The sequence below is a fragment of the Staphylococcus saprophyticus subsp. saprophyticus ATCC 15305 = NCTC 7292 genome (assembly GCF_000010125.1).
Taxonomy (GTDB): domain Bacteria; phylum Bacillota; class Bacilli; order Staphylococcales; family Staphylococcaceae; genus Staphylococcus; species Staphylococcus saprophyticus.
In genome coordinates this window covers 2422205-2516575 of record NC_007350.1, presented here as the reverse complement: position 1 = coordinate 2516575, position 94371 = coordinate 2422205, and the positions used below count along the sequence as shown (strand labels likewise).

The following is a 94371-nucleotide window of genomic DNA, read 5'->3' as shown; positions in this document are numbered from 1 at the left end:
TTGATTGTAATATAATAAAGGAAGTGTATGATGTAACTCATATATTTTAAATCAGTCACTTAAATTGAGACTTGCTTTATAAAATAGATTTTGTTATATTGTAATAGTTGCTTGAATTATGACTAGAAATTAATAACAGTTAAATCAAGACTTGAAGCAGAAGCGTATATTAATTTATCTATTATAATAGTATAGAACCGAATAAAGATGGAGGTGTTTTTGCATGGTAAAACGTACTTATCAACCAAATAAACGTAAACATAGTAAAGTTCATGGTTTCAGAAAACGCATGAGCACAAAAAATGGTCGTAAAGTGTTGGCGCGTCGTCGTCGTAAAGGCCGTAAAGTATTATCAGCATAAGATCACTGACTCATCAGTGGTCTTTTTTTTGGTTTTAGTGAAGTAAAATTGCTAAAAATTACGTAGATTTCTACTATTAATTTATGATAACGAATGAATAGAACGAAACATAAGGTTCGTTGGTATATGTATTGAAAAGATATGATAAGTGAGTGATGCTTGGTGGAGAAAGCTTACCGAATAAAAAAAAATAGTGATTTCCAGTTTATTTATAAGAAAGGGAAATCAGTTGCAAATAGACAATTTGTAATATATACGCAACCTAATAAAGCGTTGAATCATTTTCGCTTAGGTATTAGTGTTTCTAAAAAGTTAGGTAATGCAGTCGTAAGAAATAGAATTAAACGTGCCATTCGCGAAAATTTTAAAATCCATAAAGAAGATATCTTACCAATGGATATTATTGTGATAGCGAGGCAACCAGCAAAAGATATGGACACATTACAAATACAAGCGAGTTTGGAACATGTACTCAAAATAGCAAAGGTATTTAATAAGCGTGTTTAAGTAGGGAAGGGGAAGAAGATGTTAGACAACTGTAAGTCTTACCTCATACAAACCGAAGACTAACTTTTGCGAAATGGTAAACAAGATACTCGCTTTTTAATAGGAAACTATTTACAATATTGTAATGATAAAAATGAAGTCGAAAAGGAGGCGAGATGGATGATGGATTTAGATACGATAACGAGTATATCAACACCAATGGGTGAAGGTGCAATTGGTATTGTACGTTTATCAGGTGTAGATGCTGTAGATATTGCAGATAAACTTTATAAAGGTAAAGAAAGACTTGAAGATGTAACGTCTCACACGATTAACTATGGTCATATTATTGATCCTGAATCGAACGAAGTGGTGGAAGAAGTTATGGTTTCCGTACTACGTGCACCAAAGACGTTCACACGTGAAGATATTGTCGAAATTAACTGTCATGGTGGTATTTTAACAATTAATAGAATACTAGAATTGACGATGACCTATGGAGCCCGTATGGCTGATCCAGGTGAATATACAAAGCGTGCTTTCTTAAATGGCAGAATAGACTTATCTCAAGCAGAAGCAGTGATGGATTTTATTCGTTCTAAAACCGATCGTGCGTCTAAAGTTGCAATGAATCAAATAGAAGGTCGTTTAAGTGATATGATAAAACGACAGCGACAATCCATTCTCGAAATCCTTGCTCAAGTCGAAGTGAACATAGATTACCCAGAATATGATGATGTCGAAGATGCGACTACAGAGGTATTATTAGGGAAATCAAATGAAATTAAAACAGAAATTAATAAATTACTCGATACTGGTACACAAGGGAAGATTATGAGAGAAGGGCTTTCTACGGTTATCGTAGGTAAGCCTAATGTCGGTAAATCATCGATGCTCAATAACCTCATTCAAGATAATAAAGCCATTGTGACTGAAGTGCCTGGTACTACAAGAGATACTTTAGAAGAATATGTTAATGTCCGTGGTGTACCATTAAGACTTGTCGATACAGCAGGTATACGTGATACAGAAGATATCGTCGAACGTATTGGTGTAGAGCGATCAAGAAAAGCTTTAGGCGAAGCGGATTTAATACTATTTGTACTTAATTATAATGAAAGATTAACAGATGAAGATCGTAAGTTGTATGAAGTGATTAAGAATGAAGATGCGATTGTTATTGTTAATAAGATGGATTTAGACAAGCATTTAGATCTTGATGAAGTCAAAGATATGATTGGCGATATGCCATTGATTCAGACATCGATGCTCAAACAAGAAGGCATTGATCAATTAGAAATTCAAATTAGAGATTTATTCTTTGGTGGCGATGTTCAAAACCAAGATATGACTTATGTTTCTAATTCAAGACATATTTCATTATTGAAACAAGCAAGAAATACCATTCAAGATGCAATAGATGCAGCAGAATCAGGTGTACCGATGGATATGGTACAAATCGACTTAACAAGAACATGGGAAATTTTAGGTGAGATTATCGGTGAATCTGCAAGTGATGAATTAATTGACCAGTTATTTAGTCAATTCTGTTTAGGAAAATAATAAGGAGGAAATAATAATGGCTCAAGAATATGATGTGATAGTAATAGGAGCCGGACATGCTGGTATTGAAGCTGGATTAGCTTCAGCACGTCGTGGTGCCAAAACGTTAATGTTGACGATTAACCTAGATAATATTGCTTTTATGCCGTGTAACCCATCAGTGGGTGGTCCAGCAAAAGGTATTGTCGTACGTGAAATCGATGCATTAGGTGGTCAAATGGCGAAAACCATTGATAAAACGCACATTCAAATGCGTATGTTAAATACTGGTAAAGGTCCAGCAGTAAGAGCGTTACGTGCTCAAGCAGATAAAGTCTTGTATCAACAAGAAATGAAAAAAGTAATTGAAGATGAAGCAAACCTTGATATCATGCAAGGTATGGTAGATGACCTCATTATTGAAGATGATGTCATTAAAGGTGTAAGAACAAATATCGGTACAGAATACTGGTCAGAGGCAGTTATTATTACAACAGGTACATTTTTACGCGGTGAAATCATTTTAGGTAACATGAAGTATTCAAGTGGTCCAAACCATCAATTACCTTCAATCTCTCTAGCTGATAACTTAAGAGGATTAGGTTTTGAAGTCGTTAGATTTAAAACAGGTACACCACCACGTGTAAATGCCAAAACGATTGATTATTCTAAAACGGAAATCCAACCTGGTGATGATGTTGGAAGAGCCTTCAGCTTTGAAACAACAGAATATATTTTAGATCAATTGCCATGTTGGTTAACTTATACAAATGGTGATACACACCAAGTGATTGATGATAACTTACATTTATCAGCAATGTATTCAGGTATGATCAAAGGTACTGGTCCAAGATATTGCCCATCCATTGAAGATAAATTTGTAAGATTCAATGACAAACCACGCCATCAACTATTCTTAGAACCAGAAGGTAGAAATACAAACGAAGTTTATGTCCAAGGTCTATCAACAAGTTTACCTGAACATGTGCAACGTCAAATGTTAGAAACGATTCCTGGTTTAGAAAAAGCAGATATGATGCGTGCAGGCTATGCCATCGAGTATGATGCGTTAGTTCCAACACAATTATGGCCAACACTTGAAACTAAAAAAATTAAAAACTTATACACTGCTGGCCAAATTAATGGGACATCAGGTTATGAAGAAGCGGCTGGACAAGGTATCATGGCTGGTATCAATGCAGCAGCACGTGTTCAAGGTAAGGATGAAGTTATCTTAAGTCGTTCAGATGCCTATATTGGTGTATTAATTGATGATTTAATTACTAAAGGTACAAACGAACCTTATCGTTTATTGACTTCTCGTGCTGAATACCGTCTATTATTAAGACATGACAACGCTGATTTACGTCTAACAGACTTAGGTTATGAATTAGGTATGATTTCAGAGGAACGCTATGCACGTTTTAATGAAAAACGCGCTATGATTAAAGCAGAACAAGAACGTCTAAATGGTATTCGTGTCAAACCAAACGACCGTGTGCAAGAGATTATTGAGGCTCAAGGCGGCTCTCGTTTGAAAGACGGTATCCTTGCTTTAGAATTATTACGTCGTCCTGAAATGACATACGATTTAATTCTAGAAATTTTAGATGAATCACATCAATTGCCTTCAGACGTTGAAGAACAAGTTGAAATTCAAACTAAATATGAAGGTTATATCAATAAATCCTTACAACAAGTTGAAAAAGTTAAACGTATGGAAGAGAAGAAAATTCCAGAAGATCTAGATTATAGTAAGGTAGATAGTTTAGCGACTGAAGCTCGTGAGAAATTAGCAGAAGTTAAACCACTCAATATTGCACAAGCTTCACGTATATCTGGTGTCAATCCAGCCGATATTTCAATTTTACTTGTATATCTTGAACAAGGTAAAATCCAAAGGGTGAATAACTAAGATGAGTGTAGCATGGTTAACACAGCAACTGAGTACACATGGAATAGAACTTTCAGATAAACAACAACAACAGTTTCAAACGTATTATCAAATGCTTGTTGAATGGAATGAAAAAATGAATTTAACAAGTATTACTGAAGAACATGAAGTATATTTGAAGCATTTTTATGATTCAATTGCGACAAGTTTTTATACGGATTTAACTAAAGAATTAACGATATGTGACGTGGGTGCTGGTGCTGGTTTTCCTAGCATTCCTTTGAAAATCATTTTTCCGAATTTGAAAGTTACAATTGTAGATTCACTGAATAAACGCATTCACTTTTTAAATCAATTAGCGGAAGCTTTAGAGTTAGACAATGTGAGTTTTGTACATGATCGTGCCGAAACTTATGGTAAGGGAGACTACAGGGCGTCTTACGATATCGTTACAGCACGTGCAGTTGCTAGACTTTCTGTATTAAGTGAGCTATGCTTGCCATTAGTTAAAAAAGGTGGTCACTTCATAGCACTGAAATCGTCTAAAGGTGAAGAAGAATTGGAAGAAGCACGTTTCGGTATTGGCGTATTAGGTGGTAAAGTACTTGATACAATTTCATATGAACTACCTGAAGATGCAGGTGAAAGACAGATGATTATCATAGACAAACGTAGTCAAACACCTAAGAAATATCCTAGAAAACCAGGAACACCAAATAAATCACCGTTACTTGAAAAATAGTAAAATTCAATACAATTAATTTAGAGGGAGCGCATAGTAAATGAAAAAACCTTTTTCTAAATTATTTGGTTTAAAGAACAAAGATGACATCGTTGGTTATATTGAAGAGGATTATAATAATAGCGTTGAATCTATTCATACGGAACGTATTGTGCCAAACCGTTATCAACCAAGACAAGTATTTGAGCCAAATAAGATTAAAGAACTCGCAGAATCTATAGAAGAACATGGTTTGTTACAACCGATTGTCGTACGTCCAATTGAAGAGGATATGTTTGAGATTATAGCAGGTGAACGTAGATTTAGAGCTTTACAGAGCCTAAGTAAAACGCACGCTGATGTAATTATTAGATATTTAGATGATGAGGAAACTGCTGTAGTCGCACTCATTGAAAATATTCAACGTGAAAATTTATCTGTTGTTGAAGAAGCCGAAGCTTATAAAAAGTTACTAGAAATCGGGGATACCACACAGAGCGAATTAGCTAAAAGTGTCGGTAAAAGTCAGAGCTTTATTGCTAATAAACTCCGTTTATTAAAATTGGCGCCTAAAGTATTGGAACGTTTACGTGAAAGTAAAATTACGGAACGCCATGCGCGCGCGATGCTCAGTTTATCAGAAGAAGATCAAGAAATATTAGTTGAAACAGTTATAAGTCAAAAATTAAATGTAAAACAAACAGAAGCACGCGTGAAACAAAAGATAGGCCCTGAAAAAGTAAAAGCACAAAGATTTGAATTTGAAAAAGATTTAACTGATGCGCGTGAAGCGGTTGGTAAAAGTTTAGATTCTATCGAAAAAAGTGGTATTAAATATGAGCATCAAGCCAAAGATTACGATGATTATTATGAAATTAAAATAAAATTATTTAAACATTAATAGTGATAGAGGTTTACCTATGATAAGACGAGGTAAGCCTCTATTTTTTGTACTAATATATATAATTAGGTATTAATTAAGGTTTAATAAAATCAAAAATACATATTTATAAAATTAGAATAAAAAACAAATGTAATATTGTGAAATTTTACCATTTATGGTTAAATTAAGAAAACGCTTTCAAGTTATCTAAGGGGGAATGGTAACATGATTACTTTTATTGTAGCTATTATTTTATTGGTGGTGGGTTATTTCACTTATGGAAAATACATAGACAAAATGTTTGGACCAAATAAAGAGCGACCCACACCAGCGTATGATCAAAGAGATGATGTTGATTATTTACCAATGAAGACGCGATCTAACTCGCTTATACAATTGTTAAATATCGCTGGTGTTGGACCTATATTTGGACCTATTATGGGAGCACTTTATGGACCCATAGCATTTATTTGGATTGTTGTAGGCTGTATCTTTGCAGGGGCAGTACATGATTATCTGACCGGTATGATTTCAATTAGAAATAAAGGGGCGCACTTACCAGAACTTGCAGGGAAATTTTTAGGTCAAGTGATGAAGCACTTTGTTAATATATTTTCTATTTTATTATTACTCTTAACAGGAACTGTATTTGTGACTAGTCCGGCACTTCTATTACATAATTTAATGGATGGACGCATTGCACTGGGTATTATTATTTTTGTTATATTTGTGTATTATACATTATCTACAATTTTACCTATAGATAAGATCATTGGTAGAATTTATCCAGTGTTTGGCGCATTATTATTAGTGAGTGCGGTAGGTATAGGTTTCCGTCTTATTCAAACAGGGGCACCTATTCCAGAACTAAATTTTAGTAATATGCATCCTGATGGGGCGCCAGTATTTCCATTACTATTCTTTACAATAACTTGTGGTGCATTGTCTGGATTTCATGCGACACAGACACCGATTATTTCTAGAACAACAAATAAAGAACAGAATGGTAGATTCATCTTTTACGGTATGATGATTGCGGAAGGTATCATAGCAATGATTTGGGCTGCAGCGGGTATGAGTTTATTTAATGGCTATAATGGTTTGAATGATGTCTTAGCACGTGGTGAAGCTGCATTAGTAGTGAGCCAGGCATCACATCTATTACTGGGCTCTGTATTCGGTACGATCGCCGTGTTAGGTGTTATCATTTTACCAATCACTAGCGGGGATACGTCTTTCAGAAGTGCTAGAATGATTATTGCAGATTATTTAAACTATGGTCAGCGAAATATTGTTAAACGTATTATTGTAGCAGTACCATTGTTCGTTATTAGCTTTGGTCTTACACAAGTTGATTTCACGATTCTATGGAGATATTTCTCTTGGGCAAATCAAACAACAGCGGTTGTTGCACTATGGGTAGGTGCGATGTATCTATTGATTGCGAAAAAGAATTTCTGGGTGGCAGCAATCCCAGCTGTGTTTATGACATGGAATATTTTTACTTATATTTTAAGTCAGAAAATTGGATTGGGTTTAGACCTCAATTTAAGTTATATCATAGCCTTTGTGCTAACGATTTTATGGGTAGCTTATTTCAGTTATCAATACAAAAAAATCACAGCAGGTGCTAAATTTGAATTGGATTATCAAATATCTTATAAGCAACAACAAACAACATAATATTATATTAAAGGATAGGAGCTTGCTAATATAACAAGTTTCCTATCCTTTGGTATGTCTAAAGGGCAGTCTTGATTCACTGTGACAACAGTATGTAAAAATTTTTAAGCATGGCAAAATGATGCAGATGTCAACGAACTTTGATAGTCTTATATTGAAAATCATCATAATCTCTACTTAAAGGAGCAGAACAATGAATTTAGGACATCAAATTAAATATTATCGGCAACGCGGTTATTTATCTCAAGAAAGTTTAGCTGAAAAATTATATGTTTCACGACAAACAATTTCTAATTGGGAGAATGATAAAAGCTATCCAGATATTCATAATTTATTGATGCTAAGTTCATTGTTTGATGTTTCTTTAGATGACTTAGTCAAAGGAGACGTGGAGATTATGGAGCGTAAGTTGAAAGAAAGCAGATTTAATCTATCGTCGCATTTAATGATATGGCCGATGTTGATAGCAGGAATATTAATTGGACCTGCGATGTATTACTGGGGAGCATTTGGTTTAATACTAGAAATATTATTATTAGGTACTGGTATTATTGCATCATTTAAGGTAGAGCGTTTTAAGAAATCATATCAAATACAAACCTATGATCGTATCGTAGCTTTTATGAATGGAAAGGATCCAAATGAAGTACATTCATCTAATTTAAGAAATTTAATTACTTCGATATATAGTTTCGTATTAGTCGTGGGTATTTTTATCGCAGTTGTATTAATTAGTATATATCTATTTAAGCCATAAGTATGATATAAAACATGTGGATGATAGTTCGATTTTTAAAAATTAGAAATTTCTCCTTGAGATTGACGTAACGTAAGGGTGTAACGTGTTATTTGTCAGGAGGTGAATTATGGAATATACCGTAAGTCAATTAGCTAAACTATCAGGTGTAAGTCCTCGCACATTGCGCTATTATGATCAAATTGGATTGCTTAAACCAGATAGAATCAATTCATCAGGATACCGGATATATGGCAAAGAACAAGTAGACATGCTACAACAAATTATATTCTATCGAGAGTTAGATGTAAGTATTGAAGAAATAAAAAACATCGTCCAACAACCTGGATTTGATCAAGTAACTGCTTTAGAAAATCATTCTGAAAATTTAAAACAAAAACGTGCACACCTCGACAAAATTATAGAAACCGTAGAAAAAACCATTGCGCATACGAAAGGAGAAATTGCTATGCAAGATAAAGAAAAATTTGAAGGATTGAAAGTACAAGCAATTCAAGAAAACGAACATGAATATGGTACTGAAATCAGAGAAAAATACGGTGACAAGACTGTAGATGAAAGTAACGCAAAATTTAAAGATATGACTGAAGCGGAATATAATGAATGGCGTAAATTAGAGAATGAAATTATTGAGTTATTACCCAAAGCATATCAAACCGGCGATCCATCATCTGAAGTTGCGCAAATGTTAGCTGCGAAACATAAAGCATGGTTAATGTATACGTGGTCTGATTATACTAAAGAAGCACATGCAGGTTTAGCTGAAATGTACGTGGCTGATGAACGATTTTCTAGATATTATGATAAATATGTAGAAGGTGGTGCTCAATTTTTAAGAGATGCCATAATCGCTTTTGTTAAGAAATAAAAACAGATAAGATAGCGGGACGTCTTAGGTAATGTCTTTCGAGCTAAAGATTATATATTAATTAAGAAGTTAGACAACACAACGTTGTTTAGCTTCTTTTTATTATTTGGGGATGGTAAAAGTAGGGAGTTAATCAATTTTAAGTTTATAGTTTTTGGTAGTAAAAGTGTTGGAAATGAGGCATTCTTTAATATGCTTCAACGTAGTTTAAGTAGGTACGCTGATACATTAGCAGGTGGTATAATAATAGAGTCGCCTTAACTTCCGGCGGGCGATATTTTCGGCGGAAGGAGGTGTTTAATATGCTTATGATCTTCGTTCACATCATTGCACCAGTCATTAGTGGCTGTGCAGTTGCGTATTTTACTTATTGGCTTAGTAGTAAACGCAATAAATAGAAGGCGACGTTAAGACGCATCAAAAAATCCCCTCACTACCGCAAATAGTGAGGGGATTGGTGCTTATATGCATATAACCTTCGTTAATTGAATTATAACATCATAGTGGGTAGGAATGCAAAATCGAAATTGTGAAATATAAATATTTAATATAAAGGGAATGGGATAGTAGAAATATATACTTAACTATTTAAGTGAAAGATTTTATATAACCTTTATAAGCGTAACAAAAACACATGCAATATTATGCATGTGTTTTGATTTTTTCAAAATATTAATTTATTTGCTTATAATTGTATAAAATAATAATATAATAGCTTTAATAGCAATGAAAGGTGTGATCATTAAATATGAATTATGAAAAATTTTTTCCAATATTGTATAAAAATTATGAAGATATACTTAATAATAAATTTTTATTTTTTATTGACTTTATACCTAAAAAAACGAATGTGTATGATATATCACCAATTAATAAGAAAAGAAACAAACCAATTTATACTAGTTATATCAATTCAATAAATAACTCTTCACTATTAACTAGTAGTGCTATTAATAAAGCAATTTTAAATACCAATAAATTCAATAATAACGTTATTAATCCTACCGTTTACAATACATCTGTGCTTAATGCAATAGGGTTACTTAATAAAAAAACAAATTCATTAATTTCTACCAATTATACTTATCCTATTAAAAATCCTTCACTATTAGCTAATAACGCTATTAATAAAGCGTATTCAAATACAACTAAATTCAATAATATAATTGGCAAAATCAATTTATACAATACATATAATTATTCGGTAACTGATAAAATTTTAAAAAGTTTAAATTATAATAAACCTTCTTATTTCAGTACCATCAAAAACTTTAATTATAAGATACCGTCATCTGTTTTTTACACTAACTTTAATAAAACTATTGATATTAACAAACTAATAGTTCCCAAAAATCATTTCGATTTACTTGGTAGAGTGGGATTCAAAGAGAACTTTACAGCAACTAGAATTAGAGGCCATAGTACATATTTAAAAAGAAAAGATAGTGATGAATATACTGACATAAATAGTATTTCTGACGCTTATGCTCTTTATGATGAAAATTTAGGATTTAGCGAAAAAGAACTTTTTGAATTTATTAGGTATATTCAAAATACTCCAATGCTTATTTTAAATCATAAAATTGGCAAGAAAATTTATGATGAAATCCAAAGTTTTAATATAGGTTTATTCGAAACTGCAGAAGAACTAACACTTTATAAAACCAGAACTAAAAAGGATAAATTTCCATTTTCATATGAGCAAATGAGTATTACACCTTATGATATTTCAAGAGGTGGACGCTTTGATTCTTATGGCCAATCTCTACTATATACTGCTAATCAAAAAGAAATTTCGTTATTAGAAGTGTATGACGAACATTCAAAGTATTACCATGTTCAGCAGTACTTATATAATAATAATTTGAAGCTAGCTGATTTTACTAAAATTGATAGTCATCTTTTAGATATATTACTAAGGCCTAAAACCTCAAATAACTATCAAGAATATATATTACCTAGGTTCATTGCGGAATGTATTAAATTTGGTGGTTATGGTGGTCTTGTTATTAGAAGTAGTAAATCATTAAAACACCGTAATGATTTAAATTTTAATTTATTTGATCACGCTACAAATGAGCTAAAAAGAGGTGAATATGAGGTTTTATCCAAGAAAGAAGTAGACTTTTTAATTCATAATTATAAATGAAGTTAAAAGATGTACACTATAGCTATGATAAGATTATCTCAAATATGAAATTTCTCTTATTGTTTACATAAATTATGATTAAAGGAATAGGAAATTTTATTTGTTAACAAGTAGTATTATAATAGTCTCACCTATTTATCATTCGTCAAATTGAATTTGGAGGAAGTGCTGTTCTCATTGGAAATCTTTGTGCACAATCATAAGTGTTTGTATTATTGCGTTATTTACGCATTGGTTACGTAAATATAAATAGGATACAATAACTACATCTACAAAAAACCTCACTATTGCGAGTAGTGAGGGGTTCGGTGCATCAAATGCAAATATCCTTGAAAATCTGACATGCGTCACAACCACGGATACTTAAATTTTGACCATTTATTTCTAAAATGCAGGGTCCCTTAAATAAACATTTTTGTTTGATTTTTATCTTGGTTCCATGAGTTAAACCTAATGCATGGAGACGCTGAAGCATGTGCTTGTTTCTAATTTTTAAATCAGTTACTGTGTAATTTTTTTCTAAAACGCCAGTCTTTAAATTCAACATATACATCACTCTTTCACAATAATAATCATTATCAATTATATAATTAGGTTTAGTGCAATAGAAGTGGTATAAATATTAAATTTATGAACATTTTGTTAAACTTTATTGCTGTATGCATACAACTATAGCGTGGATAATGATAGCAGAAAAAGGGTATAGAAAAATGAGCAAAGAGATTGTATTTATTTATATGTAATATTACACTATAGATACTATCGAAATATGAAACAATAGTGTTTTATCTTGAATATGTAATATGACTATACATAATGATTAACGGCAACTAGGTGATTTGATCTCAATCCAATAAGTAGCAGATGTGATAAAAATGAAGTTGATGTTTGTCAAATGCACATGAATGTTAGGAGGGATTCAAATGGCTATCCGTGAAAATAAACGTATTAAAGTAAAAAGAGTAAACGAAACACGTTCAAATGGTATTTCTGTCATGATTGAAGAAGGTGGATTGGGAGCCGATCAATACTATCAGATAGAAAAGCAAAATGCGAAGACCTCAGAAGAACATTTGCATCAATTTGAACATGAAGTCAGTGAGAAAAGCGACGTAGAATTGGTTGATTTATTAATTATTAATGCACAAGAAAGTACAAATCGTGAATATAATGAAGCATTAAAAGTAATACAGTTAGAAGTGTTACAACGCATGAAGCATTAAACGTATAACGTACTGTATGACCTGCTAGAATAGCATACCAATAAACTTTGGAATGAAGTAACGATACGCTAAAGTTTATTGGTATTTTTTTAATGTTAAAATAAATGCGTACGAAGTATAACCTACAAGCCTATTGTAAATTCAAAAAATTAGGGTGAACACAAGTATAATCCTCAAATCAAAACATTTATTAAAGTTGCTGATTTAGGAAGTTTTAATTAATTACGGAATGAATAGCATCTTTTTTCAAAGACAACTTAGAATTGAAAATAACGGAGAGGGACAAAAATCCAATTTTCTAATAGAGATTTTGTAGTCCTACCTACGCAATCAAGGCAAGGATGACTAGAATTGAAAAAAGCTTGATACAAGGGTATTTTCAATTCAGTCATCTACTGCTTAATTGAAAAAGAGCCTTAGACATCATTAAATGTCTAAGGCTCTTTTATGAGGGAAAATGAGTATACTATCCGTTGAACTCTAAAGGATTTGGTCCAATTCTACGATCTTGATTTAACGCATCGATGCGTGCGATTTGTGCTTGCGTTAATGAAAAATCAAATATATTTATATTTTCTTCGATTCTATGTGGTGTGACTGATTTAGGTATAGTCACCACACCATGCTCAATATTCCATCTGATAACGACTTGAGCTGGGGATTTTCCAATTTCATCAGCGATTGCAACGATTGTCTCATCTGTAAGAATTTCAGCATTCATTAAAGGAGACCAAGATTCCATTTGAATAGATTCAGAAGCAAGATAGTCCCTTAATGATTGTTGTATAAGGTATGGATGGAATTCCACTTGGTTGATGACCGGTTTAATAGAAGTATGTGCTTTTAAAGTTTCAAGGTGTTCAATATCAAAGTTACTGACACCAATGTTTTTGACTTTTCCACCATTATATAATGCTTCCATGCCTTCCCATGTTTCTATCATTAGCGACTGATCAGTACCTGGCCAATGAATAAGATAAAGGTCTAAGTAATCTAAGCCTAAAAGCTTTAATGAAGTTTCATAACCCACTTGAACGTTATCTTTACCGTAGTGGTCTAACCATAATTTTGATGTGATAAACAAATCTTCTCTTTGAATACCAGCTTCAAGGATGCCTTCTTGAATGCCCTGACCGACCATTTCTTCATTACCGTATACGAAAGCAGCATCAATACTACGGTAGCCACTAACAATTGCATGTTTAACAGCATCCTTTGCCGTATCATTATTTTCCACTCTAAAAACGCCTAAACCTAGTTGAGGCATCGTATGTCCATTATTAAATGTTGTATATTGCATCAAAAAACTCCTTTTTATCTAAATTCGTATTATGACGATAATTATTATTTTAAAGGGCATACTTTAAAAAAGTAAGTACGCACTTTAAAGTACCCGTGCAATAGATAATGCCAAGAAAATAAGTGATGTAAAAAAAGTCCCTGAATATAAGGTGGGTGATTAACGGATAACTTTGTAAAATATATGAAAATACAATAAAAGTTAATTCTTTCTTCAATAGCATATACATCAGATTCAAAAATCATTATACTTAAAAACATGTTTGTTTTAAAAATAGCAAGGAGAAGTAAAAAATGAATCTTATACAAAGCTTATTACGAAAAGAAGATGTATCTCGATATCAAAATAAAGATGCGCATCTAGAACGTACACTACGTGTAAAAGACTTTTTAGCGCTAGGTGTAGGGACAATTGTATCTACAGCGATTTTTACACTGCCTGGTGTTGTATCAGCAGATCATACGGGCCCATCTGTCAGCTTATCCTTTTTAGTGGCGGCGATTGTTGCTGCAATGGTCGCATTTGTCTATGCTGAAATGGCAACGGTAATGCCTTTTGCGGGTTCTGCATATACTTGGATTAGTATTTTATTTGGAGAGTTCTTTGGATGGATTGTTGGATGGGCATTAATTGCTGAATATCTGATTGCCGTATCTTTCGTTGCTTCAGGTTTTTCTGCTAATTTAAGAGGGCTGTTAGACCCTTTCCATATTTCATTACCGAATTCACTTTCTAACTCATTGGGTACGGATGGCGGTATCTTAGATTTGATAGCAGCAGTCGTCGTTGTTATTACTGCCTTGTTATTATCTCGTGGAACTTCTGAAACAGCACGTGTTCAAAATATATTAGTAGTACTTAAAGTACTCGCGATTTTTTTATTTATTATTGTAGGGGTATCAGTGATAGATCTTGGAAATTATGTTCCATTTATACCTGAATATAAAGAAACTGCAGCAGGTGCATTTGGAGGATGGCAAGGTATTTATGCTGGAAGTTCAGTCATCTTCGTAGCATATATTGGTTTTGATTCAATAGCAGCTAATTCTGGTGAAGCGATTAATCCACAGAAAACAATGCCAAGAGGTATACTGGGTTCGCTACTGATTGCCGTAACGCTCTTTATTGTTGTAGCTCTTGTGCTAGTCGGTATGTTTGACTATAGTTCATATAAAAATAATGCAGAGCCAGTTGGTTGGGCATTACGTACAAGTGGCTATGGTACGATTGCTGTCATTGTTCAAGCCATTTCAGTTATTGGTATGTTTACTGCCTTAATCGGTATGATGTTGGCTGGTTCTCGTTTATTATATTCATTTGGTCGGGATGGTATCCTTCCGTCTTGGCTTGGAAAATTAAACAATAAAAATCTTCCAAATCGTGCATTGATTGTACTTTCTATTGTTGCTGTAGTTATTGGTGCAGTCTTTCCGTTTGGTTTCCTTGCACAATTAATTTCTGCAGGTGCTTTGGTAGCATTTATGTTCGTTACGGTTGGTATCTATGCCTTACGTAAGAGAGAAGGAAAAGATTTGCCAATGCCAGCATTTAAACTACCATTTTATCCAATCATGCCAATCATTATCTTTGTGTGTGTATTCGCTGTATTTTGGGGCTTAAGTGGACAGGCTAAGCTCTATACATTGATTTGGTTTATCATTGGTATTGTGTATTATCTATTTTATCTAGTGAAAACGAATCGACAGCAAAAATAAGTAGTTCAAATAAAAATAAAATGATTCAATCGAGCAATAGCATCACAGTAATTAACATTGAAGTTGCTATTGGTAGTGTAAGTTGAGTGATATTATAACCTTTATCTATAAGGCCCCTCGTTAATTTAGTTTAGTAGTATTTATTAAATTATACGAAAGGGCCTTATTTTTTTAAAAGCATTGTGATATAAAATGACGTATAAATGGTATTTATGTCCGAGTTCATTGGCAATACTAAACACGATTTGAGCTAGGAAAACGTCTTCATATACATTTAATATATAAATAGATACAATTAATATAAATATATTAATAAAGGGTATTTTTGATGAATATCAAGCTTATTGTGACGGATATGGATGGAACTTTTTTAAATAGTAATAGTCAATTCAATAGTGAATCATTTCAATTATTGAAAGAACACTGTGCACAAGCACACATTCGTTTTGTGTTTTGTACTGGTAAACAATGTGAACGCGTTGAAAATATCGTTGGGGATTTAGCGCAAGATACATTTATCGTTGGAGATAGTGCTACTAGAACTAAATATAATGGATCGTTTATATACAATGCCACGATTGATCATCATAAAGGGCAAGAAATTATCCAAGCAATTAGTGAGATTGATTCGACGCAAACGATTTTAGGTTGTACGGCATCTAGTGCATATGTACTCAATCATATTTCTGAAGCAGAGAAAAGAATTGTACATGGCTCGTATCAAGAAGTGACCTATATTAATGATTTTTCAGAAGTTGAGGAAGATTTTTTGAAAATTTCAGTGCATGATCCTAAAGCAAATTGTAAAGCGACGGCACAGCAAATTAAGCACTATGAGTCAGACGTTTATATTATTGCATCTGATGAGGAATGGATTGATATTGCAGATTTAGGTGTTAATAAAGGGACGACGATACGTCGTATTCAAAATTTATTACAAATTAGTCCCGCGGAAACAATCGCATTTGGTGATGGTATGAATGATATTGATTTATTTAAAGCGGCTAAATATAAAGTAGCGATGGATAATGCATACCCAGAGTTGAAAGCAGAAGCGAATTTAATCGCCAAAAATAATGATGAAGATGGTGTCATTCAAACACTTAATCTTTTACTTGGTTTTAAATAATTAATCATAAAAAAAGTTTTTAATTTTATGAAAACGCTTTTTACAAAACCATGTTTGAACTTGGTAAAGCATCCATACTGCAAGAAAAGTTATATACCCTGATATATAGTCATTTAAGTGCGTATAAAAATGCGGATGACAAAATTGGCAATATGCCATTTGATTACTTTATGAGTTATGTATCAGGTGCCGGTATTTCCATACTGAAACACTGGGTCAAAGATGACAATAGAATAGATAAGCGTGAATTTGTTCATCATTTCTATAATATTGTGACCGTAGGGACGGTGGGTATTGTAAAGCAAGCCTTTTAAATGAAGTATGTGAGATATTTATCGTGAAATTGAATGACAAACATCTAATAGATATATAGGAGCAATCAATATGAACAAGATTACATTAACATTTTTTGAAAAAGTGACAGTTATCCTTACGCCGTTTCTTTTATCAGGTATTGCATACGCCATACTAGTGAATTTATTGTACATAAAGAAAATCCCAATCATTGGTGACAATATGCTATTTAATCTTATTGAGCGTTATTATAGTGATTGGCTTGTCGTTAGGTTTTCCGAGCTTTAATTTACCAATAGGGCTAAATATTAAGAAGACACAGAAGAATATCATCAATGCAACGATAATCATATAATACCAACCGAAGTATTCTGTAATCCAACCCGTAATGTTTGTCCCTATGGTATTGAACTGATTAGGGAAAATAGCACCTAATAATACAACGATAGCTGTAAGAATAAGACTATAAGTAAAAACAGAAGAAAGCTTTTTTCCGCTAAATTTTTGTTCATTAGATTCCAAAATAAACCCTCCTTATATTTTTAAACATTGTTAAGGATAAAAACTTATGCGAATGCTACAACTATATAAAATGTTTATAAAATCAACGATGTATAAAAAATAATTAATATTTTTGTAACGAAAATATTAAATAATATAATGTCGAAATCTAAGTTTTAAAAAAATAGAAATGCTGTAAATCATCAGCATTAATAAAGTAAATATGATGAGTCAACTAGACATGATGTGTTAAAACATTAATTTGAATTTATGTCTGCTCAAATCCCGTTATAAAGCCATAAAATAGTTAATCTTAATTTGTAAAATTTAAAATTTTTGCATAATTTTCAAAAATAATGGTATATTACATGTAAGGGCTTACATTTACATAAAAAGGAGCGATTTTTAAAGGGGAAAGCTTATAACAGATTGGATTAAATAAAGATAGGAGACACCTATATGAAAATTATTCCATTTTCAAAATTGACAAGCATCATTAATAAAGGTGATGTTATAGCTCTGGCAGCCTTATCAACGGCTAATTTACCAGCTGAGATACTCAAAACGTTAGTCGAATATAATGATGAAGATCAATCGTTTACAGATTTTACATTTATGTTAGCAAATGATATTAGTGATTATCGTGGCGATAGCTATGACTTAGATGCGTTTACAACAAGGGGTATGATTAAGCGATTAATCACAAGTATCATCACAGCGTCACCGGCAACAATCAATGCAATGCGCAATAACGAGATCGAAGCGTATTACTTACCTCAAGGCGTGATTACCACACATTACAGAAGTAAGACGCAAGAATCACCAGGTACCATATCTAAAATTGGCCTGAACACCAATGTAGATCCTAGGTATACAGGTGGTAAAGTCAATGAGCGCACGACCGAAGATTTAGTATCGTTGATTGAAATTAATCATCAGACATATTTACAGTATGACTTTCCAGACATAGATATTGCGCTATTAAGAGGTACATATGCGGACATGGATGGCAACATATACATGACACATGAAGCACATCTTGGTGAAGGATATAGCTTAGCATTAGCAACACATAATAATCGCGGAAAAGTGATTGTACAAGTTAAAGCAGTTGTTCAAAATGGTAACTTTAATCCCAATGATGTATTTATTCCAGGAAAACTGGTCGATTATGTTGTCGTAAACACGAATCCTAAACTGCATAGGCAAGTGATGCAAACGCAATATGATCCAGCACTATCAGGACATTATCAAATTACAGAAATGCGAGAACCATATATAGCATTAGGGACCCGTAAAGTGATTTTGAGACGTGCGGCTCAATTTTTATTAGAGGGTGACGTAATCAGTATTGGTTTTGGCATAAATAATGAATTATCTAATGTCTTATCGGAAGAACAAGTCAATCATTTAGTTCAGCCTAATATTGATACGGGCGTATTTGGTGGATTAATCAGTAGTCGAGAACACTTTGGTATGAATTACAACTTGAGTGCACGAATGAGACATGATATGACTTGGGATTTTATCTATAACAATGGCTTGGATGTTGCCTATTTAAGCTTTGCTGAAGTTGATCAGATGGGTAATGTCAATGTGTCTAAGTTTGGAGAAAAAATGAACGGCTGCGGAGGTTTTATAGATATTAGTCAGACAGTAAAGACAATTGTATTTTCAGGAGCGATGGTTGTTGGGGGTCAACTATCATACGAAAATAATAAAGTAACTGTAGAAGCGCAAGGACGCGCTACAAAATTTGTGGATAAAGTGGGTAGTATGGATTTCAATGCTGAAAATGCAATTAAATTTAATCAAGAGGTCTACTTCGTAACGGAACGTGCAGTATTTGAACTAACGCACAAGGGTTTAAAACTTATTGAGATTGCACCAGGTTTAGATTTAGAACAAGATATTTTAGCCAACATGGCTTTTAGACCGATTCTTTCTGATGATATCAAGCTAACACAGAGTGATATCTATCAAGCGCACTGGGGAGGATTGGCTCAAGCAATTAAGTCGGATTATCGTATTTAAATAAGGGGGAGAAAAATATGAACTACGACTGGATTAAAACAAGAGCAACGTTTGACGAACCAAAAGCAGCGGTCATTGATCCATTCAAAGGTACAGAATGGACATATCAAGATTTAAATATTAGAGCAGAGAACTTGGCGAATTATCTACAAGAACAAGGGGTTCAACGTGGTGATGTTGTTGGTATTTTTTCACCAAATGATGTTGCGTTATTAGACCTATTGTTTGCTTCATTCAAACTAGGCGCTGTGTATTTGCCCATTAATTGGCGATTAAAGACACAGGAAATTGAAAGCGTGATTGCTGATTCTGATGTGAAATTAATATTTTATTCAGCAAAGCATTTATCAAGTTTAGAAGGCATCGCAGATGAACTGATTCATATGGATATTGATTCTAAGACATATGATGATATCGTTGATCCAACCCATCATCGTCCTTTTACAACGGTTAGTGTTGAAGGTGATGATTTAGCATCTTTAATGTACACGAGTGGTACGACAGGATTACCAAAAGGCGTGATGTTCTCTTATGATTCATTTGTAAATAATCCAATTAACACAGCATTGACATACAAAGTATACGCATCCTATACAACCATTATTTCAACACCGATGTTTCATGTACTAGGATTTAATGACTTAACGATTCCATTATTAATGGCAGGTGGAACATTGGTATTACAACGGTACTTTAACGGTGAATCATTAAATGATTTAATGGCTCAATATCAACCGAATTTCTTAATTCAAATCCCAACGATGTACTACGCCATGTTGGTTGCTGACAACTTTGATTTAAAGAACTTTGCCAATATTGAATTCCTCATACAAGGGGGGGCAGCGCCTTTACCAACTGTACAGAAAAAATTTGTGAGCTTGGGAATTCCTATTATTACAGGTTATGGTTTAACAGAGGCACCACTTGTCAGCGTCAATACAGCAGCGAATAACGAACGTAAACCAGCGAGTATTGGGCAACCCGTGATGTTCACAGATACCCGTATCTTCGATGATAATTTTGAAGAAGTACAAGTTGGAGAAATTGGAGAACTGGGCGTTAGAGGTAATAATGTGACGCCAGGTTATTGGAATAAACCAGAAGAAACAGCCAAAGCATTTAGTGGTGAATTTTTCTTAACAGGAGATTTAGCCAAGATAGATGAAGATGGAGATGTTTATATAGTGGATCGCCGCAAAGAGATGATTATTACTGGCGGTGAAAATGTTCTCCCTTCCGAAGTTGAAAGGGTACTATCAGAACATCCACTTGTCGCTCAAGGTGTTGTGGTCGGTTATGATAGTCCGAAATACGGGGAGTCAGTTTCAGCAGCAGTTGTTTTAACAGAAGATGATCCAGATTTTGAACAGAAATTAGATGCACATATGCGAGAACATATTGCGGGTTATAAAATACCGAGATTGTATCTCAAATTAACACATATTCCATTAAACTCAACATCGAAACCAGATAAATTAGAAATTCAAAAATATATGAATGACAAAGCGCAAAAGCAAGACCAAAGTAAAGACGAATTAACATAACCCGTCGATTTGAAGCAGGATGTATTTAAAAGTTGGAAAAATTTTTAACTGTAAATGTAAGCGCAATCATAATAAATGGAGGTTTATATTATGCCAACAAAAGAAGAAGTAATCAAAGCATTATACCCAGAAGATATTTTAAGTATCGCAAAAGATTTAACGGAAGGAGAAGTGAAATTATTAAAACAACTTAACGATATGTTAGAAGAAAAATATCGTGATTCTGTTAATGAACATTGGTTAAATGCAACTGAGCCTGAAGACTATTTTGAGGAATTAGGAAAATTAAATTACTTCCAAAATCCATTGCTTTTTGAGGGACGTGAAGGTGAAAAAACGCCTAGCCAATTATTCCAATTCTTTATGTCGTATACAATAGCGAAATTTGATGTATCTCTAGCAACATTACTCGGTGTACACCAAGGACTCGGTCATAATTCATTTTGGTTTGGAGGCAGTAAAGAACAACAAGCTTACTATTTACCGAAATTACAATCACATGAATTACGTACCTGTTTCGCATTAACAGAACCCGAACATGGCTCTGATGTTGCTGGCGGTCTTGAAACCACTGCCAAACGAGATGGTGATAAATGGATTATCAATGGACAGAAGAAATGGATTGGCGGTGCCAATGTAGCAGATGTGATTCCAGTCTATGCAGTTGATGTAGAAACTGGCAAACCTAAAGGCTTTATTATCGAACCCAGTCAAGAAGGTGTCGAAATCGATGTGATTGAAAATAAAATTGCCTTACGTATCGTACCGAATACAAATATTCATTTGAACAACGTAGTCGTCAAAGAAGAACAACGTCTACAAAATATTAATAGCTTTAAAGATATTGCACGAGTACTTTACTCAACACGTGCAGGCGTTGCATACATGGCGACAGGCGCTATGGCAGGTGCGTTAAAAGCCACAACAGATTATGTAACGAAGCGTAAACAATTTGGTAAAGAAATTAGTAAATTCCAGTTAATTCAAGAGAAATTAGCCATGATGCAAGGAAATCTTGCACAAGCCATGGCAACATGTGCACAATTGGCGCGCATGCAGGCAAATGGAGAATATGATGAAGTGGCTACTTCTACAGCTAAGATGATGAATGCCTTACGTCTAAGAGAGTCTGTTGCGATGGGCAGAGGGGTTCATGGCGGAAATGGTATTCTAGCTGGTGAGTATGATATTGCCCGATTCTTTGCGGATGCAGAAGCTATCTACACATATGAAGGTACACATGAAATTAACGCACTTGTCATAGGCCGTGCATTGACAGGTGATTCCGCGTTTATCTAATAGATGAACGCATTGATATAACGCATTAATTCAGAACATTAAATTTGGAGGGTTTAGTATGACAATAAGAAAAGCAACGGTGTTAGGTGCAGGAACAATGGGGAGTCAAATTGCTGCGCTACTAGTCAACGCAGGATTAAAAGTAAAATTACTAGATATTGTGATTGACGAGAACGAACCAAATAAAATTTCAAAAAAAGCATATGAAATTATCACAAATCCTAAACGTCCACAATTATTCGATTTATCATTTGCCTCTAACCTGACGTACGGTAATTTTAATGAGGATTTAGCAGGGGAAGACGATGCAGATATCTATATTGAAGCAGTAAAAGAAGAAGTTGATATCAAACATCAAATTTGGAACAAAGTGAAAGACGTGGCTAAAGACGAAGCAATATTTGCCACGAATACGTCAGGTATTCCAATCGAATCAATTGCAGATGTCTTTGAAGATAGTGACAAAGAAAGATTTTTCGGAATGCATTTCTTTAATCCACCACGCATCATGAAATTAGTTGAAGTGATTCCTAATAGCAAGACTTCGAAATCGGTTGTCGATCGCGTGCAACGTTTTGCTGAAGACGTGTTAGGTAAAGGTGTTATCGTTGCTAACGATGTACCTGGATTTGTAGCGAACCGTGTTGGTACACAAACAATGAACGACATTATGTATCGCGCAGAAGTACAAGGATTTTCAATCACAGAAGTAGATGCACTGACAGGTCGCAGTATCGGGCGTCCAAAAATGGGAACTTATGGTTTATCAGATTTGGTAGGTCTTGATATCGCGATTGCAGTTATTAAAGGACTACAACAAATACCTGAAGAACAACCATTCTTCCATGATGTGAAACTATCCGAAAAACTTGCAGAAAAAGGTGCACTCGGCAATAAAACAAAACAAGGATTCTATAAAAAGGTAAACAAAAAGCGTTACGTCTTTGATTCTAAACAAAATGATTATGTTGAGCCACAGAAACCACATTTAGAAATATTAGGTCAATTCGGCAAAGATTTAGCTAAAAATTTAGATGTCATTTTTAATGCACAAGATGATGCTGGTGTGTTTTTATGGGAGACGCTAAGAAATAACTTCTATTATTCAGCAATTAATGTACCTAAAGCGGCAGAATCTTTCAAAGACATTGATAGAGCGCTTGTATGGGGCTTTAACTGGAAACAAGGTCCATTCCAATTATGGGATTTAATGGGTTTCGAACGTGTGAAAGCACGTATGAAAGAAGAGGTAGGACAGTTACCTGATTGGATAGAGCAACGCAATGAATCATTTTATGCAAAAGGTGAGACTATCGAGCGCATTACGCCCGTAGCGGAATATGTTGATCAAGAACTATGGGATAGATCAGATTCTAATCTGTCTGTAGCAAATAAAGATCAATTATTACTAAAACTACAAAGTAAGAATAATGTTATTTCAAATAGCTTCCTTGATGACTTACTTGAAGCTATCGATACATTAGAGCGTGAAGACTATAGTAGCATGGTGATTTACGCAGGTGGATTTAATTTCAGTGTCGGTGCAAACTTATTCCAAATGAAACAAGCACATGAAGAAGGACGCGTTGTAGAAGAAGTCGGTGCAGCCGTTGAGCAACTGCATCATGTCTTTGCAAGATTAAAATATGCGCTTAAACCGATTGTTACAGCTGTACAAGGTAAAGCGCTTGGTGGTGGCTGTGAACTTGTACTACATTCACCGATTGTTGTTGCTGCCAGTGAATCATATATTGGTCTAGTTGAGACAGGTGTCGGATTATTACCTGCAGGTGGCGGACTTGCAGAGTTATCAGATAGAATTCTTCGCACAAACCATAAAAATGATGACAAACAAAAATCAATTACTGATATACTCATGCAAATCGGCTTTGCCAAAGTATCAACTAACGCATATGAAGCGGTTAGATATGGTTATTTAAGAAATACAGATACAATTATTTTAAATACAGAAAAACGTGTCGAAGTTGCTTTAAACCGAGCGCGTTATGAATCGCAAACAAATTATATTCCAACACCAAAAGCACAGTATATTGCTTTAGGCAAAGACTTTAAAGCGCTGGCAGAAGGACAGTTGGATGCGCAGCGTATAGGTCATTTCATTAGTGACTATGATTACGAGATTACGTTGAAAGTGGCTGAAGTATTAGGCGGTGGAGATATTCCTCGTAACACATATATCAATCAAAGATATTTGCAAAAGCTTGAAAAAGAGAGATTTTTAGAATTGTTACAAAACAAAAAAACATATGACAGAATTTCTCATATCTTAGAAACTGGTAAACCACTACGCAACTAATTATGAATCAGTACAGGAAGGGTGAATTTAAATGCGAGACGCATATATAGTAGCTTACGGACGTTCAGCAGCTGGCAAAGCCAAAAATGGTGCTATGGCACATGAAAGACCAGATGAGGTTGCTGCAAAAGTATTAAAAGGTGTATTAGAAAGAGTCGGTGGTTCGTTTGAACCGAGTATGGTTGAAGATGTCATTGTAGGGAATTCATTCCCAGAAGGTTTACAAGGGCAAAATATCGCTAGAACCATTGCTTTGCTAGCAGGTCTACCGAATGAAGTACCAGGTCAAACGGTCAATCGTTATTGCTCATCAGGACTTCAAACTATTGCACATGCAGCAAATCAAATTATTGCCGATCAGGCAGATGTTATTGTCGCAGGTGGTATTGAATTGATGAGCGCTGTGCCAATGGGTGGTAATGAACCAACGAATAATCCGATTCTTCAAGATGAAGATTCAGGCGTTTCATACCCGATGGGGCTTACAGCGGAAATGGTAGCAGAAACATATCATGTTTCTAGAGAAGATCAAGACGCATATGCAGTTCAAAGTCATCAACGCGCAGCAGAAGCGCAACAATCTGGTAAATTTGATGATGAAATTATACCTATTGAAGTCAATCAAGTAACATATGATGACAATGGACCTGTTGTTAGTAAAGCAGTATTTAAAGAAGATGAACTCATTAGACCAGATACAAATAAAGAAACTTTAGCTAAATTACCAACCGTATTTAAGGCTGACGGTACAGTGACGGCAGGCTCCTCGGCCCCATTAACAGATGGCTCAGGTTTTGTCGTTGTGATGTCTGGTGACAAAGTGAAGGAGCTAGGCGTAGAACCTATTGCACGCTTTGTTGGATTTAAAGCAGTAGGGGTAGATCCTAAATTGATGGGTATCGGTCCAGCATATGCGATTCCAGAAGTATTGGAACAAGCTAACTTAGACGTTAATGATATTGATTTAGTAGAATTAAATGAAGCATTCGCTTCTCAAACATTGGCTTCTATGAGAGAAGTGGGATTAGATGCTGAGAAGACGAATGTAAATGGCGGTGCCATTGCACTTGGACATCCACTTGGTGCTACAGGTGCGATGTTAGTAGGGCGCTTATTGTCTGAAATGAAGAAACGCCCAGAAACACGATACGGTATGGTTACCATGTGTATCGGTGTAGGTATGGGCGCAGCTGGAATTTTTGAATATGTGAGATAACACATGGATTAGTAAATGAAGTTATAACAATAAATAAAATATTTGGGATATAAACATTTCAAAATAAAAACGACAATTTCTGCAGTAATGGAAATTGTCGTTTTCTTTTTATGCGAATGACATTTATGAATTTCAGTAAAAGATGCTATAACTATCTTGTAATAAATGATTGTTATTGTGACAGTACGTATGCCTTTGACATTTCAACTTCAACTCTATGATTATGATATCGTTTGATTTAAAATACGCGTTAAGTATGTTTTTTTAGTCGTTGTTTTGCAGTATGTGTGGCTTTGCTTACAGGTTCATTACCGAGTGCTTTGCCGAGACCGAAATCAGGCATATTGATATAAATATTTTCATATTGATGGGAATCTACATTATATGTTTCATGGTAAAAACCAACGGCTTCATTATGCTTTAATTTTTTCGAGAATTTGCGCCAAGCTTTTAAATGTACAGGCATTTTTGCATAACTAAGCAATTTTTCGTTTGTTTCCCAATATTGAACGATCATAACACCACGATATTTAAACAACATTTCATAAGATAAACAACCGAGTGATTTATCCTTTGATAATTCCGAGAGCATTGGTGGCATAGCTAAAAGTACAGGCAACCAGTGATGGACTTTATACCACTTGTTGATGTGAAGGCCAATCAAAAATACAGTGACCGATTCATTAGGTAGTACAGTATAACGACCTTGATTCATATCAAATCATCCCTTCCGTTTTGAGAGCATGGTATTAATTTCGTCTATATCTTGTTGATTACGTCTTGTTTCAATACCCCAAATGATAAAATAAACAATTGTATAAATGACCACAAATAGTATGATTGCTGAAAGTTTAAGAGGAAACCATCCAGCTAATATAGCCAGTGGGAACATGATGATGAGCATTAAACTAAAGTGAGTTAATGTTTTAAACCATAATGTCTTTCGTGAATTCGAAAAGATAAGCGCGCCATAACTGAATGTGATACCGATTAATGCCCATATCACAACAGCAATAAACATAATTTGTAATTCAGTTAAATGTGCAAAGTAAATGCTACCCATCGTTGATTCTGGAGAAACTGGATGAAATTGGTGGTGCGCAAATAGTGTTGAAAATATTAAAGAGACAAAGACGCCAATCGTAATACCAATGGTTACACCGTGAAAGAATCGTTTCATAGCTTTAAAGCCTCCTTAATTAATGGTAAGTATCTTCTAGAAGAGTACGTAAATGATTGATCAGTAAAACGAATTTCAATCGTGCCATTTTTTATTTAATGTTAGATAATCAATGAAGTTCACATTGATGATTTCAGATTTTGAAATTTGTAGAAAGCTATGATTAAGCTGTGCTTTTATTTCGTATAAACGTTGATTCATCGTATATTGACGTTGAGCGGTGATAACATTTAATATCTTATTTTCTATCCGAAAACAAATGATATCTTGTGGTTTAAGATAATAGATGGTTTCGTTGTATTTTCCGGGAAATAATATATTTTGAGATAATTGTTGAATTGAGTTGATAATATCTGATAAATTGTTGGCATCTTTATGCGCGTATAGTATGATTTCATCTTCGTCTAATGTTTGATCATAAACAACCTTTACTTTCATGTTCAGTCCCTCCCCTTACATTAAGTAAAACAAATTTTTGATTGTAATACTATATAGACAGGCAAGTGGCTTCTATATGAAGCTAAGTGGCGCGATTAAGGGTAAAAACGTGTAAATAAAAACACCCAAAAGATTGAATTTATCATACAATCTTTTGGGTGTTTACTTATATCATCTATACTAACATTACTTAGTCTAAAGTGATCAATTGATAAACATGTTGCTCTGTTAATTCATTTGGCCATGTTATGTTCAAAGGATGCCAACTTTTACCACCATTGTCGGAAGAGAAGATACCTTTATTATTCGCAATATAAAAGATACCATCTCTTTCAGTGACAGCGGAGATAAGCGTGCCATTTGTGGAAGGTAAGCCTTCAGTTGCTTCAATCCAGGCATTATCTCGTGATTTATCAATAGCATAAATGGTTGAAAATGTGTGACTTTCATAACTATGGGCATTCATTGGCGAATTTGATGTTGAGATGACGATATTCTCAGCATTATTTGAATTGATTGCCAAGCCATAACCATATCTATGCTCAATGCCATCTATAAATGTTGTCCATGTTTTACCGTAGTCATCACTTTCAATAAAGGTATCTCTACCACCATTTAAAAAGGCATCTCCGAGAACGCCATATAATTTGTTGGGATGCTCGTCATGACTTTTGAGTACGTGAATATCGATAGGCGCATGATCCGTTTGCGGTACTTCCCAATGTTGTCCAGAATCTGTAGATTGAATCAAACCACCAGCCTCAATTGTAAGAGAAATGATATTGGGCGAGCGATGATTGTTATCTAACCATTTAACGTGATGTGTGTGCGGTCTTGGAGGGAAAAACCATTGTTCTTTTCCAGGAATATGTGCGAAATCTGTCAGTAATTCAAATGAGTCACCTTGATCATAGGAAATAAAGAGTGCACTTGGTTCTGTACCTACTAATACCGCACCAGTATTGTTACCTGTATCTATGACTGAGACTGCAGTAATGGATGTCATAGGAATGTCTTGCTTTTTAAAAGGACTATTATACGTAAAGCGTGTGCCAATAGGTAACCATGAATCGCCTTTGTCCACGCTTTTCCACAAACCGCGATCAAACGTGCCACAATATAATATGTCAGGATTGAATGGATCCTGAGCGATGGCGGTGGGGTTCATTCCTTCTAGTTTCTTTTCTATATGAAAACGACCATTAACTTGTTTAACTAATAATAGTGTATTTGCATATGTTGCTATGAATTGACTCATCAGATTAGCCTCTTTTTTATCATTTTTTGAAGTCTATTTGTGATGTACTTAATATACATCACGTTGGTAACGTTGATTTTTAATCATTTCTGTCAAATAGGCTTCGGCTTCAGTTTCATCCAAGTTACCTTCTTTGATGAGTACTTTAATTAATGATTCGTGTACACCGCTTGCCATCTCATCTTTATTACCACACAGGTAAATTGTGGCACCTGCCTGAATCCATTTATAGAATTCAGCACTATTTTCTTCGATGCGGTGTTGGACGTAAATTTTATTTTCAGTTTCTCTTGAGAAGGCTAAGTCTAATTTGCTTAATACACCTTCTTCGAGCCATTGTTCCAAATCATCTTTATAAAGAAAATCATGATGATAATTTTGATTGCCAAAAATCAACCATTGCTCACCTTTAAGATTGAGATAAGCTCTTTCTTGAAGATAAGCACGATAAGGCGCAATGCCTGTACCTGCACCAATCATGATGACAGGTGTTTCTGTGTCATATGGAAATTTGAAATTTGGATTCTTTTTCAAGTATACAGGTAGCTTATCCCCAACAGACGTACGATCTGCTAATTGGACAGAACAAACACCAAAGCGTTCACGACGATGTGCTTCGTATTTCACAACACGTACAGTAATGTGTACACTATTAGGATTTACCTTGTTACTACTTGCAATTGAATATTCTCGTGGCGGTAATTTTCTTAACAGTTGTGGTAGCATGTTGGGTTCAAGCGCAACAGGCGTAAAATCTCTAATTAAATCAATGACATCTTTACCGTAAATATAGTTTTGGACCCATTCCGATTTTTGAATATTAGCATTTAACATGGGATTACCTAATAATTCTGCAGCATTTTTCATCAGCACAGGCGTTAATTTTGCAATTTCAAAATCATGTGTTAAAGCCTCTTTAAGCGAACGCATTGAATCACTGTCGTTCATTTGAATAGGTGTTTCAGCATCCCAATTAAGTGCATCGATGAGTTGGTTCACGAGTACAGGATCGTTTTGTGGGATAACAACTAAGCTATCACCGGGTTCATAGGCCTCACGATAACCTTCAAGTGATATTTCAAGGTGTCTTACTTCTCGAGAAGCTTCTGGTTGTGTAAGAATGGTATTTTTCAGTACTTCTGCTTGAAAAGGATTAGATTTTGAATAAGGTGCTTGAGGTTCTTCTATTGTGACGTCCTCATTTTCAACGCTAGGCGTCTCTTCATTTGTATTGGATGAGGCTTGTGTTAATAGCTCAAGCATGTTGGTAATCCATTGTTCAGCTGTCTCTTCATAATCAAAGTCGCAATCCACTCTATCTGCCACTCTATTCGCACCGAGTTGACCTAAGATATAATCAAAGTCTTTACCAGCTTGGCAAAAATCAGGAAAATCTTGGTCACCAAGCGCTAGTACCGCAAAGTTGACTTGATCTAATTGTGGCGCATCATCACCGTGAAGGTAATCATATAAATCTAACGCATTGATAGGTGGTTCGCCAACGCCTTGTGTTGAACAAATAATAAAAAGGTGTTCAACCTCAGGTAATGAATCTCTCGGAAAATCATCCATATCCCAGAGATGGACATTTAAGTTCTGGGATTTGAGTTTTGTTTCAAATGTTTCAGCAATTTCTTCAGCATTACCAGTTTCAGTACCATATAGTACATGCACGTCTAGTGGTTCTGTTGAAGCTGATACAGGTTCTGACACGGACTGGTCAGTAGAAGTGCTAGTTTCTGTTTCGGTAATACCAGCCTCATTTTCTTGTATGTCCGTTTTGTTATCTGACACTGAAGTTGTTGCTGGATTGAGTAGATAACCACTTAACCAATGTTGTTGTTCAGGTGTTAACATAGGTAGTAGTTGATTGATAAGTGCCAATTGTTCCTCATTAAAAGGGGTGTTGGTTTGGTTCAGTTGCACGGATGTCACCTCTATTGATTATATTTATATAGAAAATAGGTGCATTTGCCCTATGATAAACTATATTGAATTTTATTGAATTATAACATTGATTGAATCATTTTAAATGATAGGAATTATCATTTATTTGAAAATCAAACTAATGACCTATACAGCTCATATATCCAGTACACTTAAATATGCCCACATCATATCGATAATGATGCGGGCATGTTATATATTTTAAAGGAGAATCGTAAATTAAGAAGTGCTCAAGTTCTTAATTTTTAATATAATGGCTAGGTTTTAATAGTAATAAACGAAATACGATGTTGTCGTATACGAATATATGTTTAAGGTTTTATAGCAAATGCGCGTACAGGAAAACCTGGCGCATCTTTAGGCTTAGGACTGATTGTGTAAATAATTGCCCCTCGACTTGGGAGTTGATCAAGATTTGTCAGTAGTTCTACTTGGAAAGTATCTTGACCTAATACATAACGCTCACCAATAATGTCACCGTTTTTTGCGACATCGATAGAGGCATCGGTATCAAATGTTTCATGACCGATGGCTTTCACATGGCGCTCTTCAAATAAATACTTTAATGCGTCTAGTCCCCATCCAGGTAAATGGAGCGCACCAGCATCATCTTTATTCTCGAAAGCTTCAATGTTGGGCCAACGTTTAGACCAATCACTTCTAAATGCAACAAAGGTGCCTTGCTCAATAGGGCCGTTATCAGCTTCCCATTGTTCAATGTGTCGACGTGTTAAGATGAAATCCGAATTTGCTTTAACGCTTTGTGAAAAATCTAAAACAACGAGTGGTAGGGCAAGTTCTTTTAAATTTAATTCATGTAAATAGCGCGTATGTTCCACAAAATGAATCGGTGCATCAATATGGGTACCATACTGACTCACAACATTCCAATTTTGAACATAGAATCCGTCGTCTGCGACATTGAATAGTGTCGACACTTGGGCCCGTTCAAATTCGCTAAAACACGGTATGGTTTCATCAAAAGTGTGGGTCAAATCGACCCACGTTGCTGATTTTAATTCTTCTAATTGCTTCCATAAAGGATAACTCATACGCATCACCTATTTAAGTTAATTTTAAACAGTTGCTGGATTTGTTGATTTACGTAATTTATCGACAGAATTAACTAACACACTTAAGGCTTCTTTAACTTCATCTTCTTTACGCGTCTTCAAACCGCAATCTGGATTTACCCAGAATAATGAACGATCTATTTCTTGTAATGCTCTGTTAATTGCAGCTGTAATTTCTGATTCAGTTGGAATTCTTGGACTGTGAATATCGTATACACCTAAACCAATACCTAAATCATAAGTAATATCTTCAAAATCTTGAATCAAATCACCATGGCTACGAGAAGTTTCAATAGAAATAACATCCGCATCTAAATCATAGATTGCATGAATAATTTGACCGAATTGAGAATAGCACATATGCGTGTGAATTTGTGTTTCATCAGCGACTGAAGATGTTGAGAGTTTGAATGAACGAACGGCTTTATCTAGATAGTCTGCATGGTATTCTGAACGAAGTGGTAAGCCTTCTCTTAATGCTGGCTCATCAACTTGTATGATTTGAATACCTTCACTTTCAAGCGCTAATACTTCTTCATTAATTGCTAATGCAATTTGGTCTTGAACCTCTTCACGTGGTAAGTCAACACGTTCAAATGACCAGTTTAAAATAGTGACAGGACCAGTAAGCATACCTTTAACTGGTTTATCAGTTAAACTTTGTGCGTATAATGTTTCTTTGACAGTAAGTGGCTCTGTCCATTTAACATCACCATAAATAACAGGTGGTTTAACCGCACGTGAACCGTACGATTGTACCCAGCCATATTTTGTAACTAGGAAACCTTGAAGTTTTTCACCAAAGAACTCTACCATGTCGTTACGTTCAAATTCACCATGTACCAGAACATCTAAACCGATATCTTCTTGAATTTTTATCCAACGTGCAATTTCATTTTTTAGAAATGTTTTATATGCTTCATCAGTGATACGGTTATTTTTCCAATCAGCACGGTATTTACGTACTTCTTGAGATTGTGGGAATGAACCGATCGTAGTTGTTGGTAAATCAGGTAAATTTAGGCGTGCGTCTTGTGCTTTTTTACGTTCTTTAAATGCTGATTGTCTAGAAGTTCTGACGCTATCAAAGTCGTATTCAAGATTTTTAAATGATTGGTTTTGAAAGCGTTCATAGCGGGCTTTCAATTCATTGTATTTTTGATCATCGTCTTTGTTGAATAAACGTTTTAACGCATCGAGTTCATCTAGTTTTTCAGTAGCAAAACTTAATCCTTCTGCAATAGAAGTATCAAGTGTTTCATCATCAAGTGATACTGGAACGTGTAATAATGAAGATGAAGGTTGAATGACAAGGTCATCTGTATAATTTTGTAATGTTTCGATAAGCTCTTTTTTAGCTTCTATATCAGCAGCCCATACATTACGACCATCAATAATACCTGCATAGAGTGTCTTCGTACGATCAAATTGGCCGTCTTCAATTTGTTTAAGATTAAAGCCGTGGTCGTGTACGAAATCTAGACCGATACCTCTGATTGGTAGGCTGTTTAAGAATGATAAGTTTACGCGTTCAAAGTAAGTTTGAACGACTAGGTAATCACCTAAGTTTGCTTCAGAAAAATAATTATATGCCGTTTTTGTGATGTCTTCGTAATCTACGCTATCGTCCGTAACAAGTGCAGGTTCATCAATTTGAATATACTCTGCGCCTGCATCAACGAGTGATTGTAAGACTTCTTTATATAATGGCAATAATGTTTGTACTTTTTCTTCAAATGATTGGTCGCCACCTTTAGATAACTTAACAAACGTAATTGGACCAACGATCACAGGGTGTGCGTTGACGTTTAATGATTTTGCATAGTTAAAGCGTTCTAATAATACATTTTTATTTAATTTTGGTTCAGCATTGTCCCATTCAGGTACAATATAATGATAATTTGTGTTGAACCATTTAATTAAGGCACTTGCAACATGTTCTTTGTTACCTCTGGCAATATCAAATAGTAAGTCATCATCGATATCTCTACCTTGGAAACGTTCAGGAATGATATTGAAAAGTAATGATGTATCAAGAATATGGTCATATAAAGAAAAATCGCCAACCGGAATACTAGATAAATTATAATTTTTTTGTAGCAATAAATTCTCTTTGTGCAAATCTGTTAATTGTTGATGTAATGTTTCTAAATCATATTTATTTGCCCAGTAGCCCTCGATGGCTTTTTTCCATTCTCTCTTTCTACCTAATCTCGGAAAACCTAAGTTTGATGTTTGAATTGTCATAATATTGCCTCCTGTTTAGTTGAAGTAATTGATTTTGAATAATTTGCAAGTTCCAGTGTATAATCGACCTTTTGGAATGGTGTAATTAAATACAAGCCATTAAAATATTCATGCACTGTGTCGATCAATGCTTTTGATAATTCAATGCTCAATGATTTTGTTTTTGCTTTATCATCTTTAACAGCTTCAAATTGTTCGAGAATGTCTTCTGACAATTTAATGCCTGGTACTTCATTGTGTAAAAATAATGCGTTGTTATAACTAGTGACAGGCATAATGCCAATAAACAATGGCACATCTAAATGTTTGGTTGCTTCATAGACTTCTTTAATTTTCTCTTTGCTATAGACCGGTTGGGTTATAAAGTAGTGGGTACCACTTTCTAATTTTTTCTCTAACCGTCGTACAGCACCGTCTAATTTTCTTACATTTGGATCAAATGCCCCTGCGATGTTGAAGTTCGTCTGCGTCTTCAGCGCATCACCGTCTGTGTTAATACCTTGATTGAAGCGTAAAGCAATTTCAGTTAACCCTTTAGAATTCACATCGTATACATTGGTTGCGCCTGGAAGGTGCCCAATCTTTGAAGGATCACCTGTAATGGTCAAAATTTCATTAATACCTAAGAGTGATAGGCCAAGTAAATGTGATTGTAAGCCAATCAAATTGCGATCACGACAAGTGATATGGACTAAAGGTTCGATGTCATATTGTTGTTTAATGATACTCGCTGCGGCAACATTACTGATTCTTACTGTGGCTAACGAATTATCAGCTAAGGTTACGGCATCAATCTTGGCATCGTCGAGTTTTTTGATATTTCTGAAAAATAAGTCTGTGTCAAGATGTTTCGGTGTATCTAGTTCAACGATAATTGTAGGTCTGTGTTTAACCTTTGATGTTAGATTTTGTTTTTGTGTTGGTTTCTCCGAATGACCCGTATATTTAGCGATAGGAATGACATTTTTTTGGTTTACCGGTTTTAAATCTGAGACCGATGATTTGATGTATTGAATATGCTCAGGTGTCGTGCCACAACAGCCGCCAATTAAACGAACGCCTTCATTGATGAGTTGCTCAGCTACTTTTCCAAAATAAGCTGCATTATCACTATATTTAAATTGACTATTTTCAATATCTAATAAACTTGCGTTTGGATAACATGATAGATAAGCACCATCGGGCAGTTCAATATGTGAAAACGATTGTTGCATATGGTGGGGACCGTGATGACAATTCAGTCCAACAATATCAGCACCGCTCTTAACAACTTGTTGCAAGGCTGTATTGATTTCAGTACCATTTCTTAAATAGTTTGTATTTAAAGCCGTGATTTGAGCAATAATCGGAATATCATATTTACGTTTAGTAGCTTTGATAATGGTTGTAAGCTCTTCTAAATCGTAATATGTTTCAAATAGAATGCCATCAACACCTGCATCGATTAATGTCTCAATTTGTATTTCTGTATGATATTGAATCGATGATAATTCTAAATCTTCTTGTTTGATACCCCTGAATCCACCTACTGTGCCTAAAATAAAGGTGTCGTCGTTTGCAGCTTGTTTAGCAATTTCTACTGCTGCGTAGTGAATGTCTTTAACTTTATGCTCAAGACCAAAAGGTTTTAACTTTTCAAAATTAGCACCATACGTATTGGTTTGAATAATATCGGCACCAGCGTCTATATAAGAACGATGAATGCGCGCCACTTTATCTGGATGTGTAATATTATAGGCTTCTGGGCATGTATCTAGACCTTCTGAATATAGAATGGTTCCAATCGCACCATCAGCTACTAATATGTTGTGCTTTAGTTTGTCGAGTAGTTGACTCATTGAAGGCCTCCTTAAATGCATAATTTAGATCAGAGATTAATTCATCTGCAGTTTCTAATCCAACGCTTAATCTAAATAATCCAAAAGTGATATTTCTGGCTTCTCTTACTTCTTTAGGTACAGCTGCATGTGACATCGTAGCAGGGTGTGAAAGTATTGTTTCAACACCACCTAAGCTGACGGAAACTAAAGGTAAGGAAAGGGCATCTACAAAATCTTGCGCTTTTGTCTCATCTTTTAAGCGGAAACCTAATACAGCACCGCCATGACTTGCTTGAGATAAATGTAAATCGCTATTTCCAGGGTAATAGACTTCTGCAATTTCATCACGTTGCGCTAGATACTCATAAAGTTTTTTAGTGTTTTCAACTGATTGATTAAAACGTACAGGTAATGTTTTTAAGTGTTTAGCCAGTGTCCAACTATCTTGAGCAGATAGGGCAGTACCTGTACCGTTTTGTAATAAATATAATGCATCGGCAATCGTTTGATCGTTTGTTATTGCTACGCCTGCAATAATATCAGTATGTCCACTTAAGAATTTGGTAGCACTATGCACGACAATATCAGCGCCGAGAGCTAAGGGTGATTGTCCTAGTGGTGTCATAAACGTATTGTCTACGGCGAGTTTGAGATGATGTTTTTTAGCAATATCGGCTGCGCCTCTAATGTCTGTAATTTTAAACAGTGGATTAGAAGGTGTTTCAATATATATCAGTTTAGTATTATCTTGAATAGCCTCTTCAATTTCATTTAAATGCGTCGTATCAATAGTTGAAAATTGTATATTAAAACGAGTTAGAATTTGTTCTGTTAATCTAAACGTACCTCCATAAACATCATCAGGTAAGATGACATGATCACCTGCATTTAAAGTTAATAACACAGCTGAAATGGCTGCGATACCTGATGCGTATGCAAAGGCATGACTTCCGCCTTCCAATTTAGCTAATTTTTCTTCTAATAAGGCACGGTTTGGATTACCACTTCTGGCATAATCATATTGTGCACCGCCGCCAAGCGTTTTTTGATGGAAAGTTGAAGAATCATATAAAGGAGGATTTGCAGAATCGTAATCTACACCTCTATGTGAATCGAATATTACTTCAGTTTCTTTTGATAAACTCATGAAATCACTCCTTGTTTAGATTTTTCTAATGCTTGAATAATGTCTTGTTCGATATCTTCATAGTCTTCGATACCGATGGATAACCTAATCAAATATTCATCGATGCCCCGTTTGTCTTTCTCTGCGTCTGGCATATCTACATGTGTTTGTGTATATGGAAATGTGATAAATGTTTCTGTACCACCAAGACTTTCTGCAAAAATACAGACGTTTAAATGTTCTAAGAATTTATCCACTTTATAATCTTTATTTAAACGTAAACTCAACATACCTGTACGTCCGCTATAAAGCACTTTGTCGATGGCCTCTAAGTCACTACATCGTTCTGAGAGTAATTTCGCATTATATTCTGAACGATCCATTCTCAAATGGAGTGTCTTTAAACCACGTTGGAGTAGGTAGCTATCGAATGGTGACAAAGTAGCACCAATCATGTTGTGTAACTGTCCTAATTGTTCTGCAAGTTGATTATCTTTAACGGTTACCACACCAGCAAGTACGTCGTTATGTCCGCCAATATATTTTGTAGCTGAATGTAAGACGATATCTGCACCATCTTCTAATGGCGTAGAAAGGTATGGTGTTAAAAATGTATTATCTATAATAGTTAATAAATTAAATTTTTTGCTTAAGATATAGAACGGGTCTACATCTACTTCAATCATTTGTGGGTTTGAGATTGGTTCAATGAACAATGCTTTAGTATGTTCTGTAATACTTTGTTCCACTTCTTCATAATTGAGGAAGTCAACATATTTGAAATGGATACCATACTGTTGTTCATAAAAATCGAAAAGTCTAAAGGTACCACCATATAAATCGAAAGATACCAATATTTCGTCACCAGATTTGAACAGATTACATATTAATTGAATAGCAGACATGCCACTTGATGTTGCAAATGAAGCTGTGCCGTGTTCCAATTTGGCAAATGCCTCCTCAAATGCTGAGCGTGTTGGGTTCTTAGTTCGTGTGTAATCATATCCTGTTGACTCACCGAGATGTGGGTGTTGATATGCTGTTGATAAGTAAATTGGATTGGCTATGGCGCCTGTATGATCATGTGACAATGCGATTTGTGCTAGTTCAGTATTTTTCATAATTGTTAACCTCCTTGTAAAAATAAAAAAAGCTCCCGTCCTTTAAACCCGAAAATTCGGATGTAAAGGACGAAAGCTTAGCTCGCGGTACCACCTTTGTTTGTTACATTATCACTAAAGTAACCTTATCCAGTACGCTAAATTGTTGTATATGTAACGTTGACTGAATCGTGTTATCATTTTTCGTAAATAAAAAACCCATTCTATAAATAAAATGAGTATTAACGAGAAGATAACGTGTGGAATAATCCAGTACGCCATTTAACAAAATGTTAATACTGTAGCGCTATAACGGGCGCGCCCGTTGATACCTCATATTGGCATCAACACTCAAAGGCCATTTTCAAACTTTCTTTCTGTATCTTCTTTCAGCGTTACGAAGACTCTCTGTGTCAGCAGTGTAAGTTCTACTTTCCTTGTTACTGTGTTTCTATTATTTCGAATTTGATATACCCAAGATTACACATTAAAATTACTTTTGTCAACAACTTATCTGAAAATTTCGATTAAACTAATTATTTGTCCTATATTCTTTGGTAGATGAGTGATGATATAATAGGCACATCTAATAATAAATCAAATTAAACGAGCTAGAGAAAATAGAAAGTAGGTGTTTGACAATCGAAAATCATCAAGATGAGCAATTAACCATAGAAGATAACGAAAATATTCAAAAAATAGCTATGACTACTGTTAAGGCAAATCCATATCAACCACGTAAAACATTTGATGAGGAACGATTAAATGATCTTGCCAAATCAATTAAACTTCACGGCATATTACAACCCATCGTTTTGAGAAAAACGATTTCTGGCTATCATATCGTTGTCGGCGAAAGGCGATTTCGTGCTGCAACAATTGCGGGATTGACTGAAATACCTGCGATTGTTAAATCACTTACGGATGAAGATATGATGGAACTTGCAATCATTGAAAATTTACAGCGTGAGGATTTAAATGCAATTGAAGAAGCGGAAAGTTATCGTAAATTGATGGATGACTTAAATTTAACGCAGCAAGATGTTGCGCAACGTCTAAGTAAATCTAGACCTTACATTGCGAATATGTTGCGTTTATTAAACTTGCCACAGACTGTTTCAAATATGGTGAGAGATGGTGCGTTATCAAGCGCTCATGGCCGCACATTATTAAGTGTTAAGGACAAACAAAAAATGCAACAAATTGCCAAACAAGCTTCCCGTGAGGCATGGAGTGTAAGAGAATTAGAACATTATGTCACTACACATTATAGTGATAATAAAGATAAAGTAGAGGCTACACAAAAGGCAACAAAACCAAAGTTTATTAGACAACAAGAACGTCAACTTAAAGCGCAATATGGTGCAAATGTAGCTATTTCCACTAAAAATAAAAAAGGCCAAATTACGTTTGAATTTAAATCAGAGGATGAATTTAAACGATTAATTCATCAGTTAAATGCTAAATATCAGCATGACGAATAAAAATTTAAAAAAGGTATGACTATGATATTTGTTTTTGATATAGATGGCACAATTTGTTTTAATGGCAAATTTATAGAATGACGGTTAAATCAAGTGATACAGCAATTGAATCGGCAACACGATATCATATTTGCGTCAGCACGACCTATAGGTGATTTGTTACCAGTTGTTAGAGATTACAGTAATCATTGGCTCATTGGTGGAAATGGCTCTATTATTTCAAAAGTTGGAGAAATTCAAACCATGGCTTATATCCCGAATGATTTATTTGAAAAGATTGTGAAGTTAATCAGCGATTATGATTTAAAATATATTATCGATGGAGATTTTGACTATGCTGCTAACGTAAGTGAAAGCCATCCAATTTATAGACAATTAGATCCAGATGGTTTAGCAAAGAATGTGAAGGTTGCTCATATTCAACATCCAATTAAGGTGATTCTATTCGCGACTGAGGAAAAAACATTTAAAGCACTTAAACAATGGTTTCAAAGTTACGAGGATGTATTATCAATCCATATACACGAAGTGGATCATAGCATAGATATTACAGCCATAAACATTAATAAGCACTCTACCTTAAAGTACATGATTGGTGCACAAAACTATATTGCCTTTGGAAATGATGTGAACGATACGCAATTATTAAACCATGCCCAACAATCTTTTTATGTGACTGGCACATCAGGCTGCTCTGAGGCTTATGATGTGTATATTCAAAATAATGCTGAATCCGTAGCAACAGTCATAGAAGATTTATACTTAAGTGAAAAATAAGAATAAAAAACCACGCTAAAAAGTAGTGAAGTACAGACTTTTTAGCGTGGTTTTAGTTGACTAATCATAGTGGATTAAAGTTTTAGATCATACAATATACGATTTCAATTTATAAAATGTGAGCAAATCAATACATACCAAAGAATTTGAATTTATACTTTTTTTAATTAGTTAACATTTTGTGAACTATGCATTTAGAAAATGTTTGAATTAATTGTTAATGATTGTAAGTTATATTATTTCGTACGATAATAGTGGTGAGAAGTAATTAGGAGGTATAATATGTTAACAGAAAGAGAAATTCAAACAATTAGAGATACAGTGCCATTACTTAAAGAAAAAGGACAAACTATTACGGAAATTTTCTATAAAAGGTTATTTGAAGTGCATCCAGAATTAAAAAATGTATTTAACCAAACAAATCAAAAAAAGGGACTGCAATCATCAGCACTTGCTATGGCAGTACTGGCAGCAGCGGAAAACATTGAAGATTTAACACCTATCGTACCAGCAATAATGCCTGTAGTTTATAAACATTGTGCTTTACAAGTGCAACCGGAACATTATGATATTGTTGGAGAAAATTTAATTTGGGCAATCCAAGAAGTGACAGGTTTAGAAAATAATGATCCTATTATTCAAACATGGATAAAAGCTTATGGAGCTATCGCTGATACCTTTATTGGTTTAGAAAAAGATATTTATAAACAAATGGCATGGGAAGGTTTTAAACCATTTGAAGTTACAAATATCACTGAGGAGACAGAACTTATTAAATCATTTACTGTCACATCAAATCGCATTGATTTAAGTCAATTTATACCAGGACAATATATAACTGTAGATATTTCTAGTGAAAAATTACCTTATCGTGCAAAAAGACACTATTCCATTGTTGATGGAGATGAAAGTTACTTAACATTTGGTGTAAGAAGAGATGTTACTGAAGCGCACGAAGGTGAAGTTTCTACTGTGTTACACGATGAAGTAACTGAAGGTGACATTTTAAATATATCTGCCCCAGTAGGTGGATTTAAATTAGAAAATACAGAAAACAAACAATTATTTTTGGGTTCAGGTGTAGGGGTTACACCGCTTGTCTCAATGTTTAATGAAGCCGTTAACATAGGTACACCAGCTATTTTCTTACAATCAACATCTAACGCACAAAATGTTGCTTTTGAAGAAAAATTAACTACAATTGCAAATCAATCAGACCATGCCCAGTTTGATATTCATTTTCGTGATGAAGATGGTTTTATCGAATCAGAACAACTGCGTCAATATGTGGACAATGAGACGGAGATCTATGTGTGTGGCGGTAACTCATTCTTAAAAGCAATGATTGCTGAATTACAAACATTAGGTATTTCTATGAATCATGTTCATTTTGAAACATTTATACCAAGACTCAGTTTTTCAGTATAATATAAAAGGATTAAAGATTTATGGTATTAGAGATTTAATCATTTTTGCAACGCAGGTATATAACATCAAATTAAATATTTGATGTTATATACCTGCGCTTTTTGTTTCTAGATTAGAATTATTATTAAAATTTAAAAAATTTTTAAAAAAAATTTAAAACATGATAACCATAGGCTTTAGGGCGATTTGAAAGTAACTAGATTATTATGACTATTTTGTGAAAATAATTATTATAAAACGTTTTAACTTCGCTTTTTAAAGCGGTTTCAAAGGTGTATTTTGTCAAAAAATTAATATATTTATTTTAATAAACACAAACTTGACATAAAAAATTTCAATGAGTAAAGTGTGTAGCATAATTATTTTCAAATAATTCAAAAAACGAAGTATAACTTGAATTTAAGTAAGCGTACATTAGAAGAAAAGGGGTGGACCCGTTAATGTCAGAAACAAAAATTACGTATGATGATTTCAATCCACACGCTTTTGAAACACTGGATATCACTGATGAAACTAAAGGTGCACGTGAAGTGATTAGATGGGCTTACGATGTATATGGTGATTCTATTATTTATTCATGTAGTTTCGGTGCAGAAGGCATGATTTTAATTGATTTAATTTCTAGTGTGAAGAAAGATGCGGAAATTGTATTTTTAGATACGAATCTCCACTTTCAAGAGACATACGATTTGATAGACCGTGTTAAAGCACGTTATCCGGAATTAAACATTAAGCTTAAACAACCGAGTCTTACTTTAGAAGAACAAGCGGATCAAGTTGCGCCAGCTTTATGGAAACAAGATCCAAATCAATGTTGTTATATTCGTAAAATTAAACCGCTTGAAGAAGTGCTATCTGGGGCGACAGCTTGGGTTTCAGGTTTAAGAAGAGAACAATCACCGAGTCGACAGGCAACTAATTTTATTAATAAAGATGAACGATTCAAATCAGTAAAAGTGTGTCCTCTGATTCATTGGACTTGGGATGATGTGTGGGATTATATTAAAGCGCATGATTTACATTATAACGAACTACATGATTTCAATTTTCCAAGTATTGGTTGTATTCCATGTACTGAGGCCGTTTCTGGTAATGGTGATTCAAGAGCAGGTAGATGGACGAATTCTACTAAGACGGAATGTGGTCTACATACGACGAATAAACCATAAATTAAGTAAATTCTTTTTTTTACACTAATAACCTAGTATTCGTATCGGAAATATAATGAATGTTGTAGAAGATATAAAATTCGATTGCTATATCGTTGATATGGCAAGAAATGAAATTGATTAAACCTATTTAGACAATAATTATAATTTATCAAATAAATATCGGGGTGAATGCATTGTGAATTTATCAGTATCAAATAGTCCTTTTGACCAAGAACAAGCAGCACAGTTAAATCAAATTTTTCAGACGTTAACTGCTGAACAGCAAATATGGTTAACCGGTTACCTTACAGCGCAACAAGGGGCTGTAGCACAAACAACTGAGGCGCCACAACAGGTGGCAGAATATGTTTTAAATAATGAATCCGAAAGCCAAACAAACAACGATCGTCACATTACCGTAGTTTATGGTTCAGAAACAGGTAATGCACAAAGTTTAGCTGAAATATTTGCAGATCGACTGGTCGAACATAATTACACTGTTAAGTTAACGGCAATGGATGAAATTAAACAAAAGGAATTTAAAAAAGTGGAGGATTTATTTGTCATTACTGCCACGCACGGTGAAGGTGATCCGCCAGACAATGCACTTACATTTCATGAATTTATACATAGTCGTAAGGCACCAAAATTAGAAAATGTAAGGTTCTCCGTGCTTGCATTAGGAGACGAGTCATACGAGTATTTCTGCCAAACAGGTAAAGACTTCGATGCAAAATTATTAGAATTAGGTGCTGAACGCCTTACGGATAGACAAGATTGTGATTTAGATTTTGATGATTTAGCTGAAAAGTGGATGAATAAGAATATTGAAATTCTAAATCAATCTACAGGTCATGGTTCAACGGTGACTTCTACTGAAACAGTACAATCTGCCAAAGAAAAACGTTACTCAAAATCGAATCCTTACAAAGCTGAAGTATTAGAGAATATCAATCTGAATGGTCGAGGTTCTAACAAAGAAGTTAGACATGTTGAATTGCTATTAGATAATTACGGTGAATCATTTGAACCTGGAGACTGCGTGGTAGTCTTACCTCAAAATGAACCAGAAATTGTGACACTACTGATTGAGACACTGGGTTGGGATAAAGATATTGAAATTCCAATCAATGATGATGGCGATACATTGCCATTGGAAAAAGCGTTAACTGAACACTTTGAGATTACTAAGCTGACGAAACCATTACTTCAAAAAGCAGCGGAGTTATTTGGCAATACGGAGTTACTTAGTCAAATAGACAATGCAGAATGGATACAACAATATGTTGATGGTCGCGATGTCATAGATTTATTAATAGAATTTCCAACTTCAGAACTGAAGCCAGAAACATTTTATAAATTACTAAGGAAATTGCCAGCAAGAGAATATTCTATCGCTAGTAGTTATGAGGCCACACCAGATGAAGTGCATATAACCGTTGGCGCCGTTCGATATGAAGCGCACGAACGCACGCGTAAAGGTGTGTGCTCTGTCCAACTAGCAGAACGGATTCAACCTGGAGACACATTACCGATTTACCTTAAAAAAAATCCAAACTTTAAGTTTCCATTTGATGAAGAAACGCCAGTCATTATGATAGGGCCAGGCACAGGCGTAGCACCATTTAGATCTTATATGCAAGAACGTGAAGAGCTTGGGTTATCTGGCAATACGTGGTTGTTTTTCGGAGAACAATATTTTACTACAGACTTTTTATATCAAACAGAATGGCAGGCATGGCTGAAAGATGAAACATTAGCTAAACTGGATCTCGCTTTTTCACGAGATACAGAAGAAAAAATTTATGTTCAGCATCGTATTGCCCAACAAAGTGAGCTATTTTATCAATGGCTACAAGATGGTGCAGCAATATATGTTTGCGGTGATGAAAAACACATGGCAAAAGATGTACATGACACCATTCGTAGTGTTATAGAGCAAGAAGGTGACATGTCAGAAGCAGATGCAGAAGCCTATCTTACTCAAATGAAACAAGAAAAACGTTACCAAAGAGATGTTTACTAAGAAAGGAATGATTACATGGCTGAAACAAAAGTCAATTTTTCAGACAAACTGGATGAAATGGAACGTATCAAAGCACATAGTGATTATCTTCGAGGATCGATTGTTCAAGGTTTGGCAGATAGAGTAACAGGCGCTATCGCAGAAGAAGATACGAAACTTTTAAAATTCCATGGTAGTTACATGCAAGATGATAGAGATATACGTGATGAACGTAGAAGACAAAAGCTAGAACCTGCGTATAGCTTCATGATTAGAGTGCGTGCGCCAGGAGGTGCATCAACAGCAGAGCAATGGATAGCGATGGACGATATTGCTAATACATATGCGAACGGCACAATCAAACTAACTACAAGACAGGCATTTCAATTTCACGGTATTTTAAAACGCAATTTAAAACAAACGATGAAAGATATTAACCAGTCCTTATTAGATACACTTGCGGCTTGTGGTGATGTGAATCGTAACGTTATGTGTAACCCTAATCCATATCAATCGGATGTGCACAGTGAAATTAATCAAATTGCCAGTGCTATTAGTAGACATTTATCGCCGAAAACACAAGCCTATCATGAGATTTGGTTAGACGGAGAAAAAGTCTTAGATACTAGCGATGAAGAACCAGAGCCTATTTATGGCAAAACATATCTTCCTCGTAAATTTAAGATTGGTATCGCAGTACCCCCATCTAATGATATAGATGTTTATTCTCAAGATATTGGATTAATCGCTATTTTAGAAAATGAACAACTTGTTGGCTTTAATGTCGCTGTAGGTGGCGGTATGGGTATGAAACATGGTAATACAGCAACCTATCCACAAGTTGGCAGATTGATTGGTTACATTCCTAAGGAAGAAGTCGTCGATGTATGTGAAAAGATTTTAACGGTTCAAAGAGATTATGGTAATCGTGAAGAACGTACGAATGCACGCTTTAAATATACAGTAGATAGACTTGGCGTTGATTGGATTAGAAATGAAATCAACAATCGCTTAGGTTGGCAATTAGAAAACAAGCGTCCTTATCATTTTGAACATAATGGTGATCGCTATGGGTGGACTGAAGGTAGTGGTAAATGGCACTATACACTCTTTGTTCAAAACGGACGTGTAAAAGATACGGAAGATTATAAATTAAAAACAGCATTAAGAACGATTGCAGAAGTTCACACAGGTGATTTTAGGTTAACACCGAATCAAAACCTTGTGATTGCGAATGTAGCTGCACATAAAAAGAATGAAATTGAAAAAATTATCACAGATTTTGGTATTACAGATGGTCAACATTATACAGGTTTAAGACGTAATTCTATGGCTTGTGTTGCTTTCCCAACATGTGGACTGGCGATGGCAGAGTCAGAGAGATATTTACCATCGTTGATTACGAAGATTGAAGATTTACTTGATGAAGCAGGTCTAAAAGAAGAAGAAATTACGATCAGAATGACAGGTTGTCCAAATGGCTGTGCAAGACCAGCGTTAGCAGAAGTTGCATTTATTGGAAAAGGTCCAGGTAAATACAATATGTATTTAGGCGGTGGCTTTATAGGTGATAGATTAAACAAAATCTACAAAGAAAATATCGGTGAAGCAGAAATTTTAGAAAGTTTAAGACCTATTTTATTACAGTATGCAAAAGAAAGAACAGAAGGCGAACATTTTGGTGATTTCGTTGTACGTGCTGGCATCGTTGAAGAAGTCAGAGATGGGCAAACATTCCATAGTTAAAAATTGAGAAAGTGGTGACAGGATGGGGAAAGTATTTTTAGTAGGCGCAGGGCCTGGAGACCCTGATCTAATTACAGTTAAAGGGTTAAAAGCAATTGAACAAGCAGATGTCATCTTGTATGACCGATTGGTGAACAAGGCGTTGTTAAATCATGCATCGCCTTCAGCGAAATTTATGTATTGTGGGAAAGATCCGAATCGTCATTCATTACCACAAGAAGATACGAATAAATTACTCGTCAATCTAGCAAAGAAAGGACAAACCATCACAAGATTAAAGGGCGGAGATCCATTTATCTTTGGTAGAGGTGGAGAAGAAGCAGAGATATTAGCCGAACATCATATACCATTCGAAATCGTTCCTGGCATCACTTCAGGTGTTGCAGCACCAGCATATGCAGGTATTCCAGTAACACATCGTGACTATAGTTCATCTGTTGCATTTGTAACAGGTGTGATTAATAAAAATATAGATAAAGAAAGTTACTGGAAACATCTTGCATTGGGGCCGGAAACGCTATGTATTTATATGGGTGTTAAAAAATTACCTGAAATTAGTGAATTATTGATGAAACATGGTCGTTCATCTGAGACACCTGTCGCTTTAGTTCATCTAGGAACATCTGAATTTCAAAAAACTGTGGTAGGTACATTATCAAATATTGTCGAAGTAGCAAAGGATATTGAAAATCCAGCGATGATTGTTGTCGGAGAAGTAGTCAAACTAAGAGAACGTATTAGTTGGTTTGAAGAAATGCCTGTTGAATCAGCAGTAGCGAAATTAACATATCAATAGAAAGTAAAATAGTTGAGTTTATCGCTATAAATAAGGAGGGGTAACTATGCGAGGTGTCTTATATGTGAGTCATGGTAGTAGGGTTCCAGATGCAGTGAACGAAGCGACAGACTTTATTGATTTAGTCAAAGCGCAGGTCAATGTGCCATTACAGGAAACATGTTTTTTAGAATTAACCAGTCCGAATTTGGCACAAGGATTTCAGCGTCTAGTAGATAAAGGTGCGACAGAGATTTCAGTTGTGCCAGTGTTGTTATTAAGTGCAGGGCATTACTACAAAGATATTCCAGCAGAAATTGAACATAGTCAGCAAAGATACCCTAATGTACATGTGTCCTATGGCAGACCGTTAGGCGTACAACCGAGACTGACTGAGATATTAAAGCAGAGAATTGAAGAATCTGGCGTGACGCCTAATTCGGATGCAAAAGTGCTCATTATCGGTAGAGGCAGCTATAATCCCCAAACACAAATAGACATTTCTACGATCAAGACACAGTTGTATGAACAAACTGAAATTGAAGATATCGAGACTTGCTACTTAGCAGCTTGTAAGCCTGCATTCAAAGATGCACTACACAGCGCAGTACAAACGGAATGTTCCCAAATATATATTGTGCCTTATTTATGGTTTACAGGTATTTTAGATCAACAAATCATTGATACGGTTACAGAATATCAAAATCATAAAGAGATTATATTGTGTAAACGATTGGGTAAACATCAACATTTACAAGATGCATTGAAAGCACGTGTTGAAGAGACTTTTGAATATGTGACACAGTAATTCATTTTAACAAGGAAGTGATGGTATGCCATTCATACCACTTATGATAGATATTTCTAATAAACGCGTCGTGATTGTGGGCGGTGGACAGGTTGCTGAACGCCGTATTGCCACATTAGTTAACTATACAACCCATATTAAAGTTATTAGTCCTTCACTTACAGTTGCACTATATCACCGCTACGAACAGGGTGAGATGAGTTGGTGTGCTAAAGCATTTGAAGTAAATGATATCGCGGAAGCAGATTTAATCATTGCTGCCACGAATGATAACCGCGTAAATCAACAAATCGCTGCTTCTAAACCGCAACACGCATTACTAAACATGACGTCTAAAGCACATACTGGTGATGTTGTATTTCCAAGCATATTAAGAAGAGGGCGATTAACGCTGAGTATTTCTACGAATGGTGCAAGCCCAACGCTCACTGCACAAATTTTAGAAGAGTTTAAAGCACGTTTCGATTTCAGTTATGAAGCGTATGTGGATTTTTTATATGAATACAGACAGCATATCAAACGAAGTAATTTAACGACACAAGAAAAACAAGATTTTTTGAAACATGTGTTAGATCCATCCTATAGAGATAAAAATAAACAAATCAAAATGATAAAGAAACTTGAATCACTAAACTAAAGTCGGAAGGGGCACGACAAATGCATAAATTATTTATCTTTGCACTTGCAGGATTCCTCGCTCAACTCATTGATGGATCACTAGGCATGGGCTTTGGTGCTTCATCATCATCAATATTACTCACATTTGGTATCGCACCAGCAATTGCATCCGCGACAATACATTTTTCAGAAATTGCAACAACGGCTGCTTCTGGTACCTCACATCTGAAATTTGAAAATGTACATAAACCTACCATGATTAAGTTAGCAATACCAGGTGCGATTACATCATTTATTGGCGCAGCGTTTTTAAGTCATATACATAGTGACTTGATTAAACCTTTTATAGCAATATTTCTGTTAACAATGGGCATTTATATTTTATATCAATTTTTATATAAACGTCATCAAACGGTTGTTAAAGATCCTTCGACGATCGGGCGTTACGCCATGATTCCACAAGGCGCAGTTGCAGGATTTTTAGATGCTATTGGTGGTGGCGGCTGGGGTCCAGTCAATACACCTTTATTATTAGCACAGAAAAAGTTAGAACCGAGATATGCCATAGGTACAGTATCTGCAAGTGAATTTTTTGTCACTATTTCAGCATCCATCAGTTTCATCATCTTCTTGGGATGGAGCCAGATTAACTGGGGGTTAGTGATTGCACTAAGTATTGGTGGTTTGATTGCTGCACCTTTTGCAGCATGCTTAGTTAAAATTTTGCCGATGAATATATTAGCAGTCTGTGTCGGTGGGCTGATTATTTTTACAAATAGCAGTTCACTAATTAGTGTTTTTCAATTAAATGCAACAACTTCCATAGTGATAAAAATTGCAGTCATACTGCTTTGGATAGGCTTAATTATTTTCGCTTTATATCAAAATAAGAAGCTACCCATAGATTTTTCTAAAAAGAAAGTGAATGTTAACGCAAATGAGATAGATTAAAAGGAGTGAATCAATATGGCATTAACAAAAGAAATTATTGAAAATACGATTCAACCACATGGTGGTACATTAATTAATAGAGAAGTTAACGCTGAGCTGAAGGAAACAATGTTGGAAGTATCGCATTCCATGCCAGCCATTACACTGAACCCTTGGAGTTTATCAGATTTAGAACTGATTGGCATTGGTGGTTTTAGTCCCCTTACAGGTTTTATGAATGAAGCGGATTATAATGAAGTCGTTGAAAATCTCCATTTGAAAAACGGTCTAGTGTGGAGTATACCGATTACGTTGCCGGTTACGGAAGATAAAGCAAATGAGCTTGAAATCGGTGAAAGCATTGCGTTATATGGTGAAGATAATCATTTATATGGTGTGCTTGAACTTGAGGAAAAATATACCTATGACAAGGAGAAAGAAGCAGCATTCGTTTATGGTACTACGGATATTGAACATCCAGGTGTATTGAAGGTATATGAAAAAGGCAGTGTCTATCTTGCTGGACCCATTCACCTAGTAGATCGACCGAAACATGATGAATTTGTCGATTATCATTTGGACCCATCTGAGACGAGACAATTGTTTTATGACTTAAATTGGAAAACGGTTGTTGGGTTTCAAACGCGTAATCCTGTACACCGTGCACATGAATATATTCAAAAAGCAGCTTTAGAATCTGTAGATGGTTTATTACTGAATCCTTTAGTAGGTGAAACAAAATCAGATGATATTCCTGCAGCCGTTCGCATGGAAAGTTATGAAGTGATATTAAAAAATTATTACCCGGAAAATAGAACGAGATTAGTTATTTATCCAGCTGCGATGCGTTATGCAGGTCCACGTGAAGCGATATTACATGCCACAGTACGAAAAAATTATGGTTGCACGCATTTTATTGTAGGACGTGATCACGCGGGTGTCGGTGATTATTATGGAACTTACGATGCGCAAACACTCATCGCACAATATGAAGATGAATTGGGCATACAAATTTTGAAATTTGAACATGCTTTTTACTGCAATGTTTGTGAAAATATGGCAACAGCCAAAACATGTCCACACGATGCTTCAGAACATTTACATTTGAGTGGCACGAAAGTTCGTGAAAAATTAAAAAACGGAGAGTCCTTGCCGAAAGCTTTTTCAAGACCAGAGGTAGCGGATGTACTTATCAAAGGATTACAAGAAAAATAAGATCAAAGGAGTTTGAACATGGCCACTTCAAATCATATTACATGGCATGAATCAGCAGTTACGAAAGTAGAAAGACAACAACGTAATCAACATCGCAGTGTTGTCATCTGGTTTACGGGTTTATCAGGTTCTGGTAAATCTACGATATCAGTAGCATTAGAAAAAGCATTATATCAACAACAAGTACATACGTACCGACTAGATGGAGATAATGTCAGACATGGCTTAAATAACAATCTTGGCTTTAGTCCGGAAGATCGAAAAGAGAATATACGTCGTATTGGCGAAGTAAGTAAACTCATGGTCGATGCAGGATTAATTACGATTACAGCATTTATATCGCCCTATCAAGCTGACCGAGATGAAGTACGAAACTTATTAGACGACAAAGAATTTATCGAAATATACACGTCTTGTAGTATAGAAACGTGTGAATCTAGAGATCCTAAAGGATTGTATCAAAAAGCAAGAAACGGAGAAATTAAAGGATTTACTGGAATCAATGCGCCTTATGAAGAGCCCAATAATCCAGAAATTATTATAGATACAGAGCAAGACAGTATTGAAACAGCTGTTAATCAAATTATTGACTATTTAAAAGTACATGACTATCTTGATGTGAAACCAGTATAGGTTAAGCATTGATGTTTGGGAGAACGTGATAGAGATGTGCGAAATAACTGATGCATACAGAAGGTCAACATGTGAATCGTACGCAAAGGGGCATTGATATGGGCATTTTAAATATAATTGCATATTGTTTGATTATAATTTTTGTACTCGTCGTGGTTTTAGGTGTTTGGCTTGTAAATAAAGGACAAGATAGAAAATATTTTTTGACTGAATTGAAAATTATTGTCACGCTACTCATTATGAGTTTTGTTGGTTTAGGTATTTCACTAGTCATATTAGGTTACTTAGGTGAAATATGATGTCTATTTTTAATCAATGTTATCAAGCTATGTAGATAATGTTTATTGTATAATAATGGGGAAGTGATACATCAACCCCAGAAAAAGAAGCGCTCAGGTGATTTAATTCAATGGATCTGAGCGCTTCTTCTTTATTTAATTTTTCGTATGGTTGGCTCACTTTCTAAGGATCCAGCTTCAGTCTGAGGTCTTTAGCTTGTCCTGTTCCTTCAAGCGTCTCGCCCAAAATACATTGTATTTATATGACTATACATCATCAGACACTGCTTTTTGGTTATACTTAACTTAAAATGAGTTGATTAAAAATGATGGCTCAACGTTATGTCGACATGTAATTTGAGTCGTAGCAAAGTTAAATGCATCATGATATAGTAAATAGATAAATTTTAAACATAATCAAATGTAGGTAGAGGTAGGTTCTAAGCATGAATAAGTCCATAGAAGAAATTGCCAAGGTTGAATTACATTGTCACCTAGACGGTTCAACAAGTGTAGAATTGATTAGACAACTTGCAGATGAACAAGGTGTTAACTTAGATGAATCAAAATTATTTGTCAGTAGTCAGTGTGATAGTTTAGATGACTATTTACAGTGTTTCGATGAAATATTAAAAGTACTTCAGACAAAAGATAGTTTGAAACGTGCGGTTGTAGATGTTGCCAAGCAAGCATATAACGATAATGTGAAATATATTGAAATTCGTTTCGCACCATTATTTCATATGGATCAAGGGTTAACGATGACAGAGGTGTTGGAAGCAGTAGAGTTAGGTGTTAATGAAGCGGTTAATACATTAGGGATAGGCGTTAATTTGTTAGTATGTGCGATGCGACAACATCATACTGAACAAAACCAAACACTTTTTGATTTTATTCATCAACATCATCATGAAGCAATTTGTGGCATTGACTTTGCAGGTCCTGAAGTAGGATTTCCTACTGAAGCGATTGAAGATACAATAAAATATGGCTTAGATAAAGGTTTCAATCTTACGTTACACGCTGGAGAGTGCGGTTGTATGCATAATGTGATAGAAGGTATTAAATTAGGCTCGAAACGTATTGGACATGGTGTTGCTATAAATCAAGATAAACAATCATTGCAGTTTGTTAAAGAAAATGACGTACTCTTAGAGATGTGTCCAAAAAGTAATATTCAAACCAAGGCCATTACAGGGTTAGAAGCATTAAATTTACCTTATTTGCTAGAACAAGATATACCTTTTTTAATTAATACAGATAATAGAACCGTTACACAGACATCATTAAATGAAGAATATACTTTACTTATAGAAAATGAAATGATGACATTAGAACAAGTCAAATATATTAATGAAAGAGCAGTAGACTATGCATTTTTAAGTGACGAAGAGAGAAAGCAGTTACACTTAAAAATGTAAAAATTATTTAAAACCCGAAGCAATAAATATACTAGCATGTTGATTCATAAAAAGATGATCACCAGCATAAAATGTATGAGCCTGTGTTTGTGATAACCCTATTTGAGCAAAGGTTTCTAGAATATCAGATTGCTTAAAGCCATTGTAAACTTTTGGATGCTGAACATTTTCATTTTTATCAAAATCAACTAAAATCAGCATGCCTCCTGGATTGAGGTGCGTGTAAAGTTTATGCAATAAAGCTTTATAGTCACCACTATGAAGTAAGACTAAAGATAAGAAAATGACATCATAGGTTGATTGGTTTAATGGATGATCATCAGCCAAAATATCGCCGACAAGTGTTTGAATAGAAGTCTTTTCTAATGCTGATATTTTTTCATCAAAAATATTTACCATTTGAGTTGAGGCATCCATAAGTGTGACTTGTTCAAAGTGATGATCTATATTTAATGTTACGAGTCCAGTGCCACCACCATAATCTAATAACGAATGGTAAGTTGTATGATTGAGCAATTGATTTGTTGCTTGGGCAATGATTTGTGCTAGGTGAATTCTGTCAGGGTGGTCATACTTGTGGGCCATTTGTTCAAACTGGTCTTTATTCAAGGCAAAACTCCTTTAGTATTATAATAGTTATTGTAGATACTTTAAGTCTTTAATTGATTTTAGCATAAGACCATGCAAGGATACAAATCGTTTTATTCAAAATCATATACATTATAAATATTATGATTTTATCATATTAATATTTATAAGCCTAAAGTAGGATTGAGTAAATTGAAAATACTTGGTTTACTTATTATATAGAAGAATGCGTTATGGAAGGAATAGTCAACGTGAATAATTATTTAAAAATGACGGTAGGCAGTCTGTGTCTCATTATGCTAATTATATGCATTGCGTTTAACTTAACGGAAAATATGGATGCTAGCATATATCAATTACTACATCGTACGATGTCTTCAGAGATAATCGTTCAATATTTAACAATGATTTCAACAGTATTTTCACCTATTGCCTGTTTATGTATGGTGTTAATCATATTACTAGGTTTACTGATTTATGATAAATTTAAATGTGTTTGGTATGGATTTTGGTGTTTTAGTGTCTTTGCTATTGGAACATTTTTAAAATATGCTATCCAACGTCCAAGACCGAGTGCGATCATCGACGGTTATAGTTTTCCTAGTATGCATGTTTTGAGTGTATGTATCTTAGTTAGTTTGATTGTATTATTAGCGAAACATAAGGCTGTCATCTTTATAGGCGCGATATTAATCTTATCGATTATGATATCTAGAATTTATTTACAAGCACATTATTTCACAGATACGATAGCTAGTTTATGTGTATTGTATATATTAATACAAACACTATATATTGAATTTGAAACTAAAGGTATATTTAGTGTGATTTTTAAAAAAAGTAATAACACTTGAATTTTAAATTGCTTGATATATAATAGAAATATAAGTAAATGAAAGCTATAACTCATTACTTTGTGAAGAAGGTGAGTCAAATAGAATCACATAAAAAAGAACAACAATTTTCAAATTTAATTCGTTCTTATAGTAAACAACATGTAGGTAAAGGGCCTGAGAAAGTACAAGTTTCGTTTAAAGGAAACTGGGCTATTGCCTATATGACGGGCGCGTTAAGTAAAGTTGAACAGTTTTATTTAGGCGATAAACAAAATGAAGTCATGCTTCACTATAACCGCACTGAAAAGATAAAACAGTTATACAGCGATATTAAATTAGATGAAATTGGAAACGCTCGTTGGAGCTAAATTTGTTAAATTATTTACAGATATTGATTTAGCCGATGATGAGGTTGTATCAATATTTGTATTCGATAAATCAATTGAATAAATACGGAATGGTGTAAGGTACTCGGTGCTATTTGCTAACTACGTTTTGAATGATTCATTCAAGGAGGTGGTATGTGCAAATCGTATCGAGTATTTTTTTGCTTCGAAGATGCACATAAGTTCAGTAACATTGCACAGTTTTAAAAATAAATTATTAGGAGAGATAAGCATGAAAATCGTAGCATTATTCCCAGAATCCGTAGCAGGCGAAGATAATCAATTATTAAATACTGAAAGAGCAATTGGTTTGAAACCATTTTTAGAAGAAAAAGGGCACGAATTCGTTATATTAACAGACAATGAAGCTGATTTAGATAAACATTTAGCAGATATGGATATCGTTATTAGTGCGCCATTTTATTCAGCATATATGACGAAAGAACGTATTGAAAAAGCACCTAATTTAAAATTAGTAATCACTGCTGGGGTAGGTTCAGACCACGTCGATTTACAAGCGGCAAGTGAACACAATATTGGTGTTGTAGAAGTCACTGGTAGTAATACGATTAGTGTTGCAGAACACGCAGTTATGGATTTACTCATCTTATTGAGAAATTACGAAGAAGGTCATAGACAAGCTAAAGATGGCGAATGGAACTTATCAAAAGTTGGTAACCATGTGCATGAATTACAAATTAAAACAATTGGTATCTTTGGTTTCGGTAGAATTGGCCAACTTGTAGCCGAAAGATTGGCACCATTTAATGTAACAATCCAACACTATGACCCAATCAATCAAAAAGATAATGAGCATTCTACTTTTGTTAATTTTGATGAATTAGTATCAACAAGTGATGCGGTTACAATCCATGCGCCTTTAACACCTGAAACAGATAACTTATTTGATTATGATGTGTTAAGCCGTATGAAAGTTGGCAGCTATTTAGTAAATACTGCACGTGGTAAAATTGTAAATACAAACGATTTAGTGGAACTCTTAAATGCGAAACATATTCAAGGTTACGCAGGTGATGTTTGGTATCCACAACCAGCACCAGCAGATCACCCATGGAGAACGATGCCTAGAAATGGTATGACAGTACATTATTCAGGTATGACCTTAGAAGCACAAGCGCGTATTGAAGAAGGCGTCAAAGATATCTTAACGCGTTTTTTCAATAACGAACCTTTCCAAGACAAAGATATTATTGTGGACGCTGGTAAAATTTCAAGTAAAAGCTATACAGCAAAATAAAAATAAAAATAAAACAAAACTGCTAAGATAATATCTAGTGAATCCTTAAAGTTGAATTTCAAACTTCAATTTCAAGGGTTTTTTAAATGGTGTGAAAGAAGTTTTAGAGTTTAAGCGTGTTAGAAAAGTTAATTTATATAACTTAGACAGTAAAATTACTTATCAAATAATAATATAACGTAGATTTAAAATATATTTATTTTCAAAAAAATTTAAGAGAAATTAATTTAATATTTGAAACGCTTACATAATAGGAATATACTTTGTAAATACGCTTCAAACAATCGTATCAAGACGTATTGATCCATCAGAAATGGGAGTCATAACGGTAGGAGCTTTTGAAGCGCTAGGTGGTGCGAATGTCATTCAAGATAAAGTTACAATTAAAGGGACTGCACGTTATCAAAATGATGATTTAGAACAATTTATGTATGAAGAAATTGAGAAAGTTGCTCAAAGTGTCGCTGTCGGATTTGATATCACATATGATTTGGATTACCAATTTGGATATCCTGTACTTTATAATCATCCAACACAAACCAATCATGTTGTTGATATATTATCTGCAAGTAAAGGTGATTATTTTGAACAGCTTGTAGAAATTCCTGCTATATCGGGATCAGAGGACTTTGCATATTATTTAAAAGAGATTCCGGGTACCTTCTATATAGTTGGTTGTAAACCAGAACAGGTGACGTCACCATATATGAATCATCATCCGAAATTTGAAGTAAATGAGGATGCATTAATTGTAACAGCCAAATCGCTTGGGGAAATAGCAATTAATAGACTGACAGCTACTGATTGATTTTAATAAATAATCAGTGATTAAGAATTGTGATAAATAAAAAAGCACTTACGAAATGCATGACTGAATGCATCGTAAGTGCTTTTTTTAATTATTTAATAACCATTAACCTAACACATAGACTACATTGTTCTGCGTGAAGGTTTGCTATCATCAGATAATTTGGCTGATAATATCAATGCTACAAATGAAATTGCTGCTGCAACCATAAATGTAACGTTAACGCCATGGATGATACCTTCAATACCATCACTAGGGTTTGATGAAACAGACATTAATGTAATAAATAGTGCTGTACCAATTGCCCCAGCCATTTGTCTAAATGTATTGTTCATTGCAGTACCATGTGCGATAAGGTGATTTGGCAATTGATTGATTGCTAAAGTTGTCATCGGCATCATTACCATAGCGAGCGACACCATACGAACGGCATTCGATGTAGCAAGATAAGTAAACGACGTGTGCGCCGTTAATACTGTAAATGGTAATGTGGATAGAACTAAAATGAGTAGTCCAATACGTGCAAGCCATTTACCTCCGAACTTATCGAATAAATAACCTGTAATTGGGTTCATGATACCCATAATAATAGCGCCAGGCAATAATACGAGACCAGACTCTAAAGCAGAGAACTGTAACATATTCTGCATATATAACGGCAAGATAATGTTAGATGCGATTAATACACCAAAGACAAACATACTTAATGCTGTACCTAAAGTGTAAATATTATAACTAAAGACTCTAAACTCAAGCATAGGTTCTTTTAGTTTCAATTGACGACGAATGAAAACAACTAATGAAACAATGCCAATGATGAGTGGTGCAATGAATTGAACACTGCCCCATCCAGCTTCGCCGACTGAACTAAAGCTGTAAAGGAGTCCACCGAAACCTAATGTAGATAGAATTACAGATGTGATATCCAGTTTTGGATGTGATGTTTCGGTAACGTTCTTCAATAGGAAAATTGAAGCAATAATTATAATAATTGCGATAGGGAACACAACGTAGAAGACACTTCTCCAAGTAAGATGTTCAACTAAAACACCTGATAATGTTGGTCCAATTGCTGGCGCAAATGCGATGACGAGTCCGAAGAGACCCATAGCAGTCCCACGTTTTTCTTTAGGGAAAGTTAGGAATAAGATTGTTTGCATAAGTGGCATCATAATACCAGCACCTGCTGCTTGTAGGACACGACCAATCAGAAGCATTGAAAAATCTACGCCCACTGCACAAAGCAATGTACCTAAAGCAAAAATACTCATTGCAGTTAAGAATAACTGCCTCGATGTATAACGTTCAATTAAAAATGCTGTAATAGGAATCATTATTCCGTTTACTAACATAAATATGGATTGTAACCATTGTACGGTACTTTCAGATACTTGAAGATCTTTCATAATTGGCGGTAAAGCCGTACCAAGTAACGTTTGGTTTAAAATAGTAATAAAGGCCCCTGATAGTAGTACGATAAATAAGGGGATTCTTTTTTCGACATGGAAAGTATCGTTTGCACTCAATTAACTCACTTCTTTCATAAAAATTAAACAGTATTATATTATAGCACTATACAAAATTTAAATCTAAAAGTTGAACTGGAAAAATTAAATTTGTAGTCAAACAGAACGAGACAGGAATGAAATAGTTTTTAAAAAGGCGGTTTAAAAGGTAGTTCTTTAGGTAAGTAATGATTGATATTTGTGTGAATAATGATTAGAAAATGCACAATAACATTTTACAACTGTATGTTAAAAATACTACATGAGATGTGAGGCAAATGTCAAAGTTATCATTCAGAGATTTTAGTTGGCACATCAGGCATGATATTACCTTTAAAATTCAGAATATTTTCAAAATTAGTTGTAGTTGTATTATAATAGGAAAGTATTCATTACTGAGTAGCCGTAATCATATTTTTTTACATGCAAAGATAATAAAATTATGATGACAATGGACTAGAATATTTAAATGAAATATTAGGAGTTTTTAATCAATATAGATATAGAACCGAAGGAGAGTTAATAGACAATGGATAAAAAAGATTTAATCGCCCCTGAGCAATATAATATTGTCAGCGAAATTGAAAAATTTGCGACTGATGCAATGAAGAAAGCAGTGATTTTTGAAGACGCGGGTGGCGAAACAAAAGAAATCACATATAAACAATTAATTAAGCACGCTAATAAAGTCGGAAATATGTTTTTAAAACATGGACTACAAAAAGGTGACAAAGTCTTGGTGATGATGCCGCGTTGCATTGAAACATATGAAATTTATCTCGCAGCATTGAAATTAGGCCTCGTTATTATTCCTAGTTCAGAAATGTTACGTACTAAAGACTTACAATATAGAATTACGCATGGCGAAGTGAAGGCCATCGTCGTAACTTCAGATAGTATAGATGAATTTAAAGCGGTAAAAGAATACGCATCGCTTACGAAATTTATTGTCGGTGGTCAAGAAGCGGATTGGTATGCTGTTGAAGATGAAAAAACAACAGTTTCAGATCAATTAAACACTGTTGAGACGTCTAGAGATGATATCGCCTTACTGTCATATACTTCTGGAACTACAGGTAATCCTAAAGCGGTTGTTCATTCACACGGTTGGGGCTATGCACATATGCAAATGGCGCCGAAACATTGGTTAAGTATTAAAGAAGATGATGTTGTTTGGGCAACTGCTGCACCAGGCTGGCAAAAATGGGTATGGAGTCCTTTCTTATCTATTATGGGTTCAGGTGCAACGGCTTTTGTTTATAACGGCAAGTTTAATGCAGAAAAATATTTAGAATTACTGCAAAATTATCAAATTAATGTACTTTGCTGTACACCAACAGAATATCGCTTGATGGCGAAGTTACCTAATCTGACTGATTATAATTTAGAACATTTGCATAGCGCAGTGTCAGCAGGAGAACCACTTAATAGAGAAGTCGTTGAAAAATTCCAAAATCGTTTCAACCTTACAGTGAGAGATGGTTATGGACAAACAGAAAGTACATTATTAATTGGGTTCTTAAAAGATACAGAAAGTCGTCCTGGTTCTATGGGCAAAGCAATTCCTGGCAGTCATGTTACAGTAATCAATGATGAAGGTGAACTTGCCGAAGTAGGTGAAGTAGGTAATATTGCAGTGCCGTTAGACTTACCTGCACTGTTCAAAGGTTACTATAAAGATCCGGAACGTACAGCGGAACCTAGAAAAGGTGAATATTATATTACAGGTGACTTGGCTAAATTAGATGCAGATGGTTACTTCTGGTTTGAGGGACGTAAAGATGATATTATCATCAGTTCTGGTTATACGATTGGGCCATTCGAAGTGGAAGATTCTCTGACAAAACACGAATATGTGAAAGAATGCGCAGTCGTTGCGAGTCCACATGAAATCAGAGGTAATATCGTCAAAGCATTCGTGATTTTACAAGATGATGTGCCAGCAACGGATGAAACGGTTAAGACATTACAAAATTATGTGAAACAAGATGTAGCACCTTATAAATATCCACGTGCTATCGAATTTGTTGAAGACTTACCTAAGACAAACTCAGGTAAAATTAGACGTATTGAATTAAGAGAAGCAGAACAAAATAAATAATCTATGATACTAAAAAATCCCTTCACTACAATTGTAGTGAGGGGATTTGATGTTTCTATGGTTAAAAATTATTGGAAGGCAGCGCCTAAGAGTGAGAAACCGATAACTACGACAAGATAAACAATAGACCAAATAATGGACGATTTCTTAGAGAAACGACTTGTTGCAAAAAACAAGATTCCTAAAACATAAGCACTGATAAGCGTTTGTAAGTCAAACACGCGAAGTATAGGATTACCCTTATCAAAGATATTTAGGCTGGTAATTGAATAATCTGTGACTGATAGTCCTGCAATCCATTGTATAAGAACAACAATGAGTGCGATGGAACTGGTAATAATCGTATAACTTAAAGTTGCAGAAAAAATAGATTTAGCACTAGCATCTGATTTCATGATTTTAGAGATAATTAAAATGATTACAAAAGTAACACCAATCGTAAGGATAGAGCCAATCACACCACTAACAACACCGATAATTTTTGCGAATTCAAGTGATTGGTCAAGCTGTTGTCCACTTAATCCAGCATCTTCGAAATTTTGTTTGAAGTCTGTAGTTAATGCAACAATCGTAGCTGATAACGCGACGATAACGATTGCAATAATAAGTTTTAAACCCCAAGTGGGTTTTTCACGTAAACTAGAAAAATGTTGTGCTAAAGGTAAATTAGATGATTCCATATGTATAGTGCCTCCTATTTATAGCGTTTTCAAAAGCATAACATGTGTCACAATATTTTAAAATACTATAATAAGTATTTTTGAATAATTAATATATAATAATAAAGATGAAAAAGAAAATATAGGACTATAGTAAAAGTGGCTTGTCATATGTAATTATAATAAATTAATTAATAAAAACATGAGATTAATTATGTTTTTTATTGCGTTATCGTGTTATGGTTTAAGTGAAGCAAGTAGTCAGTTTATTTATTCAAATCATAATTAAGGGAGCAATGGGATGATACATTATTACAAATTATTTTGGATCAATGCACTTAATATCAAAGGTAGAGCGAGGCGTAAGGAATTTTGGTATCCTTTTTTAATGAATATCCTAATTAATATAATGCTTGAAATCATTTTTTTCTTATTACCAATTCCAGCAATAATAGAAGATACTGTTGGTTGGATTGTGTATATATTAATCCTAGTCGCTATGTTCACTGTTACAGTTAGAAGGTTTCACGATGTTGGTATGACGATGCTAATACCCATTATCATTTTTCTAATTGCGGTTATTAATGATTTTAGTGAATTTATAAATTCAGATATTCCAACACTCGATAATTCTGCATTAACAGTTATTGCTGTTATTTTTGGAGTCGTGTACATTGTGATTTTAATTGTTTCATTAGCAGTTTGTTGTACAAGCGGTCAAAAAGAAACAAATCAATATGGTGTAAACCCTAAAGCAGTTGAATAGCATTTTATGATGTCGTTTGTTTCACGTAAGCATTGAAAGTGATACGAAGCATGAAACGTTAGTATCACAAAATTCAATTACTGAAAGAGGTTTTTATGATGTTCAACAACAAGAAAAAGCGTAAATGGGATAAAGAAAGTAAAGAGAGCATATTTTCTATAGACCTTTTTTGTGTATCAATTATCCTTCATCCTTTTTGTTATAAATTCTAAGTAGTTTCTTTTTTATATATCCAAAATTATCTAAAGTAACAAAATTTTCGTTTTCCAAGATTCTTGCACAGATAATATTCAATGTGTTTTCATAATTGGCAGGTAGTCGTCCTTCTAGGGGTAATGTATTTAGCCATTCATCAATGCCTTCAAAAAATTCATCTTTTTGATATACAAAATCAACAACTAAGTAATCAAAGCATTGGCAATATTTTTCCAAATAATTAATAGCTATATCAGTATCTTTTTTTATATAATATAAAGCTAATTTATGATAGCAATTAATACTTAGATGGGGATATAAATAATCTACATTAAATGCTTGATTTAAATGATAAAGTTTTGATTCTAATGATTCTATTGGAACAGTATGTAAATCATAGATAAGCATTAAAGCGAAATCATGCATATAAATCATTAAAGACTGATACATATCTGTTTGAATTACATTTTTAGCTTTTGTTTGGTTTCCATTTTGTACATAAGCTAATGTTAATGTTGCATTTTCACCAATTTTTTAAATCAAAATCTGGCGTATTTTCTATAACTGCTGAGTAATCACCTTCAAACATATACATTAAAGTTTGATATCCTTGTGCATGTCTTTTTAAGTAAATAGAGTTTGAATTATCTTCTGTAATTTTGATTATTTCATGCGCTAAGGCGGTAGTTTCTTTTATTTGTGTTTCATTCTCACAATATAAAATATTATTTGCTAAAATGCCTAACAATGAATTAAGAAATTTAAATTCATCACAATAATTAAGATAATAGTCTCTAACAGAAAATAGGTATTCAGAATAACTCGTGTGATTAACCATTTTAGAAAGAGATATAGAGATCTTTTTAATTTCTTCATCTGTCATAGCGATACTATAATTAAGTAAATCATCTACTGAAATATTAAATAATTTTGCTAATTTGGGAAGCATCGTAATATCGGGATAAAGTATTTCGCTTTCCCACTTAGAAATAGTAGTTTTGGTTGTATTAAGATATTCAGACAATGCTTCTTGGGTCATACCAAGTCTTAAGCGTTCTTTTTTTATTGTTTTAGATATTTGAATCATTATTAACACCTCTCGTATTTAATGTTACTAGAAATTTTTAATAAGGTATATTGCTTATATATCAACATAAAGAAACAAAGTTTCTGCATAAGAAACTAATTTTTTATATGACAGTTAAGATAAGCAAATAAGTGATTTTTATAGAGATAATCAACATAATATAGACACCAATCTATATAGATGTTAGTCTATGTATTGTCTAGGAGGCATATAATGTCTTATAAAGTATTGTCATCTATGTTAAAAATCTTGTCAGATCCAAGTAGATTAGAAATATTAGATTTACTTTCTTGTGGTGAACTATGTGCGTGTGATTTATTAGAACACTTTCAATTTTCTCAGCCTACATTAAGTCACCATATGAAATTATTGGTAGCGAATGACTTAGTTACGACACGTAAAGTGGGCAATAAACATATGTACCAACTTAACCACACATTATTAGAATCAATTCAGCAAAATTTAAACGTGATTCACACGTCTAATCAAGAATGTGTATGTAAAAATATGAAATCAGGTGAATGTTAATGATGACTATTTTGGCAATTGTCATTTTTTTATTAACGTTAACGATTGTTATCTGGCAACCTAAAGGATTAGATATCGGTATTACAGCATTAGTCGGTGCTATCCTTGCGCTGATTACAGGGGTTGTTCGTTTTTCAGATGTGTTAGAAGTAACAGGTATTGTATGGAATGCCACATTAACATTTGTGGCGGTTATCCTTATTTCATTAATATTAGATGAAATTGGATTTTTTGAATGGTCAGCGATACATATGGTGAGGGCTTCTAAAGGTAATGGGTTGAAAATGTTTGTGTTTATTATGTTACTTGGTGCAGTGGTTGCAGCATTTTTTGCTAATGATGGCGCAGCATTAATCTTAACGCCAATTGTACTCGCTATGGTGCGAAATCTAGATTTTAATAAAAAAGTGATATTTCCATTTATTATTGCAAGTGGATTCATCGCAGATACAACGTCATTGCCATTTATTGTAAGTAATTTAGTTAATATTGTTTCGGCAGATTATTTTGATATTGGTTTTGTTGAATACTTAAGTCGAATGATGATTCCTAATCTATTCGCGCTCGTCGCGAGTATTGTAGTGCTTTGGATATATTTCAGAAAATCAATACCTAAAACGTTTCATACAGAAAATCTCCAAACACCTAAAAATGCGATTAAAGATGAAAAATTATTTAAAATATCGTGGATTGTATTAGCAATTTTACTCGTAGGTTATCTTATAAGTGAATTTGTTCAAATACCTGTATCGATTGTCGCAGGTATGGTTGCTTTAATCTTTGTATTGTTGGCTCGCAAATCACATGCTGTACATACGAAGCAAGTTATTAAAGGCGCACCATGGAATATCGTGTTATTTTCTATTGGTATGTATTTAGTAGTATTTGGATTGAAGAATGTGGGTATTACAACCATTTTAGCTGATACTTTATCTAATATTTCAAACTATGGCCTGTTTAGTAGCGTTCTAGGCATGGGCTTTATAGCCGCATTTCTATCATCAGTCATGAATAATTTACCGACCGTACTTATTGATGCTATTGCGATTGGCCAGTCCAATGTAACAGGGATAATTAAAGAAGGTATGATCTACGCCAATGTGATTGGGTCAGATTTAGGTCCTAAAATCACACCAATCGGTTCGTTGGCAACATTGCTTTGGTTGCATGTATTGACTCAAAAAGGGGTCAAAATTTCATGGGGAACGTATTTTAAAACAGGTATTATAATTACGATTCCAGTATTATTTGTAACACTTGTCGGTTTATACCTTACGCTCATATTATTTTAAACTTTATTGCGATCTGCATTGATAGCCAGGTTTAGAATAATCAGGATTTAAAAAGACATATGATAGTCAGAACGAATAGTATAACTTGAATTTTTAACTAAATATAGAAAAATTACAATGCAACATTATCAATTATACCGTCATACGTTTTGCCCCTTGCTATTTCAAATAGCAAGGGGATTTTTCACGTATTATAAACGATTACGTTTTACTTTCCAGTATTTTTTAATATTCAATGTTTTTGATAATTGATCAGACAGCAGTAAGCCTAAGGCGATGGACCCTGCGATAAGGATAGTTCTAATAAACGTATTGTTAGCTTCAGTAAAGTTTAATGTTACCAATTGTTGCATCGCTTTATAGGCTAAACTACCAGGCACTAAAGGGATGATACCGGGAATCATAAAAATGACTACAGGAGATTTAAGGATTCGACTCATGATATGACTCATCACACCTAAAGTTAAACTGCCAAGCAAACTAGAATAGATACTATCAATTTGTAATAGGTCATTTAATATAAAACTAATAAGATATCCTGATGTACCTGCTAATCCAGCAGCAAAGAATAAATTTTTAGGCGCATCATATATTACTGCGAAAAAGTAAGAGGCAGTAAAGCTAAACAAGAATGCATAGATTAAGGTCATGATATACGCCTCCTAAAATAGTAAATAAGCAATAGAAATGCCAGATCCTATAGCGAATGCGATAACGAGCGCTTCTAAAAATTTGGCTGTAAATATTAACATGTGTCTGCTAAATAAGTCTTGAATGGCTGTGGTAATTAAGACACCTGGCACAATCGGCATAATAGAAGCAATCAAGGATGGTCCTATCGTTTGATGAATGTTGAATAGTTGACTACCTAGCAGGACAATGACGCCAATAACGAAAGATGCAACGAATCCTGGTATGAACATGGTCGTAGATTTACTTTGCATACATTCAACGATTAGAAAACCAAGTAACCCAGCAATAAATGTAATCACAATATTTTGAAAATTCCCGCCCTGTAAATATAAAAAACTGAGTGATATCACACCTGCAGCTAAACACTTCTTCCACAATTTAATACTAAGTGTCGCTTGTTCAATATGATTTAGGCGATCGAAGGCCTGGGTAATTGAAATTTGATTACTGGCTAACTGACGTGAAATAGAATTGACTTGAAATATTTTTAACAAGTTTGTGGTATTTTTGTTGATCCTGATAATGCGTGTATCATGATTTTCACTTAGGGAAAAATTGATGAAAATATTAATCACATAACCCTGACTATTATGGTAGCCCATACATTGTGCGATTCGTTTCATTGTATCTTCTATACGAGAAATCTCCGCGCCTGAAGATAATAATATTTTCCCTGCAAGTAAAATCACACGCATAGTGATTTTATCTTGAGCATGCTCCATGTTTACACCTCCAAATGCGTCATAGGTAAAGTTATCATTCGTAATACAAGAATAGTCGATAATAATAATAGGATAAATATATATTGATTATATTAAAAAAAGTTATTTGTTTCTATTATTTTATGTATTTTCCACTTATTATCAGTATGAATGAATATAGCTATTCTTGACAATGACGAATAATGATTATATATTAGTAATATTAAATAAAAATAAATATAGTCGTTGAAGGACGCGCTTTAATTGATATTACGGCTTTAGCAAGATGTTAATAGAAATATTGGCAAATTGAAAAAGTGGACGAATAAGAGTTAAAAGTTCAAATCATACGACATATTGCGTGAAGTAAAGCTTTTATTGTTAAATTTAAAAACATGAAATTATATATTAGGTAGCAAAGCAAAACACTTTAGATTTAAAAAAGTGCGTTGTTATGAAGCCGGCAATGGTAATGAATCGTTCAGGGTTTATTGTATATTGTCGGCTTTTTTGTGGTGTGCTACGCAACCTATCATGCAATTAAGTAGTCTGCACTACATTATATCTTACAAAGGAGAATCTGAAATGCTTACATCGTTTAATGCATCTATACTGTTAACTATCTTTTTCATAACCATTATTATTGCTGCACTGAGCGGAATTATATTTTTAAATAAACGTATTCCAGTTGCTTATGTGCGCATACATATTTGTATCGTTGCTTTACCACCGTTGCTAGCATTTATCGGACTCCTATTTACTTCAAATCAGGTTGAAGCTGGTTTGTGGTATTTAGATATTTTAGCTTGGTTAATGGCATTTTTTGTTTTATTTATTGGATTAATTATTCAACGCTATTGTATACGATATTTAGCAGGAGATAGAAGCTATCGAAAATATTTCATGTTATTTACATTGACGACAAGTTTTGCGGCAATGGCATGGTTAACTGGTGACATCCGCATAATGGTTATAAGCTGGGGTTGTACTTTAATAGGGCTAACACTTTTAATTAGTTTGACGAGTGCTTGGAGAGTTACTAGAGCCGCAGCAATTGTGACAGGTAAGTTGTTCTTCTTAGGTTGGATAGCTTTAGCAATCGCTGTTGTTTGGATCGGCTTAATAACAGGAGAATGGCATTACACTGCTATATTTACAGAGAGTAATTTAGCGCAGATCAATGCTTGGTCAAAATTTGGAATCAATATATTAATTATATTAGCGGTTATGGTACCAGCTGCACAGTGGCCATTCCAAAGATGGTTGATTGAATCTGTAGCAGCACCTACACCGGTATCAGCAATCATGCACGCGGGAATTGTTAATGCGGGTGGTATTATGCTGACACGTTTTTCACCACTATTTAATGGTGACATCGCAACGATGGTCTTACTTGTGTTTGCAAGTGTATCTGTTTTAATTGGTGCGGGTATCAGTTTAGTGCATGTTGATTATAAACGATTACTTGTTGGATCAACGATTGGTCAAATGGGCTTTATGTTAATTCAGTGTGCATTAGGTGCCTACATTCCTGCAATCATTCACTTAATATTGCACGGTTTGTTTAAAGCGACGTTATTCTTACGTTCTGGTTCAGCGGTGCGTCATTTTAACGTTCCAAGCCGAGTTAATGAACGCATGTCTTATCTATGGATTCTAATTGGTCGAGGTCTTGCAATCGCAATCGGGTTAGGCTTTTGGTTATCAGCGCCAGAACAGGGTTATCGACTAGTAAGTGGTTTGATTTTAGCATGGTCGTTATCAGTATCATGGACACAACTTGTTGCGTTTGGAGAAGGTCGATTTGGTCGTATGATGGGCTTGTTTGTACTCATTGTGGTTGGTGCAGTCTATTATATTGTACATCACTTTTTCAGTGGCGCTTTACATACAATCACATTCCATAGCGCACAACCACCAATGTTTGCAGTAGTGATAGTTGCAGTATTATTGCTATTTGGTAGTTTGATGAGTACTTGGGTAGCACGTAATCGTTCGTCAAAAGCATTCTCGATATTATACATGTGGATTGTACGATTAGGTGATGCGAAACTTGAATCGGTAGAACGACACCCTAACTATTTGAAATCATATTTATCTAAAGGAGGGCATTAAAATGGGCGTATCAAAGATAGAATCAACGCAAGCGTCGACATATATTGATGATATACATGATAAAGTTACACGTGCGAGTAACGTAATCGTACCATTGTCACCTATTTCAGTGTTCGCTGCTAGAAGTCCGTGGGCAAGGCTAGAACATAAATCATTTGATGAAATCGCCCATTGGTTAAAAGAAACGCGCAAAGTAGATATGTATCCTGCACGAATGACTATTTTGGAAGCCAATCAAAAAGGCGAAATTGATGATGCGTATGTAGAACAATTTTTTCAACAATGGTTAAATGATACAGCATTAAAGATTCCAAGAGAAAATGCAGCGCAATATGGCCGTAACGCATTGAAATTGGAGACGTTGGAAACACCTACGGATATTAAATCGCAGCTAGAAGCATTAGTTAGTGATTTAAATGAACAGGTCAAATTTGAATCTGAAAATACTGTACCGTTAAAGAGTACATACATTTTAGATGAAAAAAATGAACGACTGATTGATACGGTGGATTACCATACGATTAAGTGGTGTAAATTATATATTGATGATGCACAATCTGGATGGACAATGCCAAATCGTGACAAGGGATTATTCTATGCTTGGCGTAGATTAGTAGCGTATGATCCTGCGTTAACCAAAGATCAACGCGCACGTTTAAAATCATTACCTAATGAGGCAGAGGATTTAATGCAACAAGCATTAAGCTATTTAAATATCTCAGAGGCAGACGCGCAAACATATTTAGAAAATCACTTACTATCTTTACCTGGTTGGGCTGGCATGATGCTATGGCAAGATGAACATAATCACAAAGTGCATGACTTACTTTTTTCTTATCTTGCTATCCGTATTGCTATGGAATGGGCAATTGTTGAGCCATATTTACCTGTATCACAGCCTGAAGATTTAAATGATATGAATAAAGAAGAGCTGATTGCATCATGGATCCAGTGGGGCAATTTTTCAATGCAATCTTGGAAAGCTCTATCTATCGAAGCACAACAAGCACATATTCAATTTGCGTATCGATTCAATGAACAATTTTGTAGAAAATTATGGTTAGACGCTTGGGAAGCGACTTATAATCAACAATTGAAAGCAATGATCGGACCGAAATCAAGCGTTGAGGCTGAACAACAATCACAAACATTAGTACAAATGGCATTTTGTATTGATGTGCGTTCTGAACCGTTTAGGAAGCACATTGAAGCTAATGGTCCATTTGAAACTATTGGTATAGCTGGATTTTTCGGTTTACCAATCGAAAAAGCGGAACTGGGTAAAAAGTATAGTCATCCATCATTACCTGTAATGAACCAGCCACAGCATAAGATTAAAGAATATACTCATGAGCACGAGCCTAATGCATTCCAACAACGTAAACATGCATTAGAATCAGTGACGTATACATTTAAAAAAATGAAACAAAATGTCTTGCCTAGCTTACTATTACCAGAATTAAGTGGTCCGTGGTTATCGCTACAAATGTTTACACGTAGTTTTATACCGAAAAGTGTTGGCAGTGTTATTCGAAAATTTTATACAAGTTGGTTAAAGAAACCCAATGATACTGCATTGACTTTAAATTATGAACCACAACATCAGCACAATCATCGCCACATACATTTGGAAGATGATTTGCCGGTTGGTTTTACAGATGAAGAAAAAGTGAACTACGCTCTACAAGCACTTAAACTAATGGACTTAACAGACGATTTCGCACCGTTAGTTGTCATGTGTGGACATGGAAGTCAGAGTGCCAATAATCCCTATGCAGCGTCATTAGATTGTGGTGCATGTGGTGGTGCGGCGAGTGGTTTTAATGCAAAAGTATTGGCGCAGTTATGTAATTTGCCAGAAGTGAGACAAGGTTTGTTGCAAGAGGGTGTAGCTATTCCTGAGACGACAATCTTCGCTGCTGCAGAACATCAAACTTCTATTGATACATTGACATGGATTTACGTACCTAAGCTTACAGAAGCGGCACGTAATGCGTATGAAAATATTGAAGCGGCCATGCCAAAAATTAGTTATCAAGCAAATAAAAAACGCCTCTCTCAATTGCCGAATAATAATTTAACTAATCGCAATCCGAATCATGAAGTGTATCGATTAACGAATGATTGGAGTGAAATTAGACCAGAATGGGGTCTAGCTAAAAATGCAGCGTTTATCATTGGTCAGCGTGAATTAACTAAACAGAGTGATTTAGCAGGAAGAGCATTTTTGCATAATTATAATTGGAAAAACGATGAAAATGGCACTATTTTAGAAAATATTATTGCGGGTCCAGCACTTGTAGCGCAATGGATTAACTTACAATATTACGCATCTACGGTTGCGCCGCACTATTACGGAAGTGGTAGTAAAACAACACAATCAGTGACTGCAGGTATCGGCGTGATGCAAGGTAATGCAAGTGATTTATTGACCGGTTTACCATGGCAATCCGTGATGTCAGCAGATAATAAGATGTATCATTCACCGATTAGATTAGTTGTTGTAATCCAAGCACCACAAGCCTTTATTAGTCGGTTATTAGAAAATGATGAAACATTTAAGCAGAAAGTCATGCATGGTTGGGTTCGTTTAGCAAGTGTTGACGAAGACAATCACTGGCATGAATGGTCAAACGAAGTTAAAAAATTTAGTTAATGCGAACTGAGCATGATGGATCATAGCATTTGTTAACGTATGACAACCAATGTTATTTCCTAGGGAATATGACAGAACTATGGAGAAAGTGATTAAAAAATGGTACTGTTATCTTTGTTAAAATGAATTTCTAATTTTAGTTCTACAGGAGATGCATATTTTATGAAAATGACCAAAGGTCGCTATGAGTCTGAAATCAGCAAAGCAATTACCCAATGGGAAAAAGACTTCCTTGGCCGCGGCTCTCTGTCAGTTAAAACGGATATATTACGTGACATGATTATTGTGAGTTTACATGGCGTATTGACTCAAGCAGAGTACAAAGTGTGTGAAACGAATGAAGGTTTGTTAACTATAAAAAAAACACGTTCTAAACTGGTTGAATCTGGTATTGAAGCGCTTGATGAAATCGTGCTGTCTATAACAGGCGAAAAAGTGAAAAGTTTTCATACAGATTTAAGTTCTAGAACAGGTGAAAGAATTATCATTTTTAAATTGCATAATGATTTAGAAAAACAAATTATTGAATAATGGAAACAAACATGAAACCGAAAATACACATGTCATTTATTGAAATATGAGGATAAATGATGTGTGTTTTTTACATGGAATGCGCATGGCGTCGGGTAATCAGCAAAGGCATTTGTATTATCAGTATTTTCAATTTTAAAGGGCTGCAGAGACAGTATAAGTAATATAAGATAAAAAACACGCACATACCGTTGTAAGGGACAGTATGTGCGCTTGGTTCATTACTCATAAATGTTAGAAAGTGCAATACATTAAAGTAATTACTTATCATATAAATTTGGGTGTTAAAGCATCATAATCTTTAATTAAGATTCTTTTATTAAGATATAACAATCGTGCTCAAATCGTGCTCAAAATCAATTATTAGGTTGTAAACTAAATACAGTTTGAGTTTGTGTTCTTACACATGCGTAAAGGACGCTCATCATGTATGTAGTTTGGGTTTGGTGCACAACAACGACAACGAAAGGATTCATGTAAAGCAGTGCTCAAATTATTTTAAAAGCGACTTGAAAATGAGTTCAATAATGTTTTCAATCATTAAACCCCCTCCTTCATAAATTGTACGTGACAACTTGTGCGTTATTCAATTTGGTCTAGGATTAAAGAAAGAATTTGTTCTACTAAGTTAGCTAGCATACGACACACCTCCTTTATTTGAATATTATAACAATTTAATATTTTTTTGTAACAAAATGCCTAGATGTATAAAAATAATACTAGAATATTAATATTATATATTTATTAAAATTCAATTATATTTAATTTGATTATTTCAGTTTATGAGTGCGGGTCATTAAATATAATAAAATTAATGTAGTCCTCAGGATATTTGAATGAATGCGTTTAAATCTTATAGGAGTTATAAATTAATTAAAAAGACTTGAATTATATAGGTTTAATATAGTAATATCACTAATTGGGTGTTAAAGAATCATAATTTTTAATTATGGTTCTTTTTCTTTTGTCTTTTTTTAAGTATAAAAATTAAAAAATGTATCTAGCATTGCTAAAATACTTTGCTAAAGCCTATATTTTTAATAAACTAGAAAAGGTTAAACTTTATATAAGCATAAGCAATGCGTCCACTTGTTCATTTTTGTATACTAAAGCGCAAGTTGGATTTGTTTCATTGCTAAAATGAGTATAATACAGTGATAAAGAGACTTATATTAGGAGGGAATATGGTTGGGTCAAATTAAAAGTATCCTATATTCAATTATAGAACCTTTAACAAAGCCGGAAACGTATCAAGCTTTACTATCTAATCTGATTATGATTATTGTATACGTTGTCGCGGCATGGATTATTTTGCGCTTTGTGAATAAAGCGATTGCGCAGTTCTTTAAAATTCAAAATAAAGGCAAAAGTGGGAATAAAAAGCGTTCGAAAACTTTGATATCATTAGTTCAAAATGTAGTATCTTATGTGGTATGGTTTATAGTACTGACGACCATTTTAAGTAAATTCGGTATAAGCGTAGGTGGCATTATTGCCAGTGCGGGTGTCGTTGGTCTTGCAGTAGGTTTTGGTGCTCAAACTGTTGTTAAAGATATTATTACAGGTTTCTTCATTATTTTCGAAAATCAGTTTGATGTTGGGGATTATGTTAAAATTAGTAATAGTGGTTCTCCCGTGGCAGAAGGCACAGTGAAATCGATTGGTTTAAGATCAATGCGCATTAATACCATTACAGGTGAATTAACAACGCTACCGAATGGGAGTGTTGGGGAAATTACCAATTATTCAGTTATAAATGGTGAGGCAATTGTTGAAATTCCAGTATCTATTTCAGAAGACATTGATCATGTGGAAGAAGTACTGACGACATATTTTGAATCTATTAGATCTAAATATTACTTATTTATCTCGACACCAGAAGTAGTAGGTGTTAATTCGATTACAAATAACGAAATCGTATTGAGTGTGTCTGCAGAGACAATTCCAGGCGAAGGTGCGTCAGGTGGGCGTATTTTAAGAAAAGAAATCTTGAAATTATTTAAACTTAAAGAAATTAAAACACCACAGCCAACGATGGTACAGTACGATGCGAACCAGCAAAAATAATGATTAAGACGGTCGGAGGTGTTACAGAATGACATCCAATTACGGTTTAAATGATATTGTAGAAATGAAAAAACAACACGCATGTGGCACGAATCGTTTTAAAATCATTCGTGTAGGTGCTGACATCCGAATAAAATGTGAAAATTGTCAAAGAAGTATCATGATTCCAAGACAAACTTTTAATAAAAAAATTAAAAAAATACTAGTATCCCAACAAGATACTGATAATAAGGAGAATGAATAATGGCTTTAACAGCAGGTATTGTTGGATTGCCCAACGTAGGTAAATCGACACTTTTCAATGCAATTACAAAAGCAGGTGCTTTAGCAGCAAACTATCCGTTCGCTACGATAGATCCGAACGTAGGGATTGTCGAAGTGCCAGATAGCAGATTAGATGTTTTAACGAAGATGGTACAACCTAAAAAGACAATTCCAACAACATTTGAATTTACGGATATTGCAGGTATTGTTAAAGGCGCTTCAAAAGGTGAAGGGCTAGGTAACAAATTCCTATCTCACATTCGTGAAGTAGATGCGATTTGCCAAGTCGTTCGTGCATTTGACGATGATAATGTAACGCATGTTTCAGGTCGTGTAGATCCAATTGATGACATTGAAGTCATTAACATGGAATTGGTGTTAGCTGATTTAGAATCTGTTGACAAACGTTTACCAAAAGTGGAAAAAATGGCTCGCCAAAAAGATAAAGGTGCGGTTAATGAAACACGTATTTTATCAAGAATTAAAGAAGCTTTAGAAGAAGGCAATCCAGTAAGAAGTCTGGAATTCACAGAAGAAGATCAAAAATTCATCGACCAAGCGCAGTTGTTAACATCTAAAAAAATGCTTTATATTGCTAACGTCGGTGAAGATGAAATCGGCGATGACGATAATGAAAAAGTAAAACTGATTCGTGAATATGCAGCAAAAGAAGATTCAGAAGTGATTGTCATTAGCGCAAAAATTGAAGAAGAGATTGCTGTCTTAGAAGATGAAGATCGCGAAATGTTCTTAGAGGACTTAGGCATTGAAGAGCCAGGTTTAGATCGTTTAATCCGTACAACTTATGACTTGCTAGGTTTGGCAACATACTTTACAGCCGGTGTACAAGAAGTGCGCGCTTGGACGTTTATTAAAGGCATGACAGCACCACAATGTGCGGGTATCATTCATACAGACTTTGAGCGAGGTTTTATTCGTGCCGAAGTAACGAGCTATGACGATTACGTGGCATTCGATGGTGAGAATGGCGCTAAAGAAGCAGGAAAACAACGCCTAGAAGGTAAAGAATATATTATGAAAGACGGAGACGTTGTACACTTTAGATTTAATGTATAAGATACAAAGCAACCCCTCATTACAACGAGTAATGAGGGGTTTTTTCTAATCTATATATTAATGTTAGTGACATGCGGTGTGCTTCAATTTGAGATGTTAAAAATAGAAGTACAGCGTTGATAAAGAAAATGCACTTTTAAAATAACATCAAGGTTAAAATTTTTACGAAGTGAACCAAGATGTTTCAACACCAGGTCCTACATAATTTGCATCAACATCTTGATTTAATTCAGGAGATGCATAGCTATCTGTATATTGCCAGAGGACGTGTTCACGTGTAGGTTGACCTGGATTATAATTTGCCAACCAGTAACCATCATATTGACCTACAGAATTAGAAGCATTTTCTACCATGAAATTTTCATAAGAATAAAATAATACTTTTTTATCGCCAGCTAATCTTTTCATTTCATCATACCAAGCGTCTGTGCTTTCTTCAGGCGTACCAGAAGTTACAGTATTTTCTTCAAAATCGTTGATATAGAAACTCGCTTTTGGAGCACGATTGTAAAGTGTCTGCGCCTCGTATCTTGCGTCGTCAGGATTTTCATACATACTATAGGAATATACACCAAAGTCTAAACCGTTTTTATCTAATAAAGCAGAATTGTGCTCTAATGCAGCATCCACTTTTTCTGAGCCATATTGAGCTCTTATAATAATGAAATCATAATTCTCTTTTAAGTCTTTGACTTCTTGTGTCGTTAACTCACCTTGCCATTCAGAAATATCCAACACACGTTCACCAGATTGCGTTGTTCCAGATTCGGCTTGCATGGATTTAGAGCCACTTTCTTGTTTTTGTTGAGACGCTTTATCTGGATGCTTTTCTAAATATTGTTGATAGCCATAACCCATTGTACCTTTTTGGTTAGAAGGGTTATCGGAGGCGTAAGTTGTATTGATAATGACTGTTGATGCAAAAAATATACTTCCTGCAAGTAAGCCTTTTTTGAATTTTGAAAACATAAGCATCCCCTTTATCTATGTAGATTATTGAAATTTATTTTGAAAAATAGTAAATATGACATCAAAAAATAATATAGATGATATGCTATTAGAATTAAATATACTTTTCAACCTTACCTTAAAAGATATTTAAATTTTATTGATATTAATTAGTATTTGAATAATGATTTAATTTGAAAATATAATCGTAGAAGATGTCATGTTTATTTAACTTGAATGCTTTGGTAGATATCATGAATGATTAAATTTCATAATGTTTCATATGAAACAACTATGAAATTTAACGTGCTATAACGTGTTAAACCCATTGTAAAATGTAAAGGCATGTGCTATAATTCTTGATTGTGAGTAATGAAAATTATTCCTTGCTTATCACATTTGATGATGAGCCGCATAGACCACAAGGAGGTGCAATTATACAATGAGAACATATGAAGTTATGTACATCATTCGTCCGAATATCGAAGAAGATGCTAAAAAAGCAGTCGTTGAACGTTTCAACGGAATTTTAGCTTCTCACGGTTCAGAAGTTTTAGAAGCTAAAGACTGGGGCAAACGCCGTTTAGCTTATGAAATTAACGATTTCAGTGAAGGTTACTACAATATCGTACGTATCCAAACAGCTGATAACGAAGCTACTGACGAATTCCAACGTTTAGCTAAAATTTCTGACGATGTAATCCGTTATATCGTAATTCGTGAAGACGAAGATAAAACTAGAAAATAATAGATGGGGGTCGCTTAAATGATAAATAGAGTTGTTTTAGTCGGTCGTTTAACTAAAGATCCAGAATATAGAACAACACCCTCAGGCGTGAGTGTTGCGACTTTTACTCTAGCAGTAAATCGTACGTTTACAAATGCGCAAGGGGAACGCGAAGCGGATTTCATTAACTGTGTCGTTTTTAGAAAACAAGCAGAGAATGTTAACAACTACTTATTTAAAGGTAGTTTAGCTGGCGTTGACGGTCGCATTCAATCACGTAGCTATGAAAACCAAGAAGGTCGTCGTATATTTGTGACTGAAGTGGTTTGTGATAGTGTTCAATTCCTTGAACCTAAAAATCAAAACCAACGTCATGGTCAAGAAGGAAATAACAATAATTTCCAAAACTTTGGCGGACAACAATCAGGACAAAATACGTCATCTTATCAAAGTAATAACAACAATAACTCATCAAACAATAATCAATCTGATAACCCATTTGCAAATGCAAACGGACCAATTGATATTAGTGATGATGACTTACCATTCTAATTATATAGAACATATAAAAATGAAAATTTCTTAAAAGGAGGCAGTTACCATGGCAGGTGGACCAAGAAGAGGCGGACGTCGTCGTAAAAAAGTTTGTTATTTCACAGCAAACGGAATTACACACATCGACTATAAAGATACAGAATTATTAAAACGTTTTATCTCAGAACGTGGTAAAATTTTACCACGTCGTGTAACAGGTACTTCAGCTAAATATCAACGTATGTTGACATTAGCTATTAAACGTTCTCGTCATATGGCATTATTACCATATGTTAAAGAAGAACAATAATAGATATTGTATCTGAAAACCCCGTAGGCATATACCTACGGGGTTATTTTTGTGTGTTTGGAATTGGAAAAGGTATGAAAAATATGATTGCAAAGAATTTAAATGAAAACAATTTTTAACTATTAATCTTCTTCTTTCTCTAACCCAATAATAACCATTATGACTACTGAAATTAGCATGAATGGTACAAAAATAGGAGTTACTAAAAATCCACCAATCATGATTAGATAAAACTTATCAATTTTGTAACTACCAACCTTCATGTGATTTCTCCAATCTAATTATTTTGTCTTTTGTAGTTTATATATGCATTAATTGTAAGTGTTAACATAGAAGTGAAAATGATTAAACTAAATATAGAGAGCGATATAGCGATTGTACTATCTTTAATGAATATATTATAAATCGATAGAACAATGAAGAATAAATGTAATAAAACGGTAATTGGGAATGTAGTTGTCATCAATTTAGAATTCGGCATAGTACTTTTATGTTTCATGATATCTCTCCAATCTAAGTTATATTATTTTTTCTTATAGTCATCTATAGTAACGCCATCATTTTCAATTTTCTTTCTGTTTGCTCTGATTAATAAAGCGGCATTAATTGTAATTGAAATGGCTAGTATAATTGAAACTGGTAAGCTTAAAACATTAAAATGATTTACTATTATTAGAATGATCATTAATACAATATTAAGCGTGTGATGGGCAATCATTGCTTTATTCATTTTAAACCCTCCTTAAATTTTACCCCTTTGTCTTATCTTTACTTTTAGACAATTTACTCAATAGCTTTGCTGTTTTTCGTTCGAAAATGCTAACAATGCTCACAATGATATCTATTATTTTAATAAGTAATCCGATGAGTATATCCACTTTAAAACTCCTTTTTATGTATGTCATTTTAATTTAACTAAAATAACTTATATAAATTGCAGAAATCACCATAAGAATAGCGGATACTGCATGAACTAACAAAAGAACATAGAATGATTTCTTAGTCATTGGTTCGAAATTGTTACGTTTAACTCTTCTGTTATTTTCCCATCGGAATATAAACGCCCAAAAAAAGCGTAGATAGGTACAAACATGATACCTAAGACAATAGCGACTGGTAAACTCATAGCAAAGCTCCTTTTTTGTAAGCGTAGCTAAAAACTATTTGTTGTGAACGAGATGAAAAGTAATACTTTTTATCTATATAGCAATATCTCAAAGAATATAATTATGTTTTTAAAATCTATTATGTAAATATGATTATATTGTGGATAATATGGTATTTATATAGTAAGGGAGCGTGCTATATGGATATCATTGGAAAAATAATAACCTTTATTATGAGCGTCATATCTAATTTAATCGGTAGCAGATCATTGATTGAGGATATTAAAAAAGCTTTTGTAGAAAATTTCAAAAAAGATAAATAGTATAAATATGACCCATTAACTCTAAGTGTTGATGGGTGTTTTTATACACAATACATGTTCAATAGAATTTATGTTAACATATAATTAAGTTGTGAGCTATGTTTTTAAGGGGGAGATAGTATGACTAAAGATAATGAACAGGAACGATATAAAACATTAGCATCTATTGCCAATACAGCAGGGATAGTAGCTTTAGTCTTAACATTAGGTTCATTAGTACTAGCTATCATATTTGATTGGCAGTTCTTAGACTATATCGTTAAATTTTCTGGCGTACTCATTGTACTGAGCTTGATAATAGATTCAGTACCACATATCGAAGAAAAAAATATTAAGAAAATCATATATAACATTCTTTTTATCATAGTACTGGTATACATCATTTTTAGATAATTTTTTAATTCAATAATGGATGGGTTAATTTGAATAATAAATTCAAGCAAAGGGGATTTCACATGAGAATTATTAGAAAAATATTTGCGATGATTACATCAATCATATAAAAACCAAGCAGGATTGATAACCTCATTTTATTATTACTGTTGCATTTCTAGTTTTTTTAATGGCTTATGAGGAACTTTATCTTTAGAGATTTCATTGTATGATTTCGCTTCTCCTAAGAATAAAGAGACCTTTAAATAAGCTCCTTTTTTTAGTTTTTTCATTCCGTTAAAAGTAACTGTATGACCTACTCCATCTTTATCGAAACCATCGGTCATATAAGTATATGCTCCGACTTGATTTTTACCATTTTTCTTAAGTGGATCACTTACTTGTACATAATAGTCAGTTTCTCTAATCAAAGGATTGAATTGAGCAGCCTCTCGTATATTAGTGTTATTATAATTGCGTTCAGCATAAATTTTCCAAGCAAATAAAGCAAGGAAGATGAATGCAATGATAACAATGACTGTAGTGATCATAATGATGAATTTTTTAGAACGGGTCATAATAGGAACTCCTATGAAATTTATTTTTGATATATTTATTTGGATGCTTAGTAATTATTTTGATAAAAGCTTGATACCTCGAATTAAATTAAAGATAAATAGCATAACGACGATAACTGCAAAAAGTAAACCTAGCGCGATAGAGGTATAGGAAATCGTCATGGGGTTATCAAAGGGTTTCTCATAGACTTCTTTAGAAAATATAAAGTCGATACTACTTAAAAAATAAAAAATTGCCACACCTATATGGTTTAATAGTGCCTTTTTGATATGTGTGGTTACTGGTTTTTGAGTGAATATCCAAACAATTATAGGAAATAAGATTGGCGCAAAAAATACACTAAAATAATTTAATGATGAAAGTACGTTTTGATTGTTATCATGATCTAAGATATTTCACCTCCGATAAAACAAGTAAAACACAAAAAAATAATGTAATAAACAATACATTACTCAAGTGACAACATTGTAAGTAATATATAAATTTTATGTAAATTTATTAAAGATTATACATAGTTGTATATCTTTAGTTGTTGCCATAAACTATAATTATAAATCGATACGCTTCAGTTTTTATGATTAGGAGATGTTACATGCGCAATTTAATAAAAGTGGAAAATGCCTTTGTTTTAATTCTAGTCATTAGTTTATATTTTATGTTTGATTTTTCTTTTTGGCTCTTTTTAATATTTTTATTAGCGCCAGATTTAACTGCCATTGGCTATGTATTTAATAAACGGATAGGTAGTATGGTCTATAATATTGGACATACGTATGTGTTGCCAAGTTTAGTAACGACATTATATTTATTGTTAAAAGAACCCATATTACTCCAAATTGCGCTTATTTGGTTCGCGCATATAAGTATGGATCGAACACTCGGTTATGGGCTAAAGTACGCTTCAGATTTTAAAATAACGACCATACAAAAACTTTGAAAATTCGTTTTCAATAATAAAAGATGGAGGCATGAGACATATGTTGGACAAGCAATTATTAAAAACACAAATTGAAAATTTATAACAAGATATCCTGATTAATTTGGATACTGAAAAAATAGATCATTATTTTGCAGTTGAGTATATCCAAGAAACAGATCATGATACGTTAAATTTAACGGAATTTAAGTTGCATCTTCAAAAATTAAAAGAAGTGGTAAAGACTTTAACAATAGAGCAATTTAAAGATATGTTGATAGACGAACAACAACAAACTATATTTTTAAGATATGATGTTAGGGTAGAGAAAAAAGATAGTTCGAAAGGCAATATTGAAGTCTATGCGATATTTAAATTTAATGAGTCTGGTAAAGTCACTTCATGTCGTGAGTTGACTAAAGCATATCACCATGATGTACAAGGCTTAGCCAATATATAAATTTTGCATTATTGTATTTACTGATTAAAGGGGTGGGAATGATGTATATTCCTAAATATTATGAAATGAAAGATTATGAGGAAATTAAACGTTTTATCAATGCGTATAATTTTGCGACAGTCGTTTCGATTGATGGGGAGCAACCTGTTGCCACGCATGTGCCAGTGAATATTTATGAGGATGATAAGCAGCTGTATGTTTCTGGACATCTGGCAAAAGGTAATCAGCAATGGCGAACATTGAATAACAATAAGTCAATCTTAGTCATTTTCCAAGGACCACATGGGTATGTCTCATCTACATGGTATGAAAATGAAGATGTCCCAACTTGGGATTATCAAAGTGTTCATATTTATGGAGAAGGACAGTTATTAACGCATGAAGCGCTTGAGGCAGATTTAGCAAAACTATTAGATCAATACGAGGCACATCGAGAAGATGGTGCAACTTGGAATAATTTGTTGGATAATACCAAACAGCAAATCAAGGGTATTGTTGGTTTCAAAATTAAAGTGAATGACATACAAGGTGCATATAAATTAAGTCAGAATAAATCTGAAAAAGATTACACAACGATTGTGGAACATTTAGCTGAAAGTGATGACGAATCTGAGCAACAACTGGCAGATGTTATAAAAGACCATAGACAATCTTAAGAGAAAGATGATCTAATGCTAAGTGAATTCTAGAATTTCGTTTCTGATTGTTATGAAAGGGGTATTTTAATACAAAGACTACGCGCAGACTAACCTTTATACGATGAAATTCATTATGCTTTTAAGTTAATAAGTTCATGAATGCTTAATTATAAACACTTGCGTTTGAATTTATATTGATCATATTAGGGGTGATGAACATGGCTACGTTTGTATTAATCTTCCACTTGATTTGTTTAGTGCTTGTAATAGTAGCAGGTATTGTGGCATTAAAAGAATTTAGGAAACCGCCTAAAAGTCGTAATCAAAAAAGAATTGATGCATTGCTCATATTTGTATTAGTCATTGCATTAATCGCAATATTATCTAGTGTGTTCACTGATATATAATGAAGCCACCATCTTTGAAGATGGTGGTTTTTAATTTTCAAAATAAATTTATAGTGAAATCACCAAAAATAATAAGTAGTATAAAATAATAAAATTTTTTGTGAATGTTTGAATAATATTATAAACTAAAAATATAGGTGTTTGAATATACAGTGGCACTTCTAATATGGCTATGGTCAAAACAAAGGAGATATTTTATGAAATATAGGTTGAGTTTGTCAGTAGTATTGGCAACGAGTTTAATTTTAAGTACAACAGTCGCACAAGCGCAAGAAGGCAATCATAAGCAAACAACAGAAAAAAATGAAAAAGAGAATACAAGTAAGCCGATTAATTTTGAAAAAGCTCAAAAGATGAGCCCACAAGCGCTGAAGGACCAATTAACACCAGAAGATTTAAAATTACATAATAAAGTAGCAGAACATAATACTGTTGAAGCACGTACGTTTGCGAATAGAGCATACCAAGACGTCAATACATATATTGCAAATAATAATATAAAGCCAGCCCAAATCGTCCAAGATGCTAGAATGAATAATTTACCTAAATATAATTATAAGTCTGGAAAATTTATAGGCGTAGTTATTCATGAAACGGCCAATCCAAGCAGTACGATTGATGGTGAAGTGAACTACATGTACAACAATTACAATAGTGCGTTCGTGCATGCCTATGCAAGCAGTGATAAAATTATTCAAACTGCGCCGAGTAACTATTTAGCATGGGGTGCTGGTGCAAATGCCAATCCGTATTTTTATCAAATTGAATTAACACGATCTAATACGTTTGATGATTTTGCTAAATCTGTTAATAATCAGGCATACTTAGCTGCAAAAATGTTAAAAGAAAATGGTTTAACACCGTCACTTGCTGATAATAATCAGGGAACAGGCACAATTATTAGTCACAATGCCATCAGCCAATATTGGGGCGGCACAGATCACTCTGATCCAGTTGGTTATTTTAGTCAATGGGGATACAATATGAATCAGTTTTACAGTTTAGTTCAAAAACATTATAAAGTACTCTCGGGTGGGAACAATGACGCTATTACAGGTGCGACTTATAAAGTGGTTAAAGGCGATACATTGTATAGTATTTCTAAAAGAAGCGGTGTAACGATTGATAATATTAAAAAATGGAATAACTTGAAGAGTAATTCCTTATCAGTTGGTCAGACATTAAAGTTGAAAGCACCAAGTAATAATGGCGACATATCCGGCGATACTCATACAGTTGTCACTGGTGACACGTTATATAATATTTCAAAAAGAAGTGGCGTCAGTGTAGATAATATTAAAAAGTGGAATAATCTTAAATCTGATAGCATTAGTAAAGGGCAAACACTGTATTTAGTTAAAACATATACCGTGAAAAAAGGCGATACATTATACAGTATTGCTAAAAATCAAAAGACTACTGTAGATAAAATTAAAGCAGATAATAAATTGAATTCCAATAGTATTAAAGTCGGTCAAATACTGAAAATGAAATAGATTAATAAAGACACTTCATTTAATTGTTAATTACAATAGTGAAGTGTCTCTTTTAATTTATATAAAGATCTTAAAGCGTATGTCTAAATAGCATAAATGCAACAGTATGATATTTATCATTTGAAAATAAACCGTATTTTTCATAAAAATGTCTTGTTTTATCAGTGTTATCCGTTAAAAGAACGACTTGCATCACATTTTGATATTTATTCAAAGTAGTAATTGAAAGAAGGAACGTTTGATATCAAACCGTTTCTGAAAATATAAAATGTGTTTTTGTATGGCCATATTTTTGCAAAATATCTATAAACGTTTCTACATCTTGCATGGTTTTAAATCTTGCTTTAAATAAAAAGCAGCTATCTCCTGATATACGATAACAAAATGCGACGTGGCTCTGTTCTGCAATAAAGGTTTTGAAATCTTTATATAAATTGTTTTTAATAACGATTTCAATGATGATATCTATATCATAGCCTAAAGCACTGTAATCAATATCAATGGTATAGTTCTTTATAATTCCTGAATCTTTTAATTTATTAATGCGTTCTCGAACAGCGGGGATAGAAAGATTGGTAATTTCACTAATATCGCTGAATGATCTACTACTATCTTCATTTAAACTTTGTAAGATTTTTCTATTTGTTAAGTCCATTTATAAAAACTCCTTAAATAATAAAGCATTTAACTATTTTTACTTAAAAAATAGCATTTCAATATAGTTAATAATGCCATAAAATGATGGATAATCAAGGAGTGATTATAATGGCATTAATTCAATTATCGGAAAATGGTACTACACCTTTTCAAAAGTTGCTTGGATATAACAAAGATATCATGTTAAGTTGGAGTAACTTAAGTGAATCTCTAGAAACAGATAACCAACTGTCTAGCGATTTAAAAGAAGAAATAAGAAGCATGCTTGCTCAAAATCACGGATGTGCGTATTGTAAAGCAAAAGGGCAACCATCGGGAAAATTTACAGATGAAAAATCTATGATATGTATTGGTTTTGTTGATGTTTATATGAAATTAGCAACGGAGATTCCAGAGTATATTTTACAGACATTAAACGACCATTTGACTGAAGCAGAAATGAGTGAACTTATTGCTTTTATAACGTTTACAACATGTCAGCAATATTTCGGAGCAATAATGAAATTAGAGGTATAAATTAGAACAAGCACATGTCCAATTGAATTGGATATGTGCTTGTTTATAACTGTACATTGTCTTTTGCATAATGGAATAATTGTTTCTTTTCACTAATAAATAATTGCACAAAAGTGAGGATGCCAATTTTACCAATAAGCATCGTTACAATAATAATGATTTTAGTTACAGTACCATAGTCAGTTGTGAAATTCATGCTTAAACCTACAGTGCCGAACGCTGAAATAACTTCAAATAATACGGTCGTATAGGATGTATGTGGATTTAGCACACTCACAATAAACGATATACTTAATACAAAGATAGTTGCTAAAAGCGTGATGGTAACAGCAATTTTAAGTGTACGTTCAGGTATAGATTTTTTAAATATAGCTGGATGGCTCTCGTTTCTTAATGTACTTTTTATAAATAATAGCGTCAGAACTAAGCTGGTTACTTTGATACCACCAGCAGAACTGATGGGTGCACCACCGATAAACATAAATAACATCATCATCATTGATGTAGGTGTGGAAATTTGTCCGATATCAACGGTATTAAATCCAGCAGTACGTGTTGTGACGGATTGAAAAAATGAAGCTCCAATTTTTTCAATCAAAGATAAATGATTTAATGTGGATGGATATTCTAAAATGAAAAACGAAATGCTACCGACGATGATTAATATGAAAGTTGTACTCAAAACGATTTTGGAATGTAATTTAAGTTTAGTTAATTTTTGTGTTGTTACTAAATCAAGAAATACAAGTGGACCTATGCCACCCATAATAATTAATAAGGGCACGGTTATAGTGATAATAGGGTCGTTAACCGCACTGATTAGGTTATCTTTGAAAAGTGCAAAACCAGCATTATTAAAAGCAGACACAGAAGTGAATATACTTAAAAACACCCCTTGTCCTAAGCCATACTTTGGAATAAAGGATAACGCAATACATAACGCACCTACAAGTTTAGTTACCAAACTATACAAAACAAATTGTAAGATTAAGCAGATTATGCCCCCAGGCGTATCAATGTTCCACATTGCCATGACGAGGTAGCGACTTTTATTACTAATTCGCTTATTGATTAATATAAAGGTTAAAAGTGTCACAGTGACTATCCCTAATCCACCGATTTGTATGAGTGACATGATAATCGTATCGCCCAACCAATTGAATTGGGTAGAGACATCTATAGTAGCTAACCCAGTTACCGTAAATGCACTAGCAGCTATAAAAAAGGCGTCCACAAAATCAATAGGATGTTTACCTGTGATTGGCAAATATAATAGTAACGCGCCAATCAGCGTTGTTGTAATAAAAAGTAATAGGTAAAAGTATAAAGGCTTAGTTAATTGTTTCATGATTCATTTCCTTTACTGTTTTAATCAATTGTATTTTATACCTATACTTTAAAAAAGCAAGTAAATTTTTTAGAAAACTTTTTGAATTTAAAAAACCAGAATCTTCATATAGTTTTAACGATTCTGGTTAAGTTGCCTATTAATTTTTATTTGTTTGTTCCTTAATACCTTTTGTTACAGCTTCAGCAAAATCGTATATTGATTGTTTATAATCATTGGGATTTTCACGTGTTTTTCTATCGAGACGCCCATGATCAAAAAAAGATTTACGATACTGAGTTGAGATTTCTAATTGAACGCCCGAGCCCGTATCATTCTTATTGATGATATTTTTACTGGAATCTCCATTAACATAGTTGGGGCTCTTTTCAACATTAAATCCTTCTTTTTCGAGTTCTTTAGTAATTGATTTGGCCATAGCTTTATCTTTACCACCGATATAGACAACTTTCTTCTGTTCTTGTATACCGTGTATAGAAATCGATTCATTTGATTGATTCGTTAATTTAATTAGTTTGGGATCATCAAAACGGGTTGAGGTAATATGCAATTTTTGATTATTCGATTTCATTAAACCTTCAAAACTATATAAATTATAATCACCTTTTTTAGAAATAAGTTTAGCTAATTCTGAAGTGCCAGGCTCAATGCCTCCTCCATGAATCGCTGTAACGAGTATATCTTTGTTATTTGTTGTTTTGGCATTTGTTTGCCAATCACGATGTTCTTTAGTATCTGATTTAAGTTCAGTGAAATTTTTATAATGATCTTGATTTTGTGGTTGGTCATTTTTCCAAACATATAAAAAATAAAGTGTAGCCAGAATAATTCCCACAATAATCAACATAATTAAATAATATAAATAAGAATGGAATGCGTTTTTCATAATACTCCCTTGTTAAGCATGAGCCTAAGACAGAAATAGATGTCACAGGCTCTTTTTCATTTAGGCAGTAGATGACTGAATTGAAAATGTAAAGTTTCACTGATTAATTCATTAAGTTAGTGAGACTTATGCATGAGCTTTAGCTCAGGTAAACATTTCAATCCTAGTCATCCTTGCCGGGGTGGGACTACGAAATCTCTATTAGAAAATTTGATTTCTGTCCCACTCCCAGAAATCAAACATTAATCGTGTCATATATTTATTACAATCTTGTTACTTTGGTAATAAAGTGATGAATGATAGACAGTTAGCCCATTATCAATATCAATGACAAATAAAATAGAACGGCTCAAACTATGTTGGAATCTAAACTTCTTTTACTGCAAAATAGTTGTTTTCTTCATCAGCAAAATTAAAAACGCGTCCCATAGTTAATGTCATAATATCGCCAACAGTTACTTGGCTATCTTTTAGACGATTAAATAGTTCATCGAATTGTGTAGTAGCAAAAATCAAAGAGGGTGTATCAGTGCTAACGCCCATATCCATTTCATCTACTTTAGCTTTGTCTTGTAGAACAATGGCAGTTTGCGCATCGTCATAGGGTGCCAATTTAACCACACGCATTTGCAATTCTTCAGTATCTTCTACTACTTTGAAATCTAAATTTTTAGTCCAAAAAGTAATTGCTTTATCATGATTATAAACATAAATCATTACCTCATCTAATCTTTGAATCATTATATCGCCTCCATAATTTTGTATTACTTAACTTTAAGTATATAAAATAAAACAAGTAATACAAAATAATTAACTGTTCAAACTATGTGAAGTCAAATCGTCATAAAATATCATGCTAAGTGCAAATCATGTCAAACATATGTAAAATTCATATTATATTATACAAATAGGAAGGACGTGGCTGGGATGGATATCATAACAAAAATGCAAGTTGATGTACCAAGAGAAACTGTTTTTGAAGCATTTGTAGATCCAGAGAAAATTGGAGGATTCTGGTTCTCTTCTAGTTCTGAAAGATGGGAACAAGGTAAGACCATTACACTCCGTTATGAAGAATATGATGCTGAGTTAAATATCAACATTGAGCGGGTGGAGGATAACCAGTTAATAGCGTTTACTTGGGGTGCACATCCTATAACCATTCAATTTGAAGAGAGTGAAGCGGGCACTGTTGTAACAACAACTGAAAAAGACTTCGACACGCAAGATGTGAAGCAATTATTAGGTCAAAAAGAAGGCTGGGTTTATATGCTCAGTTGTTTGAAAGTCTACTTAGAGCATGGCGTTACCATTAGAGCAGCCATTTTATAGTGAAAGTGATTGAGCGAGAAATAGAAATCTAAATTAATTAGATGCAATCTCGCTCTTTGTTTTTATAAAAGTTAAAAAAGAGGGAATACAAAAATATAAGCAAAATACTTTTCAAAGTAAACGCTATGTGTTTTAATGTAATTATAAAAGTTACAATTAAAAGGTGATGTTCATGAATTTAGAGTTTAATATTGCTGTGCATCTTCTGACGTTTTTAGTGAAACATCCGGATGAACGGTATAGTAGTAGTGAATTAGCAGAACGAATTTGTGTTAATCCTGTACAGTTAAGAAGAGTCACAAGAAAATTGAATGATCAACAGTACTTGGATGCAAGCCGTGGTAAATACGGTGGCTATCAAGCGAATGATCAAACAATGAAGGTGAATCTCGCTGAATTATTTGTTGCATTTAGTGAAGAAAGATCGGATGGACGATTGTTTACAGGTGATGAAGGTAGTGACTGTGAAATTTCCAGGGAAATAGGTCATACAATGTCTAATTTTCATAAAAGAGAGCAAGCCTTACTAATTGATTATTATAAAAGTGTAACTATCCATGACGTATTAAATGAAGTATTAAAGGAGTATTCTCATGAAACAGTATGATTTAGTGATTATAGGATTTGGTAAAGGTGGTAAAACACTAGCGAAATTTGCTTCAGCACAAGGTAAAAAAGTAGCTGTCGTTGAAAAATCTCAAGAGATGTATGGTGGTACTTGTATTAATATCGGTTGTATTCCTTCTAAAACACTTGTACATGAAGGCTTAGGCCATGGTTCGTTTGACCAAGCATTTTCAAGAAAAACAGATGTTGTCAATGCATTAAATAGCAAGAACTATCATAATTTAGCAGATGAAGACAATATTGATGTATTAGATTACACAGCTAAATTTAAATCGAATCGCGAAGTCAATTTATTAAATGATCAAGGTGATGTGGTAGAAACATTATCTGCAGAGCATGTAGTCATTAATACAGGTGCAAAATCAGTTATTCCACCGATTAATGGTGTAGAAAGTTCAAAAAATTTATATGATTCTACAGGTATTATGAATCTAGATTTCCAACCTAAAAAATTAGTTATTGTTGGTGGTGGCTATATTGCATTAGAATTTGCATCTATGTTTGCCAATTTTGGTACACAAGTCACTGTCCTAGAACGTGGCGATGATATCATGCCGAGAGAAGACGAAGATATCGTTAAAGAAGTTAAAAAAGACTTAGCAGATAAACAAGTCGATATCGTCTTAAACGCGAATACAGAAAGATTTGAAGATGTTGAAGCAGGTACACTTGTTCATACGACAGATGGCACATACGAAGCGGATGCTGTACTATTAGCTACTGGTCGTAAACCCAATACAGATTTAAATCTTGAAAATACAGATATTGAATTGGGTGAACATGGTGAAATTAAAGTAAATGAACACCTCCAAACAACTGCAGCAAACGTTTATGCATTAGGCGACGTTAAAGGTGGTATGCAGTTCACATATATTTCATTAGATGACTTTAGAATCGTGAAAGATCAATTATTTGGAAATGGTGAACGTTCTACTGAAAATCGTGGCGCGGTGCCTTATACTGTATTTATCGATCCACCATTAGCACGTGTTGGTTTAACTAGTAAAGAAGCAAAAGCACAGGGATATCATATTATGGAAAATACGGTTCCAGTTAATACAATCCCTAGACATAAAGTAAACAACGACCCAAGAGGCTTATTTAAAGCAGTCGTTGATAAAGACAGCGAAACCATCTTAGGTGTGACGTTATATGGTAAAGAATCTGAAGAAATTATCAATTTAGTGAAATTAGCCATTGATCAAAAATTATCATATAAAGTATTGAATACAAATATTTATACACATCCAACGATGGTAGAGTCATTTAATGATTTATTTAATATGTAAATAAATCTAAATTTCACATTCGATATAAGTATGCAAAAGCTCGGGTCTCATAATAGACCCGAGCTTTTTTATATGACTTTAACTAACCAAGGCTTTAATAATCTGTCCGATAAGGTAAAAAGCACCAATAATGATACAAACAATGCCGATACTAATATAACTTTGTTTTTTGCTTACGCCTTCCTTTTTAGAAGTCTGCTGATTTATGATGAGTAACACAATACCGACAATGATGAGTATGATTGAACCAATCCACATGATAAGTCGCCTCCTAATAAATATTCAGTATTGATTGCGTTGCGTGACAATGTTATCGCCCCGTTTAATATATATTTACCCGTCAGTCGCTAATAATTAACGTGTACAATGTATATTTCTATTTATACATCATGATCAGCGTTATACGTAATAATGAAATTAGTTAATATGTATTAAAATCAATAGATTGCTATGACATCCATTAATTTTTAAAGATTCATGTTAAAATATATATATTATTTAATAATTCATATATAAAGAACGATGTGGTTTATAAATATTGAAAATTATTTTGGAAGGTGTGCTAAATGGATATAAAATATGAGTATCAATTTGATATGAATGATATAGATGAAATAGTGCGCATTTATCATGGGAACCATTGGAATGGCCATAATCAAGAAGAAGTGATTACACTATTTAATACTGCGACACATGTCGTGATTGCAAAAAGAGAGGGCCAAGTGATTGGTTTCGCCAGAGCGATGTCAGATGGTGTGTTTAATGCCGCGATTTATGATGTTGTAGTAGATACCACTTATCAATCTAAAGGCGTTGGCAATAAAATTGTTCAAGAAATGGTGAATTATTTGGGGGAACTTTCTTGTATTCATCTTATCGCAACTACTGGGAATGAATCATTTTACGAAGCGCTTGGATTTCGAAAATTAAAAACTGGAATGGCTATTTATAATAATGCAAAATTAAAAGATGAGTATACTGTTTAATTCATAACAGATATACTCATCTTTTTGTTGTGTAAAGAAGATTATAAAAGATTGTGACTCACGTCCTCGTAGGCATAATTTTTAAGTAAAGAACAACCAAGTGGGTGTTGTCCATTGTCTACATAGTGATTTATTTCTTCAAGGACATCTAATATTTCATATTCTGGCGTCGTAACATCAAAAGTATATTTAAATAATTGCTTTTTGTCGGAAAGTACAGTAGCGATTAGTTCATCATTGTGCATTTTATAATTTAGTAATTGCATCGTTATCCCTCGCTTATATTATATTTCAATGCATTTGAAGCATTGATTGATGTAAATGAGAATAAATTTCAGCTCATCTTTATCTAGATTATAATAATTATAATCTATAACTGATTATACATTAAAATTTATAAAATGTAGAGGGTTTTGACTTAAAAAATCTTAGAAATTTGTAAAATTTCACATGTAAACGCATGCTTAAGCCTTTTCTTAATAATAATTATTTTAAACTGGGTGAAATGAATGAGCATGCTTGTAATCGTTAGTGTAATTTGCTACGATACAATTAATCGAATAAAGCTTTCTAGGGTTCCGCAAGGTGATTACTTTGGTCTGGTCCGAGAGAAAGCCACATATTTTTATGTGACACGGAAGGATAAAAGCCTGGGAGATAGTAATTAACACTATCTCCCAGGCTTTTTTTATTTTAAAGGAGGACATAGGAATGAATTGGATCAAAATTATTATCGCAACATTTTTTGAAGTAGGATGGGTGATTGGTTTAACCCATGCGTCATCTTGGTGGGAATGGCTGTTTACGATGATTGCTATATTTTGTAAGCTTTTATTTATTAGTAGATGCTTCAAAGGTTCTGCCTGTAGGCTCAGCGTATGCCGTGTTTGTAGGTCTCGGAACAACATGGGTTACGTTGTTTGATTTCTTGTTTTTTGGCGAACCGTTTAATGTTATGAAAATAATGTTAATTGTCATTTTACTTGCAGGTGTCATTAGCCTGAAATTAGTAACTACAAATAAAGGAGGAGAAGCATAATGGCATGAATCTTATTAGTTTTTGCAGGTGTCTTTGAAATGTTAGGTATAAATTTTTAAAATGCATATGTGCATCATCGTCAAAAACGAGATGCTATAGGACTCATTTTCTTTTTTGCTGTGAGTTTCATGGCATTATCTACCGCAATGATGTACCTTCCGATGAGCACAGCGTACGCAATCTGGACAGGTATTGGTGCAGTAGGTGGCGCAATTCTTGGGATGATCTTTTATAATGAATCTAAGGATATTAAAAGAGTAGTATGTATTTTAGTGATATTGGGAAGTACGATTGGTTTAAAATTAGTGAGTTAAAGTGAAGGACAATTTGGTAAATATTATACGGTCAAAAATGTGATGCGGTATTATTCAATTTTCAAGTTTATATAGGACGTGAGGGATCTCGAAACACAGTATTGCAGTGTAGACAATCTACGTTTATATAAAAAAAGACGACACATCCGTGTCGCCTTAAGAGTAATATGTTCATGAATATAAAAGACTAGTAGTCGGTTTCCAACTACACCTTTAATATATCATATCTAGTAATCAGGCTTCAATAAAAATGTAATATTGTCACATAAGCATTCATTTTTTACTGAAATCATATGAGTTAAAATAAAAAACTGTTAATTACGATATTGCGGGGATATTTGGTAACTGATGCCTGAAGTACAAAGGTGGGATGTAGTCTATGGAAGGTTTGGCAGCATTTATTATCATAACATTAATGATTATTATTGTTCCGGGGCCGGATTTCTTTGTCGTAATGAAAAATTCGATTACCTCAGGAAAAGGTAATGGCGCTATGGCAGCCTTAGGTATTACGTCAGGTCATGTAGTTTATTCATTGTTAGCTGTGTTTGGTATTATTTTTATACTGGCTAATATGTATTATGTCTTTGTGACAATTAAGATTTTAGGTGCTATATATCTTATATATCTAGGAATTAGAAGTATCATCAGTGCAAGACAAAGTATGAACTTTTCAACATCTCAGTTGAAAGCACAGCGTATTACTTATTTAAGTTCATATAGACAAGGTTTTTTTAGTACGATTTTAAATCCCAAAGCATTACTTTATTATATCAGTATATTGCCGCAATTTTTAAGTACTGGTGAAGCTGTTACATCTCAAATTGCTATATTAACTGCAATTGTGACCACAGTTATTTTGCTCTGGTTTATTTTCTGTGTTTATATTTTTCAATATATTAAGCTATTGTTTACGAATAGAAAAATAAAAGCAATTTTTGATTATACGGTTGGCGCAATATTGATTGGCTTATCACTTAATCTGCTATTGAGTAAAAGTAGTTAAATAGCATGTATGAACGTCTGAGACATTACTTGATGTGTTGGACGTTTTATTTTATCCCATTTTAAATT

General features: G+C 34.0%; 94 protein-coding genes, 5 pseudogenes, 1 riboswitch and 1 other annotated feature. Of the genes and pseudogenes, 66 read left to right on the top strand and 33 right to left on the bottom strand.

Annotation, left to right across the window (positions count from 1 at the left end; all coding sequences use genetic code 11):
- The first annotated feature begins 223 nt into the window (after positions 1-223).
- The 12 genes from rpmH to SSP_RS13050 all read left to right on the top strand — a co-directional run bounded on the left by rpmH (position 224) and on the right by SSP_RS13050 (position 11597).
- Positions 224-361 carry a 50S ribosomal protein L34 gene (gene rpmH, locus SSP_RS12270; RefSeq protein WP_000240855.1) on the top strand — a complete coding sequence of 46 codons (138 nt, stop codon included), beginning with the start codon at positions 224-226 and terminating at the stop codon, positions 359-361.
- A 159-nt stretch (positions 362-520) separates the two neighbouring features.
- Complete coding sequence (gene rnpA / locus SSP_RS12265; protein WP_011304029.1) at positions 521-868, top strand: ribonuclease P protein component; 348 nt, start codon at positions 521-523, stop codon at positions 866-868.
- Positions 869-1030: 162 nt separating this feature from the next.
- On the top strand, positions 1031-2410 hold the full coding sequence (gene mnmE, locus SSP_RS12260) for a tRNA uridine-5-carboxymethylaminomethyl(34) synthesis GTPase MnmE (RefSeq protein WP_103301806.1): 1380 nt from the start codon (positions 1031-1033) through the stop codon (positions 2408-2410).
- 16 nt (positions 2411-2426) lie between these two features.
- A complete protein-coding gene (mnmG, locus tag SSP_RS12255) occupies positions 2427-4304 on the top strand; it encodes a tRNA uridine-5-carboxymethylaminomethyl(34) synthesis enzyme MnmG (protein WP_002481959.1) in 1878 nt (625 codons plus the stop codon).
- 1 nt (position 4305) lies between these two features.
- On the top strand, positions 4306-5025 hold the full coding sequence (rsmG, locus tag SSP_RS12250; protein WP_011304027.1) for a 16S rRNA (guanine(527)-N(7))-methyltransferase RsmG: 720 nt from the start codon (positions 4306-4308) through the stop codon (positions 5023-5025).
- Positions 5026-5065: 40 nt separating this feature from the next.
- Complete coding sequence (locus SSP_RS12245) at positions 5066-5905, top strand: ParB/RepB/Spo0J family partition protein (protein WP_002481957.1); 840 nt, start codon at positions 5066-5068, stop codon at positions 5903-5905.
- Between the two features lie 207 nt (positions 5906-6112).
- Positions 6113-7570, top strand: a complete 1458-nt coding sequence (locus tag SSP_RS12240) for a carbon starvation CstA family protein (protein ID WP_011304026.1) — start codon at positions 6113-6115, stop codon at positions 7568-7570.
- A 193-nt stretch (positions 7571-7763) separates the two neighbouring features.
- Positions 7764-8327: a helix-turn-helix transcriptional regulator gene (locus SSP_RS12235; protein WP_011304025.1), complete on the top strand. Its 564-nt coding sequence runs from the start codon at positions 7764-7766 to the stop codon at positions 8325-8327.
- 109 nt (positions 8328-8436) lie between these two features.
- Positions 8437-9195 carry a MerR family transcriptional regulator gene (locus SSP_RS12230; RefSeq protein WP_011304024.1) on the top strand — a complete coding sequence of 253 codons (759 nt, stop codon included), beginning with the start codon at positions 8437-8439 and terminating at the stop codon, positions 9193-9195.
- Between the two features lie 302 nt (positions 9196-9497).
- Complete coding sequence (locus tag SSP_RS13055; protein ID WP_002441941.1) at positions 9498-9593, top strand: type I toxin-antitoxin system Fst family toxin; 96 nt, start codon at positions 9498-9500, stop codon at positions 9591-9593.
- 350 nt (positions 9594-9943) lie between these two features.
- Complete coding sequence (locus tag SSP_RS12225; protein WP_011304023.1) at positions 9944-11344, top strand: RES family NAD+ phosphorylase; 1401 nt, start codon at positions 9944-9946, stop codon at positions 11342-11344.
- Between the two features lie 187 nt (positions 11345-11531).
- Complete coding sequence (locus SSP_RS13050) at positions 11532-11597, top strand: type I toxin-antitoxin system Fst family toxin (RefSeq protein WP_162009580.1); 66 nt, start codon at positions 11532-11534, stop codon at positions 11595-11597.
- A 60-nt stretch (positions 11598-11657) separates the two neighbouring features.
- Here the strand turns inward: SSP_RS13050 and SSP_RS12220 are convergent, their stop codons facing one another.
- A complete protein-coding gene (locus SSP_RS12220) occupies positions 11658-11891 on the bottom strand; it encodes a FeoA family protein (RefSeq protein ID WP_011304022.1) in 234 nt (77 codons plus the stop codon).
- 376 nt (positions 11892-12267) lie between these two features.
- Here SSP_RS12220 and SSP_RS12215 point away from each other — a divergent pair, with 376 nt between their 5' ends.
- A complete protein-coding gene (locus SSP_RS12215) occupies positions 12268-12567 on the top strand; it encodes a hypothetical protein (RefSeq protein WP_011304021.1) in 300 nt (99 codons plus the stop codon).
- Between the two features lie 466 nt (positions 12568-13033).
- Here the strand turns inward: SSP_RS12215 and SSP_RS12210 are convergent, their stop codons facing one another.
- A complete protein-coding gene (locus SSP_RS12210; RefSeq protein ID WP_011304020.1) occupies positions 13034-13867 on the bottom strand; it encodes an aldo/keto reductase in 834 nt (277 codons plus the stop codon).
- Between the two features lie 293 nt (positions 13868-14160).
- Between SSP_RS12210 and SSP_RS12205 the strand changes: the two genes are divergently transcribed.
- The 3 genes and pseudogenes from SSP_RS12205 to SSP_RS12195 all read left to right on the top strand — a co-directional run.
- On the top strand, positions 14161-15582 hold the full coding sequence (locus SSP_RS12205) for an APC family permease (RefSeq protein WP_002484362.1): 1422 nt from the start codon (positions 14161-14163) through the stop codon (positions 15580-15582).
- Positions 15583-15910: 328 nt separating this feature from the next.
- A complete protein-coding gene (locus tag SSP_RS12200; RefSeq protein WP_041784855.1) occupies positions 15911-16711 on the top strand; it encodes a Cof-type HAD-IIB family hydrolase in 801 nt (266 codons plus the stop codon).
- A gap of 47 nt (positions 16712-16758) precedes the next feature.
- Positions 16759-17025: pseudogene (locus SSP_RS12195) on the top strand (TetR-like C-terminal domain-containing protein); the annotation flags it as partial.
- Between the two features lie 238 nt (positions 17026-17263).
- Here the strand turns inward: SSP_RS12195 and SSP_RS12190 are convergent.
- Positions 17264-17530 (bottom strand): annotated as a pseudogene (locus SSP_RS12190) (BCCT family transporter); the annotation flags it as partial.
- 435 nt (positions 17531-17965) lie between these two features.
- Between SSP_RS12190 and SSP_RS12185 the strand changes: the two are divergent.
- The 5 genes from SSP_RS12185 (at position 17966) to SSP_RS12165 (ending at position 25916) form a co-directional block, all read left to right on the top strand.
- The gene (locus SSP_RS12185) at positions 17966-19540 is read left to right on the top strand and encodes an acyl CoA:acetate/3-ketoacid CoA transferase (RefSeq protein WP_011304015.1); all 1575 of its coding nucleotides are present in this window, start codon (positions 17966-17968) and stop codon (positions 19538-19540) included.
- A gap of 17 nt (positions 19541-19557) precedes the next feature.
- The gene (locus SSP_RS12180) at positions 19558-21084 is read left to right on the top strand and encodes a class I adenylate-forming enzyme family protein (protein ID WP_011304014.1); all 1527 of its coding nucleotides are present in this window, start codon (positions 19558-19560) and stop codon (positions 21082-21084) included.
- Positions 21085-21174: 90 nt separating this feature from the next.
- Positions 21175-22383 (top strand): acyl-CoA dehydrogenase family protein, encoded by a 1209-nt coding sequence (locus SSP_RS12175; RefSeq protein ID WP_011304013.1) that lies wholly within the window; start codon positions 21175-21177, stop codon positions 22381-22383.
- Between the two features lie 58 nt (positions 22384-22441).
- Positions 22442-24700: a 3-hydroxyacyl-CoA dehydrogenase/enoyl-CoA hydratase family protein gene (locus SSP_RS12170; RefSeq protein WP_011304012.1), complete on the top strand. Its 2259-nt coding sequence runs from the start codon at positions 22442-22444 to the stop codon at positions 24698-24700.
- Between the two features lie 31 nt (positions 24701-24731).
- The gene (locus SSP_RS12165) at positions 24732-25916 is read left to right on the top strand and encodes a thiolase family protein (RefSeq protein WP_011304011.1); all 1185 of its coding nucleotides are present in this window, start codon (positions 24732-24734) and stop codon (positions 25914-25916) included.
- Between the two features lie 250 nt (positions 25917-26166).
- Here SSP_RS12165 and SSP_RS12160 read toward each other — a convergent pair whose 3' ends face one another.
- The 10 genes from SSP_RS12160 to SSP_RS12115 all read right to left on the bottom strand — a co-directional run bounded on the left by SSP_RS12160 (position 26167) and on the right by SSP_RS12115 (position 38126).
- Positions 26167-26631 (bottom strand): DUF4188 domain-containing protein, encoded by a 465-nt coding sequence (locus tag SSP_RS12160; protein ID WP_011304010.1) that lies wholly within the window; start codon positions 26629-26631, stop codon positions 26167-26169.
- A gap of 6 nt (positions 26632-26637) precedes the next feature.
- Positions 26638-27096: a DUF3021 domain-containing protein gene (locus SSP_RS12155; protein WP_011304009.1), complete on the bottom strand. Its 459-nt coding sequence runs from the start codon at positions 27094-27096 to the stop codon at positions 26638-26640.
- 75 nt (positions 27097-27171) lie between these two features.
- Positions 27172-27534: a LytTR family DNA-binding domain-containing protein gene (locus SSP_RS12150; protein WP_011304008.1), complete on the bottom strand. Its 363-nt coding sequence runs from the start codon at positions 27532-27534 to the stop codon at positions 27172-27174.
- 190 nt (positions 27535-27724) lie between these two features.
- Positions 27725-28792, bottom strand: coding sequence for a WD40/YVTN/BNR-like repeat-containing protein (locus SSP_RS12145; RefSeq protein WP_011304007.1), 1068 nt, complete (start codon positions 28790-28792; stop codon positions 27725-27727).
- Between the two features lie 48 nt (positions 28793-28840).
- Positions 28841-30718, bottom strand: a complete 1878-nt coding sequence (locus SSP_RS12140; protein WP_011304006.1) for an assimilatory sulfite reductase (NADPH) flavoprotein subunit — start codon at positions 30716-30718, stop codon at positions 28841-28843.
- Between the two features lie 332 nt (positions 30719-31050).
- Positions 31051-31791, bottom strand: coding sequence for a cyclase family protein (locus SSP_RS12135; RefSeq protein ID WP_011304005.1), 741 nt, complete (start codon positions 31789-31791; stop codon positions 31051-31053).
- A 24-nt stretch (positions 31792-31815) separates the two neighbouring features.
- Positions 31816-34062 (bottom strand): 5-methyltetrahydropteroyltriglutamate--homocysteine S-methyltransferase, encoded by a 2247-nt coding sequence (metE, locus tag SSP_RS12130; RefSeq protein ID WP_103314614.1) that lies wholly within the window; start codon positions 34060-34062, stop codon positions 31816-31818.
- Entirely contained in the window at positions 34056-35897 is a 1842-nt protein-coding gene (locus tag SSP_RS12125; protein WP_011304003.1) for a bifunctional homocysteine S-methyltransferase/methylenetetrahydrofolate reductase, read from the bottom strand. Before SSP_RS12125 ends, metE begins: the two co-directional genes overlap by 7 nt.
- Positions 35851-37026, bottom strand: coding sequence for a cystathionine beta-lyase MetC (metC, locus tag SSP_RS12120; protein WP_002484348.1), 1176 nt, complete (start codon positions 37024-37026; stop codon positions 35851-35853). The genes SSP_RS12125 and metC overlap by 47 nt, the downstream gene beginning before the upstream one ends.
- Positions 37023-38126, bottom strand: coding sequence for a PLP-dependent transferase (locus SSP_RS12115; protein WP_002484347.1), 1104 nt, complete (start codon positions 38124-38126; stop codon positions 37023-37025). The genes metC and SSP_RS12115 overlap by 4 nt, the downstream gene beginning before the upstream one ends.
- Positions 38127-38188: 62 nt before the next feature.
- Positions 38189-38558 (bottom strand) — a binding site (T-box leader).
- Between the two features lie 182 nt (positions 38559-38740).
- Between SSP_RS12115 and SSP_RS12110 the strand changes: the two genes are divergently transcribed.
- The 14 genes from SSP_RS12110 to add all read left to right on the top strand — a co-directional run bounded on the left by SSP_RS12110 (position 38741) and on the right by add (position 53374).
- Complete coding sequence (locus SSP_RS12110; RefSeq protein ID WP_011304002.1) at positions 38741-39589, top strand: ParB/RepB/Spo0J family partition protein; 849 nt, start codon at positions 38741-38743, stop codon at positions 39587-39589.
- Between the two features lie 93 nt (positions 39590-39682).
- A complete protein-coding gene (locus SSP_RS12105) occupies positions 39683-40366 on the top strand; it encodes an HAD hydrolase family protein (protein ID WP_103314612.1) in 684 nt (227 codons plus the stop codon).
- A 282-nt stretch (positions 40367-40648) separates the two neighbouring features.
- Positions 40649-41794, top strand: coding sequence for a globin domain-containing protein (locus SSP_RS12100; RefSeq protein WP_011304000.1), 1146 nt, complete (start codon positions 40649-40651; stop codon positions 41792-41794).
- A 440-nt stretch (positions 41795-42234) separates the two neighbouring features.
- On the top strand, positions 42235-42963 hold the full coding sequence (locus SSP_RS12095) for a phosphoadenylyl-sulfate reductase (protein WP_002484343.1): 729 nt from the start codon (positions 42235-42237) through the stop codon (positions 42961-42963).
- A 178-nt stretch (positions 42964-43141) separates the two neighbouring features.
- Positions 43142-44971 (top strand): assimilatory sulfite reductase (NADPH) flavoprotein subunit, encoded by a 1830-nt coding sequence (locus tag SSP_RS12090; RefSeq protein ID WP_011303999.1) that lies wholly within the window; start codon positions 43142-43144, stop codon positions 44969-44971.
- Between the two features lie 15 nt (positions 44972-44986).
- A complete protein-coding gene (locus tag SSP_RS12085; RefSeq protein WP_011303998.1) occupies positions 44987-46696 on the top strand; it encodes an NADPH-dependent assimilatory sulfite reductase hemoprotein subunit in 1710 nt (569 codons plus the stop codon).
- Positions 46697-46718: 22 nt separating this feature from the next.
- Positions 46719-47492 carry a uroporphyrinogen-III C-methyltransferase gene (gene cobA / locus SSP_RS12080; protein ID WP_011303997.1) on the top strand — a complete coding sequence of 258 codons (774 nt, stop codon included), beginning with the start codon at positions 46719-46721 and terminating at the stop codon, positions 47490-47492.
- A 46-nt stretch (positions 47493-47538) separates the two neighbouring features.
- Positions 47539-48279 carry a sirohydrochlorin chelatase gene (locus SSP_RS12075; RefSeq protein WP_011303996.1) on the top strand — a complete coding sequence of 247 codons (741 nt, stop codon included), beginning with the start codon at positions 47539-47541 and terminating at the stop codon, positions 48277-48279.
- Positions 48280-48322: 43 nt separating this feature from the next.
- Positions 48323-48916 carry an NAD(P)-binding protein gene (locus SSP_RS12070; protein WP_231844704.1) on the top strand — a complete coding sequence of 198 codons (594 nt, stop codon included), beginning with the start codon at positions 48323-48325 and terminating at the stop codon, positions 48914-48916.
- A gap of 20 nt (positions 48917-48936) precedes the next feature.
- Positions 48937-49848 carry a sulfite exporter TauE/SafE family protein gene (locus SSP_RS12065; protein ID WP_011303994.1) on the top strand — a complete coding sequence of 304 codons (912 nt, stop codon included), beginning with the start codon at positions 48937-48939 and terminating at the stop codon, positions 49846-49848.
- Between the two features lie 15 nt (positions 49849-49863).
- On the top strand, positions 49864-51042 hold the full coding sequence (sat, locus tag SSP_RS12060) for a sulfate adenylyltransferase (protein WP_011303993.1): 1179 nt from the start codon (positions 49864-49866) through the stop codon (positions 51040-51042).
- Positions 51043-51060: 18 nt separating this feature from the next.
- The gene (cysC, locus tag SSP_RS12055) at positions 51061-51675 is read left to right on the top strand and encodes an adenylyl-sulfate kinase (RefSeq protein ID WP_011303992.1); all 615 of its coding nucleotides are present in this window, start codon (positions 51061-51063) and stop codon (positions 51673-51675) included.
- A gap of 50 nt (positions 51676-51725) precedes the next feature.
- Entirely contained in the window at positions 51726-51974 is a 249-nt protein-coding gene (locus SSP_RS12045; protein ID WP_103314610.1) for a hypothetical protein, read from the top strand.
- A 425-nt stretch (positions 51975-52399) separates the two neighbouring features.
- Positions 52400-53374 (top strand): adenosine deaminase, encoded by a 975-nt coding sequence (add, locus tag SSP_RS12040; protein WP_011303989.1) that lies wholly within the window; start codon positions 52400-52402, stop codon positions 53372-53374.
- Between the two features lie 3 nt (positions 53375-53377).
- Here add and SSP_RS12035 read toward each other — a convergent pair whose 3' ends face one another.
- The gene (locus SSP_RS12035; RefSeq protein ID WP_011303988.1) at positions 53378-53983 is read right to left on the bottom strand and encodes a class I SAM-dependent methyltransferase; all 606 of its coding nucleotides are present in this window, start codon (positions 53981-53983) and stop codon (positions 53378-53380) included.
- Positions 53984-54195: 212 nt separating this feature from the next.
- Between SSP_RS12035 and SSP_RS12030 the strand changes: the two genes are divergently transcribed.
- The 4 genes and pseudogenes from SSP_RS12030 (at position 54196) to SSP_RS12015 (ending at position 57250) form a co-directional block, all read left to right on the top strand.
- Positions 54196-54816: a phosphatase PAP2 family protein gene (locus tag SSP_RS12030; protein ID WP_011303987.1), complete on the top strand. Its 621-nt coding sequence runs from the start codon at positions 54196-54198 to the stop codon at positions 54814-54816.
- 38 nt (positions 54817-54854) lie between these two features.
- Positions 54855-55248: pseudogene (locus SSP_RS12025) on the top strand (DUF2294 domain-containing protein).
- Between the two features lie 168 nt (positions 55249-55416).
- Positions 55417-56442: an NAD-dependent formate dehydrogenase gene (locus SSP_RS12020; RefSeq protein ID WP_041784852.1), complete on the top strand. Its 1026-nt coding sequence runs from the start codon at positions 55417-55419 to the stop codon at positions 56440-56442.
- A 313-nt stretch (positions 56443-56755) separates the two neighbouring features.
- Entirely contained in the window at positions 56756-57250 is a 495-nt protein-coding gene (locus SSP_RS12015) for a M20/M25/M40 family metallo-hydrolase (RefSeq protein ID WP_011303983.1), read from the top strand.
- Positions 57251-57372: 122 nt separating this feature from the next.
- On the opposite strand, the gene SSP_RS12010 is transcribed toward SSP_RS12015, so the two are convergent.
- Positions 57373-58776 (bottom strand): MDR family MFS transporter, encoded by a 1404-nt coding sequence (locus tag SSP_RS12010; RefSeq protein ID WP_011303982.1) that lies wholly within the window; start codon positions 58774-58776, stop codon positions 57373-57375.
- Positions 58777-59284: 508 nt separating this feature from the next.
- Here SSP_RS12010 and mbcS point away from each other — a divergent pair.
- A complete protein-coding gene (gene mbcS, locus SSP_RS12000; protein ID WP_011303980.1) occupies positions 59285-60856 on the top strand; it encodes an acyl-CoA synthetase MbcS in 1572 nt (523 codons plus the stop codon).
- 68 nt (positions 60857-60924) lie between these two features.
- Here mbcS and SSP_RS11995 read toward each other — a convergent pair whose 3' ends face one another.
- On the bottom strand, positions 60925-61536 hold the full coding sequence (locus SSP_RS11995) for a YIP1 family protein (protein WP_011303979.1): 612 nt from the start codon (positions 61534-61536) through the stop codon (positions 60925-60927).
- Positions 61537-61816: 280 nt separating this feature from the next.
- Between SSP_RS11995 and SSP_RS11990 the strand changes: the two genes are divergently transcribed.
- On the top strand, positions 61817-62281 hold the full coding sequence (locus tag SSP_RS11990) for a DUF805 domain-containing protein (RefSeq protein WP_011303978.1): 465 nt from the start codon (positions 61817-61819) through the stop codon (positions 62279-62281).
- Positions 62282-62461: 180 nt separating this feature from the next.
- On the opposite strand, the gene SSP_RS12630 is transcribed toward SSP_RS11990, so the two are convergent.
- A complete protein-coding gene (locus SSP_RS12630; protein WP_011303977.1) occupies positions 62462-62926 on the bottom strand; it encodes a hypothetical protein in 465 nt (154 codons plus the stop codon).
- Between the two features lie 73 nt (positions 62927-62999).
- The gene (locus SSP_RS12625; RefSeq protein WP_011303976.1) at positions 63000-63563 is read right to left on the bottom strand and encodes a helix-turn-helix domain-containing protein; all 564 of its coding nucleotides are present in this window, start codon (positions 63561-63563) and stop codon (positions 63000-63002) included.
- A gap of 213 nt (positions 63564-63776) precedes the next feature.
- On the opposite strand from SSP_RS12625, the gene SSP_RS11980 reads away from it, so the two are divergent.
- The gene (locus SSP_RS11980) at positions 63777-64091 is read left to right on the top strand and encodes an ArsR/SmtB family transcription factor (RefSeq protein ID WP_011303975.1); all 315 of its coding nucleotides are present in this window, start codon (positions 63777-63779) and stop codon (positions 64089-64091) included.
- On the top strand, positions 64091-65383 hold the full coding sequence (gene arsB, locus SSP_RS11975; protein WP_011303974.1) for an arsenite efflux transporter membrane subunit ArsB: 1293 nt from the start codon (positions 64091-64093) through the stop codon (positions 65381-65383). Before SSP_RS11980 ends, arsB begins: the two co-directional genes overlap by 1 nt.
- Before the next feature lie 191 nt (positions 65384-65574).
- Here arsB and SSP_RS11970 read toward each other — a convergent pair whose 3' ends face one another.
- Both SSP_RS11970 and SSP_RS11965 read right to left on the bottom strand, forming a co-directional pair.
- A complete protein-coding gene (locus SSP_RS11970; RefSeq protein ID WP_011303973.1) occupies positions 65575-66033 on the bottom strand; it encodes a threonine/serine exporter family protein in 459 nt (152 codons plus the stop codon).
- A gap of 12 nt (positions 66034-66045) precedes the next feature.
- Complete coding sequence (locus tag SSP_RS11965; RefSeq protein ID WP_011303972.1) at positions 66046-66798, bottom strand: threonine/serine exporter family protein; 753 nt, start codon at positions 66796-66798, stop codon at positions 66046-66048.
- Positions 66799-67362: 564 nt separating this feature from the next.
- On the opposite strand from SSP_RS11965, the gene SSP_RS11960 reads away from it, so the two are divergent.
- From SSP_RS11960 to ychF, 6 genes are all read left to right on the top strand, one after another.
- The gene (locus tag SSP_RS11960) at positions 67363-68892 is read left to right on the top strand and encodes an NADH dehydrogenase subunit 5 (RefSeq protein ID WP_011303971.1); all 1530 of its coding nucleotides are present in this window, start codon (positions 67363-67365) and stop codon (positions 68890-68892) included.
- A gap of 1 nt (position 68893) precedes the next feature.
- On the top strand, positions 68894-71548 hold the full coding sequence (locus tag SSP_RS11955) for a DUF2309 domain-containing protein (RefSeq protein ID WP_011303970.1): 2655 nt from the start codon (positions 68894-68896) through the stop codon (positions 71546-71548).
- 162 nt (positions 71549-71710) lie between these two features.
- On the top strand, positions 71711-72079 hold the full coding sequence (locus tag SSP_RS11950; RefSeq protein WP_002484313.1) for a DUF2294 domain-containing protein: 369 nt from the start codon (positions 71711-71713) through the stop codon (positions 72077-72079).
- Positions 72080-73267: 1188 nt separating this feature from the next.
- Positions 73268-74146, top strand: a complete 879-nt coding sequence (locus tag SSP_RS11945; RefSeq protein WP_011303969.1) for a mechanosensitive ion channel family protein — start codon at positions 73268-73270, stop codon at positions 74144-74146.
- Between the two features lie 28 nt (positions 74147-74174).
- On the top strand, positions 74175-74390 hold the full coding sequence (locus SSP_RS11940; RefSeq protein WP_002484311.1) for a DUF951 domain-containing protein: 216 nt from the start codon (positions 74175-74177) through the stop codon (positions 74388-74390).
- A complete protein-coding gene (gene ychF, locus SSP_RS11935; RefSeq protein ID WP_011303968.1) occupies positions 74390-75487 on the top strand; it encodes a redox-regulated ATPase YchF in 1098 nt (365 codons plus the stop codon). Before SSP_RS11940 ends, ychF begins: the two co-directional genes overlap by 1 nt.
- Before the next feature lie 162 nt (positions 75488-75649).
- On the opposite strand, the gene SSP_RS11925 is transcribed toward ychF, so the two are convergent.
- Complete coding sequence (locus SSP_RS11925; RefSeq protein WP_011303967.1) at positions 75650-76456, bottom strand: GH25 family lysozyme; 807 nt, start codon at positions 76454-76456, stop codon at positions 75650-75652.
- Positions 76457-76877: 421 nt separating this feature from the next.
- Here SSP_RS11925 and rpsF point away from each other — a divergent pair, with 421 nt between their 5' ends.
- The 3 genes from rpsF to rpsR are packed head-to-tail and all read left to right on the top strand — an operon-like array spanning position 76878 to position 78006.
- The gene (gene rpsF / locus SSP_RS11920; RefSeq protein WP_011303966.1) at positions 76878-77183 is read left to right on the top strand and encodes a 30S ribosomal protein S6; all 306 of its coding nucleotides are present in this window, start codon (positions 76878-76880) and stop codon (positions 77181-77183) included.
- An 18-nt stretch (positions 77184-77201) separates the two neighbouring features.
- Positions 77202-77714 carry a single-stranded DNA-binding protein gene (ssb, locus tag SSP_RS11915; RefSeq protein WP_002484307.1) on the top strand — a complete coding sequence of 171 codons (513 nt, stop codon included), beginning with the start codon at positions 77202-77204 and terminating at the stop codon, positions 77712-77714.
- Positions 77715-77763: 49 nt separating this feature from the next.
- Complete coding sequence (gene rpsR, locus SSP_RS11910) at positions 77764-78006, top strand: 30S ribosomal protein S18 (RefSeq protein ID WP_002484306.1); 243 nt, start codon at positions 77764-77766, stop codon at positions 78004-78006.
- 122 nt (positions 78007-78128) lie between these two features.
- Here rpsR and SSP_RS13115 read toward each other — a convergent pair whose 3' ends face one another.
- From SSP_RS13115 to SSP_RS13300, 4 genes are all read right to left on the bottom strand, one after another.
- Positions 78129-78269, bottom strand: a complete 141-nt coding sequence (locus SSP_RS13115; RefSeq protein WP_011303965.1) for a hypothetical protein — start codon at positions 78267-78269, stop codon at positions 78129-78131.
- Between the two features lie 14 nt (positions 78270-78283).
- Positions 78284-78505, bottom strand: coding sequence for a hypothetical protein (locus tag SSP_RS11905; RefSeq protein ID WP_011303964.1), 222 nt, complete (start codon positions 78503-78505; stop codon positions 78284-78286).
- A gap of 24 nt (positions 78506-78529) precedes the next feature.
- Complete coding sequence (locus tag SSP_RS11900; RefSeq protein ID WP_011303963.1) at positions 78530-78736, bottom strand: hypothetical protein; 207 nt, start codon at positions 78734-78736, stop codon at positions 78530-78532.
- A gap of 273 nt (positions 78737-79009) precedes the next feature.
- Positions 79010-79132, bottom strand: a complete 123-nt coding sequence (locus tag SSP_RS13300) for a hypothetical protein (protein WP_011303961.1) — start codon at positions 79130-79132, stop codon at positions 79010-79012.
- A 423-nt stretch (positions 79133-79555) separates the two neighbouring features.
- Between SSP_RS13300 and SSP_RS11890 the strand changes: the two genes are divergently transcribed.
- Complete coding sequence (locus tag SSP_RS11890; RefSeq protein ID WP_011303959.1) at positions 79556-79828, top strand: hypothetical protein; 273 nt, start codon at positions 79556-79558, stop codon at positions 79826-79828.
- A 143-nt stretch (positions 79829-79971) separates the two neighbouring features.
- Here SSP_RS11890 and SSP_RS11885 read toward each other — a convergent pair whose 3' ends face one another.
- Positions 79972-80385, bottom strand: coding sequence for a YxeA family protein (locus SSP_RS11885; protein ID WP_011303958.1), 414 nt, complete (start codon positions 80383-80385; stop codon positions 79972-79974).
- 593 nt (positions 80386-80978) lie between these two features.
- Between SSP_RS11885 and SSP_RS11880 the strand changes: the two genes are divergently transcribed.
- The 5 genes from SSP_RS11880 (at position 80979) to SSP_RS11860 (ending at position 84303) form a co-directional block, all read left to right on the top strand.
- Positions 80979-81323 carry a DUF4260 domain-containing protein gene (locus SSP_RS11880; RefSeq protein WP_011303956.1) on the top strand — a complete coding sequence of 115 codons (345 nt, stop codon included), beginning with the start codon at positions 80979-80981 and terminating at the stop codon, positions 81321-81323.
- A 103-nt stretch (positions 81324-81426) separates the two neighbouring features.
- A complete protein-coding gene (locus SSP_RS11875) occupies positions 81427-81762 on the top strand; it encodes a hypothetical protein (protein ID WP_011303955.1) in 336 nt (111 codons plus the stop codon).
- A 41-nt stretch (positions 81763-81803) separates the two neighbouring features.
- Complete coding sequence (locus SSP_RS11870; protein WP_011303954.1) at positions 81804-82418, top strand: FMN-binding negative transcriptional regulator; 615 nt, start codon at positions 81804-81806, stop codon at positions 82416-82418.
- 200 nt (positions 82419-82618) lie between these two features.
- Complete coding sequence (locus SSP_RS11865) at positions 82619-82807, top strand: hypothetical protein (protein WP_011303953.1); 189 nt, start codon at positions 82619-82621, stop codon at positions 82805-82807.
- Positions 82808-83004: 197 nt separating this feature from the next.
- Positions 83005-84303: a peptidoglycan recognition protein family protein gene (locus tag SSP_RS11860; protein WP_011303952.1), complete on the top strand. Its 1299-nt coding sequence runs from the start codon at positions 83005-83007 to the stop codon at positions 84301-84303.
- 70 nt (positions 84304-84373) lie between these two features.
- On the opposite strand, the gene SSP_RS13045 is transcribed toward SSP_RS11860, so the two are convergent.
- The gene (locus SSP_RS13045; RefSeq protein ID WP_011303951.1) at positions 84374-84517 is read right to left on the bottom strand and encodes a hypothetical protein; all 144 of its coding nucleotides are present in this window, start codon (positions 84515-84517) and stop codon (positions 84374-84376) included.
- Positions 84518-84547: 30 nt separating this feature from the next.
- Positions 84548-84958, bottom strand: coding sequence for an Lrp/AsnC family transcriptional regulator (locus SSP_RS11855; protein WP_011303950.1), 411 nt, complete (start codon positions 84956-84958; stop codon positions 84548-84550).
- A gap of 110 nt (positions 84959-85068) precedes the next feature.
- Between SSP_RS11855 and SSP_RS11850 the strand changes: the two genes are divergently transcribed.
- Positions 85069-85476 carry a hypothetical protein gene (locus SSP_RS11850; protein WP_011303949.1) on the top strand — a complete coding sequence of 136 codons (408 nt, stop codon included), beginning with the start codon at positions 85069-85071 and terminating at the stop codon, positions 85474-85476.
- A 43-nt stretch (positions 85477-85519) separates the two neighbouring features.
- On the opposite strand, the gene SSP_RS11845 is transcribed toward SSP_RS11850, so the two are convergent.
- The 3 genes from SSP_RS11845 to SSP_RS11835 all read right to left on the bottom strand — a co-directional run bounded on the left by SSP_RS11845 (position 85520) and on the right by SSP_RS11835 (position 88451).
- Complete coding sequence (locus SSP_RS11845; protein ID WP_011303948.1) at positions 85520-86824, bottom strand: TrkH family potassium uptake protein; 1305 nt, start codon at positions 86822-86824, stop codon at positions 85520-85522.
- Between the two features lie 139 nt (positions 86825-86963).
- Complete coding sequence (locus SSP_RS11840; protein WP_011303947.1) at positions 86964-87710, bottom strand: poly-gamma-glutamate hydrolase family protein; 747 nt, start codon at positions 87708-87710, stop codon at positions 86964-86966.
- Between the two features lie 366 nt (positions 87711-88076).
- Positions 88077-88451 carry a VOC family protein gene (locus tag SSP_RS11835; RefSeq protein ID WP_011303946.1) on the bottom strand — a complete coding sequence of 125 codons (375 nt, stop codon included), beginning with the start codon at positions 88449-88451 and terminating at the stop codon, positions 88077-88079.
- Between the two features lie 186 nt (positions 88452-88637).
- On the opposite strand from SSP_RS11835, the gene SSP_RS11830 reads away from it, so the two are divergent.
- From SSP_RS11830 to merA, 3 genes are all read left to right on the top strand, one after another.
- Complete coding sequence (locus tag SSP_RS11830) at positions 88638-89042, top strand: SRPBCC family protein (protein ID WP_011303945.1); 405 nt, start codon at positions 88638-88640, stop codon at positions 89040-89042.
- 172 nt (positions 89043-89214) lie between these two features.
- Positions 89215-89649, top strand: a complete 435-nt coding sequence (gene hypR / locus SSP_RS11825) for a redox-sensitive transcriptional regulator HypR (RefSeq protein ID WP_011303944.1) — start codon at positions 89215-89217, stop codon at positions 89647-89649.
- The gene (gene merA, locus SSP_RS11820) at positions 89636-90958 is read left to right on the top strand and encodes a hypothiocyanous acid reductase MerA (RefSeq protein WP_011303943.1); all 1323 of its coding nucleotides are present in this window, start codon (positions 89636-89638) and stop codon (positions 90956-90958) included. Before hypR ends, merA begins: the two co-directional genes overlap by 14 nt.
- Positions 90959-91036: 78 nt before the next feature.
- On the opposite strand, the gene SSP_RS11815 is transcribed toward merA, so the two are convergent.
- A complete protein-coding gene (locus SSP_RS11815) occupies positions 91037-91216 on the bottom strand; it encodes a hypothetical protein (RefSeq protein WP_002484285.1) in 180 nt (59 codons plus the stop codon).
- Between the two features lie 308 nt (positions 91217-91524).
- Between SSP_RS11815 and SSP_RS11810 the strand changes: the two genes are divergently transcribed.
- Positions 91525-91944, top strand: coding sequence for a GNAT family N-acetyltransferase (locus SSP_RS11810; protein WP_002484284.1), 420 nt, complete (start codon positions 91525-91527; stop codon positions 91942-91944).
- A gap of 41 nt (positions 91945-91985) precedes the next feature.
- On the opposite strand, the gene SSP_RS11805 is transcribed toward SSP_RS11810, so the two are convergent.
- On the bottom strand, positions 91986-92210 hold the full coding sequence (locus SSP_RS11805; protein ID WP_011303942.1) for a hypothetical protein: 225 nt from the start codon (positions 92208-92210) through the stop codon (positions 91986-91988).
- Between the two features lie 293 nt (positions 92211-92503).
- A riboswitch (guanidine-I (ykkC/yxkD leader) is annotated at positions 92504-92603 on the top strand.
- Between the two features lie 52 nt (positions 92604-92655).
- On the opposite strand from SSP_RS11805, the pseudogene SSP_RS11800 reads away from it, so the two are divergent.
- The 3 genes and pseudogenes from SSP_RS11800 to SSP_RS11785 all read left to right on the top strand — a co-directional run bounded on the left by SSP_RS11800 (position 92656) and on the right by SSP_RS11785 (position 94303).
- Positions 92656-92983: pseudogene (locus SSP_RS11800) on the top strand (DMT family transporter).
- A 38-nt stretch (positions 92984-93021) separates the two neighbouring features.
- Positions 93022-93297 (top strand): annotated as a pseudogene (locus SSP_RS11790) (DMT family transporter).
- Between the two features lie 379 nt (positions 93298-93676).
- Complete coding sequence (locus SSP_RS11785; RefSeq protein WP_011303938.1) at positions 93677-94303, top strand: LysE family translocator; 627 nt, start codon at positions 93677-93679, stop codon at positions 94301-94303.
- Positions 94304-94371 lie beyond the last annotated feature (68 nt).

Coding starts and splice junctions, on each gene's coding strand:
- rpmH (WP_000240855.1), top strand. CDS start 224: ATGGTAAAACGTACTTATCAACCAAATAAACGTAAACATAGTAAAGTT.
- mnmE (WP_103301806.1), top strand. CDS start 1,031: ATGGATTTAGATACGATAACGAGTATATCAACACCAATGGGTGAAGGT.
- mnmG (WP_002481959.1), top strand. CDS start 2,427: ATGGCTCAAGAATATGATGTGATAGTAATAGGAGCCGGACATGCTGGT.
- rsmG (WP_011304027.1), top strand. CDS start 4,306: ATGAGTGTAGCATGGTTAACACAGCAACTGAGTACACATGGAATAGAA.
- SSP_RS12245 (WP_002481957.1), top strand. CDS start 5,066: ATGAAAAAACCTTTTTCTAAATTATTTGGTTTAAAGAACAAAGATGAC.
- SSP_RS12240 (WP_011304026.1), top strand. CDS start 6,113: ATGATTACTTTTATTGTAGCTATTATTTTATTGGTGGTGGGTTATTTC.
- SSP_RS12235 (WP_011304025.1), top strand. CDS start 7,764: ATGAATTTAGGACATCAAATTAAATATTATCGGCAACGCGGTTATTTA.
- SSP_RS12230 (WP_011304024.1), top strand. CDS start 8,437: ATGGAATATACCGTAAGTCAATTAGCTAAACTATCAGGTGTAAGTCCT.
- SSP_RS13055 (WP_002441941.1), top strand. CDS start 9,498: ATGCTTATGATCTTCGTTCACATCATTGCACCAGTCATTAGTGGCTGT.
- SSP_RS12225 (WP_011304023.1), top strand. CDS start 9,944: ATGAATTATGAAAAATTTTTTCCAATATTGTATAAAAATTATGAAGAT.
- SSP_RS12220 (WP_011304022.1), bottom strand. CDS start 11,891: ATGTTGAATTTAAAGACTGGCGTTTTAGAAAAAAATTACACAGTAACT.
- SSP_RS12215 (WP_011304021.1), top strand. CDS start 12,268: ATGGCTATCCGTGAAAATAAACGTATTAAAGTAAAAAGAGTAAACGAA.
- SSP_RS12210 (WP_011304020.1), bottom strand. CDS start 13,867: ATGCAATATACAACATTTAATAATGGACATACGATGCCTCAACTAGGT.
- SSP_RS12205 (WP_002484362.1), top strand. CDS start 14,161: ATGAATCTTATACAAAGCTTATTACGAAAAGAAGATGTATCTCGATAT.
- SSP_RS12200 (WP_041784855.1), top strand. CDS start 15,911: ATGAATATCAAGCTTATTGTGACGGATATGGATGGAACTTTTTTAAAT.
- SSP_RS12185 (WP_011304015.1), top strand. CDS start 17,966: ATGAAAATTATTCCATTTTCAAAATTGACAAGCATCATTAATAAAGGT.
- SSP_RS12180 (WP_011304014.1), top strand. CDS start 19,558: ATGAACTACGACTGGATTAAAACAAGAGCAACGTTTGACGAACCAAAA.
- SSP_RS12175 (WP_011304013.1), top strand. CDS start 21,175: ATGCCAACAAAAGAAGAAGTAATCAAAGCATTATACCCAGAAGATATT.
- SSP_RS12170 (WP_011304012.1), top strand. CDS start 22,442: ATGACAATAAGAAAAGCAACGGTGTTAGGTGCAGGAACAATGGGGAGT.
- SSP_RS12165 (WP_011304011.1), top strand. CDS start 24,732: ATGCGAGACGCATATATAGTAGCTTACGGACGTTCAGCAGCTGGCAAA.
- SSP_RS12160 (WP_011304010.1), bottom strand. CDS start 26,631: ATGAATCAAGGTCGTTATACTGTACTACCTAATGAATCGGTCACTGTA.
- SSP_RS12155 (WP_011304009.1), bottom strand. CDS start 27,096: ATGAAACGATTCTTTCACGGTGTAACCATTGGTATTACGATTGGCGTC.
- SSP_RS12150 (WP_011304008.1), bottom strand. CDS start 27,534: ATGAAAGTAAAGGTTGTTTATGATCAAACATTAGACGAAGATGAAATC.
- SSP_RS12145 (WP_011304007.1), bottom strand. CDS start 28,792: ATGAGTCAATTCATAGCAACATATGCAAATACACTATTATTAGTTAAA.
- SSP_RS12135 (WP_011304005.1), bottom strand. CDS start 31,791: ATGAGTTATCCTTTATGGAAGCAATTAGAAGAATTAAAATCAGCAACG.
- SSP_RS12125 (WP_011304003.1), bottom strand. CDS start 35,897: ATGAGTCAACTACTCGACAAACTAAAGCACAACATATTAGTAGCTGAT.
- metC (WP_002484348.1), bottom strand. CDS start 37,026: ATGAGTTTATCAAAAGAAACTGAAGTAATATTCGATTCACATAGAGGT.
- SSP_RS12115 (WP_002484347.1), bottom strand. CDS start 38,126: ATGAAAAATACTGAACTAGCACAAATCGCATTGTCACATGATCATACA.
- SSP_RS12100 (WP_011304000.1), top strand. CDS start 40,649: ATGTTAACAGAAAGAGAAATTCAAACAATTAGAGATACAGTGCCATTA.
- SSP_RS12095 (WP_002484343.1), top strand. CDS start 42,235: ATGTCAGAAACAAAAATTACGTATGATGATTTCAATCCACACGCTTTT.
- SSP_RS12085 (WP_011303998.1), top strand. CDS start 44,987: ATGGCTGAAACAAAAGTCAATTTTTCAGACAAACTGGATGAAATGGAA.
- cobA (WP_011303997.1), top strand. CDS start 46,719: ATGGGGAAAGTATTTTTAGTAGGCGCAGGGCCTGGAGACCCTGATCTA.
- SSP_RS12075 (WP_011303996.1), top strand. CDS start 47,539: ATGCGAGGTGTCTTATATGTGAGTCATGGTAGTAGGGTTCCAGATGCA.
- SSP_RS12070 (WP_231844704.1), top strand. CDS start 48,323: ATGATAGATATTTCTAATAAACGCGTCGTGATTGTGGGCGGTGGACAG.
- SSP_RS12065 (WP_011303994.1), top strand. CDS start 48,937: ATGCATAAATTATTTATCTTTGCACTTGCAGGATTCCTCGCTCAACTC.
- sat (WP_011303993.1), top strand. CDS start 49,864: ATGGCATTAACAAAAGAAATTATTGAAAATACGATTCAACCACATGGT.
- cysC (WP_011303992.1), top strand. CDS start 51,061: ATGGCCACTTCAAATCATATTACATGGCATGAATCAGCAGTTACGAAA.
- SSP_RS12045 (WP_103314610.1), top strand. CDS start 51,726: ATGCATACAGAAGGTCAACATGTGAATCGTACGCAAAGGGGCATTGAT.
- add (WP_011303989.1), top strand. CDS start 52,400: ATGAATAAGTCCATAGAAGAAATTGCCAAGGTTGAATTACATTGTCAC.
- SSP_RS12030 (WP_011303987.1), top strand. CDS start 54,196: ATGGAAGGAATAGTCAACGTGAATAATTATTTAAAAATGACGGTAGGC.
- SSP_RS12020 (WP_041784852.1), top strand. CDS start 55,417: ATGAAAATCGTAGCATTATTCCCAGAATCCGTAGCAGGCGAAGATAAT.
- SSP_RS12015 (WP_011303983.1), top strand. CDS start 56,756: ATGGGAGTCATAACGGTAGGAGCTTTTGAAGCGCTAGGTGGTGCGAAT.
- mbcS (WP_011303980.1), top strand. CDS start 59,285: ATGGATAAAAAAGATTTAATCGCCCCTGAGCAATATAATATTGTCAGC.
- SSP_RS11995 (WP_011303979.1), bottom strand. CDS start 61,536: ATGGAATCATCTAATTTACCTTTAGCACAACATTTTTCTAGTTTACGT.
- SSP_RS11990 (WP_011303978.1), top strand. CDS start 61,817: ATGATACATTATTACAAATTATTTTGGATCAATGCACTTAATATCAAA.
- SSP_RS12630 (WP_011303977.1), bottom strand. CDS start 62,926: ATGTATCAGTCTTTAATGATTTATATGCATGATTTCGCTTTAATGCTT.
- SSP_RS12625 (WP_011303976.1), bottom strand. CDS start 63,563: ATGATTCAAATATCTAAAACAATAAAAAAAGAACGCTTAAGACTTGGT.
- SSP_RS11980 (WP_011303975.1), top strand. CDS start 63,777: ATGTCTTATAAAGTATTGTCATCTATGTTAAAAATCTTGTCAGATCCA.
- arsB (WP_011303974.1), top strand. CDS start 64,091: ATGATGACTATTTTGGCAATTGTCATTTTTTTATTAACGTTAACGATT.
- SSP_RS11970 (WP_011303973.1), bottom strand. CDS start 66,033: ATGACCTTAATCTATGCATTCTTGTTTAGCTTTACTGCCTCTTACTTT.
- SSP_RS11965 (WP_011303972.1), bottom strand. CDS start 66,798: ATGGAGCATGCTCAAGATAAAATCACTATGCGTGTGATTTTACTTGCA.
- SSP_RS11960 (WP_011303971.1), top strand. CDS start 67,363: ATGCTTACATCGTTTAATGCATCTATACTGTTAACTATCTTTTTCATA.
- SSP_RS11955 (WP_011303970.1), top strand. CDS start 68,894: ATGGGCGTATCAAAGATAGAATCAACGCAAGCGTCGACATATATTGAT.
- SSP_RS11950 (WP_002484313.1), top strand. CDS start 71,711: ATGAAAATGACCAAAGGTCGCTATGAGTCTGAAATCAGCAAAGCAATT.
- SSP_RS11940 (WP_002484311.1), top strand. CDS start 74,175: ATGACATCCAATTACGGTTTAAATGATATTGTAGAAATGAAAAAACAA.
- ychF (WP_011303968.1), top strand. CDS start 74,390: ATGGCTTTAACAGCAGGTATTGTTGGATTGCCCAACGTAGGTAAATCG.
- SSP_RS11925 (WP_011303967.1), bottom strand. CDS start 76,456: ATGTTTTCAAAATTCAAAAAAGGCTTACTTGCAGGAAGTATATTTTTT.
- rpsF (WP_011303966.1), top strand. CDS start 76,878: ATGAGAACATATGAAGTTATGTACATCATTCGTCCGAATATCGAAGAA.
- ssb (WP_002484307.1), top strand. CDS start 77,202: ATGATAAATAGAGTTGTTTTAGTCGGTCGTTTAACTAAAGATCCAGAA.
- rpsR (WP_002484306.1), top strand. CDS start 77,764: ATGGCAGGTGGACCAAGAAGAGGCGGACGTCGTCGTAAAAAAGTTTGT.
- SSP_RS13115 (WP_011303965.1), bottom strand. CDS start 78,269: ATGAAGGTTGGTAGTTACAAAATTGATAAGTTTTATCTAATCATGATT.
- SSP_RS11905 (WP_011303964.1), bottom strand. CDS start 78,505: ATGAAACATAAAAGTACTATGCCGAATTCTAAATTGATGACAACTACA.
- SSP_RS11900 (WP_011303963.1), bottom strand. CDS start 78,736: ATGAATAAAGCAATGATTGCCCATCACACGCTTAATATTGTATTAATG.
- SSP_RS13300 (WP_011303961.1), bottom strand. CDS start 79,132: ATGAGTTTACCAGTCGCTATTGTCTTAGGTATCATGTTTGTACCTATC.
- SSP_RS11890 (WP_011303959.1), top strand. CDS start 79,556: ATGACTAAAGATAATGAACAGGAACGATATAAAACATTAGCATCTATT.
- SSP_RS11885 (WP_011303958.1), bottom strand. CDS start 80,385: ATGACCCGTTCTAAAAAATTCATCATTATGATCACTACAGTCATTGTT.
- SSP_RS11880 (WP_011303956.1), top strand. CDS start 80,979: ATGCGCAATTTAATAAAAGTGGAAAATGCCTTTGTTTTAATTCTAGTC.
- SSP_RS11870 (WP_011303954.1), top strand. CDS start 81,804: ATGTATATTCCTAAATATTATGAAATGAAAGATTATGAGGAAATTAAA.
- SSP_RS11865 (WP_011303953.1), top strand. CDS start 82,619: ATGGCTACGTTTGTATTAATCTTCCACTTGATTTGTTTAGTGCTTGTA.
- SSP_RS11860 (WP_011303952.1), top strand. CDS start 83,005: ATGAAATATAGGTTGAGTTTGTCAGTAGTATTGGCAACGAGTTTAATT.
- SSP_RS11855 (WP_011303950.1), bottom strand. CDS start 84,958: ATGGACTTAACAAATAGAAAAATCTTACAAAGTTTAAATGAAGATAGT.
- SSP_RS11850 (WP_011303949.1), top strand. CDS start 85,069: ATGGCATTAATTCAATTATCGGAAAATGGTACTACACCTTTTCAAAAG.
- SSP_RS11845 (WP_011303948.1), bottom strand. CDS start 86,824: ATGAAACAATTAACTAAGCCTTTATACTTTTACCTATTACTTTTTATT.
- SSP_RS11840 (WP_011303947.1), bottom strand. CDS start 87,710: ATGAAAAACGCATTCCATTCTTATTTATATTATTTAATTATGTTGATT.
- SSP_RS11835 (WP_011303946.1), bottom strand. CDS start 88,451: ATGATTCAAAGATTAGATGAGGTAATGATTTATGTTTATAATCATGAT.
- SSP_RS11830 (WP_011303945.1), top strand. CDS start 88,638: ATGGATATCATAACAAAAATGCAAGTTGATGTACCAAGAGAAACTGTT.
- hypR (WP_011303944.1), top strand. CDS start 89,215: ATGAATTTAGAGTTTAATATTGCTGTGCATCTTCTGACGTTTTTAGTG.
- merA (WP_011303943.1), top strand. CDS start 89,636: ATGAAACAGTATGATTTAGTGATTATAGGATTTGGTAAAGGTGGTAAA.
- SSP_RS11815 (WP_002484285.1), bottom strand. CDS start 91,216: ATGTGGATTGGTTCAATCATACTCATCATTGTCGGTATTGTGTTACTC.
- SSP_RS11810 (WP_002484284.1), top strand. CDS start 91,525: ATGGATATAAAATATGAGTATCAATTTGATATGAATGATATAGATGAA.
- SSP_RS11805 (WP_011303942.1), bottom strand. CDS start 92,210: ATGCAATTACTAAATTATAAAATGCACAATGATGAACTAATCGCTACT.
- SSP_RS11785 (WP_011303938.1), top strand. CDS start 93,677: ATGGAAGGTTTGGCAGCATTTATTATCATAACATTAATGATTATTATT.